The organism is Tamlana carrageenivorans, assembly GCF_002893765.1.
In the GTDB taxonomy this organism is placed as follows: Bacteria; Bacteroidota; Bacteroidia; order Flavobacteriales; family Flavobacteriaceae; genus Pseudotamlana; species Pseudotamlana carrageenivorans.
The window spans coordinates 2,783,528-2,898,870 of record NZ_CP025938.1 but is presented as its reverse complement, the minus strand read 5'-3'; the positions used below and the strand labels follow the sequence as shown (position 1 = coordinate 2,898,870).

Genomic DNA, 115,343 nt, shown 5'->3' with positions numbered 1-115,343 from the left:
CATAAATTGCTGCAGTGGCGCCATCCTTAACAACCTCTAACGATTCTATATCGCTAGGGTCTATATTGTCTATATCAAAAGTTTGCTGCCCATCAACAACATATAAAGGTCCTGTAGCTCCTGCTGTAAAGGTAGACACCCCACGAATTTTGATATCAAATCCTTCACCAGGCCCATTATCACTAGTAATCTGAACACCAGCTACTTTACCTTGAATACCTTGAAGAGCGTCTACTGGAGCTGCTTGATTTATAGATTCTGATTTAACAGTGTCTACCGCACCAAGTATTTTTTCACGCTTTACCTGTTGAAAACCAATGACTACAACTTCATCTAGGGTAGCTGTATCTTCCTCTAATTGAACTGCAATACTTGTAGAATCGCCAATAACAACTTCTTGTGTTTTATACCCTATATAAGAAAACACTAAAGTCCTTGATACTGAAGTTAATTGAAGAGAAAAATTTCCATCAAAATCTGTAACGGCACCATTTCTAGTCCCTTTTTCCACAACATTTACCCCAGGCAAAGGCATATTATCTAAACCACCTGTCACAGTACCTGTAATCTTATTTTGTGCATCTAGATTAATTACGGAAAAACTGGAAAGTAAAATGACCAGTAAAATAGTAAACCCTGGAACTGAAAAGTTCCATTTAATCTTTGGTTTAATTTTTGGTTTTTGTTCATTCATAAATATTTAGTTTGAATTTAGTTAATATATAAGCGGATAGCTTATAAAGTTTTATGATAACAATTTTACAACTTCGCTTAATTGGTTCTATCCTGTTTTGTATGGTTACCAGAACTTATATTAATATTTTGTTAAAAAAAACTAATTATTAAATTCCAATGATTATTAAAATACATTTTGACACCATTAAATACACATGATTTAAATTTCAACTTTAATAAAAGTATATCATTGTTAAAACGATAAGAGCAATCATTAATATTAGAAAAAGCTCTAAAGTTTTTTGATTTTTAATTTTCATGGTATCTAGAGTACATTAGAACCTTTATAATAATTTATTAAGCTAAAGTATTTTGTTTTTTTAACCGTTAACTAGGTCAAAATTAAGAAATCAAAGGTGTAATTTTGTACGCAATAAGGTGTCTGAAGTACTAATTTATCTTATAATTAAGGTGTTTTTTAAAAATTTAATCAAAAAACACCTTAATTCTTAACAAAAATAAAAGTCTACGAAAAAGTCTTAATATATTGGGTAGGAGTTTTATCAAATTTATTTCGGAAACATTTGCTAAAATATTTAGGGTTTTTAAATCCTACCATATAGCTTATTTGAGAAATACTATATTGATCTTGCTCTAAAAGATCGGCTGCTTTTTTTAATCGAATATGCTGAATAAAATCTTTAGGGGTAAAATCGGTCCAAACCTTTATTTTTTTAAATAACACGGTTCTACTAACTCCCAATTCTTTACAAAACATTGGTATATCAAACTGCTCATTAGAAATATTTTTTTCTACAATTTGAAGTGCCTTTTTATATAAATTTTCATCTATCGATGATAATACCAAATCCTCAGGCATTAAATCTTCGTTAGCATTTATTTTTTCTTTTACACGAGAGATAGAATTTAAAAGATTCTTTACTCTTAGCGTAAACTCCTTAACATTAAAAGGTTTACTTATATAATCATCTGCACCACTTTCTAAACCTTCTATTTTATAGATTAATGAAGATCTAGATGTTAATAAAATTAATGGAATATGACTCGTTCTAACATCTGTTTTAATTTTGGCACAAAGTTCGGTTCCTGTCATTTCCGGCATAATGACATCACTTACAATTAAATTTACATCTTCACGTAAGGCTATTTTATAGGCCACTTTACCGTTTTCGGCTTCCAACACCTTATAATTTTGCTTTAATAAACTTCTCATAAACTTCCTGAGCGGTTTATTATCCTCAACCAATAACACGGTTAGTTTGTCTTCTTCTTTTAAACTATCTAAAACATCGTCTTCCAATATGACTTCGGAATCTGATAACTGGTTAACGTATTGCTCTAAGTCGTCACTAAATTTAAAATCGTGAATAATATCGGCATCGCTTAAATGTTCTCTTCCTTGTTTTAATTCAACCGAAAAAACACTTCCTTTACCTTCTTCTAAATTGTCTTTAACTTGAATTTTACCCTTATGTAAATTTACTATGGTTTTAACTATAGACAACCCTATGCCTGTACCCTTGTTATAAGCATTAACTAGCTGCCTATTAGCATTCAATTCAAAAAAACGTTCAAAAATTTTGTCTTTAAATTCCTCGGCAATACCCACCCCTGAATCTTCTACTTGAATTATAACCGTATCTTTTTCCTGTATGATTCTTATTACTATTTTTCCGTTTTTTGGTGTGTATCTAAAAGCATTCGAAATTAAATTGTAAAAAACCCGCTCTAGTTTATATCTATCGACGTATACCAATATTTGATCTGAAGATGTAAAAAATTCGTACTGGTAATTGCCGTCTTTAGCATATTCAGAAAAGGATAAATAAATTTCTTTTAAAAACTTAACGATATTTATTTCCGCGGTTTCTAATTTTATGAAGTCACTTTCGATCTTTCTAAAATCCATTAATCGATTTATGAGTTGTAATAAATGATTAGAATTACTTTCTATCACTTTTAACTTTTTATACATCTCACTACTCCCCCTATAGTTTTCTAAAATCTGACTTATAGGTCCAAGAATAAGAGTTAAAGGTGTTCTAAATTCATGAGAAATATTAGTAAAAAATTCCAGTTTAGATTTATTGTTTTTCTTTATTTGCTCCGCTTCCAATTTTTCCAAAACCAACTGATTTCCTAGCTTCTGTCTAGATTTTAGTAGGTTGAGTAGATAATATAAAATTGAAAAAATAACAAATCCATAAAACAAAAATGCCCACCAAGTACGCCAAGGTGCCGGATTTACTTTTATTTGTAATGATGTTGGTTCCGTATTTTCAACATTATCATTATTTATCCCTTTTACCTGAAAAACATAGGTACCTGGATCTTGAATAGTATATGACGCTGAACTTTGAGATGTTTCTATCCATTCGTCTTCTAACCCCAGCAACCTATAAACATAATGGTTATTTGTAGCATTTAAATAATTAGGAATAGCAAAAGAAATATTAAAATTACCTTGGTCATGAGATAATTCTAATTGGTTTGTATAAGAAATAGTTTTATTTAATAACCCCTCTTCTCCTCCAACATGTAGAACTTTATTTTTAATTTTAAAACTTGTTAAAACAACTTGTGGTGAAAAAGAGTTTTTAATCAATTTATCTGGATTAAAACACACAACACCTTCTGAACCACCAAAAAATATATAGTTTTTAAAATATTTAAAACTTGCATTATAGTTAAACTGGTTGCTAGGTAATCCATCCTTTTGCGTATAATTAGCTACTATAATATTTTCTCTAGGATTAAATCTTAAAATACCTTGATTTGGCGTAGATATCCAGAAGTGACCTTGTTTATCTTCAACAATACTTCTAACACCTTTTACCGGTTCATTATCTTCAATTTTTAAATTAACTTTTTTAAAGGTATCACCTTCTAATCGAAATAAACCTTCTACTTCTGTGCCAGCCCAAATCTGATTATTAGCATCATTAAAAACACAAGTTATGGTGTATTTTGCCTCTTTTTTTTCTTCTAAAAAATAATTACTAATGCGATTCTGAGCGTCTATTTTGCTTAACCCTTGGAAAGTACCAACCCAGAGGTTATCATTTGAATCTAACTTTATAGTCCGTACTATATTATGAGTTAGACCTTTCTCTCTGTTTTGCATGTTTACGGCAATAATTTCAAAAGTGTTATCAAACAAATTATAACGAATTACACCTTTACCTAAAGTACCAATAAATATTTCATCAGACCTTTGTGCAATGCTACTTACCCCCACATCATCCAACAATTTAATGACTTCATTTGGTAAAATTGTAGTATTAAATTGTTTTGATTTTAAATCGTAAACAGCCACTCCTTTATTAAAAGTACCAATCCAAAGTTTACTATCATTATCCTTAAATAAAGCCTTAATATTATCACTAGGAAGTTCAGTAGTGTTTTCAGTATTTATATATTTATAACTTCTAGAAACTGTATCTAATAAGGTTAAACCTCCTCCTTCAGTACCAAAATAAATACTGTTCTTAAAAGTCTCTATGGAGCTAATAGATTTAAAACTCAATCCACTATTCCCTGGTCTTTGAGTAATTTTAAGAAAATTAATATTAGACTCGTCCCAAATATTGACACCTCCGTAATAAGTGCCTATCCAAATAGAACCTTTTGCATCTTTAAAAATTGATTTTATAAAATTATCATTGATTGACTCACTATCGTTAATATTTGTATATAAAGTCGTTATTTGTTTGTTTTTGTTAGCGATTTGCAAACCTTTATATGTGCCAATCCAAAGATTCCCGCTTCTATCCAAAAGCAGTTTTCGGACATTTCTATTTAATCCATTTAATGATTTTTCTTGGAAATAAGGAGAAATGGAATCGTTATCCAAATGATATTCTACAATGTGATGTTCTTTAGTAGCCAATAGAACACTTGAATCGTCAGCTACCATCATATCCTGAATTACATATTTTTCAGTATTCTTTATAGGTTGAATATTAATATGATTATTTTCTTCTACATGAATTTTTAAGAGACCTTTATTGGTGCTAACAACTAGTAATTTTTGAGAAAGTTTTTGTACCGAATATATAACATACCCCTTTAAAATAGTGGTAAACGTATCAGTACTCCTGGTGTAAATAGAAATTCCGGAAGATGTTCCGAACCAAAGTTTATCTTTAGAAAAATCACAAATAGAAGTAATTCTATTATTTGTAATGGATGTATGGCTAGTATCAGCTAGGTATCTCGTGAATCTATCTGTTTTAGGATTATATTTATTAAGACCTAATGCCGTTCCAATCCAAATTAAACCTTCTCGATCTACCTCTAAACAAATAATATCACTACTTGATAATGAGTTTAATGCATCACTATGCCTATAAACTGTAATATTGGTGCCATCGTATCTATTTAAACCATCTCTTGTCCCAATCCAAATTTGCCCCAACGAATCTTGGGTAATAGCCATGGCAGAGTTTTGAGATAAACCATGTGCTGTAGACACAGAACTAAACTTGTATATTTCATTCTGCCCATTAACGTACCAGGATAGTACAAAAAGCACTAAAAAACTCATTTTTTGCATGTGGCAAAATACAAATTTTGCAAAAAAATAAAGTAAAATCTACAAAACTATTTTCAAATCACATCTTTACTAAATAATCTTTATTTTCGATTATAAAACAATATTGTAAAATTTAAACAGTGATTAACTATATTGATTTACGATCAATAAAATTAAAAGGCACCTTAATACGTCCCATGTCATTATTTAAAATCATTTTAGCGGCAGTTTCTCCCATAACTTTAAAATCTGTTGACATTACTGTTATTCCTAATAAATCTTTTAATGGTGTATCGTTGTATGAAATCACCCCTATGCTTTCACCTAAGGACAATTCTTGTTCTCTAATTTGAGTTATAATATTAACAAGATCTGCTTCTTCTATGGTAATGAACAAATCACCTTTCTTAAAAACCATTTCATCACAAACTTCATTTAAAATTTCAAAATCTATATCATTTTCTAGACAAAATCTTCTAAAGCCTCTTAATATACGTTTAGGATAAGGATAAATCGACTTTTCAGGATAAATAAGTACTAACTTTTTGTATTTTGATATTTTACTTTTCCCTTTATCTAAAGCTTCATATATATCTTTATCAAAATCTTGATAAACAGCTCTTACATCATCTTCAAATGGCCCTCTGATGTTATCTAGAATTAGCAACTTATTTTTAGGTATAGCACTCATAGCTTCTAGTACCTCATTTGTAAAGCTCGTATGCTGCATGTTTTCATTTTTAAAATGGGGCATTACAACATAATAGTCATAGGCCATTTTATTATTTTTCAGTGCATTTAAAAACAGAAATTCATCGCAATGGTAAACCACCAAATCTATTTTCGAATTTAAACCTATCCGATCCATAAAGGAGTTATAAATTTGCATTTTATAGGTACTTAATTTATTGACCAAAAAAAGTATATTTAACTTACAATTGGTTTCATTTTTCACCACATAATAACCACGTCTGTGTATCGATTGGATAATATTTCGCTCCTTCAAAACATTATAAGCTTTTTCTACTGTATCTCTAGATAAGTAAAAATCCTCGCTAATCATATTTATAGATGGCAATCTTTGATTCAATTTAATATTTCCATTTGAGATATTTTTAATTATAGAATCAACAATTTGCTGATACATTGGTAATCTCGAATTCTTATTAATTTCGATATAACTTAAAATTTCCATATGCTTCAAGTCTTAATTTAGTTAGGTTCACAATTTATTAAGCTTGAAGTATTGTTAAGTACCGATTAGGGTATCTAATAGTACCAACCCTATTAAATTAGTACTTAGAAACCACATATTTTAGGGGTTTCCATGTTTTACACCACATATTTTATAATATTTAATGGTTAAGAAAAGCTGAATTGAAAAAATAATAAATTCCTGAACTTCTTGTTACCAACCTTCCTTATACAGTTAACTTCCAAAAAAAAACTAAGTTCAAAAAATAAAAATGAGTGAATTTTTACTGCAGCATGTTTCAAAGATTTTAAGAGATTATTAATGGAAATTCGTTACAACTCATATAGCTTTAGAAATATGAGCAAATTTCAATTACTTTTATTGGTTTTTACAAGCACTTTTCTTCCTCCATTTAATTCACTTAATTCAAGCATAAGTCTTTCATTATCCCCAAGCACGAATTTTGGAAGTACACAAACAAACCGTTTACCTTCGTTTGCTTTAATTTGAATTGGAATAGTTTGATGATACATTACATACTGCTGTAAACGTTGAAAAGATGCTTTCCTTCTCTTATTTCCGCTAGTAACATGGACATTTAAATAATCGACTTCAAAATCTATATGTGATTTGTTCTTAATCTCAATGACTAAATAAACTTCATCCCCCTGATAAGCCACATCTTGTAACTGCACTTTAATACCTTTTTTTCTTTTGGTTTTGATTGCATTTGTGTTTCTACTGAGTAAATAATCACAGAAATTCTTATAATTCTTAGTTTTATCTGTTATCGTTGAAGATATTGAGTCGTCTGTTTTTTCATCTATCATCACTGGTGATTCAGTTCCAATACTTTCATCTAAACCAACAAAATAATTCAACTTCGTAATATGTTCCTTATATTTCAAAATATAGGAATACACTTGACCATTTTTGGTTATGGCTATTAAATTACTCTCTTTACCAGGTGTTGCTTGTAACAGACCAAAATATTGTTCCTTATCTCGGTTATAGGTAAACACAAAATGAGGTGAACCAGTAATACCTAGGCGGATGGGCTCAGTAAAAAACAAGGCGACATTTTTATGATTGTTAGCATAAATCGTATCTAATCTTTTTTGCCCTATGAGGTCGCATGATAGTAATATCATGGCTACAAATACATATACTTTCATGAGTTATGGTTTTAAAATGAGTTGATAATTATCAGCAATAGTTACTTTAACAGCTCTATTTCCTCTTTGGAATATTTTCTTTATACCTCCTACTTGTGGTACTCCCGTTATATTAATATCCTCTACAATATCAGCTACAACCTCCTGCCTTGCTTCTGCATGAAAACTGTTTTCGATATAGACGCCCTCTGTGCCGTCTTCTAAATCAAAAGCTTTAAGTTTTACAGGATGGTGGTTTATATTTTGGATTTTTATAATGGTTCGGTTGGGTTTGAAACTAACGAATCCATAAATGGTTGTGTTTTTTGGATAAACATGATTGTCTATTCTTGCTGCTTGGGTTAAACGCATTCGTAGCCTGAAATTATTACGTACGGATTGCGTACCATCAACCTTGGCATAAATAAAAGCATCTGTAGTTTTTAAAGTTTGCTTGTCATTGACTACAGGGTTTGAAGCGAAGAACAACTGATGCTCCAAAGCCAACTCCTTTGCCATGGTTTCATAATCTACTACTATTTTTTCAGATATAGTGTCTACACTTTTTTCTTCCTTTTGCTCCTGATTTACTGCTGACCTATAATTTCCTTCTGAATAGCTTATCCTTCCTTCGTTGTAGATACTATCTACCATCCGCATTTTTTCCTTGCTTAACAATTCGCTATCATAAACTCCTGTTGAGTCTAACAAATGCTCATCATAAATACTAGGCGCATTGGTTTCTCGAACTTCTTTTAAATCATTAACAGCTTCTAGTTTCGTCTCATATTCCTTTTGATCATCTGGCAAGTCTGGAATAGCAATGTCATTGTTTTCTATAATGGATTCATTATCGTCTCCCATAATGGTCATACTGTATCCAGCGATAAATAAAATGATACTGACTAATACGGTTATAAAAACGATTTTCTTTTTATCAATTTTCATTATCAATGCGTTTTAAGGTGTTTTCAAAATAATTGGTAATCAAAAGGCCGTGGGGGTTATTTGGAAAGTGCCTATCCACTTGAATTAATTTACCTATAGTCGTCATTTCATAAGTGTCAATTATTGACCCCCGATTGATTTCAAATACAGTTTTGGTTTCAAAGGCATAGGGCTCTGCTTGAATATCAACCTTAGAATGGATGCTAATCACCTTTTGTAATAAAGAATATTGCAATAAGCGATTATAAACCCCATCTGCCTTCTTTTGTCTGTACAATCCGTCTACGGTACTGTTGCCCAACCACAAGGCTTTCTCTAAATTTTTCTCATAATTGCTGGCGTCAATATTATAAAAGTAACGATGAAAATTTTCTAAATGCGCCAATGCTTCAACTTCAAGATTCTCTTGGAGAGACACGAATTTTAATGGAATGATCTGCCCCTCTGTGTTGACTACAAAGGCATTATTAACGGTTTCTTTATGCAGTAAAATCACAAGCACTACAGAAACCACACAGGTTATTACAGCTCCTATAACTACTGCCAGCACAATAAAACGGTTGAGCTTGAGTACGCTAAAAATGTTTCTATATGGTGTTTTCATTTTCTTAAATATTTTTTAACTGATTACCCCCTAGCCACCTATAAAAAGTTTGAACACAAAAGTGTTGGCCTTTCGATAGAGTTTGAATTTTAAAAGCACAATAAATCCAACTGAGGCAAATTGTAGGAGCGGCGCAAAAAAATCACTGCCCCAATCGGTTCCAAACAAGTCTGCCCAAAAGTTCGTATTGATTTCCGTGTAAAGCTGATTCACAAATACATTCACCAGAAAAAAGGCTGGCACCAGCATGTACACACCTGCATAAAGCTTGAAGAAATTATAAGCTAAGGTTCTAAACTTTTCAAATACCGCTAAACTAATGACCAAAGGAAAAAAGGCTTGCATGATGCCTAACAAGAAATAACGCTCTGCTAAAAACAGTGGATAAATGAACAAGTCCAGTAACCATAAAAATATCCCCATGATAAAGGCTATCGCTTTTAAACCGTATAATGGTGTTACTAAAGCTTCATACAATAAGGCAAATGCTTTTTGGGCTGCTTTCAAAGGCCCTACATCTTGCTCTAAATCTAATTCCAGCATTTGTAAAGGTAACAAGGCTGGTGCTGTATCACGATATTGTGTTTCAACAGCAACCAAAAGGGCATCGAACACATTTAATACTTGTGTTGAAAAAATAACCAAGATCACTACGGCAAAATTCTTTGCTAATTCTGATGGCGTTAACCCCCAGGTAAATCCTGCATTGGTAGCTATGCCTTCGTTGTATTTTTTTAGAATATTTATCAGAAAGAAAAGAATGGCTAGAGTTTTCATTCCTGTTATGGTATACTGCGAAAAATCACTGTTTTTGATCGTCGTAAATACAGCATCCACATATTCTAAGCCTATGCCTAAAAAAATAGCAGCCATTAGTAATTTGTCTGTCTGTTATTGATGATGTCTTGCATTTCTCTAAAAGCGATGATCTCGCGATAGCGTCTGGTCTTTGCTTCTATTTCTGCAACCATATCTTTTGACTCTCTTTCTTTTTCCTTGAGTACTTCAGCGCGTTCTGCATCTGTCATTTTAAGGGTACCACTAGAGAGAATTTTATCTATGTATTCTAAGCTATCCATGGAATTTTCTATTATGGCATTAAATGAGTCAGAAATCCGATTAACTTCCTCTGCTTTGATATAGGGTGAGTTTAATATCTCTCTTAAATCGTCTTGTACCAAATCAAAAAGACGTTTATTATTCTGAGTGAGTTCTTTAACAGCTTTGAGCTGTGTGATGGCATTGTTCACTTTTTCTATATTCTCTTTTTGAGTTTTTAGAAACTGAACCGTTTTTAAGAGCTGTGAGGTCTGCTTGGCTGATTCAATTAAAGACTTGGCAAAACTGATAAAATTGGTATTGTCGTAAACAGGCATACCTTGTGCCGTCAGTGATTGGGAGGCAAATACACTTACTAGTAAGGTAAGCAGTAAAACTCTAATATTTGATTTCATAACTTTAATTTTTAGGAGTTAATAAATATTTTAATGGCTTCTTCCATACTGTTGGTTTGTTCATATAAGGTCATTATGGCCTCGCTTTCTTTTCCATCTGTTAAGTATGCTGCATAAACTTCTTTAGGTACTTCCAACCTGAAAATGTTACTTTCTTTACCTATTTTGATAAACATTTCGGTGTACTTCCTTGCTCCTGATAAATTATTACGAATGGATCTTAATTGATTCATATCATGACTTGACAGGTTCAATCGGTTTTTTAATTCGTCATAACCTTTTTCGTTATTGAGGCTGTAAATGACTTGGGTATTTTCTAAAATGCTGGCGGATGTAGAATTGTTGGGGAGTTGATTGATGGATTGCAAAATAACGCCTATGGCGCCGTTTTGTTTTCTAATGGCTTGATAGTAGAATTCGACACTTTCTAGTACATTTTCAAATTTGAGCTGTTTGGCGAATTCATCGAATAGTATGATGCCTTTTTCGGCCTTATTCCGCCAAATGGTACTTTGTATGGATGACTTAATGAGTTTTAACATCACCGAAAGGATCTCTTTATTGTCCTTGACTTCATCCAACTCAAAAACAATCAGCCGTTTATCTTCTATTTTATAGGTTTGGGCTTCAGTGACATCAAATAAGAAACTATACAGTCCATCTGCTACATATTCAGACAGAATATGTAAAAAGTTGTACACATTGAAATAGGCTTCTTGTATTTTTAGTTCTTCGATGAGGGAATCTTTCTTATCATCTACAAACTGATATAAGCTGGCTAATGAATGGTTAGAGTGAACCGTCTGGTAATAGTATTTTAGTACTTTCTTTATAGCAACTTCTTCTGCTTTTGTGGTGTCTTTACCTAAGGCCAGTAGTTCTAAAATAAAGACACCTAAATCCTCCAAATGTTCGGGGGTTAGTGCTTTATCTGTAGCTCTATAGAAAGGATTAATCCCTAAATTCTTTCCTTGCTCATAGCGTAAAATAATATGATCATCGGGGTAAAGTTTTGCAAACTTGGAATAGGAACCTCCTAAATCAATGACCACTAATCTGACGCCAGATTCAAAATACTGACGTAAAATATTATTGGCTAAAAAGGACTTACCTTCTCCTGTGGGAGCAAAAATGGCAAAATTCCTGGCCTTAATGCGTTTTTTACCCTCATCCCAAACATCTTTTAAAACGGGTATATTATGCTGCCTGTCATTAAAAATAATACCAGTGGCATCTGTTTTGTAATTGCTGTTATTGATATATAAACACAGAGCGTGTTTTAAATCGGTTACATAGACATCTTCATTCGAAAAATTAGATGAAAAACAACAATACGAGTTCAAGAAATAATGCTTGCGCTCTTCACCTTTGGGATAATAGGGTAAAATATCCAATTCTTTAAATTCGGCCTTTATTTTGGAAGCAATTCGATTTAAATCTTGGGCTTGTTCCGTCCAAAATATAATATTCAAATGCCCTCGAATTATTCGAGAACTATCATCCTCATTAATAATTGCTGTAATGGCTTCAATCTTTTTTAAGATGACCTTATTCTGCGTTCCAAAATTCGAACTCTTCTTGAGTTCTTCGATTTTTTTATCGAGATGCTTTTGCCATTTGTGCTTATCATCTAGGTAGATAATTTGATTGACCATATGATTTTCATGGATACTAAGTCCCAGACCGTCTATAAATCCTTGATGAAAGGTGTAATCATCGGATGTGAATTTTTCGTTGGTTTTACTACTTTGTACGACATCTCCAAAACAGCGCTCACTGTTTACGGCCAGTACATCAAAATGATGTTCCCCTACAGAAATATCGGATTTTTTAAGCTGAATATCGGTATCAAAACCGGTGTTAAAGCCATTGAAATACGTGTTCGTAAGTGAAAAAATTTCATTTTCATCTAAAGGCATTAAAGTCAGTTTACGGCTGTTATTTATATAGGAAACAGCATCATTTACCGCGTTAATGAATGCTTTTACTGTATGATCTAAAGGCTTATGGATGCCTTTTTCTATCTTCCGAAATGGATTGGTAAACTTAGCTGCGTTGAGTGAGCCTCCCAGTGGCAACACAAAAAACAAATAGGATGCATGTTTGAGGTATTCACGCCCATTAAAATAATCTGCTGTGGCTTTTTCTAAAAAGCTTTCCTCTGGTAATAACGAACCATCATACTCAGCCTTCTCATAAATATCTTGTTTATGTATGACCGTGCTTACAGGCAATGATTTAAAAGCCTGAAACCAGGTTCCATGAAGGTCTTCAAAATCCTTTTCGGATAAACTGTATATTTCAGGAAGATTTGACTTATAACAAAGTACCACATGACCATTACTCGCAAAAAGAATGTGTCCTTGAACATCTAAAATGGGATGGTATGACGATAGGTTGAGTTTATTCATTTGGATAAGATTTCAATGACACAATCATTTTCATAGTTTAATCCTGTAACTTTCTTATTACTAATGGTCCTAGGAAAAACTTTTTTAAAATGTAATAAGGCTGGGTTTTTAACTAACTGGATGAGGCTGATGTATACCGTGATATTCAGAACAATGGCGCCAACCACTATGAAAAAACTAAACGAAAAAATGATGACTAGTAAGGAGACAATAACTAGAGTCATCATCAGCGCGAACATCGCAATAGGCAATCCCATTATTACAGCACTTTTTCTAATATTCTTATATACCTCATAGGTTTTCATAAGCATGATGGTTGCTGAATTAAACTACAATCCCAATTAAATAGGTAAAGATTCCCACTACTGCCCCTGCTATAAGAACAAAGACTAACACACGGGTTATCCCCTTTTTCAAATCGGCATTTTCTCCGAAGAAGTGTCCAGCATTAAACAGGAAGCCTATTAGAAAAATAACTCCTAAAATGATTGGAAAAATAGATCGAATGGTATCCGAAACATCATTTACTGAATCTTCGATACCTCCAATTTGTGCAAATAACACCTCGGAAATTAGTGCGAATAAAAACGTGAGATACATTGATTTTTTCATGTTAAAAAGGTTTTAAATTAGTACTGATTTATCTTTATGAAAATTACAATATATTTGTTTTTAAAATACTGATTTACAGTATTTTATGTGAAAAATATTTTTTAAAAGTGTTTGATTTTAATTGCAACCAAATAGCTCCAATCTTTATGACTTTTCCTTCTAAAAAATCAAAAAAACATGAAAGCAACTTTCAAAAACAGGCTCCAAAACGTCATTTTTCTTCTAGTGATACTAAAAACTTATCTGTGTTTTAGTCAAATCATAGCTCCTAAAAAAATCATTGTAATTGACCCTGGTCATGGTGGAATTGACCCTGGCTCTCTTGGTGTTTTTAATGTTAGAGAGAAAGATGTGGTTTTGAATTTGGCTAAAGAGATTGTACTGCTAAATAAAAGTGTATTTGATAGTCGGTTTGAGATACACCTCACACGACACAACGACACTTTAATCGCATTAAAAGACAGAAGTCAATTCTCTAAAAAAGGCAGTATCTCATAAAGTGTGTAAACAAAAAATATCGAGGGTTGCAACCCTCGATATTTTTTGTTTAATTTTAAAATTTACACACTTATGAAGAAAGAAGATTTTCTAAACGACGATTTTTTAAAACAGTTCAAAACAGGAGACGAACTAACCTCTTTTCTAAAATCCATCCAAAAGCGAGGTATTGAAAAGATGCTAGAAGGAGAACTTGACGCTCATTTAGACTATGAGAAACATCAGCAATCCAATAATAGCAATACCCGTAACGGCTATGGATCTAAAAGGATAAAAACAGCTTTAGGAGAGACTAATATTAAAGTTCCCAGAGACCGAGAAGCTTCTTTTACCCCTATGCTGGTTCCTAAACGCACAAACATGGTTGACGGCATAGAAAACGTCATTATCAGCCTTTATGCCAAGGGTATGAGTAATTCTGATATTGAAGAGCAAATCCGAGAAGTTTACGATTTTGATGTATCTACATCTACCATATCACGTATCACAGATAAAGTTACCAATGATATTATTGCTTGGCAAAACAGACCCCTGGAGCCCGTATATTTAATTACTTGGATGGATGGTATTGTATTTAAGGTTCGGGAGAACTCTAAAGTCATTAACAAAACCATGTACATCGCCGTAGGACTCCGTAGAGATGGTAAAAAGGAAGTCTTAGGACTTTGGCTGGGTAAGAATGAATCGGCAGCCTTTTGGATGAGTGTACTAACCGATATGAAAGCCAGAGGCGTTCAGGATTTGCTTATCACGGCCACAGATAATCTTAACGGTTTCACCGACACCATTAAAAATGTTTTTCCTGAATCTAAAACCCAAATTTGCGTGGTACATCAGATTCGTAACGCTTGTCGCTATGTTGTTTGGAAAGACAAGAAGGAATTTACAAAAGACATGAAAAATATCTATGATGCACCCACCAAAAACGCAGCAAAAGCTGCTTTAGAGGACTTTGCTCAGAAATGGGAACACAAGTACTCTTATGCTATTAAAAGCTGGAGAGACAACTGGGATGAGCTTACTGCTTTTTATGAATTTCCTGTTGAAATTAGAAAAATCATTTACACTACCAACCTTATTGAAAACCTTAATGGAAAAATCAGAAAGTACACTAAAAACAAGCTCTCATTCCCAACAGATGAGGCTGTTATGAAGTCCACTTTTTTAGCCCTTAGAGAGGCTACCAAAAAATGGTCGATGCCTATTAGGAACTGGGGCATTATTTTAAACCAGTTTTTAACTATATTTGAAAAAAGGGTTCAACTTTAAAAAAGCTAAACCCTCGATTTATAACTTACACACTTTACGGGATAGTGTCCTAAAAAATTAAAGGCTGATATCTTTTTATCTCTACATTGCAATGCTGCTCTTAATTTTGCTTACGGAATGGAAGCTTATGTTTGGGAAAAGGCTTCTGTGAATGGGAATTATTCCATGAACCTGGCTTCATCCTTATTAAAAGAAGTTAATCACAACTTAGGTTTTAAAAATCGTGGTGTAAAATACAGTAATTTTCAAGTGCTTAGAGAAACAACACCCTTTTGCACTGCTGTTCTCCTGGAGATTGGTTTTATAACCCATGATGAAGAAGCGGCTTATTTCCTTAGAAACAAAAATACCAAGGCTATGGCTTTAGCTATTTTAATGGGGTTATTAAAGAGTTGATTTAAAAACTCAATGCATTGTTTATTAAAGGAAGATCCTCGAGTTACTTCCGTTTATCTCCAGTATTCTTATCAAAAGCTTCAATATTAAATGCCTCCCGCATGATGGCTATTCCTTAATTGGTAGGATCTCTAAATATTCAGAAGCTAAAAATAAGGTAATTGTAAAAACAAGTAATGAAAGTATCCAAATAATTGTATAAACATAAACTCTTTCATTTAAATGCTTTTTTTCACTTTCAAATTCAAAATCCTCATTTAAGATTTTTTCAATATCTTCTTTTACCAAGACATCCTCATATCTCGTTTTTACATTATTATATCTTTTTTCAAGTCTTTTACTTTCCATTCGAATAATAACTCTTGAGGCAATTAAATATAAAAACGATATAACAATAAAACCTATACCTATAAGTGAAGTTTCTTTTGAAAAAATTTTATTAAGAGCTGTTTTATTAACTACTTTAAAAATAAAAACACTCAAAAAAAAGGATATAAAAACGAAAGAGCTTTTTTGAAAGTTTGTCACAAAAGACTCTATTGATTTATTTACAATATTTATTGTTTGTTCTATTTGCTCAATTATTTTATTTCTAACCTCAAAATATTTTGAAATATTTCCTTTTATATAAATCTGATTAGAGGATAAAATAGAATTAAAAACAGAACTATCTATTTCGAGAGAATTAGAGGTAATATAGGATGTCAAAATATTTCTTGAAATGGAGACTTTGTCTTCAATCTTATTTTTTTCAGAATATACCCATTTATAAATTTTATGATAATGCTCTAAACTTGTTACATTAATATTTTTGAATTCTAAACTGTACTTATACGTAATATTTCCTGTGGGACTGTAAACTATTTTGTGTTTTTGCTGTTAGTTAGTTTAAAAATGATTTTGAAATTCATAGGCAAAAAATTTACTTTTAAATTTTTATTTTATGAACTCAGACTTAGAAAAACAATTAGACGCCTTGATCGGCAAAATCAGCAACAAGGAGGACTTTGACCAGGTCAAGGAACAGTTGCTTAAACGTGGTATTGAATCACTTTTAAAAGCAGAAATGACTGCCCACTTAGGGTTTCAAAAAGGAGGTTCTGTAATTGAGAACAACCAGCGCAATGGTTTCTCAGAGAAAACTATCAAGACTCATAACGGCGAACAACGCATCAAAATCCCCAGAGATCGTCAAGCGAGCTTTGAGCCTGTTATTGTCCCCAAACATCAATCGATTAGTCAAGAATTAGAAGATTGTATTCAACTGCTTTACGCCAAAGGTATGAGCAATAGCGATATTATTGATTTTATTGAAAGTACCTATGGAGTGCAGTATTCCACATCACAGGTATCCATTATCACCAATCAATTATTGGAAGACATCAAACAATGGCAGAATAGACCTTTAGAAGACGTATATCCCATTGTCTGGATAGATGCTATTCATTATAAAATACGTCAAGAAGGCAAGGTAATATCTAAAGCCTGTATGATAGTTTTAGGGGTGAATACCGAAGGGCAACAAGATATTTTGAGCATGAGTATTGTGGAGACAGAAAAGGCAGCTGCTTGGATGTCCATTTTAGACGATCTGCGCTCTAGAGGCGTAAAAGATATCTTCTTTCTGTGTTCGGATAACCTCTCTGGATTAGATAAAGCTGTAGAAGCTATTTTTCCAGGTAGTATACGTCAAATATGTATCGTACATCAAATTAGAAACTCTTTAAAATATGTGAGCTATAAGGACCGTAAATCAATAATGGTCGATATTAAAGCTATTTATCAAGCCGATAATGAGAAATTCGCTTTAGAGGTCCGTATTCAAGAACTTAACGCAACAAATCTAAATTAATAGATTTGTAATTATGGTACGAAAAAAAACAGGTAGACTTACCCTTAAAGAAAGAATACAGATTGAGACTCTTTTAACTGAAAAAAAGAATAAATCATACATCGCTATAACCATTAACAGAGCTCGATCTACGGTTACAAGAGAAGTTAATAAATGGGTGCAAACAGATAGAGATAAATACTCAGCAGAACTAGCTCATTGGTGCGCCAAAGATGATTACCTAAACAAAAGAAATATTGATAAAATATCTAAGTACCCTAGACTTCGAATTTATGTCTATAGGGGCTTATTATCACAATGGACTCCTGAACAAATTGCTGGAAGACTAAAAGAAGAATTCCCAAATGATCCTATAATGTCTATTTCTCACGAATCAATTTATAGGTACATATATGCAAAGCCTCAAGCTAGTTTAAATAAAAAACTAATTAAACTCCTCGTACGCAAAAAAACAAGACGTAGACCCTCTAAAAAAAGACGCAGAACAGGATCTAAAATATTAAACCAAGTCAGTATAGACCTAAGGCCCGAGCATATTAACCTAAGAAATGAAATCGGACACTGGGAAGGAGATTTAATGATTGGGAAGGATCAAAAATCGGCTATTGGAACTATCGTAGAACGCAAATCTAGATATACATTAATTATCAAACTAAAAGCCAGGAACTCTAAGGAAATTGCTAAAATGTTTTCTAAAGAACTTAACAAACTAGATCCCATATTCAAAAAATCTATGACCTACGATAATGGAATTGAAATGGCAAGACACGAAACAATTACCAAGAAAACAGGTATGAAAATTTACTTTGCACACCCCTATTCTTCTTGGGAAAGAGGTACCAATGAAAACACTAACGGACTCATCAGAAGGTACCTCCCAAAAGGAACAGATTTTAACAAAATTGACTTAAATACATTCATCGAAATTCAAGAAAAATTAAACAATAGACCTCGTAAAATTATTGGATTTAAAACCCCTAATGAAGTTATGATAAAAGAACTAAAAATTGTAGCTTAGACTCATACAAAAAAAAGCAACGTTTGTTGCGTTAGAACCTTGAATGCAGCAGGCTTTCGAAGTCTTTAAACAAAATTGGGAAGATAAATACCTCTCTGCCGTACAGTCTTGGGAAAACAATTGGGATAATTTGACCGCGTTTTTAAACTACCCAAAAGAGATTAGAAAACTTATATATACTACCAATATCATTGAGAGTTTTAATGCCAGTTTAAGAAAATATACACGCAACAAAAAAGTCTTTCCTCATGATGATGCAGCACTGAAATCCATATATTTAGCAGCTCAAAGCATCAGCAAAAAATGGAAGAAAACACGATTTAAATGGGGCCAAATTTACAATCAATTGTATATTTGTTTTCCAAACAGGTTATAATCTATATTATTTTAACCTATGAATTTTGAAATTATTTTTCAAAAACACAAAATTTTGGATAAACTCTTTCCTGTAATTGAGAAATCAATACTATCTCCTTTTATTTCTAAAAAATTAAACAAATATGCAAAACAAAAAACTTGTGATAGCTTTAAAAAATAATCATCTAAGATGGACTTTGTTTGTTTATTAATGTTATTAAAATAAAAAGTATCAGGATTGTAAGGATACAGAATACTATTTTTAAAATTTGTTTGGTTTGAAATATTAATATTGTCCCCTTTTTCAATTTTTATTTCAAAATTATCTTGCTCATTTTCAATGATAAAACTTGAATCAAATGTGTTAATTATCTCTAAAAACCTTTGTAAAGGAATTGATTCTAAATAACTATTAAATACTTCATTATCAATTATAACAATTAATTCTTTAGACTTGTAAATATTAAAATTAATCGTAACATTTTCAAAATCGTCATAATCTTCTAACTTCAGTTCCTCAAACTTTTCCTGAGTAATAGAATAAGATAAATCTTCTACAGTTAAGTCCCATTTACAACCATAGTCACTTATTAGTCTATTTAACCTACTATAATTTTCAAGATTAAGATTCTGGGATAGAGTTTTTAAATTAGGGTGAGCAAATTCTATTTCATACATTGAAAAAGACTCTTTAGAATTATTGTTAGTATCACCTAATATTGCATTTAAAAACTTTTTAATCATTGGTTTCTAACCTTTATAAAATTATAAGCCTGATCTGAAATAATTGTAATTCCAAATTTACCATCAATCCCTTCATAAGGTTTAATAATCTCTGTTAAATTAGGAACATGCTTATCTATTTTCAGGTATAGTCCTTTACCTAAAGGAATAGTATTTACTATCCTTTTATCTACCTTTTTTTGTACTATTGAAAACTGATTATCAAAACTTTTATCATCTTTTAGTTTATCAAACTTACTAATTAACCCGTTGTGCATTATGATTTAAAAGAAAAAAGTTGTTCATCTTACTGAAAATCAGTAAATTGATTTAACTACAAATCATTAATAATGAACAACTTGAGTGCAAATTACGAAAGAATATTGGAAGTATTAAGAAAAATATCGAAAGAACAACTTTTAAGTTATCAAAGACGACAACCAAAGCTTAGTGATTTAGAACTTATCAGTTTGAGTCTTACTGCCGAATTTATGGGAATAGATAGTGAAAATGACCTTTTTAGAAAACTTCCAGATTCCCTATTATCAAAAATAGAGAGAAGTGTCTACAATAGAAGAAGACGAAAACTAGTTAATAAGCTCAACAGTATCAGGTTAAGCTTAGCTTCCCATTTTAATGAATTTGAAGATTATTTTGTAGTAGATAGTATGCCTTTAGAAGTTTGTAAATTATCACGCAGTTCTCGTTCAAAGATTTGTAAAGAAAACACTTATGCATTTCCAGATAAAGGTTATTGTGCAGCTCAAAGTTCTAATTATTACGGTTATAAACTGCACGCTGTTTGTTCTGTAAATGGTGTCTTTCAAAGTATCGATTTGAGTCCAGCATCTGTACACGATATTAATTATCTTAAAGATATTAAGATGCAAATAAGCGATTGTACATTAATTGGTGATAAAGGCTATTTATCAACAGAAATACAGCTTAACTTGCTTGAAACCTGTAATATAACGCTAAATACACCTATGAGAAGCAATCAAAAAAATTACAAAGTACAGCCTTATGTATTTAGAAAAAAGAGGAAAAGGATAGAAACATTATTTTCACAACTTTGTGACCAATTTATGATAAGACGCAATTATGCTAAAACTTTTGAAGGTTTTAAAACAAGAATCGTAGCTAAGATAACTGCTTTAACAACTATTCAGTATATCAATAAGTTTATTTTTGGGAGAAACATTAATAATATTAAAATTAGCATTATTTAAAATGCACAACGGGTTAATTATATTAGTCAAAGGAAACTTTGAATTAAAAGGACTATAGTTACTCACAATATCATATACTTCTGTAAAATTAAACTCATGATTAGATTTAAAATACCCTACAATACTATTTCTTAATAATGTTCCATCAAACGCTAGACCTTCTTTCTTTTTTTCTTTATCTATAATTTTCACCAATTTATCAAGAGAGTTTTCAGTATTAACATCATCCGTATTAACTTGTTCCAATTCTAAAAAATCATACCACCAATATTTGCTATTATTTTTATCATTTAAGTAGATTTCTTCATCTCTTTTTTTATTCCCCAAATAATAAAGAAAAGCTTTAAAAACTTTCTTTTTGGTATTTAAACCTCTATTTAAATCAAAGCTTTTTTCATTAATTATTTCATCGTGTTCTACTTTACAAATGAGTATATTATCAAATTCTCCTTGTTTGAAATGAATATGTAAAAGACTACCTCTTTGAACTTTAACGCCTAATTTCGGGTCAAGCACAAAAGTTGGGGAGTATTTAAAAAAAGAAGATCTTTGAATAAAAATTTTTAATGTCATCAGATTCATTATTAGCCAAAGCCAATTTATTACTTCCAGAAATACTTATGAAGTATTTTGATTTGGACAAGCACGAAATTAAAGGAGAAGCACTACATTTTTATTTTACAGAACTAAACACGATTCCCGAAGAATTTAATGGAACTAAACTTCATTCCAAAGGCTTCTTTTCTGAGGCTACCGTTCAAGACTTCCCTATACGAGGTAAAAATGTTTACCTTCATATAAAACGCCGCAGATGGCTGAATAAGCAAACCAATGAAGTGGTTCATAGAGATTGGAATTTAGTAGCACAGGGAACACGGATGACCGCCGAGTTTGCTGATTTTTTAAAAGAAATTAGTCCATACTAAAGCTACGGATTGCCACACCATTGGATTTTTCTACGGTGTTAACGGCAAGAAACTGCAACGCCAGTACAAAGATCACTTAAGTGATTTTAAATCTTGGGATCAAAAAGCCCATGCAAAAGATTGGCTATTGTACCCTGAGAATCTAGGAAGCTACCTATCGCTTGACGAAACCGCTTTTTGCAATGGCGAACTCTACACCATCTTAACCAATAAAGATGCCAAAGGAAAGAAAGGCTCTATAGTAGCTATAGTTAAAGGAACTAAAGCTGAAACAGTGATAAAAATACTTCATGAAATTCCTTTAAAACAAAGAAATAAAGTTAAAGAAGTGACTCTGGATATGGCAGGAAACATGGGACTCATTGTTAAAAAATCATTCCCCAATGCCTGCTTAGTTATAGACCGTTTTCATGTGCAGAAATTAGCATTGGACGCTTTGCAAGAAATAAGAATAAAACACAGGTGGGAAGCCATCGATTTTGAAAATGATGCCATAGAAGACGCTAGAAGTAAATCTTTAAAATACACACCTGAAATACTTCCAAACGGAGATACATTAAAACAACTACTGGCAAGAGGAAGATATTTACTCTATAAGCCAAGCAATAAGTGGACTGAAAACCAAGCTAAAAGATCAGTGATACTATTTAAACACTATCCTGATATAGAAAAAGCATACAAACTATGCCAGAACTTATCTTGGATTTTTAACAATACTCAGGATAAAACTTCCGCACTAACACGATTAGCTAAATGGGATGAAAAAGTTAGACAAGCAGCCTTTAAAAGCTTTAATACTATATCCAGAACCATGTCTGTTCACTATCAAAACATTCTAAACTATTTTGATAATAGAAGTACCAACGCTTCAGCAGAAGCTTTCAATGCTAAAATTAAGGCTTTTAGAGCACAGTTCAGAGGCGTAAGAAACGTAAAATTCTTCCTCTATAGATTAACTACTATTTTTGCTTAATTCTAAAATCCCCCAACTTTTGCTCTTGATCCGATATTAAACTATTTTGACAACAGAAGTACTAAATGCGGCTGCTGAATCTTTTAATGCAAAGATTAAAGCCTTTAGACAACAACTTAGAGGTGTGAGAAATAAGGAATTCTTCCTCTTTAGATTAGCACAAATTTATGCCTAGTCCCCAACTTTTAGGACTGATCCTTTATCATGGGGTATTGCTTGAATAAAATTCCTGCCCTTTCCTTTTGGGAACTAGTCCATTTGTCAGGACTTTTGAATAGAAGATACCTACTTCGTGCTAGCAGTTGTTTGCGCGTATCCCCGTTACTAAATACTTCTGCTAGATACTGGTAGTTATTATTTTTAGCTGTCTTGATAGCCTCATTTTCTAGTTCTAGAGCTTGCCAGCGGTATTTTACTCTAATATCTTGTACAGTATCAGAAGCTAGTTGTTGTACATGAAAGCGATCAATGACTTGCACGGCTCTTGGGAAGCTCTTCTTTGCAATTAGTTTCATGCCACCGGCCATAACTAAGGTTATTTCTTCTACCAACCTCCGCTTGCCTTCAGGTATCTTTTTAAGATATTTAATAACCTCTTCAGACTTAGTTCCTGAAATAATAGCTACAATAGAACCTGCTCTACCTTTGGCTTTTTTATTGGTTACTACGGTGTATAACTCTCCTTGTGAAAGTGCTATTTCATCTATAGATAATCGTTTGCCAATATTTTGAGGGTAGACTAACCATTTGGTGGATTGCTCAAGGTATTCCCAATCTTTAAATTCACTTAAATAATCTCGATATTGGCGCTGTAGCTTTTTACCATCTAAACCATACAAATTAGCTATAGTTTGCGTGCTAGTATTGTTATTATCGATTAATTTCTTTTAAAAAAGCCTCAAACTCGGTGGTCATACGAGTGCCTTTTGCTACATTATTCCAGTCTCTTTGCAGGGTTTCTTTTGTGTCTACATCACGCCATCTGCGGCGCTTTAAATGCAGATAAACTAGTTTCCCTCTAAGTGGAAAATCCTCGATAATTAAAACTTTAACATACTAAATATTCCGCTTTCTCTATACTAAAAAACTACTTTTATTACGTCGAATTCAGGTTATTACTATTAAATTTATCATTAGTGTCCGATAAAAGATTTAAAAAGCGGGATTTCCAAGATAGGATTTCCCGCTTATTTTGTATCTTGAAGTTATCACACATCCAAGATATGAATAAAAGTAAAAACTTTAGCGGACACCCCATAATCAAACAGGTATTAAATTTCATTTTGCCCAAAGATGTTCATCGGACAGCCAAAAAGCACAACAGCGATCGCTATACCAAAAAGTTTACCACCTATGAGCATTTGGCCACTATGGTATTTACCGTGATCAGTGGCTGTAGCTCACTTCGTGAGGTTTCCAGTATTATGCTTGCCTGCGAGGGAAAGATCAACCATCTAGGACTCACGGACTTTCCAAAACGCAGTACCTTGTCAGATGCTAACAGGAGAAGAAGCTCTGAAGTATTTGCCGATATTTATCATTTACTCTACAAACGTTACCATCGCTTTTTATCGGACAGCAGACCCTTAGAACCTGCAGTGAAGAACCTTAAAATCGTTGATTCCTCGACCATACCCCTATTTAGCGACATTCTTAAAGGTGTAGGAAGGAACCCGCTCAACGGCAAAAAGAAAGGAGGTATCAAGATGCATACTATGATAAACGCCATGGAAGACGTTCCTTGTCTGATTAAGTTTTCAAGCGCGGCCACGCACGACCACACCTTTTTAAAAGACCTGGAACTCAAGAAGGGCTCTTATGTGGTTTTTGACAAAGGGTATGTGGATTATGAGCAATACCAAAAATGGACACTGGAAGATGTTTACTTTGTGACTCGGCAAAAGGACAATGCTCGCTATACAAGCCTTGAAGAGTTTGATATCTCCAATAAAGTGGACGATGCTGTCTTAAAGGACGAAAAAATAGGGCTTACGGACAAAAACGGCAATGCTTTTTCCCTGAGGAGAATCGCTTTTTGGCACGAAAAGCACCAAAAAGTTTATGAGTTCATCACTAATAATTATGATCTTGACGCAGACAAAATAGCCGACATCTATAAAAATAGGTGGCAGATTGAGACGATGTTCAAGCGGCTTAAACAGAACTTTCCGCTAAAGTATTTTTTGGGAGACAATCAAAATGCCATCGAAATACAAATCTGGGTCAGTTTGATAATCCAGCTCATTATGCTTGTGATCCAAAGAAAAACCCAAAGAAACTGGGCTTATTCCAATATGATGTCCGTCATACGATACCATTTGATGACATATATCGATTTGTTCAAATTCCTGAAAAACCCAGAAGCTAATTGGGAAGAGATTACAACCAAAAACATTGGGCAATTAAGCCTTTTTGACCCATAAGGAGGTTCTGTTTTCAAAATAAAGAGTGCGATCAATAAAAAAGGCCAACACCAAAGCTTTTTTAGCTAATTCTGTTTTTTATCGGACAACAATAGAAATTTATAATTCTTTTTGAATTAGTCCTTGTAAGGTGTTTGTAATTTATTAGCATTAAAATTTAGTATTTAATTCTAATTGCTTCGCTCTAATTTCTATTAGTGCTATTAAAGTGCTTTTGTTCTCATCACTTAACAAGCTACAGACAATTAATTCTTGCCATTGCTGCATGCCCTTTTCTATACGGTTCCATAGGTTTTCAATCGCTTTTGCTGGGATTTGTGCTTTGGCCATAGCTTCGTTAAAATCGACACGTTTAATTTTTCGTTTTTTACCGTTGAGGTTTAGAGCTAATTCTTCTTGATCTTCCGGAATTAATAATTTAACCGCTACCATATCATAGTCTGGTGCCAATGCATAGTTTTTACTGTCTTTTGCAATAAGTGAAAAATTCTTTAAATGCATATCGTTATTTCCAATAAGGAAAGAAACAATAACTTGCTCATAAAATTTTACGGCATCCAGTAACGGGTTTTGTGCATAGGTTATTATGCCTTTTGCAATTTGCTCGTAAGATCTTTATGTTCTGTAAGTCGTTCTGTGAATTGGCAAGCATCTTCCATAGGGTATTTATCATTATTAGCAGTACGATCTATACGTTTGGTTAAATAAGCCAAAGTATCATCTTTTAAAGGGATTAATAAAAAGGGTACTGTTGCTATCCCACAAGCTTGAGCTAATAACATAGATAACGCTTCGATTTCTGGCATTTGTGGATACAGGTGTAATGGTGGTTTTAAAATGTACCTGCCATTTAATGCGCCTACAATGGTTAGTCTATTTTGAGCGTTTTCTTCGGTAAAACCTAATGATAATTTTGGCTGTACACCAGTGACAATGATGCGCTGTGCTACGTTTTCTTTTGCTAACGCTTCGATTTGAGATAGCTCATAGTCTAATTGTTGTACAGGCGGGTCTTCTTGCCAAAATACTGATAGGCAGTTTTGATGATAGTTTGTTTCGCCATCTTCTAGTTTTTTATGACATGCTAAACAATAGTTCATACTTTCTCTATAATACTAATATTACCAATACAATCTCTACATGTGGTTAGTAATAAACCCATGCGGTCTCTTGGATTTATTTTCCAATTTTTATGCACAATGTCCAATAACCAACCTTCCGGTATTAAGCCATCGAAGAACGGGAATAGGTATTCGGCACTAAACGATTCTTCTTGCAATGGTAAGGTTAAACTCACAGCTAATGTGCTTTCATTTTCTAGGTAAGCTTTTTCATACTTGAAATGATAGCCATTATCGTCCTCGGTTAATATACCAGCTAACGTTTTATTTACCCAGATTTCTCCTTGTCTCATCGCTTATAGGTGTTGGTGTTAGTGTGTGTCCAAAAAATAATAAAACCTGATTTACTTTATCGGTCATTACATTTGGTTTTCCCTGTTCGAGTTCGCGCACAAAACGCAAGCCTACACCTGTAAAGTCTGATAACTCTACTTGTGTTAGATTTGCTTTTTTACGTCTATCCCTTACAAATTGGGCTATGGTGTTTTCTCTATCCCATTCCATTGTATTATACCTTTATGGGTACAATATAGCGAATTATTTTATAATTATACCTTAAAGGGTATAATTACTATAACACTGCTGTGTTTATACCTTTTAGGGTGTAGTTGTATGTAATAACTTGTTGATTATACTAACTTCATTTGTCGTTTGAATTATTATTAAAGGCTATTAAATTTAAGGTTTCTCTTAATCTGCTTCTAACTCGATTGCCATAATGCTGTTCTAGTTCTGATGCAGATAGGTTAGTTGTGAGATGTATTTTAACTTTTTTACTAATAAATAAATCATAGCGACTTAAAAGAATTTCTTCCATAACATTACATTCATTGCCAATGTATTTTAATTTCTGCCTGTGCTAATGCAATTTTGTTTAGTAAAGCTTTGTTGCCTGCAATTTCTGTATCAAGCCTATTTTTATTCTTTTCAGTCGAAATTTTTATTAAAGTGTTTATACTACCATTTATGTCTGATATCTTGGCATTTCCAGATGGAGAAGGGTGAAATCATTTATTTAATCATTAAATATATTGCTTTAGCCGTTACCAAAGAGACAGATAAGTTTTTAAATTAGAGTATTCGATAAACGGCACTATTTTCTTTTATCATCGCTATTTTCATCAAATACAACCAGGTTAAACATGCTTCGCATTCGGGAACGGACCCGTTCCCCGTAGCGCTCTTCTAGTGCTTCTGCATTCAAATTTGTGGTAGCGTGTGTTTTTATTTTAAATTGGGTTTGGAACACGGAAGCGAACACAGAAACAAACACGAATTGAGCTCCTTGCTGCGGAGATGGAAAAATTGCGTGTTATCTAAATGGAAAGAATCCTTACCAGTAACATCGCACACTAGAGTTTAATAAATAAGCTAAAGAATTAAATAAACACCCCTAAACTTTATCCATTGCTTAAGAGTTGACGATACCCGCGGTTTTATAAGACCTCGAAACAGTTGAACATATTATGCTTTAATTAATACACAAAGCTGTATCCATTCCACATTAATTAGGGATTGGTAGACCATAACCCAGCACTTTTAAGCATGGCTCTTCTTGGAAGTTTTAGACCTGCTACTATTAATTCTGCAAAATCTTCTGGTTGAAGCACGCTTTCTTGAGAACCCTTAGAGGCTATTCCTGCCTTTATGGACATGTCGGATTCAAAGGTACTGGGCGTATAGGTAGACACTCTAATATTATCTTTACGGACTTCTTTCATTAATGATTCCGACATACCTATAACAGCAAATTTTGAAGCTGAATACGCCGAAGTATTCGCATTACCGTTCAACCCTGCTGTAGAAGCTATGTTGATAATATCTCCTTCGTTTTGTTTGAGTAAATGTGCCAAAACTTCTTTAGTTACATAGTACATTCCCATTACATTCGTTTGAATAATATGAGTCCATTCTGAAACCGCCATATCTTGAAATGATCCGAATCCGCCTATGCCAGCATTATTCACCAAAATATCTACATTTCCTATAGTATCTAAAACACTTTTAATACTGTTTTTTACGTCTTCATAATTACCAACATCAAATACTACATAGGTCGCCTTGACATCAAAGGCTTCTAATTCGGAAACCGTTTCTTTTAAAACACGTTCTGTTCTTCCTGTAATAACAACATCAATACCTTCTTTCGCAAATGCTAAAGCGATAGCTTTTCCTAATCCTCTGCCTCCACCTGTTATGATGGCTTTTTTGTTCTTTAAATTGCTCATTTCTTATAAATATTAAAAACGTTTTTCTGAAAAGTAGGTTGTTATTTTGTCCAGTAATCTAGCACTAAAACATCGGCAATAATAGGTCCTATTTTACTCACCAAATCTAAATGTGCTTTATGAAATAAGTAAATTTCTCTAGCATGCTCATCGTTAAAGGTTAAGGTAAAACAATAGGTTAAACCTTTGGTATGCCCTTCGGTACTATCATTTAATCCCCATTCTAAGTTTGCAATTTCAGGAATTTCATTTTTAAGATTAATAAAAGCTTCAACAGCCTCATTTACCTGTTCTTTTGTGGCGTCTTCTTTATATTTTAAGTTAACCATGTGTCTTAAAACTTTGGCTTCTCTATTGATTTTAGGCGCAAGTTTATAGCTAATTATCTTTCTTAAATCATTTCGAAAAGAGCCAGCAATTAGGAAGTTATCTTCACCTATTTTATGAGCTCTTAAACCGTAATAAATAGAGTACCCTGTTTCTAAATAATTTATAGGACTAAGAACACCTTCTTTATTTAATTTAAGCAATTGAATACTTGCATCGTCTCTTGTCCCTACAGCCAATACCGCTTCATTATTTTCAACTGAAACAACTTCAATTCGAGTTTGCCCTTGAAGTTTTGTATGTTCATCATCTTTTAAAACCGAATGAGGAACTAAAGCACCTTTTTTATCCACTTTAAAAACACTAACACCGTCACCATGATACACAAAATCGGTTCTTTTTATAAAACCTCCTCTTTTGTAATATTTATGATGTCTGTGACCAACAATTACATAATTATTATCCCCAAGAGAGACACCTGTTACAGGGTAGGCTCCTGTTAAATATCTATCGGTTGTATTATCGCTTATGTTATTAATATTTTTAAAAGTTCCATCTTCAAAAACCCTAAAACTACTAACCCCATTATCTTGAAACCCGCCTGTGTATAAATAGGTTTTTCCTTTTATCTTATGCACAAACATTCCGATAACGCCATCGGTATGAATGGTTTCATCATCTTTCATAGACTGAACATGAGTGAGTTTCCCATCGTTTTCAATCTTAAAAGAACTTAGCCCTGGTGTTTCTTCTAATCCGCCAACAAAAAGATAGGACGCTTTTTCCATATGAACAACTTGTAAGGTAATAGCAGTACCAAGGTGTGTTTCGTCGGTGTCTTCAATTAACGCAACCCGTTCAAGGGAGCCACCTTCTAGAATTTTAAAAGTTTCAACAACATCACCATGCTTATTTGCCACAAATAGAAAATCTGTTCCATTAATACGATCGGCAACCATACCTCTTGCAGGGCCTTTTTTCATATAAAGTTCATGATTGCTAATTGGGGTAAGGATACCTTGATTATCTAAACTATAAACATCAATATTTCCAATTCCGCCAGCATATATATAATGTGCGCCATCTTTTTCATAACTGGTAACAGACACGGTATTGGTTCCCGATATGCTTTTGATGTCTTGCCTATAAAGCATTAAGTCATCAAAACCTTGAGCTAAACAAATTTGAGAGACGAGCCATATGATGGTTAGAATGCTTTTTTTTATACGATTCATAATTTTATTCCTTTTCAAGTTTAATTAATCTATAATGGCTTTTACCCCAGCAATGGCTATGGCTCGGTCTTGATCTATAGTACCACCACTTACACCAATGGCACCAATAATTTTGCCTTCTTTATTTTTTATAGGAATGCCTCCAGGGAAGGATACGAGTCCATTATTGGTTAATTCTATATTATAAATAATACCTCCAGGCTGAGTTAGTTCACCTAATTTACCTGTATCGATATTAAAATAACGAGCAGTTTTTGCTTTTTTAATGGCGACATCTATGCTTCCTAAAAAAGACTCATCCATTCTTATAAAAGCTTTTAAGTTAGCACCAGCATCTACTACGGCAATATTTACTAAAACATGAGATTGTTCAGCATTCTTTTTTGCTTCCAAAAGAATTTTTAGAGCTTCATCATGTGTAACATTGTAATTTGATTGAGCTCCAATGTGCCCCATATTCAACATAAATAGGAAAACGAAAATGATTTTAAGTTTTAATGGTGTTATTATGCTTTTCATCTAGATTATGATTTATGAGGACAAAACTCTTAAATGAAAATGACAAAAAAATAGAACAAGTTCAACACTTCAAAATTTTATTGATTTTTAAAGTGTTTCTTTTTGATTTTACTCAGAAACTCATGAGTAATCCCTAAATAACTAGAAATTTGTCTGTCGGTAAGTTTAGATGCTATCTCTGGATAGGTTTGTATAAAATGAAAATAGCGTTCTTCCGCCGTAAGGCTATGATTTCTAATCAACCTGCGTTGCCAAGCTACTAATGCTTTTTGAGACATTATTCTAAAAAGTTTTTCTACTGCAGGAACTGAATCATAAAGTGCCAATTTATCCTTTCTGTCGATTAAAAGCACCCTACTATCCTCTAAAGCCTGAATATTTAAGTCCGATGGTTTTTGATTCATAAAACTATCTATATCCATGAGCCACCAGTCTTTAACCGCAAAATACAATGTGTTTTCATTGCCTTTATTGTCTAATACAAAAACTCTAAAACAACCTTCTAATACAAAACCTTCAAATTTACAAACACTACCCTGAGTTAATAAAAACTCTTTTTTCTGAATCACCTTGGGTTTAAAATAGCTGAACAATTGCTCTAATTCAAGCTTAGAAAGTTGTATGCTTTTTTCAATATTTTGAATTAATACATCGTTTACCATATCATAATTTACCCCTTTTTGAAAGTTTCAGCCGCATGATACACTAAATTTATCGGTATCTGTTTGAGTTTTTTTTATAATGATAATGTATTTAATAAAACGTAACCCACTCTCAAAACCGACTAGATTTAAACTTTACACGATTGAAGTTTCTCAATATTCATTTGTGTTTACAGCTTGAAAACTTAAATTAAGTCACCCTACTCTATATTTTCTTAAATCTTAAGAATGTCGTTTCTACGGCGTAAAACAATATCAAGCCTCAACAAATATTAGGCATGTCAAGTTTAAATCGAGTAGGTAATTCACGGCTTAGGAGTGAAAAAGGGTAATTTCACTTTTTTAGTATATAAATAAAACTTTTATAAGTGATTCTGTATTTAAAAACTCCCACAACTAATAAATCTTTTTAAACCCGTTAAACAACTTTATAAAAACCTATGAAAAAAATTAAACTATTAGCTTTATTATTATTTACTGTATTTAGTTATGGACAAAATACATTTTCTTGGGGCAATTCATCAGATTATGGTCCTAAGGGCTCACAAAACTTTTACCCTGGGCAAGTTATTAATATGACCTTATCCTATAGCACCCCAGGTGACTTTAGTTATATACAGGTGATATTACAAGAAAAAAATGCTGCAAATGCCATTGTAAATAGTTATGGTAGTGATTATGTACGAAATGAAGGTGCTGGGCAACAACCAAACTCAGATACATTTTCTACAACATATACCATAGCCGCAAATGCGCCAACTACATTACCTGCAGGAAACTATTACTTCTTACATATGTTTATGTGGACCGTAAGTAATGGAGGCGCAAATGACAGTAGAAATGTTAATATAACCACCGAAAACAAGGTTAACACGAAGGTAAACGTTACTTTAAATGCTAAGCATATCGTAGGCGGAAAAGAAACCTTCGAACGATCTAAATATATTGGTATTCATGCTAACCAAGGGGAAGCTGAATGGGACGGTAACAACGTTGATGCTAATGGCAACCCGATTGACTTACGCGATGATCTTTTAAATGGTTTAGATGTGTATTTGGGTAGAGATACTGGGGGTATTACCTTTAATTTAAATCAAGTGAATGAAGATCCAGCCAGATCAGGATTTGCTAAACCTACGGGCTCTAATAGTATAGCTTCTAGAGGATTGAATGCAAGAAATTCTTATGCTTCAAAAACAGCTATACATCCTTATGAAAGTAGAAACGAACTCATTCTTGCTGGGCAATTAAATCCGTTTTGGACGGGAGATGATCAGGTTGCCACAGGGAAAGGCTGGTTCTTGGCAAATGGAACCGCAACAGGTGAGTATATGGGGCGCTATATTAATGAGTTTCATAGTGGCAACGGAGAGCCCGCGCCTAGTTGGGTCGAGGTTATTAATGAGCCCGCTTATGAAAGGTACGGTGGTCCGGGAAACTTTACCAATGACATTCAAGATATAGCCGATTTTCATAATGAGGTTGCTGCTGCCATTAAAGCACAAACGCCCAACGCTTTGGTTGGTGGCTATACAACGGCTTTCCCTAATTTCGAAAAAGGAGATTTTCAACGTTGGCATAAACGATGGAAACTGTTTATGGATGTAGCCGGAGCTAACATGGATTTCTTTTCAATTCACCTATACGATATTGCTTCGAAACCAGATGGCAAAATTGATTTAAGAAGTGGTAGTAATATTGAGGCTACTTTTGATATGATGGAACAATACAGCACCATGTTATTTAATAATGTAAAACCTATTATAGTATCTGAAATGGGCGGTGTTATGAATGGTCAAAGAAACCAAGATTGGTCTCCTTACCGAGATTGGCTTTGGGTGAAGAGTGCCAACGCGCAACTCATGTCTATGATGGAGCGCCCTAATATTATTGCTAAAGCACTGCCGTTTTTAGTTTTAAAAGCACAATGGGGAAGCACACCACAAGGAAACCCTTATAACAACAGGTTAATGAGGCAAGAGAATGAACCTGCTACTTTTGTTCCTGGTTATGGATATACTGGGAATTGGGTGTATTCTGATATGATTAAATTTTACCAATTATGGAGTGATGTAAAAGGTACAAGAGTAGATACCACTTCGGATGATTTAGATATTCAGGTAGATGCCTATGTTGATGGAAACAAAGCTTATATTATTCTTAATAATTTAGAATTTGTTTCAAAAGATGTGGATTTAAAATTTATTGATACGCAGTTTGGTACAATAAACACCATTAACACAAAACACTTTTATTTAGATAACGTAACACCTGTTTTATTAGTGGAATCCATTCCAACCACAACTTCAACAGTAACTGTAGGAGCTGAAGGCACTATGATTTTAGAGGTTACTTTTGCCAATGCGATAACCCTTAACGACTCGAATACAGAAACGAAATACTATGCTACGGATTATTTAAAACCAATTGTTGCTAATCAAACTGAAACTTTTCAAGTTAACGGTGTATCAAAAAACACTTATGGAGAAGCCGTTTTACGATTAGGTGTTGGTAGACCGCACAGCAAACTTGTTTATCCTTCTTCAATTACAGTTAATAATATAGCAATTACGATTCCTTCTGATTGGAGAGGATACGACCAAGCCCAAAGAGAACGCTTTTTTGGTGTATTGGAAATTCCAGTTCCATTTAACTTGATTCAAGCTAATAACACGATTGAGGTAACTTATCCAGATGCAGGAGGACATATAAGTAGTGTAACGATGCAGATCTTCAATTTTAATCGAGATATTCGCACACCACCAACAGCAAGCGTAAAAGGCAACGGGAAACTAAAGCAAGTGAAAATTTACCCAAACCCAACGAAAGGTATTTTTAACCTTTCGGCCATACATAACACAACAGAAGTTAAAATTTACACCATTTCTGGGGTTGAAGTTAAAAAATTCACAAACCTAAAAGACATGGATATTTCTGATTTAGAAGCAGGGATATATTTTGTGAAAACAAATACTGGCGGTGTTGCTAAACTGATTAAAAACTAATGATCTTGAACTCCCAAAAGATGGGTGTCCATTTGTAATTATTTCAAAACAAGCGGCTGTCTAAAAAGTTATAACAGTCGTCAGACACTATCCCATAAAGTGTGTTTACACATTTTATGGGATAGTGTCTTTTTTATTTTTTTGAATTCTATCTTGAATAGCAATTTCTAAAAGTTCTGGACACATATTCCATGAATCTGTTTCGCTATTAATAAAAACAGGAGTAGCGCCTAAATAGAGTATAGGATTGGCAGAAGCAGAAAACGTAAAACTTTGACATAACACCTCATCTCCAGTAGAGACATTTAATAACTCAAGGGCTAAGTGGATTGAAGCTGTTCCCGAGCTTAAAACCGCTACTTCTTTAGAGTTCCCCAAGTAGTTTTTATATCATCCTCAAACCCATCTACATTTGGACCTAGAGGTGCAATCCAATTGGTATCGAATGCTTCAGCAACAAACTTTTGCTCCGAGCCTCCCATGTGTGGTGACGACAAATATATTTTAGTCTTTGTTAACATCAATAACTTTATATTCAATAATTAATTTTCATTCATTTTTCAACATAAAATAATAGTCATAGTATAATATATTATCTATGAAATTAGATTATTAAAAAAATTGTGATGGAATCCCTCTTTTAATATAAAATTATTGTTGTCCGATCAATAGCGTCCAAAACGCTTAAAAAGAGAAAGGGATTTTGTATCTCAAAATATTATTTTTGAGTTGCACAACAAAAAACAACCTTTCTCCATGACAAATATAACATTGTTCTCTCAGATAATCTCCAAATTAGACCGTTCTAGTTTTTCTAAACTTGTAAAAGCCAAGGGAACAGATAAACATCAAAAAGGATTTAATAGTTGGACACATTTAGTCTCCATGTTGTTTTGTCAATTTGCAAAAAGTCAATCCGTCCGAGATATAAGTAATGGACTTCGCTCTGCCACAGGAAACCTTAATCATTTAGGCATACAGAAAGCACCTTCTAAATCAACGATAAGCTATCAAAACAAACATCGAGACTGGACGCTTTATCGAGATTACTACTATGTTCTTTTAAAAAGTTTTGGACAGCACCCTCACTTAAAACGTGTTAAATTCAAAATTAAATCCAAGATATTTCTATTAGATTCTACAACGATAAGCCTATGTTTAAGTCTCTTTGATTGGGCAAAATACAAAACCCACAAAGGAGCTGTAAAAATGCACACCTTGCTTGATTATGATGGTAATTTACCGCACTATGTAAATATTAGCGATGGTAAAACAGCAGATAATAAAGGAGCTTACGATATTCCTTTGATTAGCCGTTCGGTTATTGTCGCAGATCGATTTTATAATGATTTTTCGTTACTTAACGTTTGGGACAGCAACCAAGTGTTTTTTGTAATTAGGCACAAAGAAAACATCCAATTTAAGAGTATTAAAGAAAAAGAATTGCCAGAAAATAGACATCATCATGTTTTAAAAGATGAAATCATTGAGCTAACAGGGGCTAAATCAAAAACAAAATACCCAAAGAAGCTACGTAGAATAGCTGTATGGGACGATAAAAATAACCAGGAAATAGAACTTATTACCAACCAAATGTCTTGGACAGCAAACACAATTAGCCAACTCTACAAAGCTAGATGGGATATTGAGATATTCTTTAGAGACATCAAACAACAGCTACATATTAAATCGTTTATAGGAACTTCTGAAAATGCCGTAATGATACAAATATGGACGGCTCTTATTACTATACTCATCCTAAAAGCCTTAAAAGCAAATCCAAAATATAATTGGTACTTGTCCAATTTAGTAGCTTTTATAAGACTTAACCTTTTTGTCAAAGTGGATTTGCAAAAATGGATTGATAGCCCTTTTAACGAGCAGCCTCCCCCCAAACAAAATTATACACAAGGGGTTCTTTTTTGAAAAAGATAAAAAACATGGCTAATTACCAGTAAAATCGTTGACTTTTGATTAGATCAAAAATGTTTAGGACAGGATTGGTTTTACGGTATACATTATTATAAGCTTAGCACAAAAATATTTAAGAAATGATACCTCATACCACCCAAAAGTGTTAATCGTACTTGGCAAATATTAATGACATTTTAATAAATTACAATTACAAACCTTAAACATCTATAAAAAAAGGTGTTAAAGCATTTGTAATTTGTATAATAGCTATTACTTCTAAACGACAGGTTTTAATGCATCTTTTACCGATAAAAATAGGTTCATCAATGGAATAATCATTTTATCGTTAAAAACTACTACTTAGTATAATATTATCTTGTAGTAAATTATTTTTTTCCATATTTGTTCGAGTTAATAGAAAAACCCAAATTAATGTTTGATAATCTACAGAACAAGACTGTCTTAGTAACAGGTGGCGCTGGATTTATAGGATCTAACTTATGTGAAACACTGCTTACTAATCAGATAAATACCATTTGCCTAGATAATTTTTCTACAGGAAAAAGAGAAAATATCACGCCTTTTTTAGATGATCCAAATTTCAAATTCATTCAAGGTGATATTAGAAATATTGATGACTGCCATAAAGCATGTGAAAACGTAGATTTCGTTTTACATCAAGCAGCATTAGGCTCGGTTCCCAGATCTATTAATGACCCTATTACAACTAATGATGTTAACGTTTCTGGTTTTTTAAACATGTTGGTAGCAGCTCGTGATGCTAAAGTAAAACGCTTTATATATGCTGCAAGCTCGTCAACTTATGGGGATCATGAGGCTTTACCAAAGGTTGAAGATGTTATTGGAAAACCTTTATCACCATATGCCATTACCAAATATGTAAATGAGCTATACGCCGATATTTTTCAAAAAAACTATGGGTTTGACACTGTAGGACTTCGATATTTTAATGTATTCGGAAAAAGACAAGATCCAAATGGAGCTTACGCTGCTGTTATTCCTTTATTTGTAAAACAATTTATTAATAAAGAATCGCCAATAATTAATGGCGATGGAACTTACTCAAGAGATTTCACCTTTATTGATAATGTGGTTCAAATGAATTTACTAGCCATAACCACCACAAACCAAGAAGCTTTAAACAACGTTTATAATGTTGCATTTGGAGAGCGCACTACCCTTTTAGAGTTGGCTACATTACTTAAAAAGTATTTATCAGAGTTCGATAAATCTATTGCTAATATTGAAATAAAACATCGAGAAAACAGAGTTGGTGACATTCCTCATTCCTTAGCTTCTATAGAAAAGGCTAAAAAACTATTAAACTATAATCCCCAATACGATATTGACAAAGGCATTAAGGAAGCCGTAAATTGGTATTGGAAAAATCTGTAATGACACGTGAGAAGTTGGTTTGGTGCAGAGTGTGTTGGAGGGCTAACCAAGGTTGTCTTAGACTTAATAATAACTAAATCTCATGCTTTTAAAAAGACCTTAGATGAAATTGGTGTTTTCGAGTCAAAAGTTTTAAAAGAAAAAATGAATAGCATGTATACAAAGCATGCAAACAAAATATAAGAACGAATAAAAAACCTTCTTTTATTATAGAAGGAATAAATATGTTCAACAAATCTGATAGTAAAATAGATTTAGAATAGTATTTAATAGGAAAATAAATTATGAGTAAAAATAAAATTGCAATTATAGGATTAGGTTATGTGGGGCTACCTCTAGCCAGATTATTCGCAACTAAATATGATGTTATTGGTTTTGATATCAACCAAAAACGTATTGAAGAGTTATCTGAAGGAAATGATTTCACCCTCGAAGTAGATTCACAAACCTTGAAATCTGTTTTAAAATCAGATTTTAATGATGAAAATGGATTATATTTTTCAGCAGATATTAATGATCTAAAATCTTGCAATTATTACATTATAACGGTCCCTACACCAATAGATAAAAATAACAGGCCAGACCTAACCCCACTTTACAAATCGAGTGAAACAGTTGGACAAGTAATAAGTCAAGGGGATATCGTCATTTATGAATCTACTGTATACCCAGGAGTTACAGAAGATGAATGCGTACCTGTTCTCGAAAAAGTGAGTGGATTAAAATTTAACAAAGACTTCTTTGCTGGTTACTCACCCGAACGTATTAATCCTGGCGATAAATTACATACTGTAGATAAAATTTTAAAGGTTACTGCCGGCTCCACACCCGAAATAGGCAAAAAAGTAAACGACTTATACGCAAGTGTGATCACTGCCGGTACACACCTAGCCCCCACCATTAAAGTGGCCGAGGCAGCTAAAGTAATCGAAAATTCACAGCGAGATATTAATATCGCGTTTGTTAACGAATTAGCTAAAATATTTAATTTAATGAATATTGATACACATGCGGTTTTGGAAGCTGCTGGAACTAAATGGAATTTTTTACCCTTTAAACCTGGATTAGTTGGCGGACACTGCATTGGAGTAGATCCTTATTATTTAGCTCAAAAAGCACAGGAGGTTGGATATCATCCAGAAATTATTTTAGCAGGACGCCGACTTAATGACAGCATGGGACAATATGTTGCTTCTGAAATTGTAAAACTTATGGTTCAAAACGATATCAGAATCAAAAATTCAAAGATTTTAATTTTAGGAATTACATTCAAAGAAAACTGTCCGGATGTTAGAAATACCCGTGTTGTAGATGTCATCAAACAATTAAAAAGTTACGGAACAGAAATTACCATATACGATCCATGGGCAAATCCAGAAGAAGTTTATCATGAATATCAACTCAAAACAACAAAGGAATTACCAAATCAAAAATTTGATGCTGTTGTTTTAACCGTAGCGCATAATGAATTTCTAAATCAAGACTTAAGGTCTTTAATAAATACTAACGGGGTACTTTACGACGTAAAAGGGATTCTGAAGGATAAGGTTGATGGCAGATTATAAAATCTTTATTAAAAACATTATTTATTATCATTAGCGTCCGATAAAAATTAAAAATGTTTTTATTAAGGTTTTATGTTATTGATTTTTAACAACTTACATTTTTTATCTTTCAGTTTTTGAAAAATAGGCTATCAAAACAGAGTCAATTGCTCCGTTTGGTTTCTTTCGATAATCCAATCTTTTTCAGGGTTTTCCAAAAATCTCCTCAGGTTGATATAATTGAAAAGGTGGATTTTACAAAAGCTGACCAAATTTGAAAAAGCCCACTTTCGCTTTAATTTCTTTTGAATTACGGTCATTAAAAGATTGACGATCAAAGCACGCCGTCTATATTTTTCGGTACACTTTTCTAAAGGCTAACGGTGAACACCCTTTATACTTCTGAAACTGCTTATAGAAAAACGGTAAACTTTCAAATCCACAGTTATAAGCAATTTGTTTGACTTGCTTATTGGATTCAATTAGCTGCTTACACACCATGGTAACCCGGTACTCATTAATAAAAGCGAATAACGATTTGTTTAGCGATTTTTTAAAAAATCGACAAAAAGCCTCCTCCCCCATAGACACCAAATGGGCCACATCTTGCAGCATAATTTTTTTACTGTAATGGGTGTGAATATAATTATACACCTTGTCTATTCGCGCATTGGTTTTCGTATTTAAATCACTAATATAATGCTCATTGCCTAATAGTTGGTATTCTGTTGTTAAGGCCAGTTTCTGAAGCACTTCTACAAAAGCCATGAGTTTTTCAAAAGGCGGTAAACCTATAATACGATTTAAATCACTGTGAAATTTAGAGCTTAATAAGGGACTAAATTTTATGCCACGAGCCGATTTTATCAGTAATTCTTTAATATTGTAAAACTCTTTTTTCTCTATCCAATTTTCACCTAACAAGCTGTCATCCCATTGAAACACGAGCGATTTAACCCCCGTTTCACTTACCAATCTCTCCTTCCAGCAATGCGGTAAATTTCGACCTAATAGCACCATGTCGCCAGGGATAAAGGGTTCTACGCTATTGGCAACATAACGGATCCCCTCCCCTTTTTCAATAAATGTAAGCTCAAATTCTGGATGAAAATGCCACGGTGCGTCAAAAGTATCGCCTTCATAAACAAAGGCGTGTACCGATGTATTCTGAAGCTTAGGTATTTTTTCAAACTGCGCTTTCAAATGACTGACTTTTATAGCCTCAAAATTAATCAACTCAAAGGACAAAAACATGATTTACATACCTTATTTGAAGTTTTTTTATACTTTTTACAATTTAATAAGTCAAAATAAGTACTTAAATAGCTAATTCTGATTAATCACTGTTTCTCTTATTTATTCAATTTTGCCACAACCACAACGTTTGAATGAAAGTATTAAACCATGAAAAAAAGCAAAATAGACGATCCGTTTAAAGAAGCCAGAGAAACTAAAGGTTTTGGAACTATGAACGATCAGAACGACCCTGTAACCATGATTCTGGGTCATAAAGACGTTAGAAAATGTGCCCACAATTGGAAAACTTTTCAATCGGGAGGCGACGAAATAGGCAGAATTGTAGTACCCTCGGAGGTGCATATTCGTGATACGCGCCAAATTCCGTTTGAAGTCGATCCTCCACAACACAAAAGCTATCGAGATCTTGTTGAACCTTGGTTTAAGCGTCCGTTAGAAGAAGCATACCAAGAAAAACTAACGGATATTATCAATATCATTGTAGATGAAGCCCTTACAAAAGGCAGTATGGAAGTGGTTTCAGAATTTGCTCTTAAATTACAGTCACGCGCATTAACCCTATTACTCAATATTCCATTTGAAGAATCGGAACTTTGGATCTCATGGGGAACGCACGTATTTAGAAGCGAAGACACGGCTTTAGATGGCGATAAAGCGAATGTTTTATATGACTATATTGATGCACAAATCGACAAGGCCATCGCCAATCCTGGAGATGATTTATATTCAAAATTATTAGCTTCCGAAATAGATGGTAAAACATTAACTAAAGAAGAAGTTAAAGGCGTACTCATTTTAACCTTCGCCGGTGGAAGAGATACGGTTATTAATGCTATAACCAATACCATAGCTTATTTTGCCGATAACCCTCAGGCATTGCAACAATTACGTGACCAACCAGAGCATCTTAACTCGGCCATTGAAGAATTGCTGCGTTACTACTCTCCGTTAACACAAATGGGACGTGTGGTTGCAGAAGACACGCAAGTGTGCGAGCATGCCGTAAAAGCACAAAGCCGTATTTCCATGTGTTGGGCTTCTGCCAACCGAGACGAACGCGTATTCGAGAATCCTAACGAAGTAGTATTAGACCGTAAAGTGAATCCGCATGTCGCTTTCGGTTTCGGCACACACAATTGCTTAGGAGCCACACATGCTCGTCAAATTTTACGTATTTTATTAAATACTCTCACTCAAAAAGTAGGTTGCATGCAAATTACTGCGGCAAAAGAAAATATTGAAGATTTAGACGAGTTTAATCGTAAAGTAGGTTTCGATAGCCTACAAGTTGCCTTTCATAAACTATAAACGAACCCATATACAATGAAAACCATAACATTTATTACCAGCGATAACGACATTATTGAAACCCAAGCCAACTTTGGAAGTCTCATGGAATTGGCTGTAAAAAACAAAGTAAAAGGCATTGATGGCGACTGTGGAGGTGTTTGCTCTTGTGCCACTTGCCACGTTCATGTAAACCAAGAATTCTGGAATGCCGTTGGAGGCCCTAGCGAGTTGGAAAGCGACATGTTAGAATTTGATGACAATGTGAGCGATTACAGCCGATTATCATGCCAGTTGAAAGTAAGCCAAGTACCTGACGGATTGATTCTTAAAGTCGCAAAATAACAAGCCATGCAAGCTACAACAGACCAAACCTGTGTTATTATAGGTGCCAGTCATGCTGGTATAAACTGTGCTTTTTCTCTGCGGAAGGAAGGTTGGGAAGGTGCTATCATTATTTACGATAAAGACCCCGAATTCCCTTACCACAGGCCACCGCTTTCTAAAGCCTATTTAACTAGTGAAGCAGGAACCGAACACAGTTTACTTTTTCCGAAGGAAAACTATATCGAGGATAACATCCAATTAAAACTTGGGGTTTCAGTACTATCTATTCATGCTGAAAAACAAATAATTACTCTTAGTGACGGGAGCGAACAACACTACAATAAACTTGTTTTGGCCACGGGTGCTCGTCCGTTTATACCACCAATAGAAGGCATTGCCACGGCAAAAAATGTTTTCCCGATGCGAACCGCCGCAGATGCGAATAACATCAGACAAGCTTTTAATGCGGCTCCTAAAAAACGTGTGCTAATCATTGGAGGCGGCTATATTGGGCTGGAAACAGCAGCTTCATTAAAAAAACTCGGTGCTGAAGTTAGCGTTCTAGAACGTGAATCACGGGTTTTGGCTCGTGTTACTACTACCGAGATGTCAGCATTTTTCACAAAACTTCACGAACAAAACGGTGTAAATATCCTAACAAACAAAACGGTTACTAAAATAACACCTTTATCAGAAGGAAATTTAGTGCATTGCAGCGATAACTCACAGTACGAAGCCGATGTTATTGTTGTTGGCGTAGGTATTTCAGTCAATACCGAATTGGCTCAAAGTGCCAATTTAATCCTTGAAAACGGCATTAAAGTGTCGGCCTCTTGTCAAACTAGTAATCCAGATATTTATGCGATTGGCGATTGCACTTTTCATTACAATATGCATTACCAAACCAACATCCGATTAGAATCGGTGCAAAATGCCATAGATCAAGCTAAAGTAGCTGCCAAGGCCATTTGCGGTCAAACGGAAGTTGTTTATGATAGCATCCCATGGTTTTGGTCCGATCAATTCGATATCAAATTACAAATCGTCGGACTATCAACAGGCTACAACAATTTGGTCATTCGAAATGAAGAAACCGAAAACAGTTTTTCAATGTGGTATTTTAAAGATGACGAACTCCTTGCTGTTGATGCCGTAAATTTCGCAAAAGCATACATGCTCGGCACGCGATTTATAAAAGCCAAACAAAAAATAGACAAGATTAAACTTGCTGATACCAGCATTCCATTTAAACCAAACAGTTTTATTTAAAAACCATTACTCATGCCATTACAAGCTAAATCGGCCATTGCTACCGCCGATGGAAAATTTATTATAGACCACATTACCATTGCCGAACCACAAGCCGACGAAATTATTGTTAAAATCCAAGCAGCAGGATTATGTCATACCGACCACGACTCCCTAAACTGGGGTAAGCCCATTATTTTAGGACACGAAGGTGCCGGTGTCGTTCACCAAATAGGCAGCGGAATAACCAATTTTAAAGTGGGCGATAAAGTCATTTTAAACTGGGCAACACCATGCATGAAATGCTTCCAATGCCAAGAAGGCAACCAGCATATTTGCGAAAACAATTCACCCGTAACAGCTGGCGGAAACGGCTACACCCCAGGACATGCCCATTTAGAAGGCTCGCTTTGGAACAACAAACCCATCGAGCGCTCCTTCAACATAGGAACTTTAGCAGAATATACACTAGTAAAAGCTTCAGCATGTGTAAAACTTAATAGTGACATGCCTATGCCTTCAGCAAGTATTATTAGTTGTGGGGTGATGACGGGTTATGGCTCGGTAGTCAATTCGGCTAAATTAAGTGCTGGTAGTTCTGCCGTTGTATTAGGCACAGGTGGCGTTGGACTGAATGTTATTCAAGGCGCCAAGGTTTCGGGAGCAGCTAAAATTATTGCTATCGATATCAACCAAGAGCGTTTAGAAATGGCGAAACAATTTGGTGCAACACACACCATTTTAGCCGATAAAGCCGATATTGGATTACAAAAAGCTGCCCAAACCGTTAAAAGTTTAACCGATGGTCGCGGTGCCGATTATGCCTTTGAATGTACTGCCGTTCCTGCCTTAGGTGCTGCACCACTTGCTATGATTAGAAATGCCGGAACAGCGGTTCAAGTGAGTGGGATTGAAGAAGAAATCACCATCGATATGAATTTATTCGAATGGGATAAAATTTATATCAATCCGCTTTACGGAAAATGCCGTCCAGATATTGATTTTCCAAAACTCGTATCGCTTTATGATAAAGGTGATTTACTTTTAGATGAAATGATTACAAGAACGTATCCGCTAGAAAACTTGCAACAAGCTTTTGACGATATGCTTGCCGGAAGAAACGCTAAAGGCGTCATCGTTTTTGAATAAAAGAAACCGCATTAAAAATAACTGAAAGGCATGGCATCAATTTTTAAAACCACCGAAATTTCAAATCCTGAATTTGAAAGCAATAACTTAAGATTCATTACGGTTAAAACCAAGAATTTAAATGGTCGCGGCGATATTTGCGTATTTGTTCCGCCATTTAAAAACCTTGAAAACCTACCTATTGTAACACTGTTACATGGTGTTTATGGTAGTGCCTGGATTTGGGCGCACAAAGCCGGAGTACATTTTACCGCTTTAAAATTGATGGAAGCAGGAGTCATTAAACCTATGGTCATTGCCATGCCTTCCGATGGTTTATGGGGCGATGGTTCGGCCTATTTACCACATAACCAAGCGAACTACGAAGCTTGGATTGTAGATGATGTTATTGCGGCCATTACTGAAAATATTGCTTGCACCAGTGAAGCCTCGCCCCTATTTATCTCCGGTTTATCCATGGGTGGGTTTGGTGCCTTACGATTAGGCGCTAAATACTATAAAAAGTATCAAGGAATTTCAGCACATTCTTCAATCACCAATACCAATCAGATGCATTTGTTTGTGGAAGAAGACGAAGCAAACTACAAGCAAGAAAATCGCCATAATGAAGATGTGTTTCAAACCATGCTTACAAACAAAAAACATTTACCACCAGTTCGATTTGATTGCGGAAAAGACGATTTACTAATGGAATACAACCGTGATCTTCATCAGAAATTAATTTCAGAAAACATCCCTCATAATTACCAAGAGTTTGAAGGTGCTCATGAATGGTCCTACTGGCAAGAGCATGTAAAAAAATCCTTATTGTTTTTCAGCAACTTGACATAAACCTCTAAAATAGTAGGTTTTCACTGGGTTGTTTAGTTCGTGTCTAGTCTAGTTTTATTCAAATAAGACTTGTTTTCAGTAATATTATCGAAACATATATGAAACCCAACTATGACAAGAAACCGACTTACTTTATGGGCCTTATTTTTATGCATTTTAGGTGCTGAAGCGCAAGACTGGAACAACGTGCCTATTGCGCCTAATCCAGGTGCAAATCACGTCTGGCAATTGCAAGATAATGTCTCTGATGATTTTAATTATTCCTTTAACGCCGCAACTACCAAATCTAATTTTGGCAACAACAAATGGTACAATTTTTACCATAATGCTTGGGATGGCCCAGGAACTACCTATTGGAAATACAATCACGTCGCAGTAGATGGTAGTGATTTAGTAATCCATGCTTCACGATGGGACAGGTCGAATGAAGATCAACCGATTTCGCAGTACCCTAATAAAATGAACAAACCCAATGATGGTATTAGTGCAGGCTGTATCACGTCTAACCAAACTGTTTTATATCCCGTTTTTGTTGAAGCTAGTATTAGCGTGGCCAATATTGCTTTAGCTTCCGATGTTTGGCTTTTAAGTGCAGATGACACACAAGAAATTGATATTATTGAATGCTACGGTGGGGCCGATAGCGGAAATGCTTTTTTCGCAAAAGACATTCATTTATCTCACCACTCGTTTGTTAGAAATCCGTTTCAAGATTATCAACCACGCGGACATAATAGTTGGTGGACCAGATCGGACATCACAACCTCTTGGGGTGATTATTGCTGGAACAACGGCAATAGAAAATATGTTCAAATTGGTGTCAATTGGATTGGGCCAAAACATTTTGAATACTATATTGATGGCGAATTGGTTCGCGTGCTTTACGACAAAGCATCGGCAACTAAAAACGGAAACACATGGTTTTATACCTATCCAAGTATGACCAATGGTGTTTTAGATTTTGATTCCGATGGTTATCAAACAGAAAATGCATATTCGACAAGCAGCAATTACAGTTTTGATACCTTAAAAGCTGCAAGTAACACATCTTCAGTAAGTGTTATAGATCCCTACAATTTTCAAAATGGTAATGGCTTCACCAAACCTTTAGACGTTATTGTTAACGTAGAATCGCAAAACTGGCATGTGGATGCTGGTCGAACACCAAGTGATGCGCTATTGAATGACCCTTCAAAAAACACCTTAAAAGTAGATTGGATTCGTGCTTATAAACCTGTTTTAGACAATAATGGAACGAGCTCTTTAATTATCGAAGCAGAAGATTTCATCAATACAGATGGAACATATAATGACGGTTACGTGCCATACGGTGTAAATAAAAGTTCTGTAGGCATCAATTATGTTAATGAAGGCGATGAAGCAGAATACTCCTTAAATGTACCAAATGATTTAGCTGGTGAATACCATATTACGTATCAAATTTCAACGCCTTTAGACGATACTAAAATAGCAATTTACTTAGATGGCGTTTTGGTTAGTGATGATGCCGTTCCAAATAACGGAAGTTGGGATAGCTACCAGGCGCTTACTGCTGGAAGTACTATTATCTTGCCTGCAGGAACACACAATGTTAAAATTGTAGCCTCAGGTACCAACGCATGGCAATGGAATTTAGATAAAATTGTGTTTTCCCTGGAAAACAGCTTATCAACACCAGAGATCACTCAGGAAGATGTTGCTATCTACCCAAATCCGGCAAGTCAAATCATTAATATAAAAAGTAAAGTACTAATAAACCATATTGAAGTTTACAATGTACTTGGCGCGAAAGTACTGGAAAAGCATTCAGAATTCAGTACGATTTCTGTAGCGAATTTAAAACCAGGAAACTATTTTTTACGATTAGCCACAGCAAATGGAAGTATAACAAAACATATTGTAGTAAAGCATAATTAAAAATTAATCTAAACCCGATTCATTTTGAATAGCCTGTGAGGCTTCTAACAATTTATCAATAAGAAGCTCTCCAATGCTATTTTTTTCATCAATAGAAGATAAGGACGAAATGGCCAATGCACAATACATATTAGAATTCGGATTACCGATGGCTACGGCTATATCGGTAACGCCCATGGTTAAATCGCTTTGCGAAATTTCGTGCTTATCTTTATTTATACATTGAAGGCGTTCTTTAAAATCTTTTTGCTCCTTTTTAGAAAGACTGATAAACTCTTGATTGTTATTCAATAATTCATTGAGCTTGTCGTCTTCTAGATGCGCTAATAATACACGACCCGAAGCGGTTTTTGTTAAAGGAAACAAACTCCCTTCTTCAATGGACAACGATACCGGCCCAGGACTTTTCATTTGAGAAACCACCATAAGCTGTCCATGATATATAATACTTAAATGGCAAGATTGCTTGGTACTATTAGAAAGCTCTTCCATTACAGGTTTTGAAGCTTTTAATAAACCATCAATAGGACTGTGCCTATGAGATAACTGATAGAGTTTTAAGGACAACGAGTATTTACCCGATTGAGCACTTTTAAGTAAGTAGCCGCGCTGCTCTAAACACACGAGCATACGATATAACTCATTTGGCGATTTATTTAAGCCTTGGGCGATTTCCATTTGAGATTGCGGAATTTTTATCTGAGATAGATACTCTAAAATATCCAAACCCTTATCTAATGCAGGTGCTACGTATTTACTCATAATGCTGTTTTATTTGAAACCAAAAATAATGGTATTTGAAACAATAACCACAATTTTAATTATTCAAATATAAATATTATATTTACATTTGAATAAATATAACAACTATGATAACTAAATTTTCACAACTTTTACTGTACTTTTCTTTTCTATTAAGCACAGTATTATCGTATGCACAACCCAACACCACACTTGCACTTGAAGACTCAAACCAACAAGTTATTGATTTGAGCGGCATGCGCTGGCGATTTAAAATGATGGCGCCAGGAGAAGGCATTAAAAAAGGCCTGCATAAGTTACCTGCGGAAGACATTGAAACCTTAGTATGGAACAACGCCAAAGTACCAGGCGATGTATACACCGATCTTTGGAAAGCAGGCATTATTGAAGACCCCCATTTTGGAAGAAACAGCGTAAAAGCCCAATGGGTACAACAGTACGAATGGTGGTACGCTTTACAATTTAGCGTTACCGAAGATGTAGAAAACCAATTAGTAGACCTTGTTTTTGAAGGCGTAGATTATGCCTGCGAGGTATGGCTAAACGGTCATTATTTAGGAAAACATGAAGGGGTGTTTTCTAAATTTTCTTTCGATGTTGCCGATTTTCTTCGCATCCATAAATACGATTTCCTAAAAGGCCGAAACATGCTCGTGGTTAAATTAGACACACCCCCACAAGTAAACGCTTTTGTTGCCGGAAAAAAAACACCTTGGTTTGGTGATTATTGGAGAGACATCACCCCTATTGGTATCGTACGCCCTGTTAAATTAGTACGTACAGGAAAAATCCGTTTTAAAGATGTGTATGCCAACAATACCATCAATAAAGATGGATCGGCGGATGTAAATCTTGAAATCACCGTAGAAAACACCAATAAAGTTGCTAAAGAATTTTCGTTTGAAGCAGCCCTTAACGGGAAAAACTTTAAGATGAAAGAGCAAAAAGTAAGCTTTAAGAAAACCATTGAACCGGGAACTCATAAAGTCATTCAGAAAATACATTTAAAAGAAGCCAAATTATGGTGGCCATGGGATTTAGGCGACCAAAACTTATACACAGCAAAAATTGCAGTTAAAGATGGTAAATTAAATCAGGATGTTAATGAAACTACTTTTGGTATTCGCGAAGTGACTTCAAAATGGAATCCTGGTTTTGTTAAAGATGTCGATGTTACTTTCCCAAGATCTACTTATATAAACGGTAAGTTTCACTTCATCCGTTCGGCATGTTGGGGTGGTCCTCCAAATATTTTTGTAGGACGTACCGAAACAAGCGATTATAAAGAGTTAATTCGTTTGGCTAAAGAAATGAATATGAACAATATTCGAATCTTCGGATGGCATCCTCCAGAAGTTCCAGAATTTTACCAATACTGTGATGAAATGGGTATGACCGTTTGGCAAGATATGATTCCTTTAGGAACTGGAAATATTCCTTCAGACGAGAAAAACCTAGCCGAAATTTTTAACGAAGGGGTTAAAGTAGTTGTAGAACGTAGAAACCACCCGTCGTTAATTATGATGGAAGGTGGTGAAGAAATGATGTTCCGTACCCGTGACCCAAAATTTGGTCGTGAATTCTTAGAGCGTTTAGGCGATTCTCTTCAAGCTTATGTCGATTTACCGTATGTGCCAGATTCTCCAATGACCGATCATGTTGGGCAACAAGCAGGTTTCAAACCTAAAGAAGCCGTTCATGCCTTACGTTACTTTTACGATATGGGGAAATGGCTGCACGAAGATTGGTACCAAACCAAAGCAGACGGCTACCCTATTGTTCCAGAATTTGCAATTACCTCGGTGCCTTCCGTAGAAAGTTTAAAGAAATTTATACCTGAAGAAGAATTATGGACTCCTGGTTTAAGTTGGGGACACCATTGGGCGGATTTAACCCGTTTACGCATGCAAAACTGGGATGTTTTTGGTAGTGAAATGAAAGGTTCTTTAGAAGAATTTGTAAATGCAACCCAAGATGCACAAGGGATTATTTTCCAAAACGGTATTGAGCATTTCCGTCGTGATAAACCAAGCTTAAGTGGTATTGCGCTTTGTCATTATATTACTTACGGACCAGATATGAAATGGGCTATTGTTGATAATTACAGAAAACCTAAAAACTCATACTACTTTGTTCAAAAAGCTTATCAGCCGCTTTTAGTAAATTTTGAATTTAAAAAACGCCGTTGGGATACTAAGGAGCCTTTTGTTGGAAACATTTGGGTGATTAATGATTACTATAAATCATACAAAGATTGTACGGTGAAGTTTGAAATGAAAGACGACTCTGGAAAAGTGATTGCTAACAAAACCTTCTCCATTGACAAGATTGAAGAAAACAGTGCGAAATCATTCTTCCCGATTAATGAAAAGGTTTTAAAATCGGTGAAATCTAAGTTTTTTGTAAACCTAGAATTAACCGACAAAAGCGGAAAAGTCATTTCTAAAAACGATTATTTCTTCTTAATTGGCGATCAAAAAGAGGCCACAAAACATTTTAATGCTTGGAAAGAAGAACGTTTGAAAAACGAAAATGAAAATGGCGGATATGGTTCATACTACCACTTCTTCAAAGATTTTACAGGAGAAGACGGCCAACGTTACGAGAGTCAAACACAAACTCCAAGAGCATCAGGATTTTAACAACAACTAACTATTATTACTAATTGCAGAGACTATCTAAAAACAACACCCAAATCAAAACAACTGCTTAGAAACTACCAATAAATTGGGTTTTTAGATGGTCTCTTTTTTACTAGACTACGAATTATGTCAGAAAAACATATAAAATTAAAAGGAATAACCTGGGACCACAGTCGTGGTTTCACATCGGCCGTTGCTACAGCACAACGTTTCCATGAGTTAAATCCGAATATAGAAATCACCTGGGAAAAACGTTCGTTACAAGCTTTTGCAGACGAACCGATTGATGCCCTAGCAAAACGTTATGATTTACTAATTATAGATCATCCATGGGCAGGTTTTGCAGCGCGAACAGGCGTTATCATTCCGCTAAACGAACATTTACCGAAATCATTTTTAGACGATCAAGCCGCGAACTCGGTTGGAAAATCACACGAAAGCTATTGTTTTGATGGCTACCAAAGTGCTTTAGCCATCGATGCCGCAACGCCCGTAGCAGCAAGCAGACCAGATTTATTAAACAAACTAGGAAAAACGCTACCAAAAACTTGGGAAGATTTAATCGCCTTAGCAAAAGACGGTTTGGTTGCCATTCCTGGGATTCCGCAGGATACGCTAATGAGTTTTTATATGATTTGTTGCACGCTTGGTGAAGATGTGGCCCTAACAAAAGACTATTTTGTTTCGGAAGACATCGGACTAAAAGCTTTAGATATTTTAAGAGATTTAGGACAATATATTGATGCTTCTTGCTACGACATGAACCCGATTAAGGTTTACGAAGCCATGACACGAAGCGATCAATTTGCATACTCCCCTTTTGCTTACGGCTACACCAACTACTCGAAACGCGGCTATGCCAATCATATTTTAAAATTTCATGACACCGTTACTTTGGAAGGTCAGCATTTAATTACCACTTTAGGCGGAACGGGTTTAGCCATTTCATCAAATTCAAAACATAAAGAAACCGCTTTGGCTTACGCCGAATATGTAGCTTCGCCTAAAACTCAAAAAACCGTATTCTTTGATTATGGCGGGCAACCAGGACACCGAGAGGCTTGGTTAGATACCACGAATAATTTCAATGCCTTAGATTATTTTAAAGACACGCTACCCACTTTAGATAGAGCCTTTTTAAGACCACGTTACCACGGACACATGTATTTTCAAGATAATGCAGGGGCTCCAATTCGTGAGTTTATGAAAAACGGTGGTAATGCCAAAACCCTTTTAGATAGCTTGAATACCTTGTATCTTGAATCCTTAAAGAAAACAACCTAATCATTTATAAATGTTACCATTAGAAGGCATTACCGTATTAGAGTTTGCACAATTCATGGCAGGGCCATCGGCTGGATTAAAAATGGCCGATTTAGGTGCTCGCGTGATTAAAATTGAACGCCCAGGTTCTGGTGAAGCTGGCCGACAAATTGCGCTTAAAAATATTTTTATTGATGAAAGCTCTATGGTGTTTCATACGGCCAATCGAAATAAACAATCGTATGCAGCCAATTTAAAAGACCCAGACGATTTAGAAAAGGTGAAAAAACTCATTGCACAGGCCGATGTAATGACCCATAATTTCCGACCAGGCGTTATGGAAAAAATTGGTTTAGATTATGATACAGTAGCTGCTATAAATCCTAAAATGGTGTACGGTGTGGTTTCTGGATATGGTCCCGTTGGCCCTTGGGCTACCAAACCCGGACAAGATTTACTTATTCAGTCCTTGTCGGGCTTTGTTAATTTATCGGGAAACGAAGCCGATGAACCTACAGCCACAGGACTAGCCACTTCTGATATTTTTACAGGAGTACATTTAGTTCAAGGTATTTTGGCTGCACTTATTGCCAGAAACCGAACCGGAAAAGGCTCTAAAGTTGAAGTGAGTTTATTAGAATCGACTTTAGACATTCAGTTTGAACTGTTAACCACTTTCTTAAATGACGACAAAAAAATACCAAAAAGAGCAAAAAAAGGCAATGCCCATGTGTATTTAGAGGCGCCTTATGGCATTTATGAAACCAAAGATGGACACATCAGTATTGCGTTAACACCTTTAGATGCTTTGGCAAAAGCGATGAATTTGCAACTTCCTGATGCTTTTCAAAATCCGAAAGTATGGTATGAAAAACGCAATGACATCATGGCCTTTTTACAAGAGCAGCTCATCAAAGAAACCTCAGCACATTGGTTATCTATTTTTGAAGCATTAGATTTTAGAGTTTCAGAAGTATTTGATTATAAAACATTATTGAATCATGAAGGCTACAAAATCCTTCAAATGGATCAAGAAGTTGAAACTTCCGATGGTATTACCATGAAAACCACGCGCTGCCCCATCCGAATAGATGGCAATCGCATTTTCAATAAAAAATCGGCACCAAAAGTGGGTGAAGATAATGCTTTAATAGAAAAAGAATTTAATCTAAGTTAATCATGAAAAAACCATTAGAAGGCATTTTAGTTGTAGACTTTAGTCAGTATTTATCTGGCCCTTCAGCGAGTTTAAGATTGGCTGATTTAGGTGCTAGAGTCATTAAAATTGAAAAACCCGAAACGGGAGATTTAGGTCGTGATTTATATTTTTCAAATGTGGTGATGAACGGCGCTTCATCTATGTTTCATGCCATCAATAGAAATAAACAAAGTTATGCGACCAATATGAAAGCTGCCAAAGACCGTGAAAAAGTCTATCAATTAATCCGCAAGGCCGATGTTTTAATTCATAATTTCAGACCTGGTGTTGTAGACAAACTAGGGATTGACTTTGAAACCATAAAATCTATTAATCCAAAAATCGTTTATGCTGAACTATCGGGTTATGGCAAAGAAGGCGTTTGGAAAAATAAACCAGGATTGGATTTATTATTACAATCCCTATCAGGATTAACACAGCTAAACGGAAACGATGGCGCAGGCCCTATCCCTATTGGTTTGGCCGTGGTAGATATTTTATCTGGCGCCCATTTAGCACAAGGTATTTTAGCCTGTTTGTACAGAAAAGAAACCACAGGTGAAGGCGGTCGCGTGGAAGTAAGCATGCTGGAATCGGCCTTAGAATACCAGTTTGAATCTATTACCTGTTACTTTAGAGACGGCGGGCAACCAACCATCCGACCAAAAAGTAATTCGGCACATGCCTATTTAGGTGCACCTTACGGGGTTTACGCGACTAAAAACGGCGCTATGGCTTTGGCCATGGGGTCTATTCCTTTTATTGGCGGTTTAATAGGTTGTGAAGCTTTATCAAAATATGAAACACCCGAAAGCTGGTTTAATCAAAGAGATGAAATTAAAGACATCCTTGCCAAACACCTCGCCACAAAAGACACGAAAGCGTGGTTGGCCGTTTTAGAGCCTGCCGATATTTGGTGTGCCGAAATCATGAATTGGAAAACACTCATGGATCAAGACGCCTTTAAAATTTTAGAGATGATTCAGGAAGTTAACATGGCCGACGGCTACACCTACAAAACGACACGTTGCCCGATTCAAATTAATGGTGCCTGGTTAACCTCGGAAATGGGCAGTCCCGTTTTAGGCGAACACAATGAGAAAATCAATAAAGAACTAGCATCGTAATAACGGAATTTTATGAGTGATTTATCAACCAACATACGAGTCAAAAAAGAAGCAGGCGTTGCTACCATTAGCTTAAACAGACCTAAAGCGAATAGTTATTACAAAGACTTCTTAGAATTAATTAGTCAAGCTGTAAAAGAGGCTAGCGCAGACAATGCTATCAAAGTTATTTTAATCAATAGCACTTCCGAAAAGTTTTTCTGTGCAGGAGCTGATATAAAAATATTTAGTAGCAATACCACCGAGCAAAATGCCGAGATGGTTAGAGCCGCTCGCGAAGTTTCCGAAGCGATTACCTCAAGCAGTAAAATTGTTATTGCGGCCGTTAGCGGTCATGTTTTAGGCGGCGGATTAGAAATGATTATGGCTTGCGACATCCGTCTTGCTTCCGAAGGCAACTATTTAATTGGTTTACCCGAAGTTAAATTAGGCTTAATGCCTGGAAACGGCGGCACACCAAGACTAATAGATTTAATTGGAGCAAGCCGAGCCATGGAATTGTTGGTTACCGGACATAACATATCACCACAAAAAGCTTTTGATTATGGCCTATTTAATCAATTATACCCTGCAGATGCCTTCGAATTAAGCGTAACACATTATGTGAAAGATTTAGCGCAAGGTGCCGGACAAGCCATGGCGGCCATTAAACATTATGTACAAAAACATAAAGGCATGAACTTACAAGAGTCGTTAGATTACGAAACCACATCGGTTAACGCCTTGTACGATACGCATGATGCTAAAGAAGGTTTTTTAGCCTTTGTAGAAAAGCGTATACCAAAATTTAATTAACTAATAAAACAAACTAATAATGGCAAAAGAAATTAAACATTACCCCTGTTTCATCAATGGTGAATGGTTAGATTCCTCAAAAAGAGCACTTATTGAAGTAGAAAACCCTGCTAACAATGCCGTTTTTGCAACGGTTACCGCATGTACCAAAGAAGATGTGCAGTATGCCTTAGAAACTTCAGAAAAAGCGCAATTTGGATGGCAATTAACACCTGCTCAAACGAGAGCCAATTACATATATGCCATTTGCGATCGATTGAAAGCGGAACGGGAACATTTCGCCAAATTATTAGTTATGGAGCAAGGAAAAACCTATACCGAAGCACTTGGTGAAGTTGATGACACGATTCGATATATGACCTATTCCGCGGAAGCGGGACGACGCATTCAAGGCGCCATTTTTCCTACTGAAAATGCTAACGAGCGTTTGGAAATCCATAAAGTTCCTTATGGCGTTACCGTGGCGTTATGTGCCTTTAATTATCCTTTAGCTTTAATCGGACGAAAATTAGGTCCGGCTTTGGTTACAGGAAATACCATTATTTTAAAACCACATGAGTTAACACCTGTTACCGCTTCAGAATTTTGCCGATTGGTAGAAGACGCTGGCCTTCCTAAAGGGGTTGTTAATATGGTAGCGACACAAAATGCACAAACCGCTTCTTTATTAGTTGAAAGTCCGATTACCAAATTAATCAGTTTAACCGGAAGTACCAATGCGGGACGCGCTATGTATCGCGCTGCTGCGGATAACATTACAGGTTTAATCTTAGAACTGGGTGGTAAAGCACCATTTATTGTTTTAGATGATGCGGATATCGATAAGGCTGTTGAAGCTGCTGCCATTTCTAGATATGCCAACTGCGGACAAGTATGTATTTGCAATGAAATGGTAATGGTTGACGAAAAAATAGCTGATGAATTTACCGAAAAACTCATTAAACGTGTGGCACAAATTAAAACTGGCAATCCTTTTGATGCTTCGGTAACTATGGGTCCCAATGTAAGTTCCCAAGGTTTAGCACGTGTGCAAGATTTAGTAAATCAAGATATTGCCAGTGGTGCCGAACTGGTTATGGGAGGCGGCCGACCAGATGGTGCTGCATTTGAAAAAGGCAATTGGTTTGCTCCAACCATTCTTACCAATGTTAAAAACGGCGATGCCACAACAAAACACGAATTATTCGCGCCTGTTTTGCCCATCATTAAAGTGAATGGTTTTGATGAAGCTATGGCCTATTCGAATACCAGAGAAGAAGGATTATCGGCATACTTATTTACCAATAATTATAAGATTCATCAAAAAGCGATCGATCAATTACAGGTGGGAACTATTTTCATCAACAAACAAATTGTTGGCTATATTCAAGGCTATCATTCGGGGCATAAAACCTCGGGAATTGGTGGTGAAGATGGTATTTATGGTATAGAACATCATTTACAAAAACGCACGGTTTATTTAGAGTATTAATGTTAGAAGTTTCAAAACAACCCACTCTCAGGTTGAGCCCTTCGGAACCCAATTATCACCGATGTTGTGTTTAATTCATCATGTGAAATAATTAAAAATAAATTAATGAGTAATATAATGAAATGTAAAATTATCATTGTAATGTCAGCAGTTATTTTATCTGCCTGCACTAAAATACCTAAAGCAAGTATTGCGGAAACCGACGAACAAATAGAAGGAATTTTGAGTAAGTTAACTCTTCAAGAAAAAGCCGGACAGCTCAACTTAATACCCATTGAAGGCGAACCTACCGAAGCGCATTTTAAAATGATACGAGAAGGCAAAGTTGGAAGTGTGTTGAAAGTAAATGGTGTAGAAAATATCACCAAACTTCAAAGAATTGCAGTCAACGAGTCCCGTTCTGGAATACCCATTCTTTTTCAAGAAGATGTAATACACGGTTATAAAACAATAGCACCCATTCCAATAGCAGAAGCAGCAAGTTGGGATTTAGTGGCAATACGTAAGTCGGCAGCAGTTGCTGCCCGAGAAGCAGCAGTATCGGGTATTAACCTAACATATGCACCAATGGTTGATGTAAGTCGAGACCCTCGATGGGGACGACTTCTAGAAGCAGCTGGTGAAGACCCATACTTAGAGAGTCTTGTTGCTGCAGCTAGAGTTAAAGGATTACAAGAATCTAACGAAAATGGCAAAAATATATTAAGTTGTGTAAAACATTTTGCAGGCTACGGCGCATCCTTGGCAGGTCGCGATTACAATATTCAGGATTTCTCAGAACGTGAATTACGTGAGACATACTTACCTCCATTTCAAGCAGCTATAGACGCAGGTGTTGCTAGTTTAATGTGTGCTTATTCGGCTTACGATGGTGTACCATTAACTGCTAATCAATTTTTAATGCAGGATGTGCTGAGAGATGAAATGCGATTTAAAGGTCTAGCTATGACCGACTGGGAAACCATTAATAATTTGGTAAAAACTGGGGTTGCAGAAAATGATACTATTGCGACAATAAATACCATGAACGCTGGTATCGATATGGATATGAGTTCACAAAAATATGTAAGTATATTACCTAATTTGGTTGAAACTGGCAAAATATCAATAGAACAAGTTGATAATGCCGTGAGACGCGTACTTATGCTCAAAAAGAAGGCAGGATTACTCAATGATCCATTTAAGCATTTAGATACCCATGAAGAAAATAAAGAGCTACTTTCCGATAGAAACATCGCAGAAACAAAAGATATAGCATTAAAAAGTATGGTTCTTTTAAAAAATGATAAGGATGTTCTTCCAATATCATCTAATGTTAAAAATATTGCGGTAATTGGCCCTATGGCAAAAGCAACCAAAGATTTATTAGGTTGGTGGCATTGTATGGGTAGTGAAAAAGATGTTGTTACCTATTTTGATGGCATTTCTAAGAAGTTTGAACATGCTAAAATCACCTACGCTAAGGGATGTAATATAGACAGTTTTAAAGTTGTAGGTAAAGACCTAATACCTAAAGCTGTTAAAACAGCTGAAGAAGCTGATATTGTGATTCTTGTTCTTGGCGAAGAATATTGGATGAGTGGCGAAGGTGGAGGAACTGCTTCGTTACATTTGCCTGGGGCACAGGAAGAACTGTTTGAGGCCATAGCAGAAACAGGGAAGCCCTTAGTTACAGTAATAAATGCTGGTAGACCATATATTTTGACTGACATTGATGAGAAATCTGACGCCATTCTCTATGCATGGATGCCAGGAACAACTGGAGGAACTGCTTTATCAGAAATTCTTTCTGGTGAATTCAATCCACAAGGAAAAACACCTATGACATTTCCTTACCACGAAGGGCAAATACCTATTTTTTATAATTATCGCAGAACAAGCCACAAATTTGTGCCTGGCATTACAGACAACCGTTACTCAACTACATATCGCGATATCCAAAATGAACCATTATATCCATTTGGATATGGTTTAAGTTATACTAATTACGATTATTCTGATATTGAATTAAATTCAAAGGAGATGGTCGAGAATGGTTCAATTACTGCTACTGTTAAAATTTTTAATACAGGAAAAGTAAAAGGGACTGAAATAGTACAACTATATATTGGAGATAAGGTTTGTTCTGTTACGCGTCCTGAAAAAGAGTTAAAAGACTTTAAACTTGTTGAAATTGAACCTGGAGAAACAAAATCAGTTTCTTTTGAAATAACCCCTAATCAGCTTATGTTCATTGGGAAAGGAAAAGAGTATAAAAAAACTTTAGAAAAGGGTGAGTTTGATATTTTTATAGGTAAAAACTCAAAGGAGTTGAAAAAAGCAACATTTAGATTGAAATAAATATAACTATCAAATTAGAAAATACTAAACACTACATTTGTATTAGTAAAGGTAAAAAAAGCAGTAAACACCAAGGTTTTTAGCCGCTCAAACTGCATAGCGATTTAACAGAAAAGCACCACATAATCTACCACTACTCGTACAAATTACCGTTATCAAAATATTTCGACATGCTCAATATGACATACAACTAACTTTTTAAATTAAAATCTAGACCTGAAAGGTCTTATATATCAAAATTTGTGAGTCCATCACATTTAATAAATAACTATAAAAAAGAAAAACATGAATTTTAAACAATCTATTTTAACTCTACTCCTTCTTCCCGCATTTCTTACCAATTGCGGCTGTTCATCAGATTCAGAAAAAGACACCTCTAACGGGTCTAAACCCATAGCTGTAAATGATGTTTTAGAAGTTGAAGAAAACAGTACTTCCGGAACTACCAATCAAATTGATGTATCTAAAAATGATACTGTTGAAGATGTAAATTCGGCTACTTTCAGCCTCATTTCACAAGCCAACAACGGTACCGTAAGCGAAATTGATGAAGGTGTGTTTGAGTACATTCCTAATGAAAATTACACAGGAACCGACAGCTTCGACTATAAACTTACAGACGATCAAGGCAACAGCGATGAAGCGACCGTAAATGTAACAGTTACTCCTTGGGTACCTAGCGCCGAAGATTTCGAAAATATAGACCCGAACTACCCATCCTTTGTCTCGGTTAGAAACACCACGCCAGAAAATAAAAAATGGGTAAAATTAGAAGCCATGTCTGATGAGTTTGACGCATGGAACAGTTCAAAATGGTTTAAATCTACTTGGCATTATGGCGTTCCTGTTTTTATGTCGACTTCTAATAACAACTCGGGGGTTAGCAACGGTAATTTATGGATTAAAGCCACTTTAAACGAAAACAATCCTGACGATCGTTGGTTCCAGACTGCTAGAATACATTCCAGAGCCAAAACCTCTTACCCGATGTATACCGAAGCACGCATTAAGGCTGCTCATATTTCGGCATACAACACCTATTGGTTAAATAATGGCGATATTAATAATAGAGATGAAATCGACATCATTGAAAACAACTCCAAACCGTCTTGTAATTGTCAGCCAGATTTTCCAAATCAGATGAATTCTCAATATTTTCAAGCTGATGACAGCAAAACTCCACAAACTATAAGAAATTATGGAAACTTTTTAAGATCAGATTTAGCTGCTACGAACCCGTTGCGCCATGTTGGCTGGAATGAAGATTATCACACTTTTGGGGTATGGTGGCAAGATTCGAAGCACATTCAGTTTTATTTAAATGGACAGCCTGCTGGTAGCGTTGTAGTTGGTGAAGACCGAAATGGAAACACTTACTCGGAGCGTGAATTCACGCGAGAATTAGAAATTATATTCGATTTATGGACCAACGCTGCCGATTACTTAGGAGGACTTCCTCCAAAAAGCGATTTAAATGATAATAGTATCAATACTATGTACATTGATTGGGTACGTACTTGGACCTTAGAAGATGAATAGCATTTAAGACTTTAATTCGATCCTTGATGATATTAAAAAAGCCCTTTCAAGTCATAGAAATTGAAAGGGCTTTTATTTACACATAAATTAAAATTATCTGGTATCAGTTCGATCCAACAGCAATTTTAATACCCTCCATGGCGATATTTTTCTGGAACGCGTCGTTTATTTTGTCCAACGGATACCAATCGGTTACAAACTCATTAATGGGTAATCCAATAGCTAAAGCACTACGCACACAATCGAGTGTAACTGGATATACTTGCGGTGTATAGGCATACGAGCCTACTACAGTAATTTCTTTAAAGCAAATATCTTGATGCGGATTGACGGCTGTATCCCCAAGCTCAACAAAGAAACCGACTTCACATAAGCCACCACCTCGAGCAATATGTTTAAAAACCGATGAGAAAGCAACTCCTGAACCTGTTGTTTGAAAAGCAAAACCAACACCTTTATTATTCGTTTCTTTTTTTATTACAGTGATTAAATCTTCAGTCTTCTCATATTTCATAAAATTAAAAGTTTTGGATACTCCTAATTTTTTTGAAAATTCTAATCTGGAATCGTTACCATCTATGGCAAACACATTTTGTACACCCATAGTTTTTAAAACCAAAGCAATTGCTAGCCCAATAGGTCCACAACCTTGAATAAGTACAGGTGTGCCAAAGTTGAGCAAACCTGTAGTTTTTGCCCGTTCAACAGCGTGAACAGCTACCGCAATAGGCTCGATCATAATTCTGGTTTCGACATCGAATTCGCTCACATTAAAAAACGTTGAGTCTTTTCTTATCACTAAATACTCTCCAAACCAACCGTTTAAATGTACTTGATCATCGGGCATTAAGCCGTAACAGCCCATGTTTTCACACAATTCTGTTTTTCCTGGGGTATTTACACAAGCATCACATTGTCCACACGGAATGATGCTTGTTACTAATTTATCGCCAACAACAATAGGTTTCCCAATGGTATCGGTGGTAACATTTTTACCTAGTTTCACTATTTCTCCGGTGCCTTCATGTCCTAACACAATAGGTAAGCACCCAAAGGGATCACTTTTATACTCGTGTACATCGGTGCCACAAACACCGCAACCTTCTACTTTTATTAATATCTCATCATCAGATACTTCAGGAATAGGATACTCCTGAATTTCAAATGTTTTAGGCGCAATTAACATGGCCACCTTAGATTTGTTGGTACTCATCTTTTATCAGTTTTAAATTAACTTCTCTATCTTAAGCTCTACCAAAAATTAACGGCAGCCAAACGATCTTTTACTACGGATTTAATTTTAGGCAAGACGTTTTCCATGATGAATGGAGGATATGCCCCATCACCAGCTCTCGTCATTTCCTCGTACATATTTTTCATGTAAGTAGTATGAACAATGGTACCAATATTGATTTTTGCCATACCTTTTTGGATGCCCTTTTGGATGTCCGCATCAGGAATACCTGTACCACCGTGCAGCACCAAAGGGGTTGGAATAGCTTCAGCGATTTCATCCAATCTATCAAAATGAATTTTGGGCTCAGTAGGCGTAAAACCATGTGCGGTACCTATACCTACAGCCATTAAATCTACATTGGTTTCATAATTTAACAGACGTACTTCTTTTACATCTGCAAGAAAATCGTCATCTGATTTCACTTTCACACCACGCCCCATAATTTTACCAATTTCGGCTTCAACCACCACACCTCTTTCGTGTGCATAATTTACCACCTCTTTGGTTTGCTTGATATTTTCAAATATGGAAAGTTGCGAACCATCAAACATCACGGAGTCGTAACCGGCATCGATCGCGCGCTTGCACAATTCCACGGAAGTGCTATGATCGAGATGTAAATAAATCTCATTTTTGGCTATTTTTTTAAAGCCATCTACCATCGAGCGAAAAACCTCTGGAGTGTTTAATTGGGCTACTGGCGGGTATGTCATAACCATCACATTAGTATCCATGTCGTTAGCAGCTTCCACCACAGCTTTTAAATCGTAGCTATCATTCACATTAAACGCAGCTAAGCAACGTTGTGTTTTTCTGTAATCGTCAAACAGTTCTTTTAAACTATTGTACTTTTGATTGTAAATCACTTTTTCTGAATTTTTAGTTGCTGTGTCCATATAATTGTTCTTTACCAGTTTCTATTTTAATATTATTTATTCCTAACCAGTGATTGAATTCATTAAGGTCTTTTTGCATAAATCCTCTACCAATAATCCAGTGATGATCTAATCCATTGTTTAATACTGTATTCAACACTTCACCAACTGAGTTTCTAACTGGCTCTACTTCGGCATAACTTCCTCTAAATGCCATTTGAGAGGATTTAATATCTCCTTCCCATACTAATACCTTACCGGCATCTGGATATTGATATTTAGCAACAGTAATTGGCCCTTCTTTCTGTAAGAATTCTAACAACATCCCCATGCTACTTTCTTCACTATAGTTTTCGAGGATACTGTGGTTCCTCACTTCAAAACCCGTTTTTTCGTTGATTAATTTAGTTGGTGCTCCACCACAGTGCCAGAACCCCACTCTATTATCATTTTTATTCACTAATGATAAATCAACCAAAGTTGGAATTGCTTCTCCTAAACTTAATTGGTTCATGACAACCATTGTTAATAAAGCCCCCATATCCGATTCGTCTGCAACGGGAATACCTACATCTTGCACTAATGCACCTGCTCCATCTCCAGCAATGCCGTAGTGATCAAATAACTCTGGCCAGTTCTTTAATCCAATTCCTAAATAATCATGCACTCTTGCAAAATCTGCAACGGTCAAAGCGAACCGAATGGACTTATCAATTTGCTCATCTACAACATTATTAAACTTACAAAGCGGATGATTCAATAATTCTGATTTGACTCCCTGTATGATAGCATTTCCAAACTTTTCACCATGTTGCCATATGGTTTGGAAATCAATTCTTTCAACCTTAATTCCAAATGTGTTTAATAACGCTAACTCGTTCAATTCACAGTCATAGAAACCAGGAACTCTAAATCCACCTATCATTCCTACTGCACGTTGGTTAATAGAAGCTTTTGCATAAACCGCTTTAGCAAACTTTAAAATATTAGGCGCTAAATTTTCAGAATTTGGTGCTTCAAACAACCAAGAATATTTAACTCCACAAGAATTTAAAATATTCAACAAGAAATTTTGACCACATAGCCTGTTGTTTGACAATCTGCCGCCAGTAGCTTCATCATGCGACCAACTTAAAACTGGAATTACATTTTGGTTAAGCCATCTTGCTATAGTTGCGGCTAAATCACCATCAATAAACGAAGCTTGATAAATAATTAATCCATCAATATTTTCATAGTGCATGCCTTGCAGCCAATCATACATCTGCTCTTTCGTTTGTAATGGCGAATCAGAAGTTATTAGCTCAAACTTCTCATCAGGTATAATTGTGGATAAGCTATTTTTGGCAATTTCATAATTTTTTAAAATAGATTGCCAATCAAAGTGTTCTTCTTTACCAATGCCTACTATTGCTATTTTAGCAACATAGCTTGGTTTTGCAGGAGTAATCACTTTTTCGAATAAGTGACTAACTATTCCTTTTTCAATTGATATATTGTTTAAAACTTCCATGAATGATAGGTATTATTGTTCTACTTGTATTGGGCAATTTTGTTCCATAAATTCACGATTTGACAAACAGGTTCGACCTCCAAAATACTGAGCCACTTGAGCCGCAAAAAAGCTGGCGTAAACGAGGCGCTCTTTTAGCTGAAAACCCTGTAACAACGCCGATGCGTAAGCTGCATGAAAGGCATCGCCACAACCTGTAGTATCCACAACCTGAACTTTAAAGGCAGGTTGATGGATGTGTATGCCATCTTCGATCGCATAGGACCCGTTGGCGCCATCGGTAATAATAACTTGACCTTGGGTATATTTTGAAAGTTCTTTCAAACACGAAGCTACATCGTTTTTTCCTGTGATGTTTTGTGCACATTCTAACGGCAATATGGGGTCGGTACTAAGAGCGATCATTGCTTTCATGGTTTCTAGATTACCTGTTTCCATATCTAGCACGGTTTTTATACCGTATTTTCTAGCTATTTTTAGGAGCTCCAAATTAACCGAAGTGTCGTAACCATCCACCAAAAACAGTTTAAACCCCTTTAAAGTTGTCTCATCCAAATCTATTGGATTAAATGGTACATAGTTTTCCATGGAATAAATTACGGTACGCTCGCCATTTTGGTCAATTTGCACCACAGCAACAGCAGGTGAAGCGTTCTGGTTGTATTTTATAAAATCGGTTTTAACGCCATGATCTGTCAACTCCTTTTTAGCGACGACACTCAAAGGATTATCGCCTAAATAACCTAAAAAATAGGTGTCATGCCCCAAACTTGACAGTCCGCAAGCTGCATTACAAGCCGGGGACCCACCTTGAATAACTATTTTATCGGATTCACTTTTATGTCCCAATTTTACATTACTGGGCGTAGCCACCAATACATCGACCACATTTAAACCGCTGCATAATACTTTCATAACCAAAATTATTTAAGACAAATTTACAGTAGAGCTTCATTTTAATTTAAATCTTAAAACACCCTAAACATATACAATTTTGTCGTAAATTATAATTACTTTAGTAAAACAGAATAAAATGAAGCCTGAATTAGAACATATTCCGCATAAAATTGATCAATCCATTTATGCCTACACCTATAAAAACGCATGTTTTGCAGCTCCTTGGCATTACCATGAAGATTATGAACTCACCTATATTGTTAAAAGTTCAGGAATTAGACATGTTGGGAGTAGTTTGGATAATTTTCATGAAGGCGATTTGGTTTTAATAGGCAAAAACGTACCGCACTGTTGGAAAAACAATAACCATTATTTATCAGAAGCTATTTCATACTGCGTACAATGGCCCGAGCATACGTTTAAAAGTTTTATCGCTAATAATCCCGAATTACAGGCTTTACAAACCCTATTAAACTCGGCTCAAGCCGGCATTAAATTTACAAACATAAGTTTTAATACAGCTATAGGTAAGCGGCTAAGCATCTTACCTGATTTGAAGCCCGAAAAAATTATGATCGTGCTACTAGATATTTTAACCGATTTAGCAGCCAACTCTGAAAAAGAACTATTAGCCGTTGATCAAGCTCCAAATCAAGTCTCAGATAAAACAAATAGCCGCACCAAGGCCATATTAAACTATATCGACCAACACTATCATCAAAAAATAACCAATACCGATATGGCAAAGCTTACCCATATGAGTTCGGGCGCCTTTTGTAAATACTTTAAAAAACAATTTAAAAGACCTTTTACAAACTACTTAAACGAATTTAGAATTCGAAAGGCTTGTATATCTCTCCGTGAAACCAATAACACCCTATTAGATATTAGCTTAGCATGTGGCTACGATAATTTATCGTTTTTTCATAGGCAGTTTAAAAAATATGTTTCTATGACACCAAAAGCATATCGAACATTGATTGAGGGTTGAGCGTTGTTGGTTGTTAGCTGTTGGTAACTACAATTGAAACTTTTATCTTACGGTTAAATGATTAAAACTACCAAAAATTACTCTATAACCACTTGATTATGAGTAAAATACACTTTAAACAATGATATCTCAGAAACTTTGCTGCTTTGCTGCTTTGGAGCCTGAACTTTAAGGTAAAACCTCTATGGGATACAATTCATCACTATACATTTGACCATCACTCGCTGTAAAAGTGGCTCTAATCATATAAAATTGGCCTTCAGGTAAATCTTTAGTAGGAACCATGTCTTTTAAAGAAAACGTTTTAACCGTAGTTCCTGATGTTTTATACAAGGCGGTTTCATCCACTAATACTGTATCTTTAATAGGTATCCATTGGTTTTTAAAATGTCTAAACCATACACGAACACCACCTTCATCGGCATTAATAACTTGATGTTTTGAACCTGCATGATAGTTTACCTTCACTTGTATTTGACTACCTGATTTTAGCTTCTGTAAAGCCTTCTTATTTACTATTTGAATACTAGGTTTTACCAACGGTTTCACAGTCAGTTGGACTTGTTTTGAAAGCTTGGGATTATCTTTTAAAGCTACTTTAATAGTTGTGGTTCCTGCTTTCTCCAAAAAGAGCATGCCTGTATTTGTAACACGAGCGACTTTAGGATGCGTACTTGTCCAAACCAATGCTTTGTTGTCAGCTAACTGCGGCACCACTTTAGCTATAATTTGTATGCTATCTTTTTCATACAGTTCATCCTTAATAGGATTCAGAATAATATTTTCCGCTGAAATGGGTTCAAATGGCACAATCTCAAACGTAGATTCAGTTTGCTTGTTGTTGGCAACACTAGTAGCAGTAATTGTAGCATTCTCTCCTACCTGGCCTACAGCTTTCAGCATGCCGTTTTTATCCACTTTTAAAATATTTTCATTATTAGATGCCCAAAGCACTTTTTCCTCTGCATTTTTAGGCGTAAGTTCTACATCTAAAGGCATTGTAGTACCTTTTCTAATCTGTTTAGAAGTAGCTAATAAACTTATATTTTCAGGATCCAAGGCATTGGTATCTAGAATCGTATTCGCTTTTTTATCCTTAAAAACTACCGTTTCGCCATTACGCCATTTTACTGTTACTTTTTTAATATGATTTTCTGCACCTAAACCAAAATGTACGTTATTCAGTAAACTTTGTGAAAATACTTCTCCTGAAGAGCCAACGCGTTTGTAGTACGTATTTTTTTCAGTTTCCAGCGTTACTTGTGCAGACGTCGCATCGATATTCGAATTTGGTGCATAGCTCACACGAATTATAGCGTAATGACCTTGGTTTTGGGTATTCTGTTTATAAAGATACCATTGCCCCCCTTCACTGCCACTTAAAATATCTAAATGACCGTCTAAATCGAAATCGAAGGCTTGTCCCATATCACCATTACCAACATCACCAACAGCATTGGCACCGTGCATGGTTGTGGTTTCAAAATTATGATTTCCAGAATTTAACAACATGTAATCTGAAGTTCTTTTACCTATGAAACCCCAACGATAAACGAATAAATCTTGATGACCATCGTTATTAAAATCACCAGTAGTTACACCCAATGAATTGCTTCCTTCGGGTAAATTCCATGCCTTTGACACATCAACAAATTGGCCATTTTCATTTTTCAAGAGCACATCTTGTACGTTTCGGTTTTGTGATTCAAATTCTGGCGTTACGCTCGTTACACCACTTAAACTAAAACGGTATGCCCAAAATAAATCACCATTACGTACCAAAGCCGCTTTCCATTTATTTTCACCTACAGTTCCAAAATACAAGCCATCTTCAGAGGTATCTTCTGGCCAACCTGCAGCAGTATTTTTATCGAAGCTAAAATCGTCACCAGAAGCAATTTCATGTCTTACTTTGTTTTCTCCAAGAAAAATTGGATACGTCGTTCCTCGGTAATTTCCTTGGGCTAAATAGTAGTAATTTGTTAGGTTAATGGTATGGTCGCCTTCAAATTCAAAGGCATCAACACCTTTATAGCCACGGGTTTTAATGGCCATTTCTTTATGAATGGGATCGCAATCTAAAAATGGAGGTTCGCCTTTTCCTCCTTCAACCGACATGCCTCTGGCTAAGTATAAATCTAAATCGCCATCATTGTCAATATCGATATCGGTAACCGCCATAACCTGTTCGTATTCGGGTAAATCTTTAAGCATGGTTTTAGTAACATCGGTAAAGGTAAAATCACCGTTGCCTTGCCAAATCGACATAGGTCCGTATAAAATAATATCATCGATGCCATCGGCATTAATATCAGTCACTAAGGCACGAGAAGGATGCGCATCTTGAATCCCTTCAACCGATTTAAACTTAAAGGTACCATCACCTAAATTTTCATAAAAGAAATGCTGTGGTTTTTCCTTCTTTAAACCTTCTTCATTCACCAGCATAAAATCTAAATCACCATCCAAATCGAAATCTCCCCAACGGGCACCACGACCACGAGCACCCCGTGAAATACCTACATCGCCAGTGTAACGAATAAATGTACCGTTATCATTTTTATAGAAATTAGCACGTGAAGGTGCTGTGCCATTACCGCCACCTTGGGTAAGAATTAAATCGAGGTCACCATCATTGTCATAATCGCCTAATGCCGTACCATGCAAATCGTGCATAAACCATCGGGCTAAATCCTGATGATGTTTCGTAACTATACCGGCACCATTATTCCAATACAGTTTGCTGGTTTCTTCATTATGATTATTAACTATAAAATCGTAATACCCATCTTGATTGATATCGGCAACTGTTGGTCCGCCATACTTAATAGAATTGACTTTGTCGAGACCTGCAGACACACTAATATCTTCAAATTGGGGTATGGATAGCGTGTTTTGATCTTCCACTTCCACTTTATTTAAGGTGATATCGGCATCTCTTACTTCAATTTTTAATTGGGTTTGCCCTAAATCGGGGAAACTCACCAAAGCATTTACCGTTTGTTTTCCTTTTTTAGGAATATTGAGATTCTCAATTAGCAAACGACCATTGCCATACAAACTTAAACTGGCATAATGAGTTGGATTATCTAAATAAAAATAGACCTTTTTCACCACAGTACCAGAAAGATCTGTTTGAAATTCTAATGGATTTAAACTCGTAATGTCTGTTTCATTTGAAAAAATAACTACCTGATTCTTTTTTGAATCGTCGTGACAGGATTCTGCCAATAATAAAGTTATTAATACAACAAAACAGACTACTAATACGGACTGAATGGATTTAAAGGTCATAAAAATGAAGATGTTAAAATTTATTCTGGCTTATAAACTCGAATCCAATCTACTTTCATAATGGTTTTATCTACGTTGGCTACAGTAGGATCGGTTAAGAAATCTACAGCACCAGCGCCCTGACTATCACTTGAACGCCACGATTGGGCTGCTGCACTAATAATCATGTGCATGGGTTTGGTTAAACCATTTCCATTAGTGAAATTTTTCGGATCGATTTCATCGACAGGGGTTTTTCTAACCATTTTTCCATCTACATAATAAGATAGAGACCAAGGATCTTCCCATAAAACACCATAGTTATGGTAATCGTCAGACCAAATGGTATTTTTACCATCGGCGTACCAGGTTTCAGGCCCTTCGGGTTGATAATCTTGAAAAGGATCTCTAATGAATACGTGATGGCTTAAATGCAATCTTTTAGAAAAATAATCACTGCTTTTAGCACCGAAGGCTTCTAAATTATCGATTTCTTCGGTAGAATCATCACTCAACATCCAAACGGCTGATGACAATACCGATTCGCTAAGCTTCACGCGTACTTCCATATACATGGGGTACGTTACTGCGGCTTTGGATGAAATACAGCCTGTTTTTATTTTTTCACCTTCAATGGTAGCATGATACACCAATTCGCCATCAACAATATCAGATTGTTCGTAACTGTACTGAGTGATCCCAGGACCAGTCCACGAATTGATATAACCGTCTTTCCAGTCGGTTGTAAATTCTGAAGCTTCTTTTCCGCCGTCAAAATTAAATTCATTAGAAACTTGTGGCTGTAGTGTCCAAGTCAGATCATTTTCTAATTTAGGCAAGTATGATAAATCATCATTTTCTTGATCAATATCCGTTTCTGTGTCCGGTTTGGATTCGGTATCCTGAGCAGGCGCATCATTAGAATCACAGGCTATTAGAGATAAAGCCAAAATAAAGGTCAAAGAGCATTTATTTAAAAATTGTCGTTTCATAATTGTATTATTTTAATAGGAGTTATTATAATTTATAAAGCACAGATTTTAAAAATTACAGATTTTCATCTATATCCATTTGAAAAAAACTCCAAAACGTTTTAAGGCTTTGGAGTTTTAACAAACTAAACTAAATAAAAGATATTATGGGCGTAAATTAGCCTCGATCAAGGTTAAATTATCCAAATATATTTTCATGACTTCCGAATTCGATTGGTTATCTCCACGTAGATTAATTCTTGTAGGTCCTGACACAGAAAAAGTTACAATTTTTGAACTGTATACCCATTCTCCGAATTTGAAATTGGTATTAATTTCAGGATTAGGTCCTACACCCCAGTTAGTTGCAGGTGCCCAGTATAAACGAATATCTGGTGGAATTGCCCCTGCAGCATAGTTAGGTGGTGTTTCAACGTATACCCAAACACCTAACTCGTAAGTCTTACCAGCTTCTACATCAAAAGTAACGAATGCACCATCATTATCTACTTGTGCCATAATCATTCCGCCGTTTGGTTGAATTTCTACATATCCAGAATTAGTCCCATCATATGCTTGAGCTGTACTCACTCTAAAAGAATATTTATTCCATGGTGCTCCCCATCCTAGATCTTTCCAATTGGTATCTAAAGAATTTTCAAAACCGAAGTCATAGGTTCCGTTATCTAATATGTTGTTTCCAACAAACACCAATGGTACATCAGAAAAAGAATCGGCAGCAACAAAGTCCAATGTTGCTAAACTTCCAGCAGTATAAGATACGGTAACCGTATCATCATTATAAGCCGTTTCATTTAAAAGGCTTAATAAAATACGGTTTCCTTCAACGGCATCAACCATTGCAGATTCGATCATTGGATTTATAATAGTTCCATTATTGTCGATAGTTACTGAAAAATCGGCAGCATTAAGCGTTGCAGGATCCATTTCACGACTAAATTCTAAGGCGATATAATCTTGGTAATTATAAACCGCATCTAAACCTACAGGGTCTGTAGAAGGAACAACTTCAACGAAGTCATTGTAAGCTACCATAGCCTCACCAAAAGGGCGACCTCTTTCTGCCACTAAATCAAAACCAAAAACACCCATTTTACGATACTTGATATCAACAGTTTCCGTGTTTTCAACAGAAGCCGGTGTTCCTTCTTCAAAGTTCCAAGTGGTATTTTCTGGCGCACCTACAACACTGTATGTATATCGAATAGAGCGACTAGCTTCTAAAACATTTTTAGCACCATCAGCCATGTTTAAAGCAGCTCCTAGCGTACCATCTGGATTAATATAATTAGCTGTTACCGAAATACTAATTGGCTCAAGAACCGTTACAACAATAACCGTATCTAATTCTTTACCTTTTAACACTTCATCAACATAAGCATCATTTTTGAAGGTTTGATTTAAGGACACATCATATACACCTGCTTTATTAAAGTAAGCTTTTACGATATCATCAGAAGTTTCCGCTCCTTGAACACTGGTAATATTTTCAGGAAAAGTCCATTTTCTAGATTCAACTCCAGGAGAAACATCTCCAAAAGTTATATAATTACCAACCTCAATGGTATTACCAAAGTCCATCTGACTGGTATAAATAACACGATGACTTGGCTCATTTAATTCTATGTCATTATCACTGTCGCAGGCCGTGAAACTTAAAGCGGCAATGCACAGGAATTTAAATATATTTTTATAGATTTTCATTGCTTTTCTTTTTTTAGTTGTTTAACGCTCCGTTGGTTTGCTGCTCGGTAACCGGAATTGGCAAATAATCGTGTGTTGCAGATTGGTAGTTCACGCTAGACAGGTTAAAATCTGGACGCACACGTTCTTTAATAAACAGTGGTGCTACACCATTGCCCGAGATTTCTAAAATATCTTTGTTATTTTCTCTCCAAACTTCATCGGCACGTAAGTCATCGAACACTTCTTTAACTATTCCCCAACGCACAAGATCTTTCCAACGATGCCCTTCAAAAGCTAATTCTAACGGGCGTTCTACTTTTCGAATGTGTGTTAATACATTATCTGGAGTAGCAGGCACTAAAGGCTGTGTACCATGCACTTGTTTACTGATGTGTAACTGTGGAAACATACCGCCATTGTCATTCATGTACTGAGTAAGGGTTTTAACACCTGCTCTTGCACGAACCATATCGATATATTTTATGGCTTCTGCAGAATTATTAGCGCTTTCTAAAACAGCCTCGGCATACATTAAATAAACATCGGCTAAACGAATATGGCGGAAATTAATTCCAGAACGACTATTCGCATCTTCTTGTTTCCAATGGTACCAATTCGTGTGTTTTTTAATGTAAGCACTTTGACCGAAGGCCCAACCTCCACGCTCACCAATAGGTAATTGGTAGTAGTCGGTTTCGCCATTTATTGGCGCGATACTAGCACTTAACCTTTTAGATTGTTGGTTTCCATTATTAATGTTATTAGTAGGATCTACCTCATCATTTGCATACAATTCATGTAAATAATAACTTGGAAGTAAAGTATTATATGCTCCAAAGTTTAACTGTCCAAAGGCAGTTGCCAATGATGTAGCTTCTGCACCAGATTCATTAACATTATCATCTACAATATTTCCATTAGCTCCTGGGTTAACATCAGAATTGTAAGCCACTTCAAAAATAGACTCTTCATTAAATTCATTTTGTTCAGTAAAATTATCCATGATATCTGGTGTTAAATCGTATACACCAGAATCGATAACTTCTTTAAACAACGTTGCTGCTTTCGCGAAATCTTCGTCGTATAAATACACCTTCCCTAGTAAACTCTTTGCTGCGCCTTGAGTAATACGTCCAATATTTTCTGAACTCCATCTTAATGGTAATTTAGATACTGCATATTCTAAATCTGGGATAATCATAGAATTGGTCACCTCGTCTTTAGAACTAAACGGTACATCAAAATCCTCACGAGTCTCAGGAACATTGTTTCTAATTACGGCTCCACCATAAGTATGGGCTAACTGAAAGTAATAGAAAGCTCTTAAAAAACGAGCTTGTGCTTCTATACTTTCGCGCTCTCCTGTTTCAAAACTTGCTTCAGTTGTTTGTAAATTTTGAATAACTTGATTAGCTCTAAAGATTCCAATGTATAATTCGTTCCACTTATCGGTAACATAGTAGAAACCATCGTTAAAAGTTAAGTTTCTGAAGGCAAATGGTCTGTACCAAGATTCGGTTCCTCCAATATCGGCCATGGCCATTTCATAAATTAAGCCCCCACCACTGACGCTTTGAAACTGCAGTGCACCATATACCGTAGTTAATGCGGTTTGAAATTGGTTAGACGTATTCCAAAACGTATCGGTTGTAATGGTATTAGGGTTTTCTTGATCTAAAAAAGATTCTTCATCACAGCCTACAAGCAAAAATAAACTTGCTAGAGGTATCAGTATATATAAATTAATTTTATTTTTCATGTTTTTAACTGCTTTTCGGGTTTAGAAATTAAATTGTACACCTAGGATAAATCTTCGTGCTACTGGGTAATTACCTCGATCTACACCTCGTGTAAATATTCCGTCACCTCCAACTTCAGGATCGTAACCTGTATATTCGGTAAAGGTGAAAGGGTTCATGGCAGTAAAGTAAACTCTGGCTCGGTTAAGAATAGATGTATCCACTAAAGGAATTGTATAACCTAAAGTTAAGTTTCTAATTCTTAAATAAGTTCCATCTTCTAAGAAGTAATCCGATCTTGCTCTTACGTTATTGTGGTAAGCACTTTGTCTGAACGTCGCAACATCTGAATTTGAATTTTGTGGTGTCCACTGGTAATACTGCTCTTCATGTCTTCCTTGAGTATAACCGTATAAACGTGCACCATTAAAGATTTCGGCACCATGCGAATAGTAAGTTTGCGCATAAAAATCGAAACCTTTATATTCAAGATTTAAGTTAAATCCAGCTTCAAAATCGGCTTGACCAGAACCTGCATAAACACGATCGTTATCGTCGATTACACCATTTCCATCTTCATCGATATACATGGCATCACCAAGTTGTGCACTAGGATCAATTTTCTTGTATTCATCCAACTGGTCTTGAGTTTTAATAATTCCATCATGTTGCACTAAAAAGAAGGCACCAGCTTCGTAACCTTTGGCTAAGAAAGTTGTATAATCAATGTTTTCACCTAAAGAAACCACTGGGCGACCATTGCCGTAACCGCGTTCTACACCGTTAAGGTTAGTCACCTCATTCTTGTTTTTTGTAAACGTTCCTGCTAAGTTATATGTTAGTCCACCAGAAGTCACTCCTTTAAAATTTAAGGCTAATTCAACCCCACGGTTAACCATGTTACCGGCATTAGTTACACGTACATCGTATACTCCTGATGCTCTTGGATGCCAAGTACCTGAAGAAGGTGCCAAACGTTCTTGAATAAGCATGTCTTCCTTATTGGTTTCATAAAAATCGGCTGTAAAATTTAAACGATTTTTAAATAAACTTAAGTCTAAACCAATATTTTTAGAAATACTTGTTTCCCATTTAATGTTTGGATCGGCAAAACGACGTTGAATTGCTCCTGAATCCATTTCTTCATTAGGACCAAAAGGATAATTTATACCACTTTCTACTTGAGGTGCATAAGCATAAGCTGGAATGTTTTGGTTTCCTACTTCAGCCCAACTCGCTCTAAGTTTTAAATTAGAAATCGCATCGACATTAAAAAACTCTTCTTCGCTTACGTTCCAACCTGCAGAAAGTCCAAAAAAGTCACCATAACGATTTTCTTCTCCAAAGTTAGAAGAACCATCACGTCTATAACTTGCAGAGAATAAATAGCGCTCATCATAATTATACTGCAAACGAACTAATTTACCTGAAAGATTGTTAACTCTATCGTAACTTGATGGCTTTATAGCTTCAACGCCTGCTCCTAATACTGGAGTGTCATTACTTAATAGTCCGATAACTCCAGTACTTAATTGTTTAGACTTAAACGTCTCATAAGAAAGCACCCCTAACAAGTTAAAGTTATGCTTTCCAAAACTCTTATTGTACTTAAATAAGTTTTCGATAACCATACGTTCAGTGAAAGTAAAATCTTCATTTAAGATCGCATCCTCTCTAGAAGCTGTTGGATTGTAATCCCCCTGATAATCATACACTAAATATTGTGGTCTAAAAAACTTACGACGGTAATCCCAAGTATTTCTACCTAGGTTAATTTGGTAGCTTAAACCATCTAAAAATTCATATTCTAAATTAACCGCAACATTTGAACTGTTCGTTACACGATCATCTTCATTTTCAAGTTCTCTAGATAAGTAGCTATATAAAATAGCATTACGTACCGGAATTTCAACACTGTTTTCACCATTGCTTTGCAATTGATCGATACCTGGCTGCCATGGTCTTTGCGCAATCGCATATTCGTAAAGCGCCCAAGGTTCTTGCTGTCTGTTTTCTTTAGTTAAACCTATACTGGCAAAAGCTCTAAATTTACCTTTAGTAAACTCTCCAGTTAAACGGGTACTTAAACGATCGAAACCAGAATTAATTAAAACACCTTCTTGATTAAAGTAATTAGCACTCAAATTCAAGGTTAAGTTTTCAGAACCTCCAGAAACGCCTAGATTGTAATTTTGAATACCAGCATTATTATTTTGTACATCACCCACAAAATCCGTATCATAATCTAAGGCATCGGGATTAAAGAAAAACACAAGAGGATCTCTCCCTAAGGCTTCCAACATCACTTCTTCGGCATATAATTGGTGATTGGTATTCATTAATGGTGTACCAGATGTGATGTTTTGCACCCCACCATACGTACTAAAGTTTACGTTAAACGTTCCTTTTGAACCTTTTTTAGTCGTAATAAGGATTACACCGTTAGAAGCACGTGTACCATAAACGGCCGCTGCAGCACCATCTTTAAGAATGTCAACCTTTTCAATTTGTTCGGTTGGAATGTTTGGATTCCCTTCATAAGGAACACCATCTACAACATATAATGGACCTAAACCACCAGAACTCACAGATCCCAAACCTCTAATTTGGATATTTGCAGATTCCCCTGGACGTCCACTACTTGATTGTACATTTACCCCAGCTATTTGCCCTTGAATCGACTCTCCTAAATCGGCCACAGGAGCCTTAGCAATAATTTCTGAGTCTACCATTCCAACGGCACCAGTGACTTCCTTCTTCTTTTGAGTTCCGTAACCTACTACCACTACTTCCTCAAGACTTTGAAGATCTTCTTGTAAAGAAATATTATATCTTCTCTTATCTGTGATTACCACTTCTTGAGTTTGATAACCCAAAAAAGTAAAGACTAAGGTGCTCCCTGAACTTGCGTCTATAGAAAACGCACCATCAAAGTCTGTTACTGTTCCAACCGTTGTTCCTTTTATTACAATTGCAACTCCCGGCAACGGAATACCGTTTTCATCCACAACTGCACCTCCAACGGTGTTTTGTGCATAAGCATTTGTAATCGTTAGCAATAGAAAAGAACAAACCAATAAAAATTTGCTCCTCCATAATTTCAATTTTTGTTTCATACTTAAATAATTAGAAATAGTTAGTTTTAGTTATTCCTTAAAATGTAGACAACTATTAAACATAGATTAACACCTTTAGGTTAACAATCGCTAATTTATAAATACCATTAAGCGACACACAAAATTGAGACTCGATTAAAACTAGACAAACTTAAAATACACTGATTTTTAGTCGATTAAAATTAATATTTTTTCCCTTTGTACAGATTTTGTAAGTGAAAATCCATAAAAATATAGGGGGTAATTCGGCTTATTTTCACATTTCTTTAACTATTGACACCTATTAAACGTTAAATTATTCTAAAAAAGAAGACCATGCAAGCTAAAAAACAAGCAATTTTATCAATGTCGCAAAAATGAACACTTTTAATTTCATATTACAAAATTTAAATACTATTTTATTAACAAATAGAAACTAGACATACCATAACATATTATTTAATATTTTGTAATTTTGAGGCATTTTATCTAGCCATTTGAAGCTGGATTAACCTAAATATTAGGCAAAAAAAAAGCCTTCTAAAAAATTAGAAGGCCCTCACAAAGTAAAAAATAACAAATATAAAATTATTCCCGCTAGTTACTTTCACCTTTGGCAACATGAGTTGTTTTTCTATGCGACTCAAAACGCATAATACTTTGATAATCGTAAGAATTATAAATATGAGATAAGCCCCAACGTAAAATTTCAGTTGGTTCCTTTTCTATTTCTGCCGTTCTATTTAATCCAATGGCGTGAGCATTAACTCCTGGAATAACCGACATAATTTCGAAGTTTATACCATCTTCCGCCCATTGAATGGTATTTTTCTCAGGACCATCAGTAGTAATTAATGAAGCAATACCACCATTGTACGGCCATACACAAATTTCATGACCACTATTACTAATTGGGTTATACGGTGATTTCACGTAAGGCCCTTTAGGGTTATCGGCAATAGCCACACCATGACGAATTTGACGTCCGCCAAAAGTAATAGCTTCACCCATTTGTTCTCCTTTATAATACAAGTAGAATTTCCCTTTGTAAGGAATAATACAAGGATCGTGTACTTTATGACTATCGAAATCTCCTTTTTTCTCTACTAAAAACCTGTTTTGCTCAGTTCCTTTCCAAACCCCATTATCTGCTGGACTTAAAATAGGTTCTTCACTTTTGGTCCAAGGTCCATTTGGTGAATTCGACCAAGCTAAACCTACTTGATTTTTAACACGCACATTGTAAGGTGACTTCACGGTCTGGTAACATAAGTAGTACATACCATCGTGTTCCATAATTTCTACAGTAAATACCGAACGGTCGTCGTAACTACCTTTCTCACCTCTTGGCACTGCCATACCTTCTTCTTTCCATGTCCAACCATCTTCTGAAGTGGCATACCAAATATCGCATCGATCCCATGGGAATACTTTATCATTTTCAATATCGCCAGCAAAACCATCTGTTTTTCCTGTAGATTTTGAATACCAAACATAGTATTTCCCGTCATGCTTAATCATCGCACTTGGATCACGACGTACGACACCTTCTTCATATGCTAAATCTCCCTTTAAAGGTTGAAGTTGTGAAAACTCAATAAACCATTCATTGCCTAAATCGGTTGGCCATTGTAAAGCTCTTTTTGAAGCAGCACTAAGGTGATTGGGATCGGTGATTCCTAAAAAGTCAATTTGCGCCTCTGTTGGCGTTGAGTCTGTTGTTTTGGTTTCTTCAGCCTTTTGAGGGTTCTCAGGTTTCTGATTACAAGCACTCATCATAAGTATTAAAGCTAATACGGTTAAATTTATTTTATGTCTCATTTTAATATATAGTTTTTAATTTTATAAAAAAGCGATGATTAATACACCAATTATCATGGCTGCTAATCCCAAATATAAAGCTGATTTTGCTTTTACCGGCGCCCCTTTCCATTCGTGAGCAAATACCCCTGCGGTTACTGCTGTTACTACCGACAAGGTATTGAAAATAGCATAACCAATAGACCCTCCTTCACTACCTAAAACAAAGGAAGAATAAGCAAATACGATTGAGGCTGCAAAATTTAAGGCTGCCATAAGTCCGGTTAAACTGATGTTTTTTCCAGCTTCTGGCACTTTAAAACTTCCCCACAGTTTCTTTTTGCTTAACATTATAACGAAGTAAGGCACCACAAAAACACCACCCGATACATACACGATAAACATAGAAGCTACAGACGTTAACCAAGCCGCATTGCCTTGGGCTACCACCATCTCACTAATAATATTTTTAGCCACTTCACCTTCGTGTGTAATTTCTAAAGCCACATTAAAACCAGTACATAAAACACCACCAATTATGGCTATGATGATACCTGTAAGCATGGAACCATCATAAGTTTTTTCACCATCGGTATTCTCTTTAGCCGAACGCAATATCCCTGCTCTACCATTTAACATGATTCCCGTAAAAATGATGAGGATGCCAACTAAAATGGTTATAATTTTCGCTCTATTAATACCTCCCGTTTCTAACTCCGGAAGACCAGATAGTCCCCAAGGTAATAAGGAACCTACAACGATAATAGTGCCTATAAAAATGGAAAAACCTAATGACATCCCGATATAGTTGATGGCCTTTCCCCAAAGCATCATACCTACACCCCATAAGAATCCTGGTATTAACATTTTTAGGAGTACTGGAGCTCCTACATCGGCTAGAACCTGACTAAAGTTATTAATCATAGAAAAGGCTACCACAAAGGGTATCACCCATAACATAAATAAGTAACATAAACCCCATGCATTTTCGAAGGCATAGTTTTTTATGTATTTTTCGGGCATGGCCCAAAAGCCGAGCATAATGCCCGCGGTAATCGCTAATAAAATTCCCATAGTTTAATTTATTAAGTTAATGGTTTAATTGGTTTGGGTTTTCTACCAACCAAATTTAAAAATGGTGGTACTTTTAAAGGTGTCGCCAGCCTTGGTTACAGACTTTGGAGCCCCCTCAATGTTTGGTCCGTTTGGATAGCGGTGTGTTTCGCAACAAAATCCGCGGTATTTTCCAAATTTCTGACCGTTTTCACGTTGCAAGTCGTCTGATGTGTATTTGCCCGTGTACAATAGCATACAAGGCTCTGTGGTGTACACATCTAAACGTCTTTTTGTATTTGGATCTGTTATAGATGCCGTGTGCTTTAACTTAGAGTCATCGGCATCAAAAATGTAGAAATGCTCGAAACCATCGTTCATTTGTTTATGCACATCGCCAATCATTTTTCCTTCTCTTAAATCGTCGGCTTCACCTTCAACATTTAAAATCTCGCCTGTAGCAGCTCCAGTTTCATCGGTTGCTAAGCGTTTATCGCTAAACACTTTGGCAATATGATTTTCTATATTTTCTGAAAAACCAGATAAGTTAAAATAGGTATGATTGGTTAACGACAAAGGTGTGTCTTGATCTGGCGCTCCTTCATACTGAATGGTTAATTCGTTATTGTTATTGAGTGTAAAGCTTACTGAAACCTCCACATTCCCCGGAAACCCTTCTTCTAAATCTTGACTTAACAAAGTCATTTTAATGGCTGAAGCATCTTTAGAATCGACTAAGGACGCTTCCCATATTTTTTTATCGAAACCTTCAACACCACCGTGTAAATTATTATCGCCTGCGTTTTTTGCCAACTGAAATGTTTTTCCGTTTAAGGAAAACTCGGCATTTTTTATTTGTGAGCAATAACGTCCAACAGTACCTCCAAAATAAGGCGAATTGTTTTTGTAAGCTTCAGAAAAATAACTCTCTAAAGTATCAAATCCACAAGTGATGGTTTCAATGTTTCCGTTAGCTCCAGGCACTTTTATTGAAGTAATTGTCGCGCCGTAATTGGTTATTTTAACTTCAACACCATTGGTGTTTGATAATGTAAACAACGCAATATCTTGATCTTTTAATTGTCCGAAATTCGTTTTTAATATGTTCATAAGTAGGGTTTAGTTTTGTTCGTACGGACTTAATTTTTCCCAGTTGAAAACAACACCAACACCTGGATAATCTGGTGCTACGGCACGGTGATTCTCCACCACTAAAGGTCTGGTTGTATATTGGTCTATTGGGAAACTATGCACTTCTAACCAACCTGAATTTGGTTGTGCAGAAACTAAACTCACATGTAATTCTTGCATCCCATGCGAACAAGCTGGAATACCATGTTTATCGGCTAATCTAGCAGCTGCTAACCATCCTGTAACCCCTCCACAATTGGAAGCATCGGGTTGAACAAAAGATAGTTTTGATTGCTCCATAGCATACTCAAACTCGTGAATGGTATGTAAATTTTCACCCATTGCTAAAGGAAATCCTGTAGCATCAACAATTTCGGCGTAGCCTTTATAGTTGTCTGGAATGATAGGCTCTTCAAACCAAGTAATGTTTTGGTCTTTAAACCCTTCAATGGCTTTAATAGCTTGCTCTACGGTCATCGAATAATTCGCATCCACCATAAAGGTTACATCTGGTCCAATATATTCACGAACGGCTTTGATACGCTCTAAATCTTCCTCTAAATTTTCACGTCCGATTTTAATTTTTACGGCATTAAATCCACTTTCCAAATAGCCTTTCATATTACTTAAAAGCTTTTCTATTGGAAACATTAAATCGATTCCACCACAATAGGCTTTACAAGTATTTCCTGCGCCACCAGCCATTTTCCAAAGTGGTTGCCCTGCTTTTTTACAACGAATATCCCATAAGGCAATATCGACTGCAGAAATCGCAAAAGAAGCGATCCCACCACGCCCTACGTAGTGAATGTGCCATTCTAAAAAATCGTAAATACCTTCTACATCGGTACCATCTTTACCTATTAAAGCTTCAGTAAAATCGTGTTCTACCATGGCCTTAATGGCAAATCCACCTTTTCCGCCGGTGTAAGTATATCCTGTGCCCTCGGTACCATCTTCTAAAGTGATGGTAACTGTTACCAATTCAAAATGATAGTGATCACCATGTTTAGCGTCGGACATCACCTCTGGTAAAGGCACGGTGAATAATCTAGTTTTTATGTTTGCTATTTTTGTACTCATAATTTTATGCTTTTTTAATGTAATTTAATCCCAAATTCAACCGGTTTTGAAGCGCCTAGCTTAGCACTACGTTCACTTGGCAAGGCGTTAGAAATCGCAATTTTATAACGTCCTTTTAGCCATGCTTTTTTGCCTTCTAAATCGGTTTGATAAAAATCTTTATCGGTTAAAGTAAACGTCAATTCTTGCGATGCATTAGGTTTCAATGTAATTCTTTTGAAGGCTTTTAAGGCATATTTTGGAAGAAAGCCTTTGTCGTCTTCAGGAATTAAATAAACCTGTACTACATCTTCTAAATGGCTATCACTTTGATTTTTTACGATAATAGAAAATGAAACCTCTTCCCCTTTTTTAATCGTTTTAGACTTTGGCGAAACGGCTTCAAATGAAATTTTGCCATAACTCAATCCAAAACCAAAAGGATACATCGGTTCTTTTTCCATGTATTTATACGTACGTCCTTTCATGCTATAATCATCGAAAGGTGGTAATTGCTCCACGTTTTTAGGAAATGTAATGGGTAAATGCCCTGAAGGTGATACATCGCCAAAAATAACATCGGCCACCGCGTTTCCGCCTTGTTCGCCAGGATACCACATTAAAACTATGGCATCGACATAAGGCTCTACTTCTTCTAAAGACACCGGACTTCCAGTACCTAGAACTAGAATTAGCGGCCCTTTTTTGTTTTTACTGACATCTTTAATGTAGTCGATTTGACTTTGTGGTAATTTTAAATCTTGTCGATCGCCTTTATGTTGCGAAGCAATAGCATCAACTTCTTCGCCTTCAATTTCGTTTGAAATTCCAGCCACTAAAATGGTAGCATCAACGGTTTTTGGTACTTGTACCGCCCAATTTAATGGGTTTAAATTATTTTGAAAAGGTAAAACACCAAGACGGTATTCTACGGAAGTGCCTAATGACACCTTATCGGCAACACCTTCTAAAACGGTTACCATATTTGGAGACATCCCGTAATAGTTCGCGATTAAAATTTCGGTTGAAGCCGCGAAAGATCCTGTAACATACAGGGATTTTATATTTTTATCTAATGGTAAAACGTTGTTCTCATTTTTCAATAAAACGATTGATTGTTGAGACGCTTTACGCGCAATGTTTTTATGTTTTTCGGAATTGATAACTTCCGTTCCCAGTTTGGTGTATGGGTTACTAGCATCAGAATCAAAAAAGCCTAGTTTAAAACGGATTAAGAATAATTTCCGTAAACGCTCATCAATCAAATCTTCAGAGATAAGTCCTTTTTTAACGGCAGATGCTAACTTTTGGTAAACCCATCCGCAGTTTAAATTCACACCAGCCAACATAGCAAGCGCAGCTGCTTCTTCCTGAGTTTTTGCTTTTTTATGACCTTTCATAATATCGCCCAAAGCCCCACAATCGGAAACAATATAACCGTTGAAACCCCAAGCTTTCTTCAAGGTTTCATCTAATAAAAACGTACTGCTTGTTGAAGGCTCGCCGTAAACTGCGTTGTAAGCGCCCATAACCCCTTGCACATGGCCTTCTTTTACCAAAGCTTCAAAAGCTGGCAAGTAAGTTTCATATAAATCTAATTTGGAAGGATTTGCATTGAAACTATGACGTAAAGCTTCCGGACCAGAATGCACTGCAAAATGTTTAGCACAAGCGGTCGATTTAAAATACTTCTCGTTATCGCCTTGTAAACCTTCAACAAAGGCTACGCCAATTTTAGAAGTTAAAAACGGATCTTCACCATAGGTTTCTTGTCCGCGTCCCCAACGCGGGTCTCTAAAAATGTTCACGTTTGGCGACCAATAGGTTAATCCGGCATACATACCTCGATTACCAATAGATTTTGATACTTGAAATTTAGCCCGACCTTCATCTGAAATCGCATTAGCAACTTCCTTAATTAATTCCGGGTTAAACGTGGCGCCCATAGCAATCCCTTGAGGAAAAATAGTAGCTTTTCCGTTTCGGGCAACCCCATGTAAGGCTTCATTCCACCAGTTATATTCAGGAATTCCTAAACGAATTATAGCTGGAGAGTCTGACATAAATTGACTGCATTTCTCCTCTAAAGTCATAGCATCAAGCAAGACGTCTACCCTTTTTTCAAAAGGAAGCGCTTCATCAAACCAAACAAAAGATTGTTGGCTATTTGCTTGAAACAGACTTATAAAAAGACTTAAAATGAAGACAGATTTACGCATAAATTTTATTTTAACTCTAATTCTTCAATGTTTGAATAGGCATTACCCCGCTTTGCGTTGAAATGCTCAACCATCAGTTTTAATTGCTCTGGATTATATACTGCAAGGTTTTTTTGCTGACCAGGATCTGTTTTCAGATGATACAATTGATACTCTGGAGCTATCCCGATTTCAATTTGAACATCTTCATAATAACTTTTGCCTTCGTATGGTGGAATCATAATCCAATCGCCTTCACGATACGCAGTTCTAGTATTGGCCTCTAAAATTAAAGACTCACGTCCCTTTTTACTTTCACCTAAGAAAGCTTTTAAAATATCTTCGCTATCTGAAGGTTTTATATCGCCATCAATAAGTGTTGTAAAAGAGGCCATTAAATCCACCTGACATACTAAAGCATCAGACACTAGTGGTTTTATTTTTCCTTCCCAATAGGTAATGAATGGCACATGCGTACCCGCTTCAAACAAACTGTATTTTCCACCTCGAAGACCACCTTTTGGATCGTGATCTCCTAGTTTTTCAACCGCATCATCTTCATAGCCATCATTTAAAACAGGGCCATTATCACTTGAAAAAACGATTAAAGTGTTCTCTAAAAGTCCTTCAGATTTAAGGGTATTTATAAATTCACCAATTACCCAATCGGCTTCTAAAATCACATCGCCACGAGGTCCTAAACCAGATTTTCCTTCAAAACGCGGATGAGGCGTTCTAGGTACATGCGGTTGCTGTAGTGCGTAATATAAGAAAAATGGAAAATCTTTATGGTTTTTCACGTAAGTCTGTGCCTTCTCTAAAAAGTGATCGGCCATATCGATATCTTTCCACTTGGCTGCTTCACCTCCTTTCATATAACCAATTCTAGGAATACCGTTTACTATGCTATTGTTATGCCCATGGTGCCATTTCATTTTAAGCATTTCAGGGTTTGAAATTGCAGTAGGCTCCCCTTCAAAGTTTTTATTATAATTCACTTCTATAGGATCGTTTGGATCTAATCCAACCACATCGCCATTTTCGATGTAAACGGTTGGCACGCGGTCTTGAGTAGCTGCCATGATGTATGAATAATCAAATCCTACTTCGTTAGGACTCGGTGAAATGTGTTTATTCCAATCGACATGACCAGAACCTAAACCTAAATGCCATTTGCCTACAACGGCCGTTTCATAACCTTTAGATTTAAATAATTTGGGTAGTGTTTCCTGAGTTGTAGAAATTAATAAAGGAGCCGTTCCTGGAAGGATTTTAGCATCCTTATTACGCCAAGGATACACCCCTGTTAATATGCCATAACGGCTTGGTGTACACGTTGCAGAGGTTGCATAACCATTAGTAAAGCGTACACCACCGTTAGCCAATTTATCAATATTTGGTGTTTGTAAAGCCGTTGCACCATAGCAACTTAAATCGCCAAACCCTAAATCGTCTAAATAAATAACCACCACATTAGGTTGTGTTATGGTTTTTTCTGCATTTATTTCAGCTTGTTTTTTATCGCTTTTACAATGCATAAAAGTAATGCTTAACACCGCTAAAAGGAGGTATTTGAATTTATTCGGATTAGGGAAAATCATAATATTGACGTTTTAATTAAGCTTTATGTTTAATATAGAATGTTTTCTTTTCTAAATATTGTTCGAAACCGTATTTACCATCTTCACCACCAGAACCTGATAATTTATAGCCGTTATGGAAGCCTTGGTGTTGTTCACCATGTCCTCTATTTACATAGATTTCACCGTATTCTAACTCATCATTACACTTCATAATGGTATTCATATCGTTAGTAAAAACCATAGCCGCTAAACCGTATTCACAGTCGTTTGCATAACCAATAACTTCTTCAAAAGAAGAGAATTTAAGTACTGGTAAAATAGGTCCGAAAGACTCTTCATGAACAATCGTCATATCCTGTGTAACATTGGTTAAAACCGTTGGTTCGAACCAGAAACCTTTTTCAAATTGAGCACCTTCAGGACGTTTTCCTCCTGTAGCTACTGTAGCACCTTCTTCAATAGAAACGGCCACTAAATGCTCCATGTGCTTTAATTCTGAACCATTTACTTTTGGTCCCATATCGGTTTCTTCTAGCATCGGATCACCCACTTTTAAAGTTTTCACTTTAGCAATGAATTTTTCCATAAACACATCGTAAATACCTTCATGCACATACATACGTTCGTTACAGGTACATACTTGTCCGCAGTTATCAAAACGAGAATGTAAAGCCGCTTCAACTGCTGCATCGATATCGGCATCTTCAAACACGATAAATGGTGCTTTTCCACCCAATTCTAATTGTACATGTGTTAAGTTATTCGCTGCTAATCTTGCGATTTGCTGTCCTACAGGCGTAGACCCTGTCATGGTTACCATTTTAGTAATTGGGTTTTCCACTAAAGCATTCCCCATAACACGACCTGGGCCGGTTAAGATATTGATAACACCAGCTGGAATCCCTACTTTATTAGCTAAAGTTCCTAACTCTAAAGTAGCTAAAGGCGTTTCGGAAGTTGGTTTAATAACAATAGTATTTCCTGCTACTAAAGCAGGACCTAATTTACGACCAGCTAAAGCTAAAGGGAAATTCCAAGCGGTAATGGCAACAACCACACCACGAGGTACTTTTTGAATCCAAATTTGCTCGTTAGGGTTGTCTGAAGGAATAATATCCCCTTCAATACGACGTGCACCTTCACAAGCATATCTAATAAATGAAGCCGTAACAGACACCTCAAAACGGGCTACCTTTAGAAGTTTGCCTTGCTCTTTAGTTAATAAAGTGGCTAAATATTCGTTATTAGCGTCTATTTCATCCGCCAATTTATATAATAATTCAGCACGTTTACGCGCTGGTAATTTTTTCCACTCTTTTTGAGCTTTATCGGCAGCTTCTAAAGCTTCATTAGCTTCTTCGGCTGTTCCGTTTTGTATGCGCGCCACAACTTCTTCAGTTGATGGGCTTACAATATCAATCGTTTCTCCTGATGTTGATGTTCTCCATGCTCCGTTAATGAATAACTGATAGTCTTTTATTTTTGTCATAATTAACCGTTTTAATTATTAGTTTCTGTATTTATCTAGGCGCTCTATGGCGTCTTTTTCATATTGATGTTTTAGCATCCAACGTGGGCGTTCCAAAGACACTTCCCATTCAAAAAATTGTTTATATAGGTCGTTTACAATGTCTGGATGCGTTGTCGCTAAATTGTTAACTTCCGATTCATCTTCAGCTAAATTGTACAATTCTGCTGGACGATCCGGATAGCGAATTAATTTCCAATCTTGATGTCTAATGGCACCTCTAACCTCTTTCTTCCAATACAATGTTTCGTGTGGTCTCGATTTGTTTTCCCCTGTTACGAATGGCAACAGGTTAACACCATCTAAATCTAAAATTTGCTTTTCATTTCCTCCTGCTAGATTGTAAAACGTAGGAAATAAATCTAAGGTGCTTATTGGGTATTTGTAAGTTGTATGCTTCTGTTGCTGATTTGGTAAGGCCATTAAAAATGGTACGCGAATACCGCCTTCCAAATGATTGGCTTTTGTACCGCCTAAAGGTTTATTTAAAGACGCATTGGTATCTGAAGGGCCGCCATTATCATTAGTAAAAACAATAATAGTGTTATCTCGTAAACCTAGCTCGTCTAATTTATCGAATACTTTTCCGCAGGCACGATCTAAAGCCAAGGTCATAGCTGCTAAAGTTTTTCGTTTACCTTTTAACTTTGGAAACTTTTTTAAATCGTCTGGATGCGCTTCGATAGGTGTATGCACCGCATTAAATGACAAATACACAAAAAATGGTTGTGCTTTATGTGCTTCTATAAATTGAACCGTTTCATGAGCCAAGGCATCGGTTAGATACTGTTTAGACTCTTCAAAACCACCAAAACCACGTTCCATCCGGTCTTCTTTTCTAGAGCTTTTATTATTCTCGTTAAACTCGTAATAACTTCTAGCGCCGCCTCTGAATCCGTAAAAGGTATCGAAACCGCGTTTTGTTGGATGAAAACGGTCGGCGTTGCCCATGTGCCATTTTCCGAATAAAGCCGTTTTATAACCCTGTTCTTTTAAGTATTCTGAAATTAATTTTTGATCAAGCGGTAAACCCATCTCATCGCCTGTAGTTCCTGAAGCACTCATATAACCAGGCACATTGTTTTCTTCGTAACCAAAACGTTGTTGGTATTTCCCGGTTAAAATCCCGGCTCTTGAAGGACCGCAAACCGCCGCAGATACGTAAGCTTGAGTAAAGCGAATACTTTGTGAAGCTAGCTTGTCTAAGTTGGGGGTTTTGAATTCCCTACTGCCTTGAAAACCAAAATCGGCATAACCCGCATCATCCGATAAGATGAATATGATGTTAGGCTGATTTTGACCATATACAAATGAAAACACTCCAAAAATAAACGCTGTTAAAATTGGAAATTTATAAGGTATTATGTTTAGAGTGTTTTTCATATTTATTTAATTGTGGGAACAGATTAACGTCCCATCCAACCACCGTCTACCAATACGATAGAACCGTTCATGTAGCTAGCCGCTTCTGAAGCTAGGAATACGGTTGGGCCAGCAAAATCTTCTGGTTTCCCCCAACGTCCTGCTGGAATACGTGATAAAATAGATTCTGCTCTAACAGGATCGTTTCTTAAAGCTTCTGTGTTATCTGTAGCGATGTATCCTGGAGCAATGGCGTTTACATTCACACCTTTTCCTGCCCATTCGTTAGCAAAAGCCATGGTTAACTGACCAATGGCACCTTTACTAGCCGCATAACCTGGCACCGTAATACCACCTTGAAAGGTTAATAATGAAGCTGTGAAAATGATTTTCCCAGCGCCTCTTGCTACCATTTCTTTTCCGATTTCACGAGTTAAAATGAATTGTGCATTTTGATTTACCTCAATCACTTTATCCCACATCTCATCAGGATGTTCTGCAGCAGGCGTTCTTAAAATAGTTCCTGCATTGTTTACTAAAATGTCAATTTGTGGATGGTCGGCCTTAGCAGCTTCAATGAACTTATAAAGCGATTTTCTATCTGAAAAATCACATTGGTATGCCGAGAATTTTTTTCCTCTAGCTTCCACTTCTTTAGCCACATCGCTTCCCGATAATTCTAAAGATGCCGAAACACCAATAATATTTGCACCAGCTTCGGCCAAACCAATAGCCATAGCTTTACCAATTCCTCTTTTACAACCTGTAACTAAAGCTGTTTTTCCTTCTAAACTGAATGTATTTAAAATGCTCATTTTTATTTATTTTTTAGAATTTATAACTGACAATCCATTAATACTTTTAAGCCATCAGGATTGCTGTCTATGTTTTCGAAAACTTGTTGAATATTACTTAAAGGCTGTACATCGGTAATCATCTCTTCAAACGGTAATTCGTTTGCTGTGATAAGTTCGATAGATTTTTCGTAATCTTCCTTCTCATAAACACGAGCCCCAATTAAGCTTAGTTCCTTCCAGAAAAATTTAAATAAATCTACTGGTTTTTTCTCTCCGTGAATAGCTACCATCACGATACGACCGCGAATTCCAGCAACTTCACACATAATATCTAATGCTGGTTGTACGCCAGCTACTTCAAAAACCACATCGGCTCTACGGTTTTCTGTTTTACTTTTTACGTATTCCACTAAATCGACTTCCATCGGACTCACAGCATCAAAACCAAGAGCTTTTGCTTTTTCAATACGCTTCGGATTCACTTCAGAAATAATCACTTGTGCACCAACTTCTTTAGCCACCATAGCCACTAATAAACCTATTGGACCACCGCCTAAAACTACAGCAGTTTCACCTTTTACCAAACCACTTCTACGTACATCGTGTGTAGCAACCGATAAAGGCTCAATTAAAGCAGCCAATTTTAAATTGGTTGTTTCTTTCAATTTATGTAATGTGAATGTAGGTACGTTCCAATATTGTTGCATCGCTCCTTCACTATCGATACCAATAAATTTTAATTCCTCACAAATGTGATTGAAACCTTTATCGGAAGATTTTACCTTTCTATCATCCAACGGACGAACTACAACTTTATCGCCAACGGCATAATCTGAAACACCATCGCCAACGGCATCAATAACCCCAGACATTTCATGTCCGATGGTTACAGGAATGTTTACACGTTTGTCCATCATACCATGGTAAATATGAACATCGGTTCCGCAAACACCAACATAAGCGACTTTAATTCTAACTTCGCCAGCAGCTGGATCTGCCATTTCTTTTTCAATTACTTTGAAGGTTTTATCTCCTTCGTAACGTGTTGCTTTCATATCTTTTTAAATTTTTTATTTACTTTTTATTGAAATCGTTTCCGTTTTTAATCCGCGACCTTTAGCCTTCACATGAATGGTTCCTGGTGTTCCTGTAGCCTGAATAACTACTAAGGTTTTACCATTATGTGTGGTGTTTATGTTAGACTGAAAAGGTTGTACACTCTTTTTCCAACCGTTATCGACACCTAATAATTTGGCAGGTCCAGAAATTTCAAAATGAATTTCACGATCGTCTGTAGCAACAGGGTTTCCGTGTTTATCTTCCAATTGCAACACGATATTTGATACATCGTAATGATCTGCATCAAGTGTTAAGTCATCAGCTATTAACTCGATTTCGGAAGATTTCGTGGCCGTAACAATCTTCGCTTCGGTTACAACACCATCTTTAGATCCTTTAGCCAGTAAAGTTCCTTCCGTAAAAGGCACACCCCACTTATAGATATGATCTTCGAAATCTTTTAAATATTTTTCACCTAGAGATTTACCATTTAAAAACAATTCAATTTCATCGCAATTTGAGTACATTTCAACCGAAATCATTTCTCCTTTAGCATAATTCCAATAGTCATTTACATCTTGCCATTCCCAAAGGGCATTTTTCCATTTATTAGGGTTTTTAGCCACGATGTTACCGTTGTCATCAATTTTGTTTAATGACTTTTCAATGTTTTGCGTCGCAATATGAATCATTGGCTTCTCGGTCCATAAGGATTGCATCATATAGTAAGACCCTTTTGGAAAACCAGCGGTTGTTAACAAGCCTGAAGGTTGTACTCGTATTGGCCAAGGCGATCTAATTTCACCCATATAATCAATACCTGTCCAAAGAAAAGTTCCAGAAATAAACGGACGCTCCATAATGGATTTCCATTCGTGGTACTGCGCTAAATTTTCGGTTCCCATAATTGGTTTATCCGGGTAGTTTTTGTGTCCGTAATCATATAAAATACGTCGGTAACTATACCCAACTACATCTAAGGCATCGGTGTAACCTGATAAATGACTTACCGATGGTAAAATTAAATTTGCTGTAACAGGACGTGTCGTATCTAAAGCTTTTGTCCAGCGTGATAACTTTTGAGCCGTTTCACCAATATCGTATTTACCTCTTGGCAGGGTTTCTAGCTGTTCTTTAATTTTTTCTGGAGAATATGGCGGCTTATCCCAAAAGTAATTCCCGTTCCAGTTCATATTTCCAAAAAACCCGGTTGCATCGGCATTTCTTGGGTAGGTCCACTCGATTTCATTTCCAATACTCCATTGAAAGATTGAAGGGTGATTACGATGACTTAACATGATAGCCGTTAAATCTTTCTTTGCCCATTCTTGAAAATGTTCTTGATAACCACGAGTAATGTAATCGACACTTTTTTCGTTGGTGTTTAAACGTTTATCTTTAGGGTTATCCCATTCATCAAAAAATTCATCTTGCACCAAAAAGCCCATTTCATCACACAAATCTAAAAACTCGTTTGAAGCTGGATTGTGAGAAATTCGAATAGCATTTACCCCACCATCTTTAAGAATTTTAAGACGTCTTTCCCAAACATCTTTTGGCACTGCTGCTCCTACGAGTCCGCCATCATGATGCAAACACACCCCTTTAATCTTCATATTGACACCATTTAAAAAGAAACCTTTATTCGTATCAAACTTAATCGTGCGGATTCCGAATGGGGTTTCAACCACATCAATAACCCTATTGTTTTTACTAATAGTTGTTACAGCTTTGTATAAATATGGTGAGTTAACATCCCAAAGTTGTGGATGGTTTACATTTAAATCCTGAGTGATTTCAGCTTTTGATTGCACTTTAATAGCTAATTCAGAACTTATTTTTGCGATTTCATTTTGGTTAGCATCAAAAATCTTAGTGGTAACAAAGACTTTTTGATCTGAATTGTATTCATTATTAAAACTTACATCTATTTGAACCTTGGCCAAATCTTTAGAAACATTAGGGGTTGTAACAAACGTTCCCCAAATAGGTATATGAAGTTTATTAGTAGTAACTAATTTAACGTTTCTGTAAATTCCTGCTCCAGTGTACCAACGGCTATCGGCAAAGCGGCTATGATCTAACTTTACTATAATAGTATTAGGTTTACCATTTGTATTTAAATGCGGTGTTAAATTGTAATAGAAAGGTGAATACCCATAAGGATGAAATCCTAATTTGTGACCATTTATATATACCTCAGAATTATTATAAACCCCATCAAAAAGAATATAGGTTAATTCATCTGATTCTGTTTTTAAACTAAATTCCTTTTTATAATAGCCATAACCTACACTTGGAATAAAACCGGTAGCTTTAGCATCATCGCCTAAAGTTTCATCAAAACCATTTTCAACAACCCAATCATGAGGCAAATTAACTTTTTTGAATTTAGATTTGTTTATAGTCTTATAATCTTCATCGGATTCACTTAAATAAAAGTCCCAATTTAAATTAAAGTCCAATTCCCTATCAAATTCACTAGTATTTTGAGAATGAGATAAAAATTGAATACAAATAATAAAAACAACACAAAATAGATTCTTCATTTTTAATAAATTATTAGAATACAAAAATGGTTTATAATATTAGATCAACAGGGAATTAGCACTAGACTAGAACTGTACAATAGTTACCATACCTCGATTTTCAACTACAAAAACACTCAACAAGCTATTAATAATGCCTGATTTTACTACATAATAAGCTTAGTTCAAACTTAATCAACAAACATTTATGCTCTTCCCAAATTTTGGTTTTACATTTAATAGAGACTCCCCAGCTCTTTTCAAAATAAGTTAATTACTCCTTCTATAGTTACCCTAGAAACAACTTGGGCTTTCTAATAAAACAGGCTCCTTTTGCTGTATGTACAACCAAAATAGATAACTTTTAATATATGCCGATTTACCATCTTGGTATAACTAATGAAACGATATAACATAAAAACTTCTCCTGATTCAAGAAAACACAAACCACATCAGTTAATAATTTAGAACCCTATAATATAGGATGTACATTTTAGAAACACCTGTTTAAAATGTTTCAAGTCACTAGACAAGGCTTTTATGAACCTTAAATCAAAACAAAAAGACACTATTCATAGAATATAAAAAACCAATTAACACCAATTGAAAGTACACACAACAATTCTTTTGTTAAGAAATAGAAGAAGAAAAAATAAGAAACATTATACGCTTGTGTTGATAGCTTCCGAAAAAACATAAAGTTAATAGTGAGCAATAAACTTTAACAAATTTTAAAAATCGCACTGAACATATTAGAAAAAACACTTCTAAAAGCATCAAAACCAAACCAATTTTATTGCTATTTAACAACCAAATCAAATATGAATTTAATCACTAATACAAGATATAATTATTAATATCTTATTTTATCCAGGATATTTAAAGAATTTAACACTAGACAACAACTGAACATAACACTATTATACAACTGATTTATACACGACAAATACAAAACACACATCATACACAATTAATTAATTTACAGGATTTTAAACTCGCACATAGCACATTTTTTTACAATAAATCTAAAAACATACTAGACAAAAACATCTTAAACACAGATTTAAAACCTAAAAAACCACTGATTTTTTTATTTACATTTGAAAAAACAGATTGACCAACTGATAACAAACTAAACGACTAAAAAAAAATAACAACCAAACATTATGAAGCCCTTAAAATTTTTCCTACTATCTATTTTAACGCTTTTACAAGTTCAGAATTTGTTCAGTCAAACCCCAGCTGAACGCGATTCGTTTTACCAAAAAGCAGACAGGTTAAAATACGAGAAACCAGATAGCGCTGCTGTTTATTTTCAAAAAAGTATAGATTTTCAACTGAAGGAGAAAGACACCTTAGCAGCCATAAACAGTTTAAAAGATTTATCCTTTTTATATGCCCACAACGTTAACTACGGAAAATCTTATGATGGGTACTGGAATGCCCTTCTTTTGGCCGACAAATCTAAAGATTCCGTATCTATAGCAAGTATCTACAACCAACTAGGCTGGCTTTATAGCTATTATAAAAGAGATGACGAGGCTTTAAAGTACTTCAACAAATCTATTGCTATTGATAAAACATTACGACTCGATCCGGTAGATTACAATACAAATTTAAGAAGCGATTATTTTTCTATTGCTGTTTTCTACAGAAATAATGAGGAATTTGATCTGGCAAGAAAATATCTAGATAGTAGTAACGTATACCATAGCAAATTAACCGATAACCCGCCATATTTTGCTACTTCCGAGCTTGGATACATTATGTGTAAAGAAGGTAGCTGTAAGGAAGGTATTGATATGTTGAAAGAATCTGAGGCCTATTTCAAAAGAGTTGACCCCTCCTACCTTACCATAATTTACTATTTATTTGGTGAAGTGTATCGCGATTTAAATGATTTTGAATTGAGCGAAAGTTATTTTAAAAAATCACTAAAGCTCGGTGAAAAATATCATACTCATAGTAATTATGCCCCAAGAAACTACCAATCTTTATCGGAATTATATCAAGCAAATCATAAATACAAAGAAGCCTACCAAGCGCTTCTACATGCCAATGAGTTAAACAACAATATTTTTGGTGGTCGTAGTAAAAACAACCAGCACTTATTAGAGATTAAAGATGATTTTAGGGTTGAAAAACAAAAACAAGACGTCTTATTAAAAGAAAAACGCCTAGCTGAATTAGAGCATGAAGACAAAATCTGGTTACTAAAAACAATTCTTTTAGTAGTTGTTGTATTATTCATTTCGATGTTTGCCGTACTTTTCGTAAGAAACTTAAGAATAAAGCATCAATCGGAAAAACAATACATCAAAAAGCAACAAGAAATCGAGCGTAAAAGACAAAATGATATTCTAGAGTTAAAAAACAAGCAATTGGCGTCTTCAGCTTTACAACTTATTGAAAAGGATGAGTTTTTAGAGTCCATAAACTCTAAATTATCCAAACAGAATAACCAAATTGATACCACGGTTATAAAACGTATGGTAAAAAGCATTCAAGGTAATACGGCTAGTAACTGGAAGGAATTTGAAGCTAGGTTTACAAATATAAACCAAAGCTTTTATGCCAACATCATTGAAAAATTCCCTAAACTAAGTCAGACCGATCAAAAGTTATGCGCTTTAATTAAGCTGAATTTCTCAAGTAAAGAAATGGCATCCATTTTAGGAATAAGTGTAGAAAGCGTCCACACATCACGTTACAGACTAAGAAAAAAATTAGGCTTAGAACGCAATGATAATTTATCCGATTTTATTAATGAATTTTAAATCTGCATTAACAAAGTTTATTGGATTCACCTAGAATTTACGACTAGTGCCTAGCTTTTAATATTGATCCTTGAAACTTCACAAACTGAAAATTCCAGAATAAAACCTTTCGAAACAAAAAAAACCTTGTAAATCATATGATTTACAAGGTTTTGATTCAATTTAGAATTGATTTTTGTCGGGGTGGCAGGATTCGAACCTGCGACCTCCGCGTCCCAAACGCGGCGCGATAACCGGGCTACGCTACACCCCGAATAATGGTTATCATAAAAAATTTGCGGAGAGACCGGGACTCGAACCCGGGCAACACTTACGCGTTGACAGATTAGCAATCTGCTCCATTACCACTCTGGCACCTCTCCTAAATTTTAATAAGAACTTGCAATAAATTTGCGGTTGCAAAAATATACTAAAGAAGCGTATAACACAACTTTTTTTAAGCTTTTTTTCTTTTTTTATTCTGGGTATTCTATTCGCAAATGGTAAATGTTTGCAAGCTTGTGTTTTAGCACTTTTTTAATCGATTCTATTTCTTTAAAAGTAATGTTCGCATTTAAAAATTGCCCCTCCTCGATTTGCTTATTTATGATATTTTCAACGAATGCTTCAATTTTAGTAGAAGTAGGCTCTTTTAAACTTTTAGAAGCGGCCTCAATACTATCGCACATCATTAAAATAGCGGTTTCCTTGCTAAAGGGTTTGGGGCCAGGGTAACTAAATTCTGCTTTATCAATCTCTATATCTGGATAAGCTTTTTTCTCCTGCATATAAAAATAATACACCACACTGGTACCGTGGTGCGTTCGAATGAAGTCGATAACACGATCGGGCAGGTTATGTTTTTTTGCTATTTCTATGCCGTTTATAACATGATTGATAATAATCCTTGCACTTTCTTTAGAAGATAATTCGTCATGAGGATTTATACCTGTAGCCTGATTTTCGGTGTAATACGTAGGATGTTTCATTTTACCAATATCATGATAAAGTGCTCCCACCCTTACCAACATCGCATTGGCACCAATTTCGTTGGCTGATGATTCTGCCAGATTAGCCACATTTAACGAATGATGAAAAGTACCTGGTGCTTGATTGGCTAATTCTTTAAGAAGTTTTGAATTGGTATCCGACAATTCCAAAAGTGACACATCCGATACCAAACCAAATAACTTTTCGTAGGCATAAATTAGGGGTTGAACAAACAAGGTTGCTAATCCGCATAAAATAAACCAAATGAAGGTTTCCCATTTCAAATCCTCTACACTGCCTTCATGAATCACGAAAAATGCAAAATAGGCTATGATATAAATCAATGTGATCTGTCCTACCGATATAAATAAATTTGCTCTCTTATAAAGCTCAGAAACCGTTAAAATCGTAACAATACCTGCTATAATTTGAAGAAACATATATTCGTAGCTATTCGGAACAATAAAACCAATAAGAAGCACTGTGAGTACATGGGAAAACAAACCTAATCGGGCATCAAAAAAAGCTTTAAATATTAATGGTAAAATACAAATGGGAACAATATAAATGTATTTTGAATTATAATTAACCACTAAAGTGGTGATGAATATAATTAAAGAAATATTAAAAAATATAAAAGTGACTTTGGTGTTGTTTTCAAAAACTTCATAACGGTATTTCATTAAAAACAAGAGCAACATAAGTAATGCCAAAGCCACTAATAAGGTATAGGCAAACAATACCCAATTATAATCGGCCTCATTCCAAACTTGAGATTCATATTCTAATTGTAAGGATTTTAAAATTTGATACTTTTCAACATCAATAACCTCACCTTTCGAAATTATTAGCGTCCCTTTAACCACACTCCCCCTAATGTAAACGATGCCATCCAAATCGTCTTGAAGCACTTTTTGTGTAAATCCTTTATTAAAGGTTAAATTAGGTTGAATTAAATCAAAAAATAAAGAAACGAACGCCGTTTTATGTTCCAATAAATCGTTTTGATTAAGTACTTTATTAATAATGGGAGTCACTTCATTATGACTAATTAAATTAGAATAAAAACCATCTTGTATTTTTTCTCTTCCATTTAAAATGGCTATACTTTGATCATAGGCAAAATCATAATTTTCATCTAAAACACCATATTCATAGAGTTCAGAAATAATATCCTCTCCTACTTTTTTTAGTTTTTGAGCCTGAAAATGATTTAAAGAATCGGACAAATGTGTTTGAAAAGCCTGTGAATATGAATCCATGACGCTTTTCTCAATGGAGTCGTTTAAATCAAAATATAGAATAGAATTTTCCTTAATAATTCTTTTTTCTTCCGAGATTTCTGCTTCAGTTTTTCGAATAGCAAAATCAAATGGCGCATACAAATTCTCTGACTGCCAAGGCTTTCCTTTTTCAAAATTGTATTTAAACTTTCCGCTTTTTGGAAATAAATGCACAATTAAAAATGTCGTAAAAATAAATAATAACCCTTTGTAAATTAAAGAATGATTTCGATATAATCTATTAATGAAGTCTTTCATATGGCCGTATGGAATCCACTTTTATATGTAGGCTGTAGCATCCATATATTCATGGTGTTAAACATTACGTTTAACTTTTTAATGTCCTTTCTATTTTTCAAATGTAACAAAATTATGAACTTCAACCATTTTTTATAATAATTGAATCACTCCAAATTCTACCAAAAATTCGTTATTTTCGCAAGTACTAAATTAAAACTTCCACTCATGATTCACGAAGTCGTTATAGTCTCTGCTGCCAGAACCCCTATTGGGAGTTTTATGGGGGCTTTGTCCTGTGTTCCGGCTCCTAAACTAGGGGCTGTTGCTATTTCTGGAGCTTTAAAGAAAATTAATTTAAAACCCGAATTGATTGATGAAGTTTTCATGGGCCATGTCATTCAAGCAGGTGCTGGTCAAGCTCCAGCACGACAAGCCGCCATATATGCAGGTATTCCTAACACAGTTCCTTGTACAACCGTAAATAAGGTTTGTGCTTCTGGAATGAAAGCAGTGATGCAAGGCGCACAATCCATCGCCCTTGGTGATGCTAAAATTGTTGTCGCTGGTGGTATGGAAAATATGAGTTTAATACCTCATTATTTATATTCAAGAACAGGGACAAAATTTGGCCCTACCACACTTGTAGATGGTATGCAAAAAGATGGTTTAGTGGATGCTTACGATCAAAATGCTATGGGTGTTTGCGCTGATGCTTGTGCTATTACACATAAATTTAGTCGTGCCGATCAAGATGCTTATGCGCTACAATCTTATAAGCGATCAACTGAGGCTTGGGAAACAGGGAAATTTGATAATGAAGTCGTACCTGTTGAAGTCCCTCAACGACGAGGAGAACCGATTATTGTTTCTAAAGACGAGGAATTTTCTAATGTGAATTTTGAAAAAATACCTCAACTCCGCCCGGCTTTTACAAAAGACGGAACGGTTACCGCTGCTAATGCCTCCACCATTAATGATGGCGCCGGCGCAGTCATTTTAATGAGTAAAACTAAGGCAGATGCCTTAGGCTTAAAACCATTAGCAACTATAAAAGGGTATGCCGATGCTGCACAAGAGCCAGAAAGGTTTACTACAGCTCCAGCAAAGGCCCTTCCTAAAGCTTTAGATAAAGCAGGCATTTCGCTTGAAGACGTCGATTTCTTCGAATTTAACGAAGCTTTTTCGGTTGTTGGATTAGCCAACATAAAATTGCTAGGTCTTTCAGATAAAAATGTAAATGTAAACGGTGGTGCCGTATCGTTAGGACATCCACTAGGGTGTTCTGGGGTTAGAATCATCATTACACTACTTAACATATTAGAACAGAATAATGCAAAAATTGGTGCAGCAGCTATTTGTAATGGTGGTGGTGGTGCATCGGCAATTGTTATAGAACGAAATTAAAGGTATTTAATGCAATACGGAATTTGTAATTTAAGCATTGTTCCTCTACGAAATGAGCCTGCAGACCCTAGCGAATTAGTTTCGCAAGTGCTTTATGGTGAAATTTTTAAAATTATTGAACAACGCAAAAAATGGAGTAAAATAAGACTGGCTTTTGATAAATATGAGGGTTGGATAGACAACAAACAATATCTTGAAATTTCGGAAGATCACTATAAGACATTAAATCAACAACCTATTAAACTTTCCACCGATTTGGTAGAGTTTATTGAAGATGAAAACCAGCAAATATTCCCCATTTCAATTGGCTCAAGCTTAAACGGTCTTACACTATTAAACCATTTTTACGATGGCAATTTTGTTGAACATCAAATTGAAAAATCTAACATCATTAAAACCGCGTTTCTTTACCTGAATACACCATATTTATGGGGAGGAAAAACACCTTTTGGTATTGATTGTTCCGGTTTTACACAGATGATTTACAAGCTAAATGGTTACAAATTACTACGTGATGCCTCACAACAGGCTACACAAGGTGAAGCGCTGAGTTTTATTGAAGAAAGCGAACCAGGTGATTTGGCTTTTTTCGATAACAGTGAAGGCGCTATAATACATGTCGGCATCATCATGGAAAATAACTACATTATTCATGCTCATGGCAAAGTGCGCATTGATCGTTTAGATCATTCTGGCATTTATAACGTCGATAAGAATACACATACTCACAAACTACGAGTTATTAAAAAAATCATATAAAAAAAGCCGCTTTTTTCAAAGCGGCTTTTTTAATCTATTTAATAAGGTCTTCTTTACATACCTGCAGCTTCAAGAGCTTCAACTTTTTCTTTCATAGCCTTAGACTTTTGTGTTTCGCCAAGGATACTGTAGATGTTCATTAACGTTTTAGCTGCATTGATGTTATTAGGATCAATCTCTAATGCTTTAGATAGGTAAGGAACGGCGTCTTTATATAAGTTTTGACGCTTTCCTCTTAATTCATCGTAACGTAAATCATCTTTTTTAGAACTCCCTAAACCATTCATTTCTTCAATAATTGGCTTTTCTTCGGCTAAAATTAACGCCGATAAATTGATGTAGGCATTAATATAGTTAGGATCTAATTCTAAAGCTTTTTGGTAGTATTTTCTAGCTTCTTCTGGGTGATTAGTTTCAGCGGCAATCACACCTAAATTGTACTGTAATTCAGGATTTTTAGGATCCATGGCTACCGCTTGTTCCAACAATTTCTTGAATTCTTCAGTATTACCCATTTTATAATGAACGTTAGCTTCAGATAAAATTAAATTTACATCATTAGGGCTTTCCGCCCTAGCATCTTTCATAGCTGCAATAGCTTTTTCATTATCACCTTTGCTTACGTAAATAAGTGCAATGTTTTTTACTATTTCAGGCTTTTTCGATTCTGTAGTACGCTCACCTGGCTTAATATGCGTTTTAGATTTTACGTATAAGTCTCTAGTTGTTTTATCTAAAATTTCCTCTTTACCAGATTCCACATTAGTGGCATAATATTCTTTAGCAATACCTGTATATCCTAAATCCTTTAGCTCTTCATATAAAACTAAGGCTCTATCATATTCAGGAACACTTACAGACATGGTTGCTGCATAATAAAGATATACGGTATCTTTAGTGCTCAACCTGTATGTTTTTTCGAAATATTTAGAGGCTTTTGAATAATCTTTACCTTCATAAGCTGTGTTACCAGTTTTAAGTAAGCTATTCACCATTTTCTGTTTCAAGTCATCAGATTCCTTAACATAGCTACCTTCAACTTTAGATAAACTTTCAATAGCAGAATCGATGTCCTTCATAGAACCTTTACCATTTGCATAAAGTGCCTCTGCATTTAAATAATAATATTTAGCTTTAAGTTTATCATCCATAGCAGACATTAAAGATTCTGCTTGTCCTAAAGCCGTCTTAGCCTCAGAATAATTACTTGATTTAATAGCTTTTTCAGCTGTTTTCAATTCCTTCTTTTGTGCGAAAGAAAAAGCACTAATCGAAATCGCCAAAGCTATAATACCTTGTTTCTTCATTTTGTAATATATTTAATTTAATTCTATTTATTTACAATTTAATTATTGTCAAGATTCCCTTCATCTTCATTAGAGTTCGTATTTTCAGGAGCTTCTACCCCATCCACTTCAACATCTTCTTCTTCATGAACCACTTTAGCAACAGCTGCAATAGAATCGTTACCTTTAAGGTTAATTAATTTCACACCTTGAGTAGCTCTTCCCATGACTCTTAAGTTAGCAACAACCATTCTTATGGCAATGCCCGACTTATTGATAATCATTAAATCATCATTATCCGTCACACTTTTAATAGCTACTAAATCGCCTGTTTTTTCGGTGATAGAAATGGTTTTAACCCCTTTTCCACCACGGTTGGTGATTCTGTATACTGGTTCTCCATCTTCCGGATCATCAATGTAAGTACGCTTACCGTATCCGTTTTCAGAAACTACCAATACCGATTCTTCTTGAGAGTTCTCAATAGTGACCATGCCGATAACCTCATCTTTATCATGAGCTAAAGTAATACCACGAACACCAGAAGCACCACGACCCATAGGACGTGTTTTAGCCTCTTCAAAACGAATAGCTTTCCCTGATTTTAGAGCTAGCATAACCTGACTGTTACCAGTGGTTAACTTAGCTTCTAATAATTCATCGTTATCCTTTATAGTGATGGCATTAATACCGTTTGTTCTCGGACGTGAATACTGCTCTAAAGAGGTCTTTTTAACCTGACCATTTTTAGTAGCCATAATCACATAATGACTATTGATATAGGCTTCATCCTTTAAATCTTGAGTACAGATAAAGGCCATAACCTTATCATCTTGCTCAATATTAATCAGGTTTTGAATCGCTCTACCTTTAGATGTTTTACTACCTTCTGGAATTTCGTAAACACGCATCCAGAAACATTTTCCTTTTTGTGTAAAGAATAACATATATTGGTGGTTAGTGCCCACAAATAAATGTTCTAAGAAATCCTCATTACGTGTGGTTGAAGCTTTTTGCCCCACACCTCCACGGTTTTGAGTTTTATATTCCGAAAGTGACGTTCTTTTAACATAACCCGCATGAGAAATAGTTATCACAACCTGCTCATCTGGAATCATGTCTTCAATACTTAAATCACCTCCAGCATATTCGATAGTTGAACGACGCTCATCACCATACTTATCTTTAATCACTTCTAACTCTTCCTTAATGATATTCATTCTTCGCTCTTTATTAGCTAAAATATCTTTAAGGTCTTCAATCGTTATCATGATCTCCTCGTATTCGGCACGTAATTTATCTTGCTCCAGTCCTGTTAATTGACGCAGACGCATTTCTACAATGGCCTTTGCTTGAATTTCAGAAAGTTTAAAACGTTCAATTAAGTTGGTACGGGCTTCATCGGCATTTGATGACGCTCTAATGATTTTAATCACTTCATCAATATTATCTGAAGCAATAATTAATCCTTCTAAAATATGAGCGCGTTCTTCCGCTTTGCGTAATTCATAAGTTGTTCTTCTTACAACAACTTCATGCCTGTGCTCTACGAAATAGTGAATAAGCTCTTTTAAGTTTAATAGCTGCGGTCTTCCGTTTACAAGTGCAATATTATTCACACTAAATGAAGACTGTAGCGCCGTATACTTAAACAATTTATTTAACACGATATTTGGAATAGCATCACGCTTTAACACGTAAACAATGCGCATTCCATTTCTATCAGACTCATCTCTAATGGTGGCGATGCCTTCAAGTTTTTTCTCATTTACCAAGTCAGCAGTTTTCTTAATCATATCTGCTTTATTCACTTGGTAAGGAATCTCCTCAACAATGATACACTCGCGACCGTTAACCTCTTCAATATTGGCTTTAGCACGTATAACAATACGTCCTCTTCCAGTTAAAAAAGCCTCTTTAACACCGTCGTAACCATAGATTGTTCCTCCTGTAGGGAAGTCTGGTGCTTTAACGTGCTGAATGAGTTCTTCAATTTCAATATCGTTATTTTCAATATAGGCAATGGTTCCGTTAACGACTTCCGTTAAATTGTGCGGTGGCATATTCGTTGCCATACCAACAGCAATTCCTGATGCACCATTTACTAAAAGACCTGGGATTCTTGTAGGTAAAACTGTTGGTTCTTGAAGCGTATCATCAAAATTCAACATGTGATCTACGGTTTCCTTTTCAATATCTGCCAACATTTCTTCTGAAATCTTACGCATACGAGCTTCCGTATAACGCATCGCTGCAGGACTATCGCCATCAATAGAACCAAAATTCCCTTGTCCGTCTACAAGCATATAACGCAAACTCCATTCTTGAGCCATACGCACCATTGCATCGTACACTGATGAATCACCGTGTGGGTGATACTTACCTAAAACTTCTCCAACTATTCTTGCGGATTTTTTATGTGCTGAATTTGCTCTAACTCCCAGTTCGTGCATACCGTAAAGTACACGTCTATGAACTGGTTTTAAACCATCTCTTACATCTGGTAAAGCACGAGACACAATGACTGACATCGAATAATCGATGTAGGCCGATTTCATCTCATCCTCAATATTAATAGGGATCAATTTCTCTCCTTCTGCCATAAATATTCTTATTTAATTTTATGTCTTTTTCAAAACATGCTAATATAAGACTTTCATCAGTCATAGCAGGACAAACAGGCGTGTTTTTTAATGTTATTTATTAACAATTAATACGACTATAATATTAATAAGTTATAAGCGCTAAAATTTTGATTTTATAAAGTTTTTTTCGTCAATTAGCGCTTTACCCGCAAAAACAGGTATAGTTTTTGTCTTTGGTAAAATGTTTTATTATTTTTAATGCAGAAAGGATAAGATATATGGATGATAATTTTTCCCCAAGAGTAAAGGATGTGATTGCTTACAGCAAAGAGGAAGCCCTGCGTTTAGGCCATGATTTTATTGGCACAGAACACTTGATGCTTGGTCTATTGCGCGATGGAAACGGAAAAGCGATAAACATCTTAAATGCTTTAGATATTGATTTAAATCATTTAAGAAGAAAGGTTGAAATACTGAGTCCTGCAAACCCCAATATAAATGTAGCTTCAAATCAAAAAAAGAACTTACACCTTACAAGGCAAGCAGAACGTGCTTTAAAAACTACATTTTTAGAAGCTAAGTTATTTCAGAGTACCTCAATTAATACAGCGCATTTACTGCTTTGTATCCTGAGGAATGAGAATGACCCAACAACCAAGCTTTTAAATAAGCTTAAAGTTGACTATGACAATGTTAAAGAACAATTTAAACTTATGATTACAAACGATAACGACGACTATATAGACCCTAAAGCCGAGTTTCAAGATGATGATGCACAAACAGATGACGGCTCAAATAAAGACAACATTTTTAACAGCCCCACAGGGAACAAAGCCAATAAAAAATCTAAAACCCCTGTTTTAGACAATTTTGGACGTGATTTAACCGCACTTGCCGAAGAAGGTAAACTTGACCCTGTAGTTGGTAGAGAAAAAGAAATAGAGCGCGTTTCACAAGTTTTAAGTAGAAGAAAGAAAAACAACCCACTACTCATTGGAGAACCTGGCGTAGGTAAATCTGCCATTGCCGAAGGTTTGGCTCTAAGAATTATTAAACGTAAAGTCTCTCGAATTCTTTTTAATAAACGGGTGGTGACTTTAGATTTGGCGAGTTTAGTTGCGGGTACAAAATACCGCGGACAATTTGAAGAGCGCATGAAAGCCGTGATGAACGAGCTTGAAAAAAACGATGATGTCATTTTATTTATCGACGAGATTCATACCATTGTTGGAGCTGGAGGTGCTACAGGTAGTTTAGACGCATCAAACATGTTTAAACCAGCACTCGCCAGAGGTGAAATTCAATGTATTGGTGCCACAACTTTAGATGAATACAGACAATACATCGAAAAAGATGGTGCCCTAGAGCGTCGTTTCCAAAAGGTTATTGTAGAACCAACTACAGTTGATGAAACTATAGAAATCCTTAATAACATTAAAGGAAAATACGAAGAACATCACAATGTTAACTATACACCTGAAGCTATTGAAGCTTGTGTAAAGTTAACCAATAGGTATATGTCGGAAAGGTTTCTGCCAGACAAAGCTATTGATGCTCTTGATGAAGCAGGGTCTCGTGTTCACATTACCAACATCGATGTGCCAAAACAAATCATTGAGCTTGAAAAGCAACTTGAGGATATTAAAGAATCCAAAAATGCCGTTGTAAGAAAACAAAAATACGAAGAGGCAGCTAAACTTAGAGATGACGAAAAACGCATCGAGAAAGAACTGGTAATGGCTCAAGAAAAATGGGAAGAAGAAACCAAACAACACCGTGAAATTGTAACAGAAGACAATGTGGCAGATGTGGTGTCTATGATGACTGGCGTACCTGTTAATCGTATAGCTCAAAAAGAAATTAACAAATTAGCCGAATTACCTAATCATATTAAAGGAAAGGTTATTGGTCAAGACGAAGCCGTAGCGAAAGTTGTTAAAGCCATTCAGCGTAACCGAGCAGGCCTAAAAGACCCTAACAAACCGATTGGATCATTCATCTTTTTAGGTCAGACTGGTGTTGGTAAAACCCAACTTGCTAAAATTTTATCTCGTGAGTTATTTGATAGTGAAGATTCTTTAGTTAGAATCGACATGAGTGAATACATGGAGAAATTTGCAATTTCACGTTTAATTGGAGCTCCTCCAGGATACGTTGGTTACGAAGAAGGCGGTCAATTAACAGAAAAAGTAAGACGTAAGCCTTATGCTGTAATTCTGTTAGATGAAATTGAAAAAGCACATCCAGATGTATTTAATATGCTTTTACAAGTACTTGATGATGGGTATTTAACGGATAGCTTAGGAAGAAAAATTGATTTTAGAAATACCATTATCATTATGACTTCCAATATTGGGGCTCGAAAATTAAAAGATTTTGGCACAGGCATCGGTTTTGGTACCGCTTCACAAAAAGCTCAAGAAGACGCGAACGCCAGAAGTGTGATTGAAAATGCACTTAAAAAGTCATTTGCACCAGAATTTTTAAATAGAATTGATGATGTTGTTGTGTTCAATCCGCTTGAAAAGGAAGACATCAATAAGATTATCGATATTGAATTAGAAAAGCTTTTAATAAGAATTGAAGGCCTTGGTTACCATTTAACACTTTCGGAAGCGGCAAAAGATTTTATTGCTGAAAAAGGATTTGATAAGCAATATGGTGCAAGACCACTTAAAAGAGCCATCCAAAAACACGTTGAAGATGCTTTAGCTGAAGAGATTGTTACCTCTCAACTACAGGAAGGTGACAAAATTAAAATTGATTTAGATTCCGCTACCGATGAATTAAAAATCTCTATAGAAAAGGCTGAAAAACCAGCTGAATCTTAGTAATCAATATTTATAAATACATAAAAAGCCTGATAGTTTTATCGGGCTTTTTTATTTCAACAACTTACTATAATGAAAGATACTATATAGGAATAGCGTAGGTGTTTTTAATCTCACCCATAACAAACGTACTATGTGCACTGCCTATATTTTTAATACCCCCTAGATGATCCAGAACAAAATTCTGATATTCTTTCATATCACTTACCACTATTTTTAGGAGAAAATCATAATCTCCTGAAATATTGTAACACGCCACAACTTCTTTCAGTAATAAAATATCTTTCACAAACTGATTACCAATCTCACGCGTGTGTTCTTTTAAAGTTACATTGCAAAACACCATAAGACCTTTATTCAACTTTTCGGCATCTAAAACAGCAATATAGTTTTTTATATAACCGTTTTTTTCTAACCGTTTTACCCTTTCAAAAACTGGAGTCGTCGACAAGTTTACTTTGGCCGCTAAATCTTTTGTAGTCAAGCTAGAATTTGTCTGTAGTAATTTTAAAATCCGAATATCAATATCATCAAGCATCGTTATAGAATTATTTTCTGTTAAGAATGGTATCGCAACTTCTTAAAAGATAATTTACCTTACAAATTATAATTTTTAAGAATATAAAACCAATTATTAAGCTAAATTAATTAAAAACATTCTTTAAACATAATTTTGAACAGTAATAAAAACTATAACAAATTATGAAAACTACAATTTTAGGACACCCTAGAATAGGTCGTAAACGAGAACTAAAAAAAGCATGTGAAGCTTTTTGGGCACATAACATAAATGAGAATACCCTCCAAGAAACAGCATCTTCCATTAAAAAACAAAATTGGTTACAACAAAAATCTTTAGGCGTAAACTATATTCCTTCAAATGACTTTTCGTTTTACGACCAAATACTAGACGCTTGTTTAACATTTGGCTGTATCCCTAAGCGTTATGAAAACATCAATAAAGACAACTTTTTAGAATTATATTTTGCTATGGCACGTGGCCTTCAAAATAAACATATTGATGTCACTGCTATGGAAATGACTAAATGGTTTGATACGAACTACCATTATATCGTTCCAGAGTTTGAAGAAAATCAACAATTCGAATTCTTTTCAAAAAAAATAATCGATGAGTATCAAGAAGCTTTAAAACTAGGCATTAAAACAAAACCTGTATTAATAGGCCCTGTATCCTTTTTACTTTTAGGTAAGGAAAAAGAATCAGGATTTCATAGGTTGGAACTCCTTGAACGTTTATTACCTGTATATTTCGATATTCTTACCGAATTAACCGCTTTAGATGTTGAATACATTCAAATAGACGAACCTTGTCTAGCTTTAAACCTATCCAACCAAGCCCGTGAAGCCATTTCTTCAACCTATATAGCGATTGCTGAACGTTTTCCAAAATTAAAAATATTTCTAGCAAATTACTTCGATTGCTATGGTGAAAACCTAGAAACAGCCCTTCAGCTTCCGGTAGATACCCTCCACTTAGATTTAGTGCGATGCCCGCTTCAATTAGATGATATTTTAGCGTCTAAACACTTCAATCCGCATGTCAATTTATCTTTAGGACTCATTGACGGGAGAAACATTTGGAAGAATGATTTTGAAGCTTCATTAAAACTTATTGAAAAGGCTTCAAAAAAGCTACCTTCAGAAAACTTATGGATTTCAACATCCTCCTCCCTACTTCATACGCCTTATGATTTAGATCTTGAAACAAATATCGATTCTGAAATCAAACAATGGCTTGCGTTTTCAAAACAAAAAATTGAAGAAGTCATCGCATTAAAACATCTTTCTTCCGAAGAAAACAACAGTTATTTATACCTTTTTGAAGAAAACAAACTAGCAAACCTTAACAGAAAGAAGTCTAAACTAATAAATAACGAGACTGTAAAATCTCGCATTGAAAACCTTAAAGTATCAGATGCGCATCGCAAAAACAGATTTCCGATTAGGCAAGCGAAGCAAAAAGAAGCTTTAAAACTACCTCTATTTACAACCACCACTATTGGTTCCTTTCCTCAGACCAAAGAGGTAAGAAGCTGGCGTTTAAAACATAAAAGAGGATTAATTTCTGATGAAGTATACAATAAGTTAATTGCCAAAGAAATTGAAAGCTCCATTCGTTTTCAGGAAAACATCGGTCTTGATGTTTTGGTTCATGGTGAGTTTGAACGTAATGATATGGTTGAATATTTCGGTGAAAAACTTAATGGTTTTGTGTTTAGTAATTTTGGTTGGGTTCAAAGTTATGGTAGCCGTTGTGTAAAACCTCCTATTTTATTTGGTGATGTTTCACGCCCCGAAGCCATGACTGTAAAATGGTCAAAATACGCTCAATCCTTAACCGATATTCCTGTAAAAGGTATGTTAACAGGCCCTGTTACCATATTACAATGGTCTTTTGTTAGAAATGATCAACCCAGATCAACCACGTGCAACCAGATCGCTTTAGCTATTAGAGATGAAGTCATCGACCTTGAAAACAATGGTTTAAAAATTATTCAAATTGACGAACCTGCCATCCGAGAAGGACTTCCTATTAGAAGAGAAGACTGGAAAGCCTATCTAGACTGGGCGGTAAAAGCTTTTCGTATTTCAGCCTCTGGTGTTAAGGATGAAACCCAAATTCACACACACATGTGTTATTCTGAATTTAATGATATCATTTCAAATATTGCTGATATGGATGCCGATGTTATTACCATCGAAACCTCGCGTTCGGAAATGGAATTACTTGACGCTTTTGTGAATTTCAAATATCCTAATGAAATTGGTCCTGGTGTTTATGATATTCATTCGCCAAGAGTTCCTTCTTTAGAAGAAATTGAACATCTTATAAATAAAGCAAAAAGCGTACTACCAAAAGAACATATTTGGGTTAACCCCGATTGCGGATTAAAAACTAGAGATTGGCCAGAAACCAAAACAGCGCTTAAAAACTTAGTATTGGCCGCCAAAAAACTACGTGAAAATGCACTGGAATTGGTGTAACTATTTGAGATTTTGTCAGGGCTATTTAGACATTAGCTAAGTAGTCTTGACAGTTTCTTTTGGGACACGTAACAACAATATAATACCTCCTAAAAAGAACACAAACAAAAATAAAATGGAATTACGCATACTTCCTGTAATTTGATCGATGGTTCCATAAATAACCATACCGATTACAATTCCAATTTTTTCGGCAACATCGAAAAAACTAAAATACGAAGTCGTATCTTCTGTTTTTGGTAAAAACTTAGAATAGGTCGATCGTGCTAAAGACTGTATCCCTCCCATAACTAAGCCCACAAATGAGGCTGCAATATAAAACTCCATAGGCGAATGCATAAAATAAGCATAAAAGCAAATGGCAACCCAAATCACATTAACATAGATTAATGCTTTTATATTACCAAACTTCTCAGAAGCCTTTGACGTTAAAAAAGCTCCTAAAATAGCAACCAACTGAATCACTAAAATACTAACAATTAGCCCCATTGTTTTTTCATCATCACTCCCCCAACTTATTTCTTCTTCACCAAAATACACGGCTACTAGCATTATGGTTTGAACCGCCATACTAAACACAAAAAAGGCATACAAATAACGTTTTAACCTCAAGTTGCTTTGCAAATCCTGCCATACTGCTCGCAGTTCTTTAAATCCATTAAAAACAATGGCACGCGTTACTTTAGTTCCAGAATTAGTCCCTTTTGGTAAATAATAAAAAGAGTACTGGCTAAACAATGCCCACCATATACCCACTGAAACAAAGGCATAGCGCATCATTAACATTTTAGCTTCACCTGTATCCTGGCTCATCACCATAGCTAAATTTATAACCAATAAAATAACACTTCCTATATATCCTAAAGAAAATCCTTTCGCGCTAATATGATCTTGCTGTTCCTTAAAGGCAATGTCTGGCAAATAAGAATTATAAAACACCAAACTCCCCCAATACCCAAGTAAGCCCATAAAATAAAATAGCAAACTCCAATGGATATGCTCTAAGCTAAACCAATATAATCCGATACAGCCTGCACTTCCTAGGTAACAGAAAAACTTCATGAAGTTTTTCTTATTTCCAACGTAATCGGCTATTCCAGACAGTAAAGGCGATAGCACAGAAACCACTAAAAAAGTAAAGGCTGTAACAAAAGTGATAAGGGCTGTATTTTTCAATTCAAAACCAAAAGCCACTACAGTTTTTACTTCGGAAAGAAATAATGACGAATAAAAAATTGGAAATAACGATGATGCAATGGTTAAGGTATATACTGAATTTGCCCAATCGTAAAACGCCCAAGCGTTTAGAAGTTTTTTACTTCCTTTTTTAAGTTTTTCCATAAAAAAAGCTGCTCATTTTTTAGCAGCTTCTAAAGTAAGCAAATATTTTAATTTGAGTTTATTTTTCCAATATCAACTAAATCTATTCTCTAAATTTAGTTACTCCAAACTTTTTAGCTTCCGCAATAGCACTAGGAGCAAGAGCTCGTAAGTTCGCTATACGCGAATCGTTCGAAGGGTGCGTACTCAGTATTTCAGGTGGAGCTCCTCCTGCACTATTGGCTTTCATGCGCTGCCAAAGTGCTGCTGCTTCTGATGGATCGTAACCTGCTACAGCCATAATATACAATCCTATTTTATCAGCTTCCGTTTCATGACTTCTACTAAAAGGCAACATAACACCTACCTGTGAACCTACACCATAATATTGATTAAACAAATTTCTATCACTTTCATTTTGTAACACCACATTTCCTGCAACAGCTCCAAATTGTTGTAACATACCAGCGCTCATACGTTGCTGACCGTGATTTGCTAAAGCATGTGCAACCTCATGCCCCATAATTACAGCCACACCTGTTTCATTTTTTGCTACAGGTAAAATACCTGTATAAAAAACGATTTTTCCACCTGGCATACACCAGGCATTTTCTGTTTTGTCGTCTACCAAATGATACTCCCATTTATAATCATTTAAATAGCCATGGTAACCATTGGCATTTAACCAACGTTCTGAAGCTGACGCTATACGTTCACCAACACGTGTAATCATTTGTGCGTCCTTTGTGCCTTTTACAATCTTATTTTCAGACAAAAACTGATTATACTGAGCGAATGACGTTGGAAACAAATCGGAATTAGGCACCAAAGCCATGGTTTTTTTTCCTGTAAACGGATTTGTTGCACATGAATAAATAAGAGTTAATACTAATAATGAAACTATAGTTTTAAACTTTATCATTGTTAAGATCTATTTAATTGGAGTTATTATCGTTTAGCTAAAATATATCATATTATTCAAAAATTTAACGCTATTGATTTAAATTGTTTAAAAATCAATTTTGTTAAGAACCATAAATATATACGACAGATTATAATAATGCATTAAATGTAATCTTATGTACAAAATTCTTCTTGCGTTCTGCTTTTTATTATTTAATTGTAACTCTGCGGCTCAAAAACCAAAAAACAGTACTTCTGAAACATATGAAATTACCAAAACGAATGCCCAATGGAAAGCACAATTAACAGACATGGAGTATCATGTTTTACGTCAGGCAGGAACAGAGCCCAGATATAGTAGTCCGTTTAATAAAAACAAACAAGCTGGAACCTATGTATGTAAAGCCTGTAAAACGCCCTTATTTAAAAGCGTACATAAATACGACTCTGGTTCTGGATGGCCAAGTTTTGATAGAGAAATTGAAGGTAATGTTGCCTTTTCAACAGATAACGATTTAGGCTACACACGTATTGAGGAACATTGTGCTTCCTGTGGCTGTCACCTCGGCCATGTTTTTAACGATGGCCCAAAAGAAACAACAGGGAAACGGCATTGTATAAATGGTGTTGCTTTATCTTTTATTCCCAATAAATAAATTTCGTATTAAACTATAGACAGTAATTTAGATGATATTAATAAAAAATTTAAATACCATAAAGATTTAGGCGATAAAAACATTCTACCAATTATCTTTTGAAAACTTATTTTGGTGAAGGGACTAAAATTCTAATAGTAATTCCATCATTGTAACCCATGTAAAGCGAAACATGCATAGCAAATGGACCAACTTTTTTTATAAAACTTATAGAAAGTTAGATTCCATTGTAATTCAAATTTAATATACTTTTTCGGGGTTCTACTCATTTCATCAATAGAAATAATAAACCCAATTATTTAAATTAGTTTTTCTTTAATCGTTTCTTATACGGCCTAATAATTAAACGTGCTTCTCGGTCAAAACGCACATAATTATAAACCCAATTTACAAAAACAACCATGCGATTTCTAAAACCAATAAGGAAGAACAGATGAACAAACATCCAAACATACCAAGCAAAAATACCTTGAAATTTAAACTTTTTTAAATCGACAACTGCTTTATTTCGGCCTATAGTTGCCATGGTGCCTTTGTTCTTGTAAACAAAAGGTTTCATGGGTTTATTTTCTATGAATCGCAGTAAATTATCTCCTAATTGATCGCCTTGCTGAATTGCTGGTTGCGCCGTCATAGGAAAACCATTAGGATAATTAAGGGTTACCATTTCAGCAATATCTCCAATGGCAAAAATATGATCAAAACCTTTTACCTGATTAAATTCATTTACCAAAACCCTTTTACTTTTAGATGTAAATTCAATACCATCTAAACCCCTTATAATCGCACCTTTTACTCCGGCAGCCCACACCAAAGTTTGTGTTTTAAAAGTTAAATCGGAATTGGTCGTTACCGTAAAACCATCGTAATTTGTAACCCGTAAATTCTTCCAAACAATAACACCTAATTTTTCTAAAAAAACCTCTGCTTTCTCAGAAGCTTTCGCACTCATACCTTTAAGCAAAACATCACCAGACTGTATTAAATTTATCTGAGCCATTCGCGTGTCTAAATCGGGGTAATCTTTTGGAAGTATGCCCTTTTTTATTTCAGCTAAAGCACCAGCAAGCTCAACACCAGTTGGGCCACCACCTACAATTACAAAATTCATTAGGGCATTACGTTCATTTAAATCAGAAGTCAATAAAGCGTCTTCAAAATTTTCAAGAATTAAACTCCTAAGGTTTAAAGATTGTGGTATGGTTTTCATCGCCATACTGTGTTTTTCTATTTCAGAATTTCCAAAAAAATTGGTTTTAGAACCCGAAGCAACAATTAAATAATCAAATTTTAAATGGCCAATATCGGTTCTTACTTTATTTTTATTGGTATCAATCTCTTCAACGTTTGCTAATCTGAAATAAAAATTAGGAAAATCTTTTAGTATTTTTCTAATCGGATATGCAATAGAATCTGGTTCTAAGCCGCCGGTAGATACTTGATATAATAACGGTTGAAACGTATGATAATTATTACGATCTAAAAGCACAACTTGAACTTCTTGTTTCGATAATTTTTTGGCTAAGGCAACGCCAGCAAAACCACCTCCAATAATAACAATACGCGGGTAACTTGTTTTAGGTATGTTCATAAATTAATACTTGCTTAACAAAGGTAAGATAAAGATGTAAAAATTAGACTGACATTATTCCATATTCGGTTTCGATTTCGTAAATTCGTAGCCTAAAAAATAACACATGAGTAAATACGACATCATCATTATTGGAAGTGGTCCTGGCGGATATGTAACAGGAATAAGAGCATCGCAACTTGGATTTAAAGTAGCGATTGTTGAAAAAGAAAACCTTGGAGGAATCTGCTTAAATTGGGGCTGTATTCCTACAAAAGCGTTATTAAAAAGCGCTCAAGTTTACGACTATTTAAAACACGTTGATGAATACGGATTGAAAGCAGAAGCTATTGATAAAGATTTTGAAGCGGTTATTAAACGTAGTCGTGGCGTAGCCGAAGGTATGAGTAAAGGTGTTCAGTTTTTAATGAAGAAAAACAAAATCGACATTATTAAAGGTTTTGGAAAAATTAAAACTGGTAAAAAAGTTGACGTTACTGCTGAAGATGGTACCGTTACAGAATACAGCGCCAATAATATTATAATAGCGACTGGAGCACGTTCTCGCGAATTACCAAATTTACCTCAAGATGGTAAAAAAGTAATTGGTTACCGTCAAGCCATGTCTTTACCGAAACAACCTAAGAAAATGATTGTTGTAGGTTCTGGAGCTATTGGTGTAGAATTTGCACACTTTTACAACTCTATGGGAACCGAGGTTACTATTGTGGAGTTTATGCCAAACGTTGTACCTGTTGAAGATAAAGATATCTCTAAAGCTTTTGAAAGTTCATTAAAGAAATCTGGAATTAAAGTCATGACAAATTCATCTGTAGAATCTGTTGATACTTCAGGAGAAGGCGTTGTTGCTACAGTAAAAACTAAAAAAGGAGAAGAAACTCTAGAGGCTGATATCTTATTATCTGCTGTAGGTATCAAATCTAACATTGAAAACATTG

The 115,343-nt window shown here is 35.4% G+C and carries 87 protein-coding genes, 2 tRNA genes and 6 pseudogenes (2 of these 95 running past the window's edge); 38 read left to right on the top strand and 57 right to left on the bottom strand.

Features of this window, described 5'->3' with window-relative positions:
* The 10 genes from C1A40_RS12805 to C1A40_RS12755 form a co-directional block, all read right to left on the bottom strand.
* Positions 1–694: the start of a SusC/RagA family TonB-linked outer membrane protein gene (locus C1A40_RS12805; RefSeq protein WP_102996228.1), read on the bottom strand. The gene continues 2,498 nt to the left of window position 1, outside the view; 694 of the gene's 3,192 nt are visible here — the first part of the coding sequence; it begins with the start codon at positions 692–694; its stop codon lies off the left edge, out of view.
* 507 nt (positions 695–1,201) lie between these two features.
* Entirely contained in the window at positions 1,202–5,251 is a 4,050-nt protein-coding gene (locus C1A40_RS12800) for a hybrid sensor histidine kinase/response regulator transcription factor (protein WP_102996227.1), read from the bottom strand.
* Positions 5,252–5,378: 127 nt separating this feature from the next.
* Positions 5,379–6,425, bottom strand: a complete 1,047-nt coding sequence (locus C1A40_RS12795; protein ID WP_199287705.1) for a GntR family transcriptional regulator — start codon at positions 6,423–6,425, stop codon at positions 5,379–5,381.
* A 368-nt stretch (positions 6,426–6,793) separates the two neighbouring features.
* Positions 6,794–7,600, bottom strand: coding sequence for a DUF4138 domain-containing protein (locus C1A40_RS12790; RefSeq protein ID WP_102996226.1), 807 nt, complete (start codon positions 7,598–7,600; stop codon positions 6,794–6,796).
* 3 nt (positions 7,601–7,603) lie between these two features.
* A complete protein-coding gene (traM, locus tag C1A40_RS12785) occupies positions 7,604–8,527 on the bottom strand; it encodes a conjugative transposon protein TraM (RefSeq protein ID WP_102996225.1) in 924 nt (307 codons plus the stop codon).
* Complete coding sequence (locus C1A40_RS12780; RefSeq protein ID WP_102996224.1) at positions 8,517–9,131, bottom strand: conjugal transfer protein TraK; 615 nt, start codon at positions 9,129–9,131, stop codon at positions 8,517–8,519. Before C1A40_RS12780 ends, traM begins: the two co-directional genes overlap by 11 nt.
* Positions 9,132–9,161: 30 nt before the next feature.
* Positions 9,162–10,004, bottom strand: a complete 843-nt coding sequence (locus C1A40_RS12775) for a hypothetical protein (RefSeq protein WP_102996223.1) — start codon at positions 10,002–10,004, stop codon at positions 9,162–9,164.
* Positions 10,004–10,585, bottom strand: a complete 582-nt coding sequence (locus tag C1A40_RS12770) for a conjugal transfer protein (protein WP_102996222.1) — start codon at positions 10,583–10,585, stop codon at positions 10,004–10,006. The genes C1A40_RS12775 and C1A40_RS12770 overlap by 1 nt, the downstream gene beginning before the upstream one ends.
* An 11-nt stretch (positions 10,586–10,596) precedes the next feature.
* Positions 10,597–12,996 carry a TraG family conjugative transposon ATPase gene (locus C1A40_RS12765; RefSeq protein ID WP_102996221.1) on the bottom strand — a complete coding sequence of 800 codons (2,400 nt, stop codon included), beginning with the start codon at positions 12,994–12,996 and terminating at the stop codon, positions 10,597–10,599.
* A gap of 324 nt (positions 12,997–13,320) precedes the next feature.
* A complete protein-coding gene (locus C1A40_RS12755) occupies positions 13,321–13,608 on the bottom strand; it encodes a hypothetical protein (RefSeq protein ID WP_102996220.1) in 288 nt (95 codons plus the stop codon).
* Between the two features lie 177 nt (positions 13,609–13,785).
* Between C1A40_RS12755 and C1A40_RS12750 the strand changes: the two genes are divergently transcribed.
* The 3 genes and pseudogenes from C1A40_RS12750 to C1A40_RS12740 form a co-directional block, all read left to right on the top strand.
* Positions 13,786–14,106, top strand: a complete 321-nt coding sequence (locus C1A40_RS12750; protein ID WP_102996219.1) for an N-acetylmuramoyl-L-alanine amidase family protein — start codon at positions 13,786–13,788, stop codon at positions 14,104–14,106.
* A 72-nt stretch (positions 14,107–14,178) separates the two neighbouring features.
* The gene (locus C1A40_RS12745) at positions 14,179–15,375 is read left to right on the top strand and encodes an IS256 family transposase (protein ID WP_102996091.1); all 1,197 of its coding nucleotides are present in this window, start codon (positions 14,179–14,181) and stop codon (positions 15,373–15,375) included.
* Between the two features lie 66 nt (positions 15,376–15,441).
* Positions 15,442–15,771, top strand: a pseudogene (locus C1A40_RS12740) (N-acetylmuramoyl-L-alanine amidase family protein); the annotation flags it as partial.
* 108 nt (positions 15,772–15,879) lie between these two features.
* Here C1A40_RS12740 and C1A40_RS12735 read toward each other — a convergent pair.
* Positions 15,880–16,479, bottom strand: a complete 600-nt coding sequence (locus tag C1A40_RS12735; RefSeq protein ID WP_102996217.1) for a hypothetical protein — start codon at positions 16,477–16,479, stop codon at positions 15,880–15,882.
* Positions 16,480–16,714: 235 nt separating this feature from the next.
* Here C1A40_RS12735 and C1A40_RS12730 point away from each other — a divergent pair.
* The 3 genes and pseudogenes from C1A40_RS12730 to C1A40_RS12720 form a co-directional block, all read left to right on the top strand.
* Positions 16,715–17,584, top strand: a pseudogene (locus C1A40_RS12730) (IS256 family transposase); the annotation flags it as partial.
* Positions 17,585–17,636: 52 nt separating this feature from the next.
* Positions 17,637–18,641 carry an IS30 family transposase gene (locus C1A40_RS12725; protein WP_102994224.1) on the top strand — a complete coding sequence of 335 codons (1,005 nt, stop codon included), beginning with the start codon at positions 17,637–17,639 and terminating at the stop codon, positions 18,639–18,641.
* Positions 18,642–18,690: 49 nt separating this feature from the next.
* A pseudogene (locus C1A40_RS12720) lies at positions 18,691–19,017 on the top strand (transposase); the annotation flags it as partial.
* A 38-nt stretch (positions 19,018–19,055) separates the two neighbouring features.
* Here C1A40_RS12720 and C1A40_RS12715 read toward each other — a convergent pair.
* Both C1A40_RS12715 and C1A40_RS12710 read right to left on the bottom strand, forming a co-directional pair.
* On the bottom strand, positions 19,056–19,742 hold the full coding sequence (locus C1A40_RS12715) for a hypothetical protein (RefSeq protein WP_102996214.1): 687 nt from the start codon (positions 19,740–19,742) through the stop codon (positions 19,056–19,058).
* Positions 19,739–19,999 (bottom strand): hypothetical protein, encoded by a 261-nt coding sequence (locus C1A40_RS12710; RefSeq protein ID WP_102996213.1) that lies wholly within the window; start codon positions 19,997–19,999, stop codon positions 19,739–19,741. The genes C1A40_RS12715 and C1A40_RS12710 overlap by 4 nt, the downstream gene beginning before the upstream one ends.
* 72 nt (positions 20,000–20,071) lie before the next feature.
* Between C1A40_RS12710 and C1A40_RS12705 the strand changes: the two genes are divergently transcribed.
* The gene (locus C1A40_RS12705) at positions 20,072–20,950 is read left to right on the top strand and encodes an IS982 family transposase (protein WP_102996212.1); all 879 of its coding nucleotides are present in this window, start codon (positions 20,072–20,074) and stop codon (positions 20,948–20,950) included.
* Here C1A40_RS12705 and C1A40_RS12700 read toward each other — a convergent pair.
* The gene (locus C1A40_RS12700; RefSeq protein WP_158651358.1) at positions 20,876–21,523 is read right to left on the bottom strand and encodes a hypothetical protein; all 648 of its coding nucleotides are present in this window, start codon (positions 21,521–21,523) and stop codon (positions 20,876–20,878) included. The two genes, C1A40_RS12705 and C1A40_RS12700, sit on opposite strands and share 75 nt — an antisense overlap.
* Between C1A40_RS12700 and C1A40_RS12695 the strand changes: the two genes are divergently transcribed.
* The 3 genes from C1A40_RS12695 to C1A40_RS12685 are packed head-to-tail and all read left to right on the top strand — an operon-like array spanning position 21,517 to position 23,024.
* On the top strand, positions 21,517–21,876 hold the full coding sequence (locus tag C1A40_RS12695) for an ISAon1 family transposase N-terminal region protein (protein WP_102996210.1): 360 nt from the start codon (positions 21,517–21,519) through the stop codon (positions 21,874–21,876). The genes C1A40_RS12700 and C1A40_RS12695 overlap by 7 nt on opposite strands.
* A 19-nt stretch (positions 21,877–21,895) precedes the next feature.
* Complete coding sequence (locus C1A40_RS12690) at positions 21,896–22,849, top strand: ISAon1 family transposase (protein ID WP_102995422.1); 954 nt, start codon at positions 21,896–21,898, stop codon at positions 22,847–22,849.
* A gap of 46 nt (positions 22,850–22,895) precedes the next feature.
* Positions 22,896–23,024 carry a transposase gene (locus tag C1A40_RS12685; protein ID WP_241910408.1) on the top strand — a complete coding sequence of 43 codons (129 nt, stop codon included), beginning with the start codon at positions 22,896–22,898 and terminating at the stop codon, positions 23,022–23,024.
* Between the two features lie 10 nt (positions 23,025–23,034).
* On the opposite strand, the gene C1A40_RS12680 is transcribed toward C1A40_RS12685, so the two are convergent.
* Positions 23,035–23,688 (bottom strand): ISAon1 family transposase, encoded by a 654-nt coding sequence (locus C1A40_RS12680; protein WP_158651357.1) that lies wholly within the window; start codon positions 23,686–23,688, stop codon positions 23,035–23,037.
* Between the two features lie 31 nt (positions 23,689–23,719).
* On the bottom strand, positions 23,720–23,890 hold the full coding sequence (locus tag C1A40_RS18815) for an ISAon1 family transposase N-terminal region protein (protein WP_422395612.1): 171 nt from the start codon (positions 23,888–23,890) through the stop codon (positions 23,720–23,722).
* Between the two features lie 182 nt (positions 23,891–24,072).
* Here C1A40_RS18815 and C1A40_RS12675 point away from each other — a divergent pair, with 182 nt between their 5' ends.
* Positions 24,073–25,272 (top strand): IS4 family transposase, encoded by a 1,200-nt coding sequence (locus tag C1A40_RS12675; RefSeq protein WP_102996208.1) that lies wholly within the window; start codon positions 24,073–24,075, stop codon positions 25,270–25,272.
* Between the two features lie 150 nt (positions 25,273–25,422).
* Here the strand turns inward: C1A40_RS12675 and C1A40_RS18670 are convergent, their stop codons facing one another.
* The 9 genes and pseudogenes from C1A40_RS18670 to C1A40_RS12630 form a co-directional block, all read right to left on the bottom strand.
* Positions 25,423–25,833 carry a HipA domain-containing protein gene (locus tag C1A40_RS18670; protein ID WP_277871403.1) on the bottom strand — a complete coding sequence of 137 codons (411 nt, stop codon included), beginning with the start codon at positions 25,831–25,833 and terminating at the stop codon, positions 25,423–25,425.
* A 23-nt stretch (positions 25,834–25,856) separates the two neighbouring features.
* Complete coding sequence (locus C1A40_RS18665) at positions 25,857–26,372, bottom strand: HipA domain-containing protein (RefSeq protein WP_277871377.1); 516 nt, start codon at positions 26,370–26,372, stop codon at positions 25,857–25,859.
* Positions 26,369–26,686 (bottom strand): HipA N-terminal domain-containing protein, encoded by a 318-nt coding sequence (locus C1A40_RS12665; protein ID WP_102996207.1) that lies wholly within the window; start codon positions 26,684–26,686, stop codon positions 26,369–26,371. Before C1A40_RS12665 ends, C1A40_RS18665 begins: the two co-directional genes overlap by 4 nt.
* Positions 26,658–26,897: a helix-turn-helix transcriptional regulator gene (locus tag C1A40_RS12660; RefSeq protein WP_102996206.1), complete on the bottom strand. Its 240-nt coding sequence runs from the start codon at positions 26,895–26,897 to the stop codon at positions 26,658–26,660. Before C1A40_RS12660 ends, C1A40_RS12665 begins: the two co-directional genes overlap by 29 nt.
* 589 nt (positions 26,898–27,486) lie before the next feature.
* Positions 27,487–27,627 (bottom strand): annotated as a pseudogene (locus C1A40_RS18545) (ATPase); the annotation flags it as partial.
* Positions 27,628–27,901: 274 nt separating this feature from the next.
* A complete protein-coding gene (locus C1A40_RS12645) occupies positions 27,902–28,621 on the bottom strand; it encodes a 3-ketoacyl-ACP reductase (protein ID WP_102996205.1) in 720 nt (239 codons plus the stop codon).
* A 41-nt stretch (positions 28,622–28,662) separates the two neighbouring features.
* A complete protein-coding gene (locus C1A40_RS12640; protein WP_102996204.1) occupies positions 28,663–30,183 on the bottom strand; it encodes a Dabb family protein in 1,521 nt (506 codons plus the stop codon).
* A 24-nt stretch (positions 30,184–30,207) separates the two neighbouring features.
* Positions 30,208–30,648 carry a GlcG/HbpS family heme-binding protein gene (locus C1A40_RS12635; RefSeq protein WP_199287781.1) on the bottom strand — a complete coding sequence of 147 codons (441 nt, stop codon included), beginning with the start codon at positions 30,646–30,648 and terminating at the stop codon, positions 30,208–30,210.
* Positions 30,649–30,779: 131 nt separating this feature from the next.
* The gene (locus C1A40_RS12630) at positions 30,780–31,364 is read right to left on the bottom strand and encodes a Crp/Fnr family transcriptional regulator (protein ID WP_102996202.1); all 585 of its coding nucleotides are present in this window, start codon (positions 31,362–31,364) and stop codon (positions 30,780–30,782) included.
* Between the two features lie 440 nt (positions 31,365–31,804).
* Here C1A40_RS12630 and C1A40_RS12625 point away from each other — a divergent pair, with 440 nt between their 5' ends.
* A complete protein-coding gene (locus C1A40_RS12625) occupies positions 31,805–34,369 on the top strand; it encodes a T9SS type A sorting domain-containing protein (RefSeq protein ID WP_102996201.1) in 2,565 nt (854 codons plus the stop codon).
* Between the two features lie 129 nt (positions 34,370–34,498).
* On the opposite strand, the pseudogene C1A40_RS12620 reads toward C1A40_RS12625, so the two are convergent.
* Positions 34,499–34,890: pseudogene (locus tag C1A40_RS12620) on the bottom strand (DegT/DnrJ/EryC1/StrS family aminotransferase); the annotation flags it as partial.
* Between the two features lie 235 nt (positions 34,891–35,125).
* Here C1A40_RS12620 and C1A40_RS12615 point away from each other — a divergent pair.
* The 3 genes from C1A40_RS12615 to C1A40_RS12605 all read left to right on the top strand — a co-directional run bounded on the left by C1A40_RS12615 (position 35,126) and on the right by C1A40_RS12605 (position 39,264).
* A complete protein-coding gene (locus C1A40_RS12615) occupies positions 35,126–36,295 on the top strand; it encodes an IS4 family transposase (protein ID WP_102994761.1) in 1,170 nt (389 codons plus the stop codon).
* 420 nt (positions 36,296–36,715) lie between these two features.
* Positions 36,716–37,699 carry an SDR family oxidoreductase gene (locus C1A40_RS12610; RefSeq protein ID WP_102996200.1) on the top strand — a complete coding sequence of 328 codons (984 nt, stop codon included), beginning with the start codon at positions 36,716–36,718 and terminating at the stop codon, positions 37,697–37,699.
* 284 nt (positions 37,700–37,983) lie between these two features.
* On the top strand, positions 37,984–39,264 hold the full coding sequence (locus tag C1A40_RS12605; protein ID WP_102996199.1) for a nucleotide sugar dehydrogenase: 1,281 nt from the start codon (positions 37,984–37,986) through the stop codon (positions 39,262–39,264).
* A 327-nt stretch (positions 39,265–39,591) separates the two neighbouring features.
* Here the strand turns inward: C1A40_RS12605 and C1A40_RS12595 are convergent, their stop codons facing one another.
* Complete coding sequence (locus C1A40_RS12595; protein ID WP_241910407.1) at positions 39,592–40,497, bottom strand: AraC family transcriptional regulator; 906 nt, start codon at positions 40,495–40,497, stop codon at positions 39,592–39,594.
* 150 nt (positions 40,498–40,647) lie between these two features.
* On the opposite strand from C1A40_RS12595, the gene C1A40_RS12590 reads away from it, so the two are divergent.
* The 6 genes from C1A40_RS12590 to C1A40_RS12565 all read left to right on the top strand — a co-directional run bounded on the left by C1A40_RS12590 (position 40,648) and on the right by C1A40_RS12565 (position 47,259).
* Positions 40,648–41,808: a cytochrome P450 gene (locus C1A40_RS12590; RefSeq protein ID WP_102996197.1), complete on the top strand. Its 1,161-nt coding sequence runs from the start codon at positions 40,648–40,650 to the stop codon at positions 41,806–41,808.
* A 15-nt stretch (positions 41,809–41,823) separates the two neighbouring features.
* Complete coding sequence (locus tag C1A40_RS12585; protein WP_102996196.1) at positions 41,824–42,132, top strand: 2Fe-2S iron-sulfur cluster-binding protein; 309 nt, start codon at positions 41,824–41,826, stop codon at positions 42,130–42,132.
* Between the two features lie 6 nt (positions 42,133–42,138).
* On the top strand, positions 42,139–43,383 hold the full coding sequence (locus C1A40_RS12580) for an NAD(P)/FAD-dependent oxidoreductase (RefSeq protein WP_102996195.1): 1,245 nt from the start codon (positions 42,139–42,141) through the stop codon (positions 43,381–43,383).
* Between the two features lie 12 nt (positions 43,384–43,395).
* Positions 43,396–44,511 (top strand): Zn-dependent alcohol dehydrogenase, encoded by a 1,116-nt coding sequence (locus C1A40_RS12575; RefSeq protein ID WP_102996194.1) that lies wholly within the window; start codon positions 43,396–43,398, stop codon positions 44,509–44,511.
* Positions 44,512–44,541: 30 nt separating this feature from the next.
* Positions 44,542–45,342: an alpha/beta hydrolase gene (locus C1A40_RS12570; protein ID WP_102996193.1), complete on the top strand. Its 801-nt coding sequence runs from the start codon at positions 44,542–44,544 to the stop codon at positions 45,340–45,342.
* Between the two features lie 111 nt (positions 45,343–45,453).
* Positions 45,454–47,259 (top strand): carbohydrate-binding protein, encoded by a 1,806-nt coding sequence (locus tag C1A40_RS12565; RefSeq protein ID WP_102996192.1) that lies wholly within the window; start codon positions 45,454–45,456, stop codon positions 47,257–47,259.
* Positions 47,260–47,262: 3 nt separating this feature from the next.
* On the opposite strand, the gene C1A40_RS12560 is transcribed toward C1A40_RS12565, so the two are convergent.
* The gene (locus tag C1A40_RS12560) at positions 47,263–48,021 is read right to left on the bottom strand and encodes an IclR family transcriptional regulator (protein ID WP_102996191.1); all 759 of its coding nucleotides are present in this window, start codon (positions 48,019–48,021) and stop codon (positions 47,263–47,265) included.
* 107 nt (positions 48,022–48,128) lie between these two features.
* On the opposite strand from C1A40_RS12560, the gene C1A40_RS12555 reads away from it, so the two are divergent.
* The 8 genes from C1A40_RS12555 to C1A40_RS18200 all read left to right on the top strand — a co-directional run bounded on the left by C1A40_RS12555 (position 48,129) and on the right by C1A40_RS18200 (position 60,396).
* Positions 48,129–50,663 (top strand): glycoside hydrolase family 2 protein, encoded by a 2,535-nt coding sequence (locus C1A40_RS12555; RefSeq protein ID WP_102996190.1) that lies wholly within the window; start codon positions 48,129–48,131, stop codon positions 50,661–50,663.
* Between the two features lie 126 nt (positions 50,664–50,789).
* A complete protein-coding gene (locus C1A40_RS12550) occupies positions 50,790–51,947 on the top strand; it encodes an extracellular solute-binding protein (RefSeq protein ID WP_102996189.1) in 1,158 nt (385 codons plus the stop codon).
* A gap of 10 nt (positions 51,948–51,957) precedes the next feature.
* Positions 51,958–53,103: a CaiB/BaiF CoA transferase family protein gene (locus C1A40_RS12545; protein WP_102996188.1), complete on the top strand. Its 1,146-nt coding sequence runs from the start codon at positions 51,958–51,960 to the stop codon at positions 53,101–53,103.
* A gap of 2 nt (positions 53,104–53,105) precedes the next feature.
* Positions 53,106–54,251, top strand: a complete 1,146-nt coding sequence (locus C1A40_RS12540; RefSeq protein WP_102996187.1) for a CaiB/BaiF CoA transferase family protein — start codon at positions 53,106–53,108, stop codon at positions 54,249–54,251.
* A gap of 12 nt (positions 54,252–54,263) precedes the next feature.
* Positions 54,264–55,046: an enoyl-CoA hydratase/isomerase family protein gene (locus C1A40_RS12535; RefSeq protein WP_102996186.1), complete on the top strand. Its 783-nt coding sequence runs from the start codon at positions 54,264–54,266 to the stop codon at positions 55,044–55,046.
* A 19-nt stretch (positions 55,047–55,065) separates the two neighbouring features.
* Positions 55,066–56,517 (top strand): aldehyde dehydrogenase family protein, encoded by a 1,452-nt coding sequence (locus C1A40_RS12530; protein ID WP_102996185.1) that lies wholly within the window; start codon positions 55,066–55,068, stop codon positions 56,515–56,517.
* Between the two features lie 105 nt (positions 56,518–56,622).
* Positions 56,623–58,857, top strand: coding sequence for a beta-glucosidase BglX (gene bglX, locus C1A40_RS12525; RefSeq protein ID WP_102996184.1), 2,235 nt, complete (start codon positions 56,623–56,625; stop codon positions 58,855–58,857).
* A 285-nt stretch (positions 58,858–59,142) separates the two neighbouring features.
* A complete protein-coding gene (locus C1A40_RS18200; protein WP_158651356.1) occupies positions 59,143–60,396 on the top strand; it encodes an Ig-like domain-containing protein in 1,254 nt (417 codons plus the stop codon).
* Positions 60,397–60,499: 103 nt separating this feature from the next.
* Here C1A40_RS18200 and C1A40_RS12515 read toward each other — a convergent pair whose 3' ends face one another.
* From C1A40_RS12515 to C1A40_RS12500, 4 genes are read right to left on the bottom strand one after another with little or no spacing between them, the layout of a single operon-like run.
* Positions 60,500–61,609, bottom strand: coding sequence for a zinc-dependent alcohol dehydrogenase (locus C1A40_RS12515; protein WP_102996183.1), 1,110 nt, complete (start codon positions 61,607–61,609; stop codon positions 60,500–60,502).
* A 38-nt stretch (positions 61,610–61,647) separates the two neighbouring features.
* Positions 61,648–62,529 carry a class II fructose-bisphosphate aldolase gene (locus tag C1A40_RS12510; protein ID WP_102996182.1) on the bottom strand — a complete coding sequence of 294 codons (882 nt, stop codon included), beginning with the start codon at positions 62,527–62,529 and terminating at the stop codon, positions 61,648–61,650.
* Positions 62,513–64,021: an L-fucose/L-arabinose isomerase family protein gene (locus tag C1A40_RS12505; RefSeq protein WP_102996181.1), complete on the bottom strand. Its 1,509-nt coding sequence runs from the start codon at positions 64,019–64,021 to the stop codon at positions 62,513–62,515. Before C1A40_RS12505 ends, C1A40_RS12510 begins: the two co-directional genes overlap by 17 nt.
* 12 nt (positions 64,022–64,033) lie before the next feature.
* On the bottom strand, positions 64,034–64,936 hold the full coding sequence (locus C1A40_RS12500; RefSeq protein WP_102996180.1) for a carbohydrate kinase family protein: 903 nt from the start codon (positions 64,934–64,936) through the stop codon (positions 64,034–64,036).
* A 118-nt stretch (positions 64,937–65,054) separates the two neighbouring features.
* On the opposite strand from C1A40_RS12500, the gene C1A40_RS12495 reads away from it, so the two are divergent.
* The gene (locus tag C1A40_RS12495; protein ID WP_102996179.1) at positions 65,055–65,909 is read left to right on the top strand and encodes an AraC family transcriptional regulator; all 855 of its coding nucleotides are present in this window, start codon (positions 65,055–65,057) and stop codon (positions 65,907–65,909) included.
* 168 nt (positions 65,910–66,077) lie between these two features.
* On the opposite strand, the gene C1A40_RS12490 is transcribed toward C1A40_RS12495, so the two are convergent.
* From C1A40_RS12490 to C1A40_RS12415, 16 genes are all read right to left on the bottom strand, one after another.
* Positions 66,078–69,140, bottom strand: coding sequence for an FG-GAP-like repeat-containing protein (locus C1A40_RS12490; RefSeq protein WP_158651355.1), 3,063 nt, complete (start codon positions 69,138–69,140; stop codon positions 66,078–66,080).
* A gap of 83 nt (positions 69,141–69,223) precedes the next feature.
* Positions 69,224–70,174, bottom strand: a complete 951-nt coding sequence (locus C1A40_RS12485; protein ID WP_102996177.1) for a family 16 glycosylhydrolase — start codon at positions 70,172–70,174, stop codon at positions 69,224–69,226.
* A 144-nt stretch (positions 70,175–70,318) separates the two neighbouring features.
* Positions 70,319–71,878, bottom strand: coding sequence for a hypothetical protein (locus C1A40_RS12480; protein ID WP_102996176.1), 1,560 nt, complete (start codon positions 71,876–71,878; stop codon positions 70,319–70,321).
* Between the two features lie 13 nt (positions 71,879–71,891).
* Positions 71,892–73,619 carry a RagB/SusD family nutrient uptake outer membrane protein gene (locus C1A40_RS12475; protein ID WP_102996175.1) on the bottom strand — a complete coding sequence of 576 codons (1,728 nt, stop codon included), beginning with the start codon at positions 73,617–73,619 and terminating at the stop codon, positions 71,892–71,894.
* 21 nt (positions 73,620–73,640) lie between these two features.
* Complete coding sequence (locus C1A40_RS12470; protein ID WP_102996174.1) at positions 73,641–76,715, bottom strand: SusC/RagA family TonB-linked outer membrane protein; 3,075 nt, start codon at positions 76,713–76,715, stop codon at positions 73,641–73,643.
* Between the two features lie 576 nt (positions 76,716–77,291).
* Complete coding sequence (locus C1A40_RS12465) at positions 77,292–78,515, bottom strand: glycoside hydrolase family 117 protein (RefSeq protein WP_102996173.1); 1,224 nt, start codon at positions 78,513–78,515, stop codon at positions 77,292–77,294.
* A gap of 21 nt (positions 78,516–78,536) precedes the next feature.
* Positions 78,537–79,568 carry an L-rhamnose/proton symporter RhaT gene (locus C1A40_RS12460; RefSeq protein WP_102996172.1) on the bottom strand — a complete coding sequence of 344 codons (1,032 nt, stop codon included), beginning with the start codon at positions 79,566–79,568 and terminating at the stop codon, positions 78,537–78,539.
* 42 nt (positions 79,569–79,610) lie between these two features.
* Positions 79,611–80,657: an aldose epimerase family protein gene (locus C1A40_RS12455; protein ID WP_102996171.1), complete on the bottom strand. Its 1,047-nt coding sequence runs from the start codon at positions 80,655–80,657 to the stop codon at positions 79,611–79,613.
* Between the two features lie 9 nt (positions 80,658–80,666).
* Positions 80,667–81,761 carry a mandelate racemase/muconate lactonizing enzyme family protein gene (locus C1A40_RS12450; RefSeq protein ID WP_066218867.1) on the bottom strand — a complete coding sequence of 365 codons (1,095 nt, stop codon included), beginning with the start codon at positions 81,759–81,761 and terminating at the stop codon, positions 80,667–80,669.
* A 14-nt stretch (positions 81,762–81,775) separates the two neighbouring features.
* Complete coding sequence (locus C1A40_RS12445; protein WP_102996170.1) at positions 81,776–83,959, bottom strand: glycoside hydrolase family 3 C-terminal domain-containing protein; 2,184 nt, start codon at positions 83,957–83,959, stop codon at positions 81,776–81,778.
* Positions 83,960–83,964: 5 nt separating this feature from the next.
* Complete coding sequence (locus C1A40_RS12440; protein WP_102996169.1) at positions 83,965–85,539, bottom strand: sulfatase family protein; 1,575 nt, start codon at positions 85,537–85,539, stop codon at positions 83,965–83,967.
* Between the two features lie 16 nt (positions 85,540–85,555).
* A complete protein-coding gene (aldA, locus tag C1A40_RS12435; RefSeq protein WP_102996168.1) occupies positions 85,556–87,010 on the bottom strand; it encodes an aldehyde dehydrogenase in 1,455 nt (484 codons plus the stop codon).
* Between the two features lie 18 nt (positions 87,011–87,028).
* Positions 87,029–88,432 carry a sulfatase gene (locus C1A40_RS12430; protein WP_102996167.1) on the bottom strand — a complete coding sequence of 468 codons (1,404 nt, stop codon included), beginning with the start codon at positions 88,430–88,432 and terminating at the stop codon, positions 87,029–87,031.
* 23 nt (positions 88,433–88,455) lie between these two features.
* Positions 88,456–89,220 carry an SDR family NAD(P)-dependent oxidoreductase gene (locus C1A40_RS12425; RefSeq protein WP_199287779.1) on the bottom strand — a complete coding sequence of 255 codons (765 nt, stop codon included), beginning with the start codon at positions 89,218–89,220 and terminating at the stop codon, positions 88,456–88,458.
* Between the two features lie 26 nt (positions 89,221–89,246).
* Positions 89,247–90,263, bottom strand: a complete 1,017-nt coding sequence (locus C1A40_RS12420; RefSeq protein WP_102996165.1) for a zinc-dependent alcohol dehydrogenase — start codon at positions 90,261–90,263, stop codon at positions 89,247–89,249.
* 15 nt (positions 90,264–90,278) lie between these two features.
* A complete protein-coding gene (locus C1A40_RS12415; RefSeq protein ID WP_102996164.1) occupies positions 90,279–92,816 on the bottom strand; it encodes a glycoside hydrolase family 2 TIM barrel-domain containing protein in 2,538 nt (845 codons plus the stop codon).
* Positions 92,817–93,961: 1,145 nt separating this feature from the next.
* Between C1A40_RS12415 and C1A40_RS12410 the strand changes: the two genes are divergently transcribed.
* Positions 93,962–95,572 (top strand): tetratricopeptide repeat protein, encoded by a 1,611-nt coding sequence (locus C1A40_RS12410; RefSeq protein WP_102996163.1) that lies wholly within the window; start codon positions 93,962–93,964, stop codon positions 95,570–95,572.
* 178 nt (positions 95,573–95,750) lie between these two features.
* Here C1A40_RS12410 and C1A40_RS12405 read toward each other — a convergent pair.
* The 3 genes from C1A40_RS12405 to C1A40_RS12395 all read right to left on the bottom strand — a co-directional run bounded on the left by C1A40_RS12405 (position 95,751) and on the right by C1A40_RS12395 (position 98,082).
* Positions 95,751–95,825: transfer RNA gene (locus tag C1A40_RS12405), tRNA-Pro, on the bottom strand.
* Positions 95,826–95,850: 25 nt separating this feature from the next.
* Positions 95,851–95,934, bottom strand: a tRNA-Ser gene (locus C1A40_RS12400).
* A gap of 93 nt (positions 95,935–96,027) precedes the next feature.
* Positions 96,028–98,082 (bottom strand): HD family phosphohydrolase, encoded by a 2,055-nt coding sequence (locus C1A40_RS12395; RefSeq protein WP_102996162.1) that lies wholly within the window; start codon positions 98,080–98,082, stop codon positions 96,028–96,030.
* A gap of 207 nt (positions 98,083–98,289) precedes the next feature.
* Between C1A40_RS12395 and C1A40_RS12390 the strand changes: the two genes are divergently transcribed.
* Together C1A40_RS12390 and C1A40_RS12385 are read left to right on the top strand one after the other, a co-directional pair.
* A complete protein-coding gene (locus tag C1A40_RS12390; protein WP_102996161.1) occupies positions 98,290–99,468 on the top strand; it encodes an acetyl-CoA C-acyltransferase in 1,179 nt (392 codons plus the stop codon).
* Positions 99,469–99,477: 9 nt separating this feature from the next.
* Positions 99,478–100,227, top strand: coding sequence for a C40 family peptidase (locus C1A40_RS12385; protein WP_102996160.1), 750 nt, complete (start codon positions 99,478–99,480; stop codon positions 100,225–100,227).
* A 53-nt stretch (positions 100,228–100,280) separates the two neighbouring features.
* Here the strand turns inward: C1A40_RS12385 and C1A40_RS12380 are convergent, their stop codons facing one another.
* Complete coding sequence (locus C1A40_RS12380; RefSeq protein WP_102996159.1) at positions 100,281–101,534, bottom strand: tetratricopeptide repeat protein; 1,254 nt, start codon at positions 101,532–101,534, stop codon at positions 100,281–100,283.
* Positions 101,535–101,572: 38 nt separating this feature from the next.
* Positions 101,573–104,116, bottom strand: a complete 2,544-nt coding sequence (gene gyrA, locus C1A40_RS12375; protein ID WP_102996158.1) for a DNA gyrase subunit A — start codon at positions 104,114–104,116, stop codon at positions 101,573–101,575.
* A 260-nt stretch (positions 104,117–104,376) separates the two neighbouring features.
* On the opposite strand from gyrA, the gene C1A40_RS12370 reads away from it, so the two are divergent.
* On the top strand, positions 104,377–106,929 hold the full coding sequence (locus C1A40_RS12370) for an ATP-dependent Clp protease ATP-binding subunit (RefSeq protein WP_102996157.1): 2,553 nt from the start codon (positions 104,377–104,379) through the stop codon (positions 106,927–106,929).
* Between the two features lie 82 nt (positions 106,930–107,011).
* On the opposite strand, the gene C1A40_RS12365 is transcribed toward C1A40_RS12370, so the two are convergent.
* Entirely contained in the window at positions 107,012–107,473 is a 462-nt protein-coding gene (locus tag C1A40_RS12365) for an Lrp/AsnC family transcriptional regulator (protein ID WP_102996156.1), read from the bottom strand.
* A 158-nt stretch (positions 107,474–107,631) separates the two neighbouring features.
* Between C1A40_RS12365 and metE the strand changes: the two genes are divergently transcribed.
* Positions 107,632–109,935, top strand: coding sequence for a 5-methyltetrahydropteroyltriglutamate--homocysteine S-methyltransferase (gene metE / locus C1A40_RS12360; RefSeq protein WP_102996155.1), 2,304 nt, complete (start codon positions 107,632–107,634; stop codon positions 109,933–109,935).
* A gap of 36 nt (positions 109,936–109,971) precedes the next feature.
* Here the strand turns inward: metE and C1A40_RS12355 are convergent, their stop codons facing one another.
* Entirely contained in the window at positions 109,972–111,276 is a 1,305-nt protein-coding gene (locus C1A40_RS12355) for an MFS transporter (RefSeq protein ID WP_102996154.1), read from the bottom strand.
* Positions 111,277–111,358: 82 nt separating this feature from the next.
* Entirely contained in the window at positions 111,359–112,177 is an 819-nt protein-coding gene (locus C1A40_RS12350) for a M48 family metallopeptidase (RefSeq protein WP_102996153.1), read from the bottom strand.
* A 157-nt stretch (positions 112,178–112,334) separates the two neighbouring features.
* On the opposite strand from C1A40_RS12350, the gene msrB reads away from it, so the two are divergent.
* Positions 112,335–112,814 (top strand): peptide-methionine (R)-S-oxide reductase MsrB, encoded by a 480-nt coding sequence (gene msrB / locus C1A40_RS12345; RefSeq protein WP_102996152.1) that lies wholly within the window; start codon positions 112,335–112,337, stop codon positions 112,812–112,814.
* Positions 112,815–112,953: 139 nt separating this feature from the next.
* A pseudogene (locus C1A40_RS18810) lies at positions 112,954–113,058 on the top strand (hypothetical protein); the annotation flags it as partial.
* A gap of 60 nt (positions 113,059–113,118) precedes the next feature.
* Here the strand turns inward: C1A40_RS18810 and C1A40_RS12340 are convergent.
* Positions 113,119–114,405, bottom strand: coding sequence for an NAD(P)/FAD-dependent oxidoreductase (locus tag C1A40_RS12340; RefSeq protein ID WP_102996151.1), 1,287 nt, complete (start codon positions 114,403–114,405; stop codon positions 113,119–113,121).
* 106 nt (positions 114,406–114,511) lie between these two features.
* Here C1A40_RS12340 and lpdA point away from each other — a divergent pair, with 106 nt between their 5' ends.
* Positions 114,512–115,343, top strand: partial view of a dihydrolipoyl dehydrogenase gene (gene lpdA / locus C1A40_RS12335; RefSeq protein WP_102996150.1) — the 5' portion only. The gene runs 560 nt beyond the window's last position; 832 of the gene's 1,392 nt are visible here — the first part of the coding sequence; the start codon lies at positions 114,512–114,514; the stop codon falls past the right edge of the window.

Excerpts from the sequence above, each read along its gene's own strand:
- C1A40_RS12370 (WP_102996157.1), top strand. The coding sequence starts at position 104,377 with ATGGATGATAATTTTTCCCCAAGAGTAAAGGATGTGATTGCTTACAGC.
- C1A40_RS18665 (WP_277871377.1), bottom strand. The coding sequence starts at position 26,372 with ATGAACTATTGTTTAGCATGTCATAAAAAACTAGAAGATGGCGAAACA.
- C1A40_RS12795 (WP_199287705.1), bottom strand. The coding sequence starts at position 6,425 with ATGGAAATTTTAAGTTATATCGAAATTAATAAGAATTCGAGATTACCA.
- C1A40_RS12440 (WP_102996169.1), bottom strand. The coding sequence starts at position 85,539 with ATGATTTTCCCTAATCCGAATAAATTCAAATACCTCCTTTTAGCGGTG.
- C1A40_RS12705 (WP_102996212.1), top strand. The coding sequence starts at position 20,072 with ATGAACAACTTGAGTGCAAATTACGAAAGAATATTGGAAGTATTAAGA.
- C1A40_RS12625 (WP_102996201.1), top strand. The coding sequence starts at position 31,805 with ATGAAAAAAATTAAACTATTAGCTTTATTATTATTTACTGTATTTAGT.
- C1A40_RS12565 (WP_102996192.1), top strand. The coding sequence starts at position 45,454 with ATGACAAGAAACCGACTTACTTTATGGGCCTTATTTTTATGCATTTTA.
- C1A40_RS12660 (WP_102996206.1), bottom strand. The coding sequence starts at position 26,897 with ATGGAATGGGATAGAGAAAACACCATAGCCCAATTTGTAAGGGATAGA.
- C1A40_RS12585 (WP_102996196.1), top strand. The coding sequence starts at position 41,824 with ATGAAAACCATAACATTTATTACCAGCGATAACGACATTATTGAAACC.
- C1A40_RS12570 (WP_102996193.1), top strand. The coding sequence starts at position 44,542 with ATGGCATCAATTTTTAAAACCACCGAAATTTCAAATCCTGAATTTGAA.
- C1A40_RS12395 (WP_102996162.1), bottom strand. The coding sequence starts at position 98,082 with ATGAAAGACTTCATTAATAGATTATATCGAAATCATTCTTTAATTTAC.
- C1A40_RS12590 (WP_102996197.1), top strand. The coding sequence starts at position 40,648 with ATGAAAAAAAGCAAAATAGACGATCCGTTTAAAGAAGCCAGAGAAACT.
- C1A40_RS12460 (WP_102996172.1), bottom strand. The coding sequence starts at position 79,568 with ATGGGAATTTTATTAGCGATTACCGCGGGCATTATGCTCGGCTTTTGG.
- C1A40_RS12725 (WP_102994224.1), top strand. The coding sequence starts at position 17,637 with ATGGTACGAAAAAAAACAGGTAGACTTACCCTTAAAGAAAGAATACAG.
- C1A40_RS12350 (WP_102996153.1), bottom strand. The coding sequence starts at position 112,177 with ATGATAAAGTTTAAAACTATAGTTTCATTATTAGTATTAACTCTTATT.
- C1A40_RS12555 (WP_102996190.1), top strand. The coding sequence starts at position 48,129 with ATGATAACTAAATTTTCACAACTTTTACTGTACTTTTCTTTTCTATTA.
- C1A40_RS12430 (WP_102996167.1), bottom strand. The coding sequence starts at position 88,432 with ATGAAAAACACTCTAAACATAATACCTTATAAATTTCCAATTTTAACA.
- C1A40_RS12495 (WP_102996179.1), top strand. The coding sequence starts at position 65,055 with ATGAAGCCTGAATTAGAACATATTCCGCATAAAATTGATCAATCCATT.
- C1A40_RS12485 (WP_102996177.1), bottom strand. The coding sequence starts at position 70,174 with ATGAAACGACAATTTTTAAATAAATGCTCTTTGACCTTTATTTTGGCT.
- C1A40_RS12535 (WP_102996186.1), top strand. The coding sequence starts at position 54,264 with ATGAGTGATTTATCAACCAACATACGAGTCAAAAAAGAAGCAGGCGTT.
- C1A40_RS12750 (WP_102996219.1), top strand. The coding sequence starts at position 13,786 with ATGAAAGCAACTTTCAAAAACAGGCTCCAAAACGTCATTTTTCTTCTA.
- C1A40_RS12700 (WP_158651358.1), bottom strand. The coding sequence starts at position 21,523 with ATGACATTAAAAATTTTTATTCAAAGATCTTCTTTTTTTAAATACTCC.
- C1A40_RS12385 (WP_102996160.1), top strand. The coding sequence starts at position 99,478 with ATGCAATACGGAATTTGTAATTTAAGCATTGTTCCTCTACGAAATGAG.
- C1A40_RS12640 (WP_102996204.1), bottom strand. The coding sequence starts at position 30,183 with ATGAATCGTATAAAAAAAAGCATTCTAACCATCATATGGCTCGTCTCT.
- C1A40_RS12560 (WP_102996191.1), bottom strand. The coding sequence starts at position 48,021 with ATGAGTAAATACGTAGCACCTGCATTAGATAAGGGTTTGGATATTTTA.
- C1A40_RS12715 (WP_102996214.1), bottom strand. The coding sequence starts at position 19,742 with ATGATTAAAAAGTTTTTAAATGCAATATTAGGTGATACTAACAATAAT.
- C1A40_RS12515 (WP_102996183.1), bottom strand. The coding sequence starts at position 61,609 with ATGAGTACCAACAAATCTAAGGTGGCCATGTTAATTGCGCCTAAAACA.
- C1A40_RS12675 (WP_102996208.1), top strand. The coding sequence starts at position 24,073 with ATGAATAAAAGTAAAAACTTTAGCGGACACCCCATAATCAAACAGGTA.
- C1A40_RS12615 (WP_102994761.1), top strand. The coding sequence starts at position 35,126 with ATGACAAATATAACATTGTTCTCTCAGATAATCTCCAAATTAGACCGT.
- C1A40_RS12380 (WP_102996159.1), bottom strand. The coding sequence starts at position 101,534 with ATGAAGAAACAAGGTATTATAGCTTTGGCGATTTCGATTAGTGCTTTT.
- C1A40_RS12500 (WP_102996180.1), bottom strand. The coding sequence starts at position 64,936 with ATGAAAGTATTATGCAGCGGTTTAAATGTGGTCGATGTATTGGTGGCT.
- C1A40_RS12635 (WP_199287781.1), bottom strand. The coding sequence starts at position 30,648 with ATGTTGAATATGGGGCACATTGGAGCTCAATCAAATTACAATGTTACA.
- aldA (WP_102996168.1), bottom strand. The coding sequence starts at position 87,010 with ATGACAAAAATAAAAGACTATCAGTTATTCATTAACGGAGCATGGAGA.
- C1A40_RS12770 (WP_102996222.1), bottom strand. The coding sequence starts at position 10,585 with ATGAAATCAAATATTAGAGTTTTACTGCTTACCTTACTAGTAAGTGTA.
- C1A40_RS12550 (WP_102996189.1), top strand. The coding sequence starts at position 50,790 with ATGTCAGAAAAACATATAAAATTAAAAGGAATAACCTGGGACCACAGT.
- C1A40_RS12470 (WP_102996174.1), bottom strand. The coding sequence starts at position 76,715 with ATGAAACAAAAATTGAAATTATGGAGGAGCAAATTTTTATTGGTTTGT.
- C1A40_RS12455 (WP_102996171.1), bottom strand. The coding sequence starts at position 80,657 with ATGAACATATTAAAAACGAATTTCGGACAATTAAAAGATCAAGATATT.
- C1A40_RS12630 (WP_102996202.1), bottom strand. The coding sequence starts at position 31,364 with ATGGTAAACGATGTATTAATTCAAAATATTGAAAAAAGCATACAACTT.
- C1A40_RS12790 (WP_102996226.1), bottom strand. The coding sequence starts at position 7,600 with ATGAAAGTATATGTATTTGTAGCCATGATATTACTATCATGCGACCTC.
- C1A40_RS12800 (WP_102996227.1), bottom strand. The coding sequence starts at position 5,251 with ATGCAAAAAATGAGTTTTTTAGTGCTTTTTGTACTATCCTGGTACGTT.
- C1A40_RS12695 (WP_102996210.1), top strand. The coding sequence starts at position 21,517 with ATGTCATCAGATTCATTATTAGCCAAAGCCAATTTATTACTTCCAGAA.
- C1A40_RS12645 (WP_102996205.1), bottom strand. The coding sequence starts at position 28,621 with ATGAGCAATTTAAAGAACAAAAAAGCCATCATAACAGGTGGAGGCAGA.
- C1A40_RS12745 (WP_102996091.1), top strand. The coding sequence starts at position 14,179 with ATGAAGAAAGAAGATTTTCTAAACGACGATTTTTTAAAACAGTTCAAA.
- C1A40_RS12390 (WP_102996161.1), top strand. The coding sequence starts at position 98,290 with ATGATTCACGAAGTCGTTATAGTCTCTGCTGCCAGAACCCCTATTGGG.
- C1A40_RS12505 (WP_102996181.1), bottom strand. The coding sequence starts at position 64,021 with ATGGAAGTTTTAAACAATATATCAATTGAAAAAGGAATAGTTAGTCAC.
- C1A40_RS12530 (WP_102996185.1), top strand. The coding sequence starts at position 55,066 with ATGGCAAAAGAAATTAAACATTACCCCTGTTTCATCAATGGTGAATGG.
- C1A40_RS12610 (WP_102996200.1), top strand. The coding sequence starts at position 36,716 with ATGTTTGATAATCTACAGAACAAGACTGTCTTAGTAACAGGTGGCGCT.
- C1A40_RS12595 (WP_241910407.1), bottom strand. The coding sequence starts at position 40,497 with ATGTTTTTGTCCTTTGAGTTGATTAATTTTGAGGCTATAAAAGTCAGT.
- C1A40_RS12665 (WP_102996207.1), bottom strand. The coding sequence starts at position 26,686 with ATGAGACAAGGAGAAATCTGGGTAAATAAAACGTTAGCTGGTATATTA.
- C1A40_RS12765 (WP_102996221.1), bottom strand. The coding sequence starts at position 12,996 with ATGAATAAACTCAACCTATCGTCATACCATCCCATTTTAGATGTTCAA.
- msrB (WP_102996152.1), top strand. The coding sequence starts at position 112,335 with ATGTACAAAATTCTTCTTGCGTTCTGCTTTTTATTATTTAATTGTAAC.
- C1A40_RS12420 (WP_102996165.1), bottom strand. The coding sequence starts at position 90,263 with ATGAAAGCAACACGTTACGAAGGAGATAAAACCTTCAAAGTAATTGAA.
- bglX (WP_102996184.1), top strand. The coding sequence starts at position 56,623 with ATGAGTAATATAATGAAATGTAAAATTATCATTGTAATGTCAGCAGTT.
- C1A40_RS12475 (WP_102996175.1), bottom strand. The coding sequence starts at position 73,619 with ATGAAAAATAAAATTAATTTATATATACTGATACCTCTAGCAAGTTTA.
- C1A40_RS12450 (WP_066218867.1), bottom strand. The coding sequence starts at position 81,761 with ATGAGTACAAAAATAGCAAACATAAAAACTAGATTATTCACCGTGCCT.
- C1A40_RS12580 (WP_102996195.1), top strand. The coding sequence starts at position 42,139 with ATGCAAGCTACAACAGACCAAACCTGTGTTATTATAGGTGCCAGTCAT.
- C1A40_RS12755 (WP_102996220.1), bottom strand. The coding sequence starts at position 13,608 with ATGAAAAAATCAATGTATCTCACGTTTTTATTCGCACTAATTTCCGAG.
- C1A40_RS12410 (WP_102996163.1), top strand. The coding sequence starts at position 93,962 with ATGAAGCCCTTAAAATTTTTCCTACTATCTATTTTAACGCTTTTACAA.
- C1A40_RS12510 (WP_102996182.1), bottom strand. The coding sequence starts at position 62,529 with ATGGACACAGCAACTAAAAATTCAGAAAAAGTGATTTACAATCAAAAG.
- C1A40_RS12545 (WP_102996188.1), top strand. The coding sequence starts at position 51,958 with ATGTTACCATTAGAAGGCATTACCGTATTAGAGTTTGCACAATTCATG.
- C1A40_RS12340 (WP_102996151.1), bottom strand. The coding sequence starts at position 114,405 with ATGAACATACCTAAAACAAGTTACCCGCGTATTGTTATTATTGGAGGT.
- C1A40_RS12575 (WP_102996194.1), top strand. The coding sequence starts at position 43,396 with ATGCCATTACAAGCTAAATCGGCCATTGCTACCGCCGATGGAAAATTT.
- C1A40_RS12710 (WP_102996213.1), bottom strand. The coding sequence starts at position 19,999 with ATGCACAACGGGTTAATTAGTAAGTTTGATAAACTAAAAGATGATAAA.
- C1A40_RS12465 (WP_102996173.1), bottom strand. The coding sequence starts at position 78,515 with ATGAGACATAAAATAAATTTAACCGTATTAGCTTTAATACTTATGATG.
- C1A40_RS18200 (WP_158651356.1), top strand. The coding sequence starts at position 59,143 with ATGAATTTTAAACAATCTATTTTAACTCTACTCCTTCTTCCCGCATTT.
- C1A40_RS12540 (WP_102996187.1), top strand. The coding sequence starts at position 53,106 with ATGAAAAAACCATTAGAAGGCATTTTAGTTGTAGACTTTAGTCAGTAT.
- traM (WP_102996225.1), bottom strand. The coding sequence starts at position 8,527 with ATGAAAATTGATAAAAAGAAAATCGTTTTTATAACCGTATTAGTCAGT.
- C1A40_RS12415 (WP_102996164.1), bottom strand. The coding sequence starts at position 92,816 with ATGAAGAATCTATTTTGTGTTGTTTTTATTATTTGTATTCAATTTTTA.
- C1A40_RS12355 (WP_102996154.1), bottom strand. The coding sequence starts at position 111,276 with ATGGAAAAACTTAAAAAAGGAAGTAAAAAACTTCTAAACGCTTGGGCG.
- gyrA (WP_102996158.1), bottom strand. The coding sequence starts at position 104,116 with ATGGCAGAAGGAGAGAAATTGATCCCTATTAATATTGAGGATGAGATG.
- C1A40_RS12445 (WP_102996170.1), bottom strand. The coding sequence starts at position 83,959 with ATGCGTAAATCTGTCTTCATTTTAAGTCTTTTTATAAGTCTGTTTCAA.
- metE (WP_102996155.1), top strand. The coding sequence starts at position 107,632 with ATGAAAACTACAATTTTAGGACACCCTAGAATAGGTCGTAAACGAGAA.
- C1A40_RS12605 (WP_102996199.1), top strand. The coding sequence starts at position 37,984 with ATGAGTAAAAATAAAATTGCAATTATAGGATTAGGTTATGTGGGGCTA.
- C1A40_RS12480 (WP_102996176.1), bottom strand. The coding sequence starts at position 71,878 with ATGAAAATCTATAAAAATATATTTAAATTCCTGTGCATTGCCGCTTTA.
- C1A40_RS12780 (WP_102996224.1), bottom strand. The coding sequence starts at position 9,131 with ATGAAAACACCATATAGAAACATTTTTAGCGTACTCAAGCTCAACCGT.
- C1A40_RS12775 (WP_102996223.1), bottom strand. The coding sequence starts at position 10,004 with ATGGCTGCTATTTTTTTAGGCATAGGCTTAGAATATGTGGATGCTGTA.